100 protein-coding genes (1 of these 100 only partly in view) are annotated in these 115,343 nt (G+C 66.1%); 37 read left to right on the top strand and 63 right to left on the bottom strand.

Going from position 1 to position 115,343, the window contains the following annotated elements; genetic code table 11:
- Positions 1-562, bottom strand: the 5' end (the start) of a protein-coding gene (locus B9C43_RS02370; RefSeq protein ID WP_051894944.1) for an Hsp70 family protein. The gene continues 1,982 nt to the left of window position 1, outside the view; the window shows 562 of its 2,544 coding nt (coding positions 1-562); it begins with the start codon at positions 560-562; its stop codon lies off the left edge, out of view.
- 171 nt (positions 563-733) lie between these two features.
- On the opposite strand from B9C43_RS02370, the gene B9C43_RS02365 reads away from it, so the two are divergent.
- Genes B9C43_RS02365 through B9C43_RS02340 form a run of 6 tightly spaced genes read left to right on the top strand, consistent with a single transcriptional unit; the run spans position 734 to position 11,350 of the window.
- Positions 734-1,714 (top strand): AAA family ATPase, encoded by a 981-nt coding sequence (locus B9C43_RS02365; protein WP_084424370.1) that lies wholly within the window; start codon positions 734-736, stop codon positions 1,712-1,714.
- 1 nt (position 1,715) lies between these two features.
- Positions 1,716-2,861 (top strand): DUF58 domain-containing protein, encoded by a 1,146-nt coding sequence (locus B9C43_RS02360; RefSeq protein ID WP_084424369.1) that lies wholly within the window; start codon positions 1,716-1,718, stop codon positions 2,859-2,861.
- Positions 2,858-5,242, top strand: coding sequence for a transglutaminase TgpA family protein (locus tag B9C43_RS02355; RefSeq protein WP_084424368.1), 2,385 nt, complete (start codon positions 2,858-2,860; stop codon positions 5,240-5,242). The genes B9C43_RS02360 and B9C43_RS02355 overlap by 4 nt, the downstream gene beginning before the upstream one ends.
- A gap of 1 nt (position 5,243) precedes the next feature.
- Positions 5,244-7,523, top strand: coding sequence for a PKD domain-containing protein (locus B9C43_RS02350; RefSeq protein WP_084424367.1), 2,280 nt, complete (start codon positions 5,244-5,246; stop codon positions 7,521-7,523).
- Positions 7,520-9,844 carry a PASTA domain-containing protein gene (locus tag B9C43_RS02345; RefSeq protein ID WP_084424366.1) on the top strand — a complete coding sequence of 775 codons (2,325 nt, stop codon included), beginning with the start codon at positions 7,520-7,522 and terminating at the stop codon, positions 9,842-9,844. Before B9C43_RS02350 ends, B9C43_RS02345 begins: the two co-directional genes overlap by 4 nt.
- Before the next feature lie 6 nt (positions 9,845-9,850).
- Positions 9,851-11,350 (top strand): COG1470 family protein, encoded by a 1,500-nt coding sequence (locus tag B9C43_RS02340; protein ID WP_084424365.1) that lies wholly within the window; start codon positions 9,851-9,853, stop codon positions 11,348-11,350.
- On the opposite strand, the gene B9C43_RS02335 is transcribed toward B9C43_RS02340, so the two are convergent.
- The 14 genes from B9C43_RS02335 to B9C43_RS02275 form a co-directional block, all read right to left on the bottom strand.
- Positions 11,334-11,891, bottom strand: coding sequence for a hypothetical protein (locus B9C43_RS02335; protein WP_033380916.1), 558 nt, complete (start codon positions 11,889-11,891; stop codon positions 11,334-11,336). The two genes, B9C43_RS02340 and B9C43_RS02335, sit on opposite strands and share 17 nt — an antisense overlap.
- A gap of 21 nt (positions 11,892-11,912) precedes the next feature.
- Positions 11,913-12,407 carry a zinc-ribbon domain-containing protein gene (locus tag B9C43_RS02330; protein ID WP_033380917.1) on the bottom strand — a complete coding sequence of 165 codons (495 nt, stop codon included), beginning with the start codon at positions 12,405-12,407 and terminating at the stop codon, positions 11,913-11,915.
- Positions 12,404-12,943, bottom strand: coding sequence for a hypothetical protein (locus B9C43_RS02325; RefSeq protein WP_084424364.1), 540 nt, complete (start codon positions 12,941-12,943; stop codon positions 12,404-12,406). The genes B9C43_RS02330 and B9C43_RS02325 overlap by 4 nt, the downstream gene beginning before the upstream one ends.
- Positions 12,940-14,904 carry a putative baseplate assembly protein gene (locus B9C43_RS02320; protein WP_084424363.1) on the bottom strand — a complete coding sequence of 655 codons (1,965 nt, stop codon included), beginning with the start codon at positions 14,902-14,904 and terminating at the stop codon, positions 12,940-12,942. Before B9C43_RS02320 ends, B9C43_RS02325 begins: the two co-directional genes overlap by 4 nt.
- Complete coding sequence (locus B9C43_RS02315; protein ID WP_084424362.1) at positions 14,901-15,317, bottom strand: GPW/gp25 family protein; 417 nt, start codon at positions 15,315-15,317, stop codon at positions 14,901-14,903. The genes B9C43_RS02320 and B9C43_RS02315 overlap by 4 nt, the downstream gene beginning before the upstream one ends.
- A gap of 11 nt (positions 15,318-15,328) precedes the next feature.
- The gene (locus B9C43_RS02310) at positions 15,329-16,984 is read right to left on the bottom strand and encodes a VgrG-related protein (protein ID WP_084424361.1); all 1,656 of its coding nucleotides are present in this window, start codon (positions 16,982-16,984) and stop codon (positions 15,329-15,331) included.
- Positions 16,977-17,654, bottom strand: a complete 678-nt coding sequence (locus B9C43_RS02305) for a CIS tube protein (RefSeq protein ID WP_033380920.1) — start codon at positions 17,652-17,654, stop codon at positions 16,977-16,979. Before B9C43_RS02305 ends, B9C43_RS02310 begins: the two co-directional genes overlap by 8 nt.
- Positions 17,655-19,871 carry an eCIS core domain-containing protein gene (locus B9C43_RS02300; protein ID WP_143446043.1) on the bottom strand — a complete coding sequence of 739 codons (2,217 nt, stop codon included), beginning with the start codon at positions 19,869-19,871 and terminating at the stop codon, positions 17,655-17,657.
- Positions 19,849-20,313, bottom strand: coding sequence for a phage tail protein (locus tag B9C43_RS02295; RefSeq protein WP_033380926.1), 465 nt, complete (start codon positions 20,311-20,313; stop codon positions 19,849-19,851). The genes B9C43_RS02300 and B9C43_RS02295 overlap by 23 nt, the downstream gene beginning before the upstream one ends.
- Entirely contained in the window at positions 20,303-20,455 is a 153-nt protein-coding gene (locus B9C43_RS59910) for a DUF6760 family protein (RefSeq protein WP_312024906.1), read from the bottom strand. Before B9C43_RS59910 ends, B9C43_RS02295 begins: the two co-directional genes overlap by 11 nt.
- A 20-nt stretch (positions 20,456-20,475) precedes the next feature.
- Positions 20,476-20,832 (bottom strand): hypothetical protein, encoded by a 357-nt coding sequence (locus B9C43_RS02290; RefSeq protein WP_033380927.1) that lies wholly within the window; start codon positions 20,830-20,832, stop codon positions 20,476-20,478.
- A 150-nt stretch (positions 20,833-20,982) separates the two neighbouring features.
- Positions 20,983-21,414, bottom strand: coding sequence for a phage tail protein (locus tag B9C43_RS02285; RefSeq protein WP_033380928.1), 432 nt, complete (start codon positions 21,412-21,414; stop codon positions 20,983-20,985).
- Positions 21,415-21,446: 32 nt separating this feature from the next.
- Positions 21,447-23,036 carry a phage tail sheath family protein gene (locus B9C43_RS02280; protein WP_033380929.1) on the bottom strand — a complete coding sequence of 530 codons (1,590 nt, stop codon included), beginning with the start codon at positions 23,034-23,036 and terminating at the stop codon, positions 21,447-21,449.
- 181 nt (positions 23,037-23,217) lie between these two features.
- A complete protein-coding gene (locus B9C43_RS02275) occupies positions 23,218-23,718 on the bottom strand; it encodes a GyrI-like domain-containing protein (RefSeq protein WP_084424359.1) in 501 nt (166 codons plus the stop codon).
- Between the two features lie 162 nt (positions 23,719-23,880).
- Here B9C43_RS02275 and B9C43_RS02270 point away from each other — a divergent pair, with 162 nt between their 5' ends.
- Positions 23,881-24,786, top strand: coding sequence for a LysR family transcriptional regulator (locus tag B9C43_RS02270; protein ID WP_160096255.1), 906 nt, complete (start codon positions 23,881-23,883; stop codon positions 24,784-24,786).
- A gap of 414 nt (positions 24,787-25,200) precedes the next feature.
- Here the strand turns inward: B9C43_RS02270 and B9C43_RS02265 are convergent, their stop codons facing one another.
- The 3 genes from B9C43_RS02265 to B9C43_RS02255 form a co-directional block, all read right to left on the bottom strand.
- Positions 25,201-25,896 (bottom strand): helix-turn-helix transcriptional regulator, encoded by a 696-nt coding sequence (locus B9C43_RS02265; protein WP_051894949.1) that lies wholly within the window; start codon positions 25,894-25,896, stop codon positions 25,201-25,203.
- Between the two features lie 122 nt (positions 25,897-26,018).
- On the bottom strand, positions 26,019-26,837 hold the full coding sequence (locus tag B9C43_RS02260; protein ID WP_200825402.1) for a class I SAM-dependent methyltransferase: 819 nt from the start codon (positions 26,835-26,837) through the stop codon (positions 26,019-26,021).
- Between the two features lie 106 nt (positions 26,838-26,943).
- A complete protein-coding gene (locus B9C43_RS02255; RefSeq protein WP_051894945.1) occupies positions 26,944-27,324 on the bottom strand; it encodes a nuclear transport factor 2 family protein in 381 nt (126 codons plus the stop codon).
- A gap of 76 nt (positions 27,325-27,400) precedes the next feature.
- On the opposite strand from B9C43_RS02255, the gene B9C43_RS02250 reads away from it, so the two are divergent.
- Positions 27,401-29,800 carry a winged helix-turn-helix domain-containing protein gene (locus B9C43_RS02250; RefSeq protein ID WP_160096253.1) on the top strand — a complete coding sequence of 800 codons (2,400 nt, stop codon included), beginning with the start codon at positions 27,401-27,403 and terminating at the stop codon, positions 29,798-29,800.
- On the opposite strand, the gene B9C43_RS02245 is transcribed toward B9C43_RS02250, so the two are convergent.
- The 3 genes from B9C43_RS02245 to B9C43_RS02235 all read right to left on the bottom strand — a co-directional run bounded on the left by B9C43_RS02245 (position 29,793) and on the right by B9C43_RS02235 (position 31,355).
- Positions 29,793-30,161: a hypothetical protein gene (locus B9C43_RS02245; RefSeq protein WP_084424356.1), complete on the bottom strand. Its 369-nt coding sequence runs from the start codon at positions 30,159-30,161 to the stop codon at positions 29,793-29,795. The two genes, B9C43_RS02250 and B9C43_RS02245, sit on opposite strands and share 8 nt — an antisense overlap.
- Positions 30,158-30,367, bottom strand: coding sequence for a DUF397 domain-containing protein (locus B9C43_RS02240; RefSeq protein ID WP_084424355.1), 210 nt, complete (start codon positions 30,365-30,367; stop codon positions 30,158-30,160). The genes B9C43_RS02245 and B9C43_RS02240 overlap by 4 nt, the downstream gene beginning before the upstream one ends.
- A gap of 106 nt (positions 30,368-30,473) precedes the next feature.
- Positions 30,474-31,355 carry a helix-turn-helix domain-containing protein gene (locus B9C43_RS02235; protein WP_033380935.1) on the bottom strand — a complete coding sequence of 294 codons (882 nt, stop codon included), beginning with the start codon at positions 31,353-31,355 and terminating at the stop codon, positions 30,474-30,476.
- A gap of 188 nt (positions 31,356-31,543) precedes the next feature.
- Between B9C43_RS02235 and B9C43_RS02230 the strand changes: the two genes are divergently transcribed.
- Positions 31,544-32,359, top strand: coding sequence for an SAM-dependent methyltransferase (locus B9C43_RS02230; protein ID WP_084424354.1), 816 nt, complete (start codon positions 31,544-31,546; stop codon positions 32,357-32,359).
- A 68-nt stretch (positions 32,360-32,427) separates the two neighbouring features.
- Positions 32,428-33,555, top strand: a complete 1,128-nt coding sequence (locus B9C43_RS02225; RefSeq protein WP_084424353.1) for a cytochrome P450 — start codon at positions 32,428-32,430, stop codon at positions 33,553-33,555.
- Between the two features lie 107 nt (positions 33,556-33,662).
- On the opposite strand, the gene B9C43_RS02220 is transcribed toward B9C43_RS02225, so the two are convergent.
- From B9C43_RS02220 to B9C43_RS02210, 3 genes are all read right to left on the bottom strand, one after another.
- Positions 33,663-35,087: a nickel/cobalt transporter gene (locus tag B9C43_RS02220; protein ID WP_235038398.1), complete on the bottom strand. Its 1,425-nt coding sequence runs from the start codon at positions 35,085-35,087 to the stop codon at positions 33,663-33,665.
- Positions 35,084-36,406, bottom strand: coding sequence for a tetratricopeptide repeat protein (locus tag B9C43_RS02215; RefSeq protein WP_084424352.1), 1,323 nt, complete (start codon positions 36,404-36,406; stop codon positions 35,084-35,086). Before B9C43_RS02215 ends, B9C43_RS02220 begins: the two co-directional genes overlap by 4 nt.
- Before the next feature lie 65 nt (positions 36,407-36,471).
- Positions 36,472-38,064, bottom strand: coding sequence for a DUF4331 domain-containing protein (locus B9C43_RS02210; RefSeq protein WP_033380939.1), 1,593 nt, complete (start codon positions 38,062-38,064; stop codon positions 36,472-36,474).
- Positions 38,065-38,361: 297 nt separating this feature from the next.
- Between B9C43_RS02210 and B9C43_RS02205 the strand changes: the two genes are divergently transcribed.
- Positions 38,362-39,138 carry a hypothetical protein gene (locus tag B9C43_RS02205; RefSeq protein WP_084424351.1) on the top strand — a complete coding sequence of 259 codons (777 nt, stop codon included), beginning with the start codon at positions 38,362-38,364 and terminating at the stop codon, positions 39,136-39,138.
- 47 nt (positions 39,139-39,185) lie between these two features.
- Here the strand turns inward: B9C43_RS02205 and B9C43_RS02200 are convergent, their stop codons facing one another.
- Positions 39,186-39,668: a DUF4383 domain-containing protein gene (locus B9C43_RS02200; RefSeq protein WP_084424350.1), complete on the bottom strand. Its 483-nt coding sequence runs from the start codon at positions 39,666-39,668 to the stop codon at positions 39,186-39,188.
- A 491-nt stretch (positions 39,669-40,159) separates the two neighbouring features.
- Positions 40,160-40,285 carry a hypothetical protein gene (locus B9C43_RS59550; protein WP_268811549.1) on the bottom strand — a complete coding sequence of 42 codons (126 nt, stop codon included), beginning with the start codon at positions 40,283-40,285 and terminating at the stop codon, positions 40,160-40,162.
- 146 nt (positions 40,286-40,431) lie between these two features.
- On the opposite strand from B9C43_RS59550, the gene B9C43_RS02195 reads away from it, so the two are divergent.
- Positions 40,432-41,049, top strand: coding sequence for a nitroreductase family protein (locus B9C43_RS02195; RefSeq protein WP_084424349.1), 618 nt, complete (start codon positions 40,432-40,434; stop codon positions 41,047-41,049).
- Here the strand turns inward: B9C43_RS02195 and B9C43_RS02190 are convergent.
- Positions 41,030-41,488, bottom strand: coding sequence for a MarR family winged helix-turn-helix transcriptional regulator (locus tag B9C43_RS02190; RefSeq protein WP_033380942.1), 459 nt, complete (start codon positions 41,486-41,488; stop codon positions 41,030-41,032). The genes B9C43_RS02195 and B9C43_RS02190 overlap by 20 nt on opposite strands.
- 223 nt (positions 41,489-41,711) lie before the next feature.
- On the opposite strand from B9C43_RS02190, the gene B9C43_RS02185 reads away from it, so the two are divergent.
- Complete coding sequence (locus B9C43_RS02185; protein ID WP_084425538.1) at positions 41,712-42,872, top strand: MFS transporter; 1,161 nt, start codon at positions 41,712-41,714, stop codon at positions 42,870-42,872.
- On the opposite strand, the gene B9C43_RS02180 is transcribed toward B9C43_RS02185, so the two are convergent.
- The 9 genes from B9C43_RS02180 to B9C43_RS02140 are packed head-to-tail and all read right to left on the bottom strand — an operon-like array spanning position 42,860 to position 51,541.
- Positions 42,860-43,693 carry an amidohydrolase family protein gene (locus B9C43_RS02180; RefSeq protein ID WP_084424348.1) on the bottom strand — a complete coding sequence of 278 codons (834 nt, stop codon included), beginning with the start codon at positions 43,691-43,693 and terminating at the stop codon, positions 42,860-42,862. The genes B9C43_RS02185 and B9C43_RS02180 overlap by 13 nt on opposite strands.
- Positions 43,690-44,631: an aldo/keto reductase gene (locus B9C43_RS02175; protein ID WP_084424347.1), complete on the bottom strand. Its 942-nt coding sequence runs from the start codon at positions 44,629-44,631 to the stop codon at positions 43,690-43,692. Before B9C43_RS02175 ends, B9C43_RS02180 begins: the two co-directional genes overlap by 4 nt.
- Positions 44,628-44,942 (bottom strand): L-rhamnose mutarotase, encoded by a 315-nt coding sequence (locus B9C43_RS02170; RefSeq protein WP_033380946.1) that lies wholly within the window; start codon positions 44,940-44,942, stop codon positions 44,628-44,630. Before B9C43_RS02170 ends, B9C43_RS02175 begins: the two co-directional genes overlap by 4 nt.
- A 7-nt stretch (positions 44,943-44,949) precedes the next feature.
- Positions 44,950-45,990, bottom strand: coding sequence for an ABC transporter permease (locus B9C43_RS02165; RefSeq protein ID WP_084424346.1), 1,041 nt, complete (start codon positions 45,988-45,990; stop codon positions 44,950-44,952).
- Positions 45,987-47,498, bottom strand: coding sequence for a sugar ABC transporter ATP-binding protein (locus B9C43_RS02160; RefSeq protein ID WP_407657062.1), 1,512 nt, complete (start codon positions 47,496-47,498; stop codon positions 45,987-45,989). Before B9C43_RS02160 ends, B9C43_RS02165 begins: the two co-directional genes overlap by 4 nt.
- 8 nt (positions 47,499-47,506) lie before the next feature.
- The gene (locus B9C43_RS02155; RefSeq protein WP_084425537.1) at positions 47,507-48,562 is read right to left on the bottom strand and encodes a sugar ABC transporter substrate-binding protein; all 1,056 of its coding nucleotides are present in this window, start codon (positions 48,560-48,562) and stop codon (positions 47,507-47,509) included.
- Between the two features lie 54 nt (positions 48,563-48,616).
- Positions 48,617-49,384: an SDR family NAD(P)-dependent oxidoreductase gene (locus B9C43_RS02150; RefSeq protein ID WP_084424344.1), complete on the bottom strand. Its 768-nt coding sequence runs from the start codon at positions 49,382-49,384 to the stop codon at positions 48,617-48,619.
- Entirely contained in the window at positions 49,381-50,682 is a 1,302-nt protein-coding gene (locus B9C43_RS02145) for an enolase C-terminal domain-like protein (RefSeq protein WP_084424343.1), read from the bottom strand. Before B9C43_RS02145 ends, B9C43_RS02150 begins: the two co-directional genes overlap by 4 nt.
- A 1-nt stretch (position 50,683) precedes the next feature.
- Positions 50,684-51,541, bottom strand: a complete 858-nt coding sequence (locus tag B9C43_RS02140; protein ID WP_033380951.1) for a fumarylacetoacetate hydrolase family protein — start codon at positions 51,539-51,541, stop codon at positions 50,684-50,686.
- Positions 51,542-51,766: 225 nt separating this feature from the next.
- On the opposite strand from B9C43_RS02140, the gene B9C43_RS02135 reads away from it, so the two are divergent.
- The 6 genes from B9C43_RS02135 (at position 51,767) to B9C43_RS02110 (ending at position 57,011) form a co-directional block, all read left to right on the top strand.
- Positions 51,767-52,372 carry a PadR family transcriptional regulator gene (locus B9C43_RS02135; protein ID WP_084424342.1) on the top strand — a complete coding sequence of 202 codons (606 nt, stop codon included), beginning with the start codon at positions 51,767-51,769 and terminating at the stop codon, positions 52,370-52,372.
- Entirely contained in the window at positions 52,369-53,190 is an 822-nt protein-coding gene (locus tag B9C43_RS02130) for an alpha/beta fold hydrolase (protein WP_160096251.1), read from the top strand. Before B9C43_RS02135 ends, B9C43_RS02130 begins: the two co-directional genes overlap by 4 nt.
- 63 nt (positions 53,191-53,253) lie before the next feature.
- Complete coding sequence (locus B9C43_RS02125; protein WP_084424340.1) at positions 53,254-54,480, top strand: serine hydrolase domain-containing protein; 1,227 nt, start codon at positions 53,254-53,256, stop codon at positions 54,478-54,480.
- Positions 54,481-54,571: 91 nt separating this feature from the next.
- Entirely contained in the window at positions 54,572-55,012 is a 441-nt protein-coding gene (locus B9C43_RS02120) for a nuclear transport factor 2 family protein (RefSeq protein ID WP_160096249.1), read from the top strand.
- Between the two features lies 1 nt (position 55,013).
- On the top strand, positions 55,014-55,472 hold the full coding sequence (locus tag B9C43_RS02115; RefSeq protein ID WP_084424338.1) for a nuclear transport factor 2 family protein: 459 nt from the start codon (positions 55,014-55,016) through the stop codon (positions 55,470-55,472).
- A 66-nt stretch (positions 55,473-55,538) separates the two neighbouring features.
- Positions 55,539-57,011 carry a serine/threonine-protein kinase gene (locus B9C43_RS02110; protein WP_143446037.1) on the top strand — a complete coding sequence of 491 codons (1,473 nt, stop codon included), beginning with the start codon at positions 55,539-55,541 and terminating at the stop codon, positions 57,009-57,011.
- A gap of 43 nt (positions 57,012-57,054) precedes the next feature.
- Here the strand turns inward: B9C43_RS02110 and B9C43_RS59545 are convergent, their stop codons facing one another.
- Positions 57,055-57,699: a collagen-like domain-containing protein gene (locus tag B9C43_RS59545; protein ID WP_084424336.1), complete on the bottom strand. Its 645-nt coding sequence runs from the start codon at positions 57,697-57,699 to the stop codon at positions 57,055-57,057.
- Positions 57,700-57,797: 98 nt separating this feature from the next.
- Positions 57,798-58,463, bottom strand: a complete 666-nt coding sequence (locus B9C43_RS02100) for a TetR/AcrR family transcriptional regulator (RefSeq protein WP_033380957.1) — start codon at positions 58,461-58,463, stop codon at positions 57,798-57,800.
- 43 nt (positions 58,464-58,506) lie between these two features.
- On the opposite strand from B9C43_RS02100, the gene B9C43_RS02095 reads away from it, so the two are divergent.
- From B9C43_RS02095 to B9C43_RS02080, 4 genes are all read left to right on the top strand, one after another.
- Complete coding sequence (locus tag B9C43_RS02095) at positions 58,507-58,929, top strand: ATP-binding protein (RefSeq protein WP_033380965.1); 423 nt, start codon at positions 58,507-58,509, stop codon at positions 58,927-58,929.
- Positions 58,926-59,693, top strand: coding sequence for an RNA polymerase sigma factor SigF (locus B9C43_RS02090; protein WP_084424333.1), 768 nt, complete (start codon positions 58,926-58,928; stop codon positions 59,691-59,693). The genes B9C43_RS02095 and B9C43_RS02090 overlap by 4 nt, the downstream gene beginning before the upstream one ends.
- A 108-nt stretch (positions 59,694-59,801) precedes the next feature.
- Positions 59,802-60,629, top strand: coding sequence for a non-homologous end joining protein Ku (ku, locus tag B9C43_RS02085; protein WP_084424332.1), 828 nt, complete (start codon positions 59,802-59,804; stop codon positions 60,627-60,629).
- 54 nt (positions 60,630-60,683) lie between these two features.
- Positions 60,684-61,298 carry a TetR/AcrR family transcriptional regulator gene (locus B9C43_RS02080; RefSeq protein ID WP_084424331.1) on the top strand — a complete coding sequence of 205 codons (615 nt, stop codon included), beginning with the start codon at positions 60,684-60,686 and terminating at the stop codon, positions 61,296-61,298.
- Here the strand turns inward: B9C43_RS02080 and B9C43_RS02075 are convergent.
- The 11 genes from B9C43_RS02075 to B9C43_RS02025 form a co-directional block, all read right to left on the bottom strand.
- A complete protein-coding gene (locus B9C43_RS02075) occupies positions 61,285-62,256 on the bottom strand; it encodes a beta-ketoacyl-ACP synthase III (RefSeq protein ID WP_235038397.1) in 972 nt (323 codons plus the stop codon). The genes B9C43_RS02080 and B9C43_RS02075 overlap by 14 nt on opposite strands.
- A gap of 65 nt (positions 62,257-62,321) precedes the next feature.
- A complete protein-coding gene (locus B9C43_RS02070; protein WP_200825401.1) occupies positions 62,322-62,972 on the bottom strand; it encodes a TetR/AcrR family transcriptional regulator in 651 nt (216 codons plus the stop codon).
- A 71-nt stretch (positions 62,973-63,043) separates the two neighbouring features.
- Positions 63,044-63,901 carry a 3-hydroxybutyryl-CoA dehydrogenase gene (locus B9C43_RS02065; protein ID WP_327222020.1) on the bottom strand — a complete coding sequence of 286 codons (858 nt, stop codon included), beginning with the start codon at positions 63,899-63,901 and terminating at the stop codon, positions 63,044-63,046.
- Between the two features lie 22 nt (positions 63,902-63,923).
- A complete protein-coding gene (icmF, locus tag B9C43_RS02060) occupies positions 63,924-67,148 on the bottom strand; it encodes a fused isobutyryl-CoA mutase/GTPase IcmF (RefSeq protein ID WP_084424329.1) in 3,225 nt (1,074 codons plus the stop codon).
- Between the two features lie 82 nt (positions 67,149-67,230).
- The gene (locus tag B9C43_RS02055; protein ID WP_033380973.1) at positions 67,231-67,842 is read right to left on the bottom strand and encodes a hypothetical protein; all 612 of its coding nucleotides are present in this window, start codon (positions 67,840-67,842) and stop codon (positions 67,231-67,233) included.
- 57 nt (positions 67,843-67,899) lie between these two features.
- The gene (locus B9C43_RS02050; protein ID WP_143446033.1) at positions 67,900-69,048 is read right to left on the bottom strand and encodes an FG-GAP repeat domain-containing protein; all 1,149 of its coding nucleotides are present in this window, start codon (positions 69,046-69,048) and stop codon (positions 67,900-67,902) included.
- A 585-nt stretch (positions 69,049-69,633) separates the two neighbouring features.
- A complete protein-coding gene (locus B9C43_RS02045; protein WP_160096247.1) occupies positions 69,634-73,602 on the bottom strand; it encodes an nSTAND1 domain-containing NTPase in 3,969 nt (1,322 codons plus the stop codon).
- A gap of 92 nt (positions 73,603-73,694) precedes the next feature.
- On the bottom strand, positions 73,695-74,501 hold the full coding sequence (locus B9C43_RS02040) for an SWIM zinc finger family protein (RefSeq protein WP_033380977.1): 807 nt from the start codon (positions 74,499-74,501) through the stop codon (positions 73,695-73,697).
- Positions 74,502-77,450 (bottom strand): DEAD/DEAH box helicase, encoded by a 2,949-nt coding sequence (locus B9C43_RS02035; protein WP_084424326.1) that lies wholly within the window; start codon positions 77,448-77,450, stop codon positions 74,502-74,504.
- A gap of 82 nt (positions 77,451-77,532) precedes the next feature.
- Complete coding sequence (locus tag B9C43_RS02030) at positions 77,533-78,411, bottom strand: SDR family NAD(P)-dependent oxidoreductase (protein WP_084424325.1); 879 nt, start codon at positions 78,409-78,411, stop codon at positions 77,533-77,535.
- Between the two features lie 45 nt (positions 78,412-78,456).
- Entirely contained in the window at positions 78,457-79,185 is a 729-nt protein-coding gene (locus B9C43_RS02025; RefSeq protein ID WP_033380980.1) for an SDR family oxidoreductase, read from the bottom strand.
- A 162-nt stretch (positions 79,186-79,347) separates the two neighbouring features.
- Here B9C43_RS02025 and B9C43_RS02020 point away from each other — a divergent pair, with 162 nt between their 5' ends.
- Complete coding sequence (locus B9C43_RS02020; RefSeq protein WP_084424324.1) at positions 79,348-80,040, top strand: TetR/AcrR family transcriptional regulator; 693 nt, start codon at positions 79,348-79,350, stop codon at positions 80,038-80,040.
- 113 nt (positions 80,041-80,153) lie between these two features.
- Here the strand turns inward: B9C43_RS02020 and B9C43_RS02015 are convergent, their stop codons facing one another.
- Complete coding sequence (locus B9C43_RS02015) at positions 80,154-82,898, bottom strand: AfsR/SARP family transcriptional regulator (RefSeq protein WP_084424323.1); 2,745 nt, start codon at positions 82,896-82,898, stop codon at positions 80,154-80,156.
- Between the two features lie 72 nt (positions 82,899-82,970).
- On the opposite strand from B9C43_RS02015, the gene B9C43_RS02010 reads away from it, so the two are divergent.
- Positions 82,971-84,008 carry a LacI family DNA-binding transcriptional regulator gene (locus B9C43_RS02010; RefSeq protein ID WP_084424322.1) on the top strand — a complete coding sequence of 346 codons (1,038 nt, stop codon included), beginning with the start codon at positions 82,971-82,973 and terminating at the stop codon, positions 84,006-84,008.
- Positions 84,009-84,063: 55 nt separating this feature from the next.
- On the opposite strand, the gene B9C43_RS02005 is transcribed toward B9C43_RS02010, so the two are convergent.
- From B9C43_RS02005 to B9C43_RS01955, 11 genes are all read right to left on the bottom strand, one after another.
- Positions 84,064-86,316 (bottom strand): FtsX-like permease family protein, encoded by a 2,253-nt coding sequence (locus tag B9C43_RS02005; protein ID WP_084424321.1) that lies wholly within the window; start codon positions 86,314-86,316, stop codon positions 84,064-84,066.
- Positions 86,313-86,990 (bottom strand): ABC transporter ATP-binding protein, encoded by a 678-nt coding sequence (locus B9C43_RS02000; protein WP_033380985.1) that lies wholly within the window; start codon positions 86,988-86,990, stop codon positions 86,313-86,315. The genes B9C43_RS02005 and B9C43_RS02000 overlap by 4 nt, the downstream gene beginning before the upstream one ends.
- Before the next feature lie 137 nt (positions 86,991-87,127).
- The gene (locus tag B9C43_RS01995; RefSeq protein WP_084424320.1) at positions 87,128-87,877 is read right to left on the bottom strand and encodes a carbonic anhydrase family protein; all 750 of its coding nucleotides are present in this window, start codon (positions 87,875-87,877) and stop codon (positions 87,128-87,130) included.
- Between the two features lie 154 nt (positions 87,878-88,031).
- Complete coding sequence (locus tag B9C43_RS01990) at positions 88,032-88,946, bottom strand: LLM class flavin-dependent oxidoreductase (protein ID WP_084424319.1); 915 nt, start codon at positions 88,944-88,946, stop codon at positions 88,032-88,034.
- A gap of 66 nt (positions 88,947-89,012) precedes the next feature.
- A complete protein-coding gene (locus B9C43_RS01985) occupies positions 89,013-89,465 on the bottom strand; it encodes a MarR family winged helix-turn-helix transcriptional regulator (protein ID WP_033380989.1) in 453 nt (150 codons plus the stop codon).
- A gap of 20 nt (positions 89,466-89,485) precedes the next feature.
- The gene (locus B9C43_RS01980; protein ID WP_327221393.1) at positions 89,486-90,625 is read right to left on the bottom strand and encodes a glycoside hydrolase family 88/105 protein; all 1,140 of its coding nucleotides are present in this window, start codon (positions 90,623-90,625) and stop codon (positions 89,486-89,488) included.
- A gap of 168 nt (positions 90,626-90,793) precedes the next feature.
- The gene (locus B9C43_RS01975) at positions 90,794-92,338 is read right to left on the bottom strand and encodes a cellulose binding domain-containing protein (protein WP_084424317.1); all 1,545 of its coding nucleotides are present in this window, start codon (positions 92,336-92,338) and stop codon (positions 90,794-90,796) included.
- A gap of 108 nt (positions 92,339-92,446) precedes the next feature.
- The gene (locus B9C43_RS01970; RefSeq protein WP_143446031.1) at positions 92,447-93,325 is read right to left on the bottom strand and encodes a hypothetical protein; all 879 of its coding nucleotides are present in this window, start codon (positions 93,323-93,325) and stop codon (positions 92,447-92,449) included.
- Complete coding sequence (locus tag B9C43_RS01965; RefSeq protein WP_084424315.1) at positions 93,322-94,143, bottom strand: carbohydrate ABC transporter permease; 822 nt, start codon at positions 94,141-94,143, stop codon at positions 93,322-93,324. Before B9C43_RS01965 ends, B9C43_RS01970 begins: the two co-directional genes overlap by 4 nt.
- Positions 94,143-95,069: a carbohydrate ABC transporter permease gene (locus B9C43_RS01960; RefSeq protein WP_084424314.1), complete on the bottom strand. Its 927-nt coding sequence runs from the start codon at positions 95,067-95,069 to the stop codon at positions 94,143-94,145. Before B9C43_RS01960 ends, B9C43_RS01965 begins: the two co-directional genes overlap by 1 nt.
- A 1-nt stretch (position 95,070) precedes the next feature.
- A complete protein-coding gene (locus B9C43_RS01955; RefSeq protein WP_033380994.1) occupies positions 95,071-96,354 on the bottom strand; it encodes an ABC transporter substrate-binding protein in 1,284 nt (427 codons plus the stop codon).
- Between the two features lie 115 nt (positions 96,355-96,469).
- Between B9C43_RS01955 and B9C43_RS01950 the strand changes: the two genes are divergently transcribed.
- The 3 genes from B9C43_RS01950 (at position 96,470) to B9C43_RS01935 (ending at position 101,621) form a co-directional block, all read left to right on the top strand.
- Positions 96,470-97,192, top strand: a complete 723-nt coding sequence (locus B9C43_RS01950; RefSeq protein WP_084424313.1) for a FadR/GntR family transcriptional regulator — start codon at positions 96,470-96,472, stop codon at positions 97,190-97,192.
- A 1,103-nt stretch (positions 97,193-98,295) separates the two neighbouring features.
- On the top strand, positions 98,296-99,825 hold the full coding sequence (locus B9C43_RS01940) for an alkaline phosphatase D family protein (protein ID WP_084424311.1): 1,530 nt from the start codon (positions 98,296-98,298) through the stop codon (positions 99,823-99,825).
- Positions 99,822-101,621, top strand: a complete 1,800-nt coding sequence (locus B9C43_RS01935) for a LamG-like jellyroll fold domain-containing protein (RefSeq protein ID WP_084424310.1) — start codon at positions 99,822-99,824, stop codon at positions 101,619-101,621. The genes B9C43_RS01940 and B9C43_RS01935 overlap by 4 nt, the downstream gene beginning before the upstream one ends.
- 29 nt (positions 101,622-101,650) lie before the next feature.
- On the opposite strand, the gene B9C43_RS01930 is transcribed toward B9C43_RS01935, so the two are convergent.
- Positions 101,651-104,785 carry a LamG-like jellyroll fold domain-containing protein gene (locus B9C43_RS01930; protein ID WP_143446029.1) on the bottom strand — a complete coding sequence of 1,045 codons (3,135 nt, stop codon included), beginning with the start codon at positions 104,783-104,785 and terminating at the stop codon, positions 101,651-101,653.
- Positions 104,786-104,818: 33 nt separating this feature from the next.
- Positions 104,819-105,766 (bottom strand): GlxA family transcriptional regulator, encoded by a 948-nt coding sequence (locus tag B9C43_RS01925; RefSeq protein WP_235038396.1) that lies wholly within the window; start codon positions 105,764-105,766, stop codon positions 104,819-104,821.
- An 81-nt stretch (positions 105,767-105,847) separates the two neighbouring features.
- On the opposite strand from B9C43_RS01925, the gene B9C43_RS01920 reads away from it, so the two are divergent.
- From B9C43_RS01920 to B9C43_RS01875, 9 genes are all read left to right on the top strand, one after another.
- Complete coding sequence (locus tag B9C43_RS01920) at positions 105,848-106,486, top strand: HD domain-containing protein (protein WP_084425534.1); 639 nt, start codon at positions 105,848-105,850, stop codon at positions 106,484-106,486.
- A 10-nt stretch (positions 106,487-106,496) separates the two neighbouring features.
- On the top strand, positions 106,497-107,906 hold the full coding sequence (locus B9C43_RS01915) for an FAD-binding protein (protein ID WP_200825400.1): 1,410 nt from the start codon (positions 106,497-106,499) through the stop codon (positions 107,904-107,906).
- A 3-nt stretch (positions 107,907-107,909) separates the two neighbouring features.
- Positions 107,910-108,437: a GNAT family N-acetyltransferase gene (locus B9C43_RS01910; RefSeq protein ID WP_033393936.1), complete on the top strand. Its 528-nt coding sequence runs from the start codon at positions 107,910-107,912 to the stop codon at positions 108,435-108,437.
- A gap of 165 nt (positions 108,438-108,602) precedes the next feature.
- Positions 108,603-110,351 carry a hypothetical protein gene (locus B9C43_RS58285; protein ID WP_235038395.1) on the top strand — a complete coding sequence of 583 codons (1,749 nt, stop codon included), beginning with the start codon at positions 108,603-108,605 and terminating at the stop codon, positions 110,349-110,351.
- Positions 110,348-111,169, top strand: a complete 822-nt coding sequence (locus tag B9C43_RS01895; protein WP_084424307.1) for a nucleotidyltransferase family protein — start codon at positions 110,348-110,350, stop codon at positions 111,167-111,169. The genes B9C43_RS58285 and B9C43_RS01895 overlap by 4 nt, the downstream gene beginning before the upstream one ends.
- 203 nt (positions 111,170-111,372) lie before the next feature.
- Positions 111,373-113,751 carry a sensor histidine kinase gene (locus B9C43_RS01890; protein WP_084424306.1) on the top strand — a complete coding sequence of 793 codons (2,379 nt, stop codon included), beginning with the start codon at positions 111,373-111,375 and terminating at the stop codon, positions 113,749-113,751.
- Positions 113,752-113,782: 31 nt separating this feature from the next.
- Positions 113,783-114,193, top strand: a complete 411-nt coding sequence (locus tag B9C43_RS01885) for a roadblock/LC7 domain-containing protein (protein ID WP_033393930.1) — start codon at positions 113,783-113,785, stop codon at positions 114,191-114,193.
- A gap of 3 nt (positions 114,194-114,196) precedes the next feature.
- A complete protein-coding gene (locus B9C43_RS01880) occupies positions 114,197-114,565 on the top strand; it encodes a DUF742 domain-containing protein (RefSeq protein ID WP_033393929.1) in 369 nt (122 codons plus the stop codon).
- A complete protein-coding gene (locus tag B9C43_RS01875) occupies positions 114,546-115,142 on the top strand; it encodes a GTP-binding protein (protein ID WP_051898234.1) in 597 nt (198 codons plus the stop codon). Before B9C43_RS01880 ends, B9C43_RS01875 begins: the two co-directional genes overlap by 20 nt.
- Positions 115,143-115,343: the final 201 nt, after the last annotated feature.

Here is a 115,343-nt window from a genome sequence, read left to right as displayed (position 1 = left end):
CGGTCGCGGTCTTGCGGACCACGCTCGCGTCGAACGTTCCGCCACCGAAGTCGTAGATGCCGATCAGCGATCCCGGCTCGATCCGCTCCTGTGCGGCGTACCACGTGGCCGCCGCGACCGGTTCTGGCAACAGCCCGACCTCGCGCAGACCCGCTTGCATCGCTGACTGGACAAGGAGGTTCTTGCGGAACTCACCCCATGCCGCCGGATGGGTCAGCACCACGTGGTTCGGCTGCCCGCCCTGCAGTTCCGCCACCCGGGCCAGTGACCACTTCAGCACCTCGCCGGTCAGCTGCTGCGCGGTGAAACCCCGGCCGCCGACCAGGATCGGAACGTCGTCGCCCATCCGCCGTTTGAACTCACGGGCCTGCTTGTCCGGATCGGTGATGCCACGCCGAACGGCGGCCTCACCGACCAGGAAGCTGCCTTCGTCGCGCAGGAACAGCACAGACGGCACGGCGTTGGCGCGGTTTCCAAGCGGCACGGTCTGCACCCGGCCTTCTCGCCACAACGCCGCCGCGGTGTATGTGGTCCCGATATCGACACCCAGCGGATAGGTCACCCGGCAAACAGTAGTGGTCACACTGTCACGTTCGGCGCCGATCCCCGTGCCGGGTCACTTCTCGTCACAGCCGTGCGCCCGTATCGCCGCCCTTTCGGGCAGGCCACGGCGGTCCAATCGGAATAGTGTTTTCCAGACAGGTTCAGGGAGAAGACTGGCTGGGGGCGTTCGATGACCTATGGAACTCAGCTCGCCGAGCGCGTCGGCTGGGTCCAGCGGCGCTGCAACGATCTGGTCCGCAACGTCGAGCACTTCATCCACGGCAAGACCAACGTGATCTGGAACGCCGTTGTCGGTCTGCTCGCCGAGGGGCACCTGCTGATCGAGGACGTGCCCGGGGTCGCGAAGACGTCGCTGGCCAAGGCGATCGCGCACTCCGTCGGCGGATCGATGCGCCGGATCCAGTTCACCCCCGACCTGTTGCCTTCCGATGTGGTCGGTGTGCAGATCTACGACACGCACAAGGGCCAGTTCCAGTTCAAGGAAGGCCCGGTCTTCGGCAACATCCTGCTCGCCGACGAGATCAACCGCGCCTCACCGAAGACGCAGTCGGCGCTGCTGGAGGCGATGGCCGAGCGCCAGGTCACTGTGGACGGTGTGACGTATCCGCTGCCGCGGCCCAACTTCGTGATCGCCACCCAGAACCCGGTCGACCAACAGGGCACGTATTCGTTGCCGGAAGCCCAATTGGACCGGTTCATGATGCTGCTGCGGATCGGTTACCCGACACCGGAGCACGAGGTCCGGATCGTCGGCGACGCGATCGCCCGCAGGCTGCCCGAACAGCTGCAGCCGGTCTGCACGGTCGAGGACTTGCAGCAGATGATCGAAGTGGTGCGCGGGATCTACGTCGCACCGGCGCTGCAGGCGTTCATCGTCACCATCACCAACGCCACCAGAACCATTCCACAGCTCAAACTCGGCGCAAGCCCTCGTGCCAGCAACGCTCTGGCAACCGCCTCGCAGGCACGGGCGGCCGTCGACGGACGCGCGTTCGTCACCGCGGACGACGTGAAGCAGATGGCCAAGCCTGTGCTGGCGCACCGGCTGGTGCTCACGCCCGAGGCCGCCGTGCAGGAGTTCAAGCCGGAAGGGATCGTGGACCGCATTCTCGCCGCTGTCCCGGTGCCGCAGGCTCCCGTCGGGGCGTGACATGCCTACGAAGTCCGGTGTGGCGATGGCCGTCTCGGCGGTCGTGTTGCTCGCTCTCGGCTGGCTCGCTGACTACCCGGAACTGATCGCGCTCGGCTTCGCAGCGCTGGCGACGTTGGCCGTCGCCGGAGCGTGGATGGCGTTGCGCCCAGACCTTTCCGCTGTTCGTGAGGTCCGCCCGCAGCGGGTCTCGGAAGGCGAGAAGGCGATGGGCGTGATCACGCTGACCAACGAGTCCAAGCGCCGCAGCCCGCCCATCCTGGCGTCCGAGCAGATGGCCAACCGGCAGGTCCAGGTGCCGATCCCGAGCCTGGCCGGCGGCAGCGACCACACCACGACGTACTACCTGCCGACCAACCGGCGCGGGATCTACCAGGTCGGCCCGATGTCGATCGGGCACACGGATCCGTTGCGGCTGATGCGGGTCGGCACTGTTTTTTCAGCGTTCTCAACGTTATATGTGCATCCGCGGCTGCTGAACGTCGAACCGGTGCCGACCGGGCAGACCAGGGACATGGACGGGCCGACGTCCAGCTACTCGCCGCAGGGCGGTGTGGCGTTCCACAGCCTGCGTGAATACGTACCCGGTGACGACTGGCGGCTGATCCACTGGAAGTCGACCGCACGTACCGGCCAGATGATGGTGCGGCACAACGTCGTTCCCAATCAGCCGCGGCTGATGGTCGTGCTGGACACCAACTCTCTCGGTTACTCCGAGGAGAGTTTCGAGGCCGCGGTCAGTGCGGCGGCTTCATTGGCGATGGCGGCGATCCGTGGTGGTTTCCCGCTCGAACTGCGTACGACCAGCGGTGGAGTCGCCGCCAGCGACAAGGCTTACGACGGTGCCGTGGCTGCGCTGGATCTTCTGGCCGCGGCAAAGGCAACCCGTGAAGATCCCGGCCTGGCGGCCTTGCCGAGCATGGTCGCGGCGGACGACAGCGTGGCGTTGGGCGTGGTGACGGGAACGCCCGATCCGCGGACGTTGGGCGTGCTGCCGACGGTCCGCAGGCATTTCCTGATGGCGAGCCTGATCCAGTTCGCCAGCCGGTTCAACGCTCCGCCGACGCCGTTGAACGGGGTCGTGTCGTTGACCGTGCGCACTGCCGACGAGTTCGCCGACGCCTGGAACAAGCTGGTGCGAACATGACCGCCATTCGCCCGCAATCGCCGCCCGCCGGCCCACGCAGCGCGGGCGGCGACGTCACGCACACCGTCAGCGTCACGCAGTCGGCCCTGCTCAACCCGGATCCGCCGGCCAAGAAGGCGAAGCGCGCCCGGCAGCACATCCCGCAAACCCAGCCACGGCTGAAGATGGGCTTGCCCGCGTACTCGCAGCTGGTGCTCATCGGGGTCGCGATGGGCGTTTCCAGCTTGGTGTACTTGCGGTTCTTCAGCGGCCTGGGCTTCCTGATCTCGACCCTCACCGCGGCCGCTGTCGGTGTGCTGATCGGGGCCGTCGCGGCGATCCGCCGCTGGTCGCTGCTGGTCACGGCCGGTGTCGGCGTACTCGCGTTCCTGCTCGTCGCGATCTTCGCGGTGTTCCGCGGCACGCTCAACCGGGGCATTCCGACCGGCACCACGCTGCAGTCCCTGGGCACCAGCGTCATCTCCGGCTGGGTGAAGATGTTGTCGGTCAACCTGCCCGCCGATCCGAGTGGCGAACTGGAGTTCACGCCCGCGCTGATCTGCTTCCTCGGTGGGATCGTGGCGGCGTCGCTCGTGCTGCGGACCAAGTACTTGCTCGCCCCAGTTCTGGCGCCGGTGCTGGCTTTCATGATCGCGCTGCCGATCACCGCACCGCGTTCGGTCGGCGGCATGATCCCGGTCGGCGTGTTGCTGGCGGTCGTGCTGCTGGTGACGTTGATCCGCGCCGGGACGTCCGATCCGATGGCGCGCACGATCAACGCGAAGGCAGTCTGGGGCCGGTTCCTCTTCGGTCTGCCCGTGGTAGTCGTCGCGATCGCCGCCGGGCTGGCCGGAATGCAGTTCGTGCCGCTCGCCGACGGCGACAACCGGTTCGATCTGCGGGACGTGGTCGAGCCGCCGCTGAACATCGACGACCTGATCAACCCGTTGGCCACACTCAAAACCCAGTTACGCAAGCCCGACGCGGACATGTTCACCGTCAAGCTCAGCGGTGACACCGAGGGCATCGACCGGATCAGGACCGTCGCACTGGACACGTTCGACGGCGCGATGTGGAGCTCACAGGACCAGTTCCTGCTCGCCGGAAGCACGCTGCCGCAGGACGAATCGCTGGTCAACCCGCGCAGGGTGACGCTCAACGTCCAGGTCAACGGCCTGCAAGGGCAGTACCTGCCGCAGATCGGGGCACCCGTGTCGGTCAAAGGCGCGCCGCGGGTCGGCTACAGCAAGGACTCCGGCATTCTGGCGACCGACCAGCTGCCGAATGGCTGGAACTACGAGCTGGTCACCGAGGTCGGCCGGAAAACCGGGCTGGACAAGAGCGTGCCGTACTCGGTCTCCAACCGGTACACCCAGTTGCCACGGGACGATCCACGGATGCCGGACGTCATTCTGGCCAAAGGCACTGAGCTGGCGGCGAACGTGTCGGAGCCGTACGCCAAGCTGATGGCGATCCAGAAGTACATGCAGGGCTTCCCGTACAGCCTGGACACCCGCCCCGGACACTCCTACGACGCGATCAGCCGGTTGTTCGGGCCCAACATCAACGAGCAGGTCGGGTACGCCGAGCAGTTCGCGTCGGCGTTCGCCGTGCTTGCCCGTACGCAAGGATTTCCGACCAGGGTCGCAGTCGGATACCTGCTCAACAAGGACCGCAGGAAGGGCGACACCTACGAGGTCAAGTCCGGTGACGCGCACGCGTGGGCGGAGGTGAACCTGGCAGGATACGGCTGGGTCGCGTTCGAGCCGACCGACCCGAAACGCCATCCCGCCAACGCTCCGAAACCCAAGGACACCGAGACCCCCGCGGACGAGAACCGGCCGGAGGAGAACTCCACCGCGTCGCAGCCCGCCGAGGACCCGAACCTGCCAAGGCTCGGTGAAGGCGCGCTGACCGTGCTCGACTGGGCCTTGTTCGTCCTCATCGGACTCGGTGCGCTGGCTGTCCTCACGCCGATCGCGATCGCCATCGAGAAGTTCCGGCGACGGCGACAACGGCGTTCTGGTAGCCGTGCGGCCAGAATCATCGGTGCGTGGCAACAAGCGACAGACCGGTTGATCGAACACGGTGTTCCGGTAACAGCGTCGGCCACCGCGCAGGAAGTCAGCGAGCAGGCGCGTGAGAAGATCGGCGAATCGGGTACCGGATCGCTTGCGGTGCTTGCCCCGATCGTCACCAAGGCGGTGTTCGAACCGGCGGAGCCGGACGAGAACATCGTCGAGGAAGCCTGGCAGCTGGAAAGTCAGCTCCGCAGGGAATTGCGCAAGGCCCGTAGTCCACTGTTGACGGTCCGCGCCTGGCTCGACCCGCGGCCGCTGTACGCCCGATGGCGCGACGAGCGGCGGCGCAGGCGCGCGATGGACAAGCTGACCAGAGGATGAGATGCGTTCAAGTGCGTGGGTCGTCTCAGCTGCGCTCCTTGTCGGCGCGGCGGTTGTTTTCGGTGCCGATGACGGAATTCCCGCGCAGGACGTGCGTTTGCTGTCCGGTTCGGCATGGTTGTCGTCGGCGAAGGTCGGACAAGTGACCCTGTTGGACGGGTCGACGGCCGAGGTGGCTGCCCAGTTGCAGGTCGCCCCGCCCGGCAACGTGGTGGACGTGGTGCAGGCCGGGTCGACCGCGTACGCGGTGGACAAAACCGCGGGCACGATCCGCCGGATCGACGGCGCCACCTTCGAACTGAGCACACCAGAAGCGCCGATTCCCGACTCCCGTGCCGGTTTGACGGCGTTCGCGGGCGAAAATGTGTTGTACGCATTCGACAGCGAACGCGGCGTGTTGGTCGACACCGACCCGCGGACCGTTGCTCGTCGCGGCAAGGAGCAGACGCTCGCCGCGCAGGTCGGCACCAATACGACCACTTTGGACGACGCGAAACGGCTCTGGGTACTTGAGAACTCGACCGGCGTGCTGACCAGGTTCGACGGCCAGGAGCGGACGAACGCGAAGGTCACCGACCCCGGCGAGAACGTTGTCACGATTGCCGGTGGTTCGCCGGTGGTCGTGAACGTCCAAGGCCGCAAGGTGATCACGGTCGACCCGATCACCGGAACGGCCGACCGGACGATCGGCCTCGACCTGCGGGCCGACGACACCGTGCAGGTCAGCGGATCACCCCACGATCCTCGCGTGTACATCGTGGCTTCGCGTGGTGTCGTGCACATCTGTGACCTGACCGTGGGATCCTGCGAGCAGGTGATCCCGTTGACTGCCAACAGCAAGCTCGGCCCCGCCGTGGAGGCGGGCAAGCGCGTGTTCGTGCCGGACTACACCACCGGCCAGGTCTGGATCATCGACCTGGCAGGCGGAAAGGTCGTGGCGAAATCGCAAGTCCTCACGCCCGCAGGCGATTTCCAGCTGCTGGCACGCGACGGCGTGGTGTTCTTCAACGACCCGGAGTCCGCGCGCGCCGGTGTCATCCAGCTTGACGGCACCGTTTTGAACACGGCGAAGTACGACGAAACGAATCCGAACAAAGGCCTGACGCAACCCGTCGCGGGCCAATCAGGACAGACGCCACCGTCTGCCGGCGCCAGCCAGCCCACGCCGCCTTCCCAGGCCAACCCACAGTCCAATCCGCCGCGTCAGACCAGCCCGCGGAACACACCGTCGGTCACGCAACCGCCGAACAGGACGCAGCAAACACAACAGCCTTACCAATCGCAACAGCCGAACCCGAACCAGCACTCCAGTTCGCCGTCGCAGCAGCCGTCGAATTCCTCGAGCAGCAGCTCTCAACCGCCGCCGACGCCCGATCCCCTGCCCAGCTTGCGAATCACGGCCAATCCGTCGGCCCCGGTCGCGGGTGAGCCAGCCACGTTCAACGTCACCGCGAGCGATGGCCAGCAGCTGTCGAACATCCGCTGGAGCTTCCAGGGCGGGGGGTCGAAGACCGGCGCACCGGTGCAGCAGACCTGGAGCCAGGAAGGCCAGTACCTGGTCAGTGTGCAGGCTCGGATCCCGGACAGCAGGGAGACATCCGGGTCGGTGACCGTGACGGTCGGTGCCGCGCCAACGATAAGCGTCAGTGTGACAGTGGCTCCAGGAGGCCGGATCACCGGCGGCCCAGGCAATCTGGCCTCGTGCTCGTCCGGTTCGCGCTGCACCGGTGAGGTGGACCGGCGCACCAACATCACGTTCCGGATGGAGCCCGACTCCACACATCGGATCGGCAAGTGGCGCACCCCAGCGGAATGCGCGGGCTCCACCAGCGCGACCTGCACCGTGCGGACGAGCACGCACACCGAAAGCATCTCGGTGGCCAACGAGTTCGAAGCCAAACCGGCACCGACGAAGTTGACCGTCCGCGTGACCGCAGCGACCGGCAGTTCCGGCACCGTCACGGTCAGGGGAGGTGGCCTGGACGCACGTGACTGCGCGGCAGTGGCCCAAACAGCGACATGCACATACACCGTGACCGACCCGGACAACGCCGTTTTCGTCTCGGCCGCAGCCCGTTCCGATTCACATTTCGCCGGTTGGACCGAAGGCCCGTGCGCGGGAGGCAAAGCGGACTGCAGCTTCAACGTCTTCAATGACACGACTATCGCAGGCAAGTTCGCCGTCGGGTCCGCGACCTTCATCTGGCTGTTGCCCATGTTGGGGCTGCGGATCCCGCCGCAGGCTGCCCGGGACAAGCGACAACGGGAGGCGGGGATATGACGCTGTTATCCCTGCAGAAACCGTGGATACGCAACGGGATCGCCACCGGGTTCGCGGTGGCGGCTGTCGGTGGGGTCGCCGTGGCCGGAGTGGACAGTGGCAACGAGGTTCATGACGTCAAGCTGCTGTCCGGCACGGCGTGGCTGCCGTCCGGCCGCGTGGGGCAGCTGAGCCTGCTGGACGGCACGTCCACCGAGGTCTCCGCGCAGGTGCAGGTCGCACAGCCGGGTTCGGTGCTCGACGTCGTGCAGGCCGGGCCGAACGCGTATTCGGTCGACCAGACCGCGGGGACCATTCGACGGATCGACGGGGCAACATTCGAGGTCAGCGCGCCGGAAACACCGATACAGGGAGCTCGCGCCGGGCTGACAGCGTTCGCAGGCTCCGGCAAGCTGTACATCGTGGACACTCAACGCGGGCTGTTCACCAATGCCGACCCGCGGACAGGACGTGCGCTGAGCACGCCGCAAACCCTCGCGACCCAGATCGCTCCCGGCACCACCGGCATCGACACCGACGGAAGACTGTGGATCTCCGACAACGCGACCGGTGATGTGCGGACACTCGTCGACGGCGCGGAGAAGGAGCCGATCAAGGAGGTCACCCGGCCCGGGCGCAGCATGCTGACGATCGTCAACGGCAAGCCTGTGGTCGTGGAAGTGGCCGCGCGCAAGGCAACCGTGGTCGACCCGTTGCTGCGCACGGCCGGCACGACCATCGATCTGGACTTGCGTCAAGGCGAGGAGGTCCAGGTCAGCGGTTCGCCGTACGGCGACCGGTTCTACGTGGTCGCGCCGCGTGGCGTGCTCACGATCTGCGGTCTGGCCGAGGAAAGCTGCTCCAACGCGGTGCCGTTGGCGGGCGGCAGCCTCGGCGCGGCCGTCGAGGCGGGCAATCGCTTGTTCGTCCCGGACTACACAACCGGTCAGGTCTGGATCGTCGACCTGGACAAGAAAACCGTCCTCGCGCAGCCGCGGGTGGTCAAGTCCGCCCGGCAGTTCCAACTGGTGTCCCGGGACGGCGTGGTCTTCTTCAACGTCCCAGACTCCGACGAGGCCGGCGTCATCACGCTCGACGGAACCGTCCTGGATGTGGCCAAGTACGACAAGAACGATCCGAACAAGGGTTTGACCGCACCGATCAGGGGCGTGCCCACGCAACCGAACCCGCAACAACCGCCGGTGCAGGACCCGTCGCAGGTTCCCGTTCCGCCTCCGACACAGCAGCAACCCCCGACTCAGGGACAGCAGCCGCCTCCGCAGGTCCCTCCACCGTACGTACCTCCACCGCCGCCTCCTCCCCCACCACCGCCACCGGCTCCGCCACCTCCACCGCCGCCACCGACGACTGATCCGCCGCCCAAGCCGGAGAAGCCGGTCGTCAAGATCACGCCGTCCAAGGCCAGCCCGGTGGTGAACGAGAACATCACGCTGAAGGTCGACGACACCAAAGGCGTCGCTCCGAAGCACGCGACGTGGTCGTTCGGTGACAACCAGAACGGCAGCGGCGCGATGGTCAGCCACAAGTGGGCCGCGATCGGGATGTACCAGGTCAGTGTGCAGGTGACGATGCCGGACGGGCAGACCGCGATGACGTCCCGGACGATCGAGGTCACCAAACCGCCGGACACCACCGTGCCTTCGGTCGTCGGGCAGACCCAGAACGCCGCAACCACCGCACTCACCAACGCGAACCTGCGCACCGCGGTGGCACACGTCGCGAGCAACTCGGTCGCCGCCGGGCTCGTGATCTCGCAGAACCCGGGCGGCGGCAAGGTCGTCGCGCCGCAGACAACGGTGAACTTGCAGGTCTCCTCGGGTACGCCGGCCGTGATCGATCTGCTTGCACGCGCATCCAGCGCGCAGTGGACCAGTGGCGCGGGAACGCTGCCGTTCAACGGAAGCGACATCGACGAGCGTGGATTCGTCAAGCCGCGCAGCGGTTTTCCGCTGGAGAACGGCTCCAAGCCCGCGTTCCTCGAAACGCACCCGCAGTGGGTGAACAACGGCTTCATTCAAGGCAACTTCACGTTGCCGCGCCCGATCATCGCCGGTGACCGGTTCAAGGCCACGGTCGGCTTCATGGCCGTGGAGAGCCCGCCGTCGGCCGGTGGCGGCACGTTCATCGTGAGCGTCATCAAGGGCGGCACGGCGACCACGATCGCCACGGTCAACGACTCCGCGTCCGACGGTGTCATGCGCCCCATCAACGTCGACCTGACCCCGCACGCGGGTGCCACCGGGATCAGGTTCCGCTTCAACGCGGGCCCCAACTCGGCTCAGGACTGGGCGTCCTGGGTCGGACCACGAATCGAAGGATGATCAGCCATGGCCATCGCGATGAAAGTGACCGTCAGTCCGGAGCGGATCTCGCTCGGGCCGGGCGAGACCGCCGACGTGGAGCTGACTGTCCAGAACGCGAGCCAGGTCGTCGAGCACTTCGCCGCGCACGTGGTCGGTCTGCCGAGCAACGACCTGTTCCGGTGTGAGCCGGACGTGGTGAAGCTGCGCCCGAAGGAAGTCGGCACGCTGCGGATGCAGATCTCCGTGCCCGAGCGCGGTGGCATGATCGCGGGCCCGTACATCCTCGGCCTGGTGGTGAAGTCGCCGTACAGCCAGGAAGTGTCCCGCTGCGAGGAACTCCCGCTGGATGTCCGGCCGGCCCCCGCGCTGACGATGAACGTGCAGCCCGAGGTCGCCAACGGCGGCAAGATCGGCAACTACGTGATCAACCTGGCCAACGAAGGCAACATGCCGATGGCCGTGACGTTGTCGGGCACGGACCCGGAGAACCGGGTCGGCTTCAAGTTCGCGCCCCGCGAGCTGCGGCTCGAGCCGGGCATGGTGGCGGGTTCGCAGGTGACCGTGAACTCCGACCAACCACTGACAGGCTCGGAGAAACACCGGTCGGCGACGCTGCGGGCGCACGCCGGCGAAACGGTGGTGGAGAAGCCGGTCTCGTTCGTGCAGCGGCCGAAGATCCGTGGCGGCTGGATGAAGTTCGGTGCTCTGGCCGCCGGCCTGGCCGTGTTGGGTGGTGCGACCGTCGGTGGCGCGCTTTTGTTGCGTGACATCAAAGCCGACAACGCCGCGGCAACGGCGGCACAGGTCCAGCCGCAGGCGCAGCAACAAGTCCCGCAACCTCCGCAGCAGCAGAACCCACCGGCACAGACTCAGCCGCCCGCGCCGCCGAACGCGAGCTCAGCCGCTCCCCAGCCGCCACCATCTCAGCCTGCCACCGCGCCTCCGGCTCAGTCAGGTGCGCCACAGGCCGTGCCCGTGACCGACAACATCGACTTCGAGCAGGACCTCAGCGGCCAGGCCGTGACCAGGGACGGCCCGATCGCGGCCAACCACTACGCCGACAAGGGCCTCAACCTGGTCGCGCTGCCGGATCGGGGACCGATCCAGTGCAAGAACGCCACCCAGGTGGCGCTGCGGGTCAACCGGGCGAACCCGAACTCGACCAACCCAGTGGCCGGCGCGGGGGTCTACGTCACGTCAGGGATCCCGACCGAGATCCGGGAATGCAACATCGTCCCGATCCGGATGCAGTTCGACCGGGCGCTCACCGCGGTGAACGTCTACTTCACCGGCCTGCCAGGCACTCGGTACACCGCGACGATGAACTTCCTCGACGGCACGTCACAGGCTGTCCAAGGCACCGCGACCAAGATCGGCGAGCGGGTCGCGATCCCGTTTCAGGTACCGCAGGGCAAGCAGCCGATCAAGGACGTGATCTTCAGCCTGAGCCCCGACGTTCAGCCCGACATCGGTGGTCGCACCAACATCCTGCTCAAGGGCGTCGGCTTCACGCGAGTTCCGTAGAGCCGGGGAACTGCCGCAGGTACTTCGTGCACTGACCAACGAAGTCGTCGGCCGGGCCTTCCAGACGGGTCCGGCTGATGACCTCGTCCGGGTCACGCACGGGTGGTGTGAGCATGCGGATCTCGTCGTCGACGAATTCGCCGTCGCCTAATTGTGCTGTGGCCAGGGCTAATCCGGTCGCCACCGTGATGCCGACGGGTGTGCGGCTCGGGCTGAACACGGCGTGCCGGTCGTCGTCGATGGACGCTTCGCCGATGAAGTCGATGACCATCAGCCGGACGCCGTCGCCGGTGGCCGGGATGTCGATGTCGTAGAACACCGAGCCGGACAGGCCGTCCTGGTCGGGCTCGATCGGTTCGCCGATCACCGCGGCGCTCAACCCGGCCTGACCGAGAACGCGGCCACGCCTGCGATCGGTGAGAACCGCCAAGTCAGGCACCTCGACCCCGCCCAGCAGGTCGGCGAGAACGTTGCGAGTGCGGTCAATCAGGACAGCCAACGTGATCGGCGTGCGCAGAGTCGCCTCAAGATCAACTGACACGCGCAGAGGATACGCAGGCCCTCACAGGAAGTAAGCCAGGGCCCAGACCGTTCCCATCGCGACCAACGGCAAGCCGATCAGCAGCGCGGTCTTCCACCACTGGCTCTTGCGCTTCGGACCTGCGGCGACGGGTGGCGGCTCGGGCATCCAGCGAGGCGGGAAAGCCGCGCCCGGCCACAGTTCGCACCCGCAGACCTCGCAACGCTTGCGGTGCGGCGGGTTCACCTGACGGCATTGTGGGCAATGCGGCCCAAGCGCCCGCTGCGGCTCCCGCATCACCTGTGGCGGCGGGCGATGCGGCTGCGGTGGCGGCGCGTACGCGCGTTGCTGTTGCCGCGGCGGATAGGGCATCTGTCCGGTGTAGCTGATCACACCGTCGTCGACCGGTTTGTGGGTGACCTTGTGGGGCTGCGGCTCCACATGTGCCGGTTTGTCCAACAGCAACGGATAGCCGCAGTGCGCACAGAGTTTCGCGCCCTGCGGCGGCACCGGCTGGCCGCACTCTGGGCAGTTCATCGTTGCTCCTGCTGTTCGGACCGGACGACCAGGTCGACCCGGACGCCGATCGGGAGTTCCTCGGCGAGGAACGTCATCACCTGCTTCTTAGTCAGCAGGCCGGTGTGGTCGAGCTCGACCGTGACCACATGGGACGCCTGCGGCACGTCGTCGCGGGGACCGAACACGCCACCGGAGTCGATCACGTCCACCCGGCTGTCGGTCAGCGCCTCGAGCAGCAGTTCCAGACCACGGCTGGTGCCACGCCAGACAAGCGCTTGGCCGACCGCGCGGATCAGCCGGCGCTGGGCGTCCCGGACGCTGGGATCCTCGGAGGCGAGCGTGGCGGCGTCGGCGTCCACGCCGATCCATGACGCCATGTACACCAGCATCTCGGGTGAAGCGAGGTTGACGTCCAGCTCGTGCTCGATGTCGACGACCTGATCACGGACCGAGTCGCCGATCTCCTCGAACGCACGGACGAAGCCGGAGATCACCGGGTCCCGGCGCATGATCGCCGGAAGCTGGTTCACAAGCCAGCCTGCGTTGGCTGTCATTGCCTGACCACCACCCGATGGGACACCGACATGAACAGCTCTTCCTTGGCGAGCCGGACGCGCTGGCCGACTTCCTCAGGTTGCTGCTGGCCACGCAGGTCCGCGAGGAACATGTGCACGGTCTCGGCGCGCGAAACACCAGCAACACCACGCAGAACCGAGAAGATGTCCCCAATGGACAGATCCGCGTCGAAAGGCCAGCCCTTGCCGTCCGGGCCGCCGGTGACCGGGTTGACGAACTCGTACAGCGCCCGTTCGGCGTCCTCACGGACCTTCTCCGACCGCACGGTCGGGGACGCGTGCACCTCGGCGACGATCGTGATCCCTTGGTACGACGGCGTATCGATGCGGACCTGGGTGGTCAGCAACCGGCGACCGTCGAGGTATCCCTTGATCTGGTCGACCAGGTCCTGCTTCAACGCCAGGTCCTGCAGCTTCATCGACTCGGGCGCGACATCGCTGCGCGGCACCACGAGCAGCCGCACCGGATCGCCCGCCTTCAGCGGCGGCAAGCACCGCGCACGAGCGGCACCTGGTGCTGCGGCCAACGTCAGTCGCTCGAAGTCCTTGCCCGTCACGGCACGGTGCCCGCCGCGCAGGTACAACGGGCCTCGGACCTTGGCGTTCTCCACGGTCTCCGCGTCGACACCACCCGTGGCGGGTTCGAGGTTACGAACCGAGTCCACCGACTGGATCGCGCTCAACGGCACGGTCAGCTTGCCCGCACCGACGTTTCCACGCCTGCCACCACCGTACCGGTACCCGGTCACCCAGATCTGCGAGTCTTCCTCGGGAACCGCACCGTACTGGCGGATCCGGCCGTCGCGGCCGATCACGCGAGGCCCGAACCGGATCTCGCCGGTCGCGCCGTTCCACGTGTACACACGGTCGTTCTCGGTCGCGTCGGTGAAGTCCGCGACCTCAGTCCACGGCACGGGGTCCGGGTCCACACCAGGTTCACGCCGCGGCGGCACGATCTCGACACGCTCGCGAGCCCCGCGCCGGGGCAGCACGGGCGCACGGCGCACGACGTGCACCTGACCGGGATCTCCGTTGCTGGTCCCGATCAGCTCACGCGGAGCGGGCTCGGCGTGGTGCGCGGCCACGGCGCCGCCAAGACCGATGACGTTGACCGAGTCCAACAGCGGTGGCGTGTCGTACGTCTGCCCTTCGACGGCCGGGTCGATCAGCTTGGCACGGACCCAGTGCGCCCGCACCGGACCGATCGCCAGGTTCTCGTGCCGCCCCTTGAGCAACAACGTGATCTCGCCGGACGTGTTGAAGCCGTCACTGGTGTCGCTCAGGACCTTCGCGTTGGTCCAGTCCCGGCCGTTCCAGCTCTGCCAGACTCGCGGTGGGTTCCTCGGGTCGATACCGCGACCGGCCGCGCCACTCACCTCGATGTCGACCCGGATCAGGTTGCCCTCAAGGCTTTCCTCGAAGCCGAGGTACATCGCGTCGTCCACGTGCAGCGACGGGAAGACCGGGATCTGCGTGCCTTCGAGGCCGAGTTCCTCGGTCCGGTTCTCGAACCGGCCGTCGGTCCGGGTCAGCAGCGCGGTCAGCTTCGGGCGGACCAGCATCAGGTCCGTGTCCGTCATGAACACGATCTGGTCCTCGCCGTGGCCGCGCTCGGTGCCGACCTGCGTGCCGCCGGGCACGCGGATCGACTGCTCGGGCGGCGCGGCCAGCGTGAACAGGATGTCCGTGCGGGCCGGGCTGGCCGAGGCGAGCTCGATGCCGACCAGCTCGAGGAACTTCACGTACAGCCGGTCGGGCACCTGGTTGAGCCGGTACAGGATCATCTCGGTCATCCAGGCGAACAGCTCGATCAGCGCGACGCCGGGGTCGGACACGTTGTGATCCGTCCACTCAGGACAGTGTCGGGCGATCCGCCGTTTGGCCTCGTCGACAATGTCCTGGAACCGGCGATCGTCGAGATTTGGCGCGGGGAGGGTCATGGCGCCGGTTCCTCCTGGGGGATCACATAGAACGGGTAGACGAGGTTGCGGTGGTCGTTGGTGGCCTTGATCCGGTATGCGATGTCGATCGCGATCATCGACCCGTCACCGTCTGGTACCGCGTCCACCGATTCGAGCTCGACCCGCGGCTCCCACCGCGTCACCGCCTCCCGCACGCTCTGCTCGATCAGGCCGAGCGTGTTCGCGTTCACGGGCGCGAAAACCTGTTCCCACATGGCACAGCCGAAGTCCGGGCGCATCACGCGCTCGCCGGGCGCGGTGGTCAGGATCATCCGCAGCGCGGCGTCGATCTCCTCGCCGCCCTGGACAAGACGAACGCTGCCGCCCGGCGTGATCTGGCCGGGAAACGCCCAGCCCGAACCGATCAGATCGCCGTTGCCCGGCTCACTCATGCCTGTCACCCTCAGTTCAGCTTGATCGGCTTACCGGTCGCGGTGATCGCGCCCTTGGCCGAGATGTCGATCTTCGCCGCTTCCACCTTCAGCGAGTTGCCCGCTTTGATCTCGATGTCCTTCGCGCTGATCACCAGCTTTGTCTCACCGGTCAGCTTCGACTCGTCCTTCTCAAGCGTCAGCTCGCACTCCGCGTCGCCGAGCTTGACGGTGATCTTGCTCTTCGGGTCGTCGGTCAGCACGATCCGGTGGTTCTTGCGGCTGGCCATCACCCGGTCCTTGACCTTGCCGTCCTGCGTCGGGTTCGGCTCGGGCGGCTTGTCCTTGCGGCCCCACAGGCCACCGAGCACGATCGGCCGTGACTTGTCGTCGTTCTCGAACCCGACGAGCACTTCGTCACCGACCTCGGGCAGCCACTCGATGCCACGCGACGCGCCCGCGCCGATCGTGGCCACCCTGGCCCACTGGCTTTCGTCATCCGCCAGGGTCGGGAACTTCACCTTGACCCTGGCTTGGCTTTCCTTGTCGTCGTTGTTGGTGACAACCCCGACGACAAGGCTTCCCCACCCTCGGTGCTCCTGGCGGTTGGCCACGCCACCACCGCCGATCATGTCGACCAGGCTCTCGGCTTCCTTGGCGCCGCAAGTGAAACGGGTGACGTACGGGCGGTCGGCACCGTAGATGTGCTCGACCATGGTCACCCGGTACTTGCCGGCGAGCCTGCTGCCGACCTTGTCCAGTGTCACGTCATTGCCCGCGCCGATCCACGGGTTGCCCACGGCTTCGCCCCGCAGGATCACCCCGCCGCCGGATGCCTTGGCCATCAACGACTGTGCCCGGGCGTCCGCTTCGGACTGACTGGCCGCCGGGAACTGACCGGCCCTGCGGGTTACCTGACCAAACGCTCGTTTCGCAGCCGCGGCCATCTGTTGCGCCGCAGGCGCGTCCGTGCCCGGGTCGGGAGTGTTGGCACGGCCGGTGATCGTCTTCTTGTCGACTGGATCCCACGCCGTGACAACGACTTCGTCACACGCGTCGACCGAGGCGAAGCGGACCTTGAAGCTGCGCAGGTTCTCGCCCCACGTCAGCTTCGGCGCCTGGCCGCGGCCGACGGGCTTGCGCTTGAAGTGGAACTTGTTCTCGGTGATCCAGAAGTCGTAGCCGATCGAGCTCGCGATCCTTCTGAGGAAGGCGTAGTCGGTCTCGCTGTGCTGCAACATGTGCGTGCGGACCTCGGACGTGCCGTCGATGTCCGGGTCAAGGCCGTACTCGCCGGAGACCCGGCGGGCGATGTCCGCGTCGGTCATGTTGGTGAACGCACGCGACTTGCCGCCACGAGCCATCCGATGGGTCAGGTCAAGCCCGGTCACCACAAGCTCGTGCCGCCCGGACACGCCAGGCTCCACCGACACCGCGGTGACCTCGCCGGAGGTCACGACGACTGGTTCACCCTCAGCCCGGAACGCGATCTCGATCTTCGTTCCCGGCCGGAACTTGTCCTCGTCGAACAGCTCGAAGTGCGGATCGTCGAAGTGCAGCGCGAAGGAGTCCGGCAGTTGCACGGACTCCTCGACGTGGACGAGCATCAGCCTGCCGTAGAGCTCGGTCCGCAAAGGCGAGCCGTCCACGGTCAGGATGACGCCGTCAAGGCGCCGCTGTTCAGGCATAACCGCCATCCCGTCGGCGAGTGCCCTGCTCAGGAATGGCCAGCTGCTTGCCCTTCGGCAGCATCAACGGGTCCAGGATGCCGTTGGCCTCGGCGATCTGACGCCACCGCGTCGCGTCGCCGTAGTGCGCCGCGGCGACTCGGTCCAGGGTCTCCCCTGGCCTGAGCTGGTGCACGGTGTGCAGGGTCGGCGTCGAGGACGTCGGGTTCTGCAGCGGCAGCTGGTCCTCGTCCTTCCACTGCTTCATCGTCAGATCCGCCTTGCACCGCAACGGTTTTCCCGAGCTGGCGAAGTACGTGAACCTGATCTGCACGCGCTCGACTATGCACTTGAACGACTTCGTGTCGCCCCAGTGGAACTCCACCCACGGCGGACGTGCCTTGTTGCGGCTCGGATCGGCGCCGGCCAGCGCGGGGTTGACCTTCATCAGCTTGAGCAGCTTGTCGGTGTGCTCGGTGACCGGCGTGCCCTCACGGGTGGTGTCGAACATCAGCGACATCGACATGGTTGCCGACTGGCCGGCCTGGAACCGCAGCTCGGGAGCGTTCTTGCCCTTCGCCTCGCCACCCTGCCAGCTGTTGGACTTGCTGATGGTCAGCTCGGCCGGGTTGAACAGGCACTTGATCTGGTCGCCGCCCTCAGTGAGCAGGTACGCCTTCACCGCTGCCATCTAGAACACCCCCGCATAGCGTCCGCCACGTCGTTCAAGCTGGCGGAGCAGTCGTTCCTCCAACGCCTCCGCGATCCGGTCGAGGTCCACACCGGACAGCGCCTGCTGCGCACCAGGACCGAGGACCTGGCCCACGGCACCCATGGCCTGGTTCACGCCGCTGGTGACAGCGTTCTGGGCATCGCCGACAACGCCCATGGCCTGGTTGCCGAGATCCTGTACGGCGCCCGTGGCCTGCGACATCGCACCGTTGACCCACTGGTTCGCTTGCCCGGCAAGGCCGTTGACGCCATCGGTGGCCATGCTCTGGACCTGCCCGACCATGCCTTGCGCGGCCTGGCTCATCTGGCTGACAGCCTGGTTGGCCTCGCTGATCGCGCCCTGTGTCGCCTCACGGACCGCGTTGTCCACAACAGTCCTGGCGATCTGCGACACGGCACCGACAACACCATTCGCACCGCCGCCGACCGGCAGGTTGTCGATCAGACCGGCCGAGACGGATCCGGCTTCCTCCCCGATCCGGTTGGCGAAACCCGAAGCGGCACTGGAGAAACGCTCGGTCATCCCGCTCGCGGCGTTGCTCAGCTCGCTCGCGCCTGACCCGATTGCCGAAGTCGCGCTGTTGGCCAGACCACCGACCATGCCGGTCGCCTGGTTGCCAAGCGAGCCAAGCGCACCAGTGGCTTGGTTGGTCAGCCCACTCACGCTGGGCAGCCCGCCACCGCCGAACAACCGCTGCACCCGCATGGGCGCGGCGGTTTCGAACTGCGAACCGACAGTCCGGGCATGCCGTTCGTCGGAATCCATCGAGCCAGTGTGGTTGTGCAGCATGAACCGCGGCCGGGTGATCGGCGACCGAGCGTGGGTGAGCTCGTGCGCGAGAACACCCAGTGAGGCTGGGTCGGCACTCGGCTGCTGTGCCAAGTGGACGACCCGGCCAGTGGTCGCGCCCAGCGCACCCACCTCGGCGAGGGCTCGGCGGGTCGCGGGACCAGTCGTGTACGAAGCGCCATCCGCACTGCCGGTCAGCTGTGCCACGAGAGGACGCACGCTGGTCGGGAAAGGCTTGGGCGACTCAAGGGGAACCGAGGCGACGGCCGCACGCCAGCGCTGTTCGGGAGACGCGGGCCGCTCGGCGACTTCGGGAGCGACGGCAGCCAGGGGCGGCTCGCCGGGCAGCGACATCAAGCCAGGCTGGGCCATTGGGGATGGCGGCTGGCCAGGCTGGGCCATGGATGAGCCGATCCCGAACAGCGGAGCCGACAGACCAAGCATGCCGGATGTCGGCGCGGGTGGCTGGCCAGGCAGCGACATCGGTCCGGCCTTCGGCGAACGGGCTGCGAACAGCGAGGTGGCGGATCCAATGGGAAAAGCAGTGGCCGACTGGGTGGCGAATGCCGGCGACGCCTCACCGGCAGCCGAAACGCTGATGGCCGATGATGCCTGGCCTGTCGCCAGGTAGGCCGCCGCCGCGAGACGCTGCACTGCCAACCCTTGGGCCGCCGGAGCTTGCACTGTCGACATTCGACCCGCCGCCGCGAGGCCCGAAGGCGCAGGTCCCGGCATGTTCGTGGGCCGCACCGCGGGTGCTTGGTCCGTCGACTTCGGAGTCGGTGCGGCGAGGCTGTTGCCCGCCACCAGTGGGTGAGCCGAGGAAACTTGTCGTGTGGGCGCCGATGGGCCTTGAGCGGAGGCCATCTGCGCTGCGAGCGTGCGGGCCGCCGCCGTGATCGCTCCCGGTGAATTCGCCACCGGGCCGGAGACGTTCGCGGGAGCCACTGCCCGCTGCGCGGGCGTGCTGATCAGCGGCTGCACCGGCGGGACCACAATGGACGCTGCTTCCCGCTGTACCACGCCTTGCGCACCGGGCGGCGGAGCCATCGCCAGCTGCGCCGTCGACCCGCCGATCACGGTGTCTTTCGACTTCTTCAGCATGGAAGCCTTGCCTGCCAACGGCATCCGCCGGGCCAGCAAGGGGCGCTGCGGGGTGTAGGTCGGCTCGGGCCGGCTCTGCGGACCGGGGTCGCTGCCGGAACGGAACCCCGGCAGCAAACCACCGACAAGCCGCTGGGCAGCCGCCCGCCACCACGGCGGGCGAACGGCCAGCGACTTGGTCGATACTACCGGGGCGGCCTGCGCCGCCCTCGGTTGCCTACGGGTGAAGGAGATCAGCCCACGCAGGCGGCCACCGATGCTAGTTCGCCGGTTTGAAGCCACAGTGGCACACCTCCAGCTCTTCGGTGGCCAGGTCCTTCGACGAGGCGGCCAGCTTGGGACCACTCCACTTGACCGGGAAGGCGTCGGTGAAATCCCACCGGCGCACCACCTTGCCGGTCGAGTCCTTCAGCTGGACCGAGCCGTGCCTGCGTTCGATCTTGCTGCCCGCCGCGTCCAGGCCCTCTCCCGAGCACTTGGCGAACCACTCGAACAGCGTGTCCGTCTCGGTGATCCCGCGCTTGAGCACGAGGTTGGGCCACTTCATCTGCTTGGGCAGCTTGTGCGTGAACTGGTTCTGGCCGCCCTCGATGATCTCCTCGGTGTCGATCTGCACCGACAGCCCGGAGACCTCGAGGAACGTCCCGATCGTCAGACCGTCCACAGTGAACACGAACTGGCCGGAGAACGGCGGGTCCATCTTGCGTGCCTGATTATTCGCCATTGCCGCCGATCCCCTGCCAGAAACGTTCGTTCAATGTGCTGACTTCCTCCAGCAACGTGATCCGGTCGCCGTGTTCGAGATCCAGTAGCTGGTCCAACCCCCAGTGCAAGTGGTAGGCCAGATACGTGATCTCACGCCACAGCGTGGCCGCGGCGTAGCGTGTCAGCCCACGGCTGCCGCCTCCTCCGGGAAAGGGCTGCCTGGCTCCATGTTCTCCAGGATCGACGGGTCACCGAAGTTGATCACCCGGTAGAAGTCCTGGAGATAGCGGTAGTCGCTGGCGAACAAGCGCTCGATCGTCCGCGTGGTCACCCGGCCGGACGTGCCGAGCTCAGTGACCACACGCGCCAGGACGATCACCGTCGCGTACGCCTCGTTGTCCTTGACGCGGTTGTCGCGCAAGGGCTCGATCTCGTCGCGGGCCGTCGCCAGCCGCATCACGCCCTCGCGGTGGATCACGCCTTCGTCGTCCACGAAGCCCTTCGGCAACGTGAACGGGTACTCGGTGTTCAGGCTCATGCGACCTCCTCGACCTGGTCCAGTCGCGTCGCATGAGCCCGGCCATGCATCGATGATTCCCTCGCAAGCTCACTCATGCGACCTCCTCGATCTGGTCCAGTCGCGTCGCATGAGCCCGGCCCTGCATCGATGATTCGCTCGCAAGCTCACTCATACCCGCTCAAGACCTTCGTGCGTGATGGTGACCTTCTCGGTGCTCACCGAGTTCGCGTCGGCCGAGAGCTCCGAGCCCTCCCACTTGGAGATCCACGCGTTGGTGAAGTTCCACCGCGCGACCTCCTCCATCTTGGAGTTCTTGGCGACGATGGAGCCGTTGCGGCGCGCCTTGGTGATGTCGCCGTTGATGATCTCCTTGCGCCACTCCCAGAGGCCTGTGTCGTTGTCCACGCGGCGCTCGAGGGTGATGTCCGACCACTTCAGGGCGCCGATCGTCTTGATGATCATCATGCGGCCCTCTTTGTTGAGTTCCTTGTGCTCGATGACCTCGGACTCGTTGACGACGCCGCTGCACTTCATGAAGGTGCCGAGCTCGATGCCGTCGGCCTCGATCACGAAAATATTCGTGGCTGTCACGTCTGACATTGCGTCTGCTCCCTATTTCCTTGTCGCCCTGCTCAGTCCGAGGTCTCCGCGCCGCCCTGCCACTGGCTGAGCCGGAAGATCACAAATTCGGCCGGCTTGACCGGCGCGAGCCCGACGTCGACGATCAGCTTTCCTTCGTCCACAGAGGACGCTGGGTTGTTGCTCTCGTCGCAGAGGACGTAGAAGGCCTGCTCCGGCGTGTTGCCGACGAGGGCACCCTGCATCCACAGGTTGCGCAGGAAGGCGTTGATGGTGCGCTTGACCCTGGCCCACAGGTCGGCGTCGTTGGGCTCGAACACGACCCACTGGGTGCCCTGGCGGATGGTCTCCTCGATGAAGTTGAACAGCCGCCGGACGTTGATGTAGCGCCAGCTCTGGTCGGTCGCCGCGAGCGTGCGGGCGCCCCAGATGCGGATGCCGTTGGCACCGAAGGACCGGATGCAGTTGACCTGCTGCGGGTTGAGCAGATCCTGCTCGCCGGTGGTCACGTCGGTCTCCAGCCGGGCGATGCCGCGGACGACCTCGTTGGCCGGGGCCTTCCAGACGCCACGCGCGGCGTCGGTGCGTGCCCACACACCGGCGACGTGGCCGGACGGCGGGACGGTCAGGAACTTCTCGCCGTCAGTCGCGCCGGGACGCGCCAACGGGTTCTGCACGACCAGGTGCGGGTAGTACGCGGTGCCGAACGCGCTGTCCTTGCCGAGCGCGGTCCGCCACTCGAGTGCCTGCTGGGCGTTGAGCCCGGGCGGGGAGTCGAGGATGGCCATCTTGGTGTGGCTGCGCTCGCACCAGTCGACCAGTTTCGACTGCGCGGCAAGGTATCCCTCGGTGTCGAAGGACCCGTCGGCCCGGGTGGCCACGGTGATCAGGTCGGGGATCGCGATCATGGTGACGTCTTCAGCGATCGCGAGGCCCTCGTACCCGGTGCGGGAAACCTCGGAGCCTTCGAACTCGGTGGGCGAGACGGAGTTCGTCGCCGGAGCGACGGCCTGAATGGCGTACCGGCCGGGTGCCGGTGCGCGCTCGGCGACCGACAGGCCCTGCGCGTTCTTGACCTCGACGCGGATCAGCTTGGACCGCTCGTTGATCGTCTTCTCGACGCTCTTCGGGCCGCGGCCGAGGTGCACGCCGCCGAACTCCTCGCGGACCTGGCCGTTGTCCATGACCTTGAGCGTGAACTCCTGGGTCGTCTCGCCCTCGGCGACCGGAGCGGGCTCCACGACGATGTCATAGGTGGCGGCCGGGTCGAGTGCCTCGACGTTCAGGGTCTCGATCTCCTGGCGGCCGGACGCGGGCAGCGCACGCTGCGCCTTGCCGGTCCCGTTGCCGCTCGGGATGCGGACGATGTAGGCGATGCCGCCACCGTTTTCGAAGAAACCCTTCACCGAGTGCGGCAGCAGGATGCCCGGCGCGAACCCGCCGTAGATCCGCTCGTACTGCGGCCAGCTGGTGACCAGTTGCGGCTTGACGCCGTCAGGGTCGGTCGGGTCGCCCGCGTCGGCGTTGTAGGTCGCGGTGAAACCCACGAACGCCGCAACGGCCGTGCCCACACCTTGCAGCGGCATGGAACCGCTGGGTCGCTCCTCGATGTAGACGCCTGGGGCGCCGTAAGTCGCCGCCATGAAGTGCTCCTTCTACCTCGGCTTGGCTCGGCCTACAGGTTCTCGCGCGTGCCACTGATCAACACCGCCCTTTCGGGCGACTATCGGTGCGGACCTGCGGGTTGCACGGGCGCGCAGCGCCTCAACCCCGCGGACGTAGGACGATCGGCGGATCGGCAGTGGGCTTTTCGGATCAAGTCCTCTATGGACGGTCTGGGGCGGCTACCTGGATGTTCAGGCCGACCTGCCACCTGGTCTTCATCCGCTCGGTTCGCGGGTCGGTCAGGTAGGCCTCGTAGCGGCAAGCGAACTGTTCACCTGCAGAGACGTCCCAGCTGTCGGCCTTGTGGCCGTTGTCGCGGATCCACTCGACCAAGGTGCGGTTCGCGCGCCGAGCGTGGTTGACGTACGTCAGGCTCGCGTAGTCGCCTGCGGGCAGGATGCCCGGACGCACCCGCTCGTCGCCCTCATGGTCGGTGATCACCCCGAGTTCGACGTCCATCAGGCCGTCCATGTCGATGACGTGCAACCGGAAGAAGGTATGGCCGAAGTCGGTGACCCCACGGTCGTCAAGCCACTCGTAAAGCTCGGCCATGAGCTTGTCGCGGACCGCGAACATTCCCCGAAACGGTGTGACGACACGGATTCCGACGTAGCGGATCTCCGGCAGCGCCACCAGCCGAGGCCCTTCGACGATCTCCATGCCGGACACCCAACCGGAAAGACGGCTGAAAAAATACCCCGGGGCATCAACAGGAGTTATGGCTCGATGCTGTCATGCGAACCGGCTTGCGTATTGCACAGTGGACTGCGTGCCCAGCCATGGAAACCGGGAAGCGTGGACGTAACCAACCACCATCTGCGGGTGATCACCGCCATCGCGGACGCGGGCAGCATCGGCCGGGCGGCGCTGCGGCTGGGAACCTCACACGCGGCACTGTCGGCGCAGTTGCGGCGGATCGAACGTGCGATGGGTGGTGACCTGTTCGTCCGCAGCAACGCCGGATGCGTCCCCACGCCGTTCGGCGACGCGGTGCTCGCCGACGCAAGACAGCAGGCGCACGCCGAGCCAGGGGAAACGATGCGTGTCCAGATCGGCGGCTACGCCGGGATCATGTTGGGCGAGCTCGGCAGGAGGATCGCCGGCGAGCCGTGGGCGTCCGGTGTCCACTTGCGCGACAACCCTGACTCGAGGGTCAACGTCAGGATGGTCGCCGACAGCGATGTGGACCTCGCCCTGGTCTACGACTGGCCGCCGGTGGCCATCCCCCGGCCGGCCAAAGTGCGTGAGCGGATCGTGCTTCCCGACGAGCCCGTCTTCGTGATGATGTCCGAAAGGCACCCGCTGGCCCAGTCATCGGCAGTGTCCTTTCGGGCATTGGCGGACTTCCCATGGGTGGACGAACCAGTCGGAACCACGACGTGGCCGGTATATCTGCAACACGTGTGCCATCACGCTGGCGTGTCGCTCCACATGGGACAGTCCGCCGCGAACCTGTCGGAAGCCCGTCACCTGGTCATGACGACATTGGCCGTCGCACCGGTTCTGGCCACAACAGAAGCACCGCCAGGACTGACAATCCGTGCGCTGGAAGGCCATCCGCTCCGGCAAAGGCTACGGCTGATCTACCGGCCGGACGGCCCGATCGCCACCCACATCACCACGGTGATCCGGCACCTCGGTCAGGCGTACGCCGATCATCAGGAATGCAGCGACGCCTTCCGCACGTGGTGGCACACCGAGGGCTGTCACACCATGCCGGTTCAGTAGCAGTCACCCGGGTTGTATTGGATGCACCGGAACGTGTGCGAGTTCGGTGTTCGGCCGCAGCGCCACGCGGCACGAGAACGATGTTAGCCGCGCCCCGGCCACGGTGCCGTGGTCGGCAGCGCTACCGCAGTGCGCGGAAGGTACTTGCTGCTCAGGAAGCCAGCCGTCGACACCATCCGCTGCACGGAAATGCTTGTCGGTTCGGGCATAGGCACGGCCCGGGTAGCGAACGCCGCGCCAGGCGGCGATAACCTCAGTCCACCGAAATCCCTGCTCTGCCCATTGCCGGACGACCCTTTCCGTCAGTGTCAGCATCAGCCGGCGATTGGCCGTTTCGCTGCAACCACCTGACACAGCGTTGGATCAAGGTGGTTTTCTCGATGGGCGGCTGGGCCGCCCATCGAGGTGGCACGCTTAGCCCGCTACCCGCAGTGTCGGGGCGCCGGGCTCCGGTGGGTTGAGGTCGACGCTGCGGTCGACCACGGATTCCTCCCCGATTTCGGCGTTGTGCACTCGGTCGAGCAGGAAGCCGCGTGGGGCGTCGCGCAGACGGCACCAGGCGAGCAGGTACCAGCCGCGCGGGCCGTGTAAGAGGCCCATGGGTTCCACTGTGCGGTGGGTGGTTTGGTCGTTGCGGTCGCGGTAGTCGATGTGTAGGACGCGACCGGTTTCCAATGCACGCTGGATGGGGCGTGGCACCGTCGAGCGTGGGCCAGGTGGTGCGCTGACCGGACGGACGCGGTCGACGAGTTGTTCGGCGCGCGCCAGGTCCTGTTCGGGCATCATGCTGGTGAGCTTGGCCAGCGCTGATCGTGCCGCCGCCTCGAAGGGAGCGCCGCGCAACTCGCGCAGTGCCACGGAGACGGCCATGGCTTCCTCGGTTGTCATGTTCAACATGGGCAAGGTGCGGTCCTTGTCCAGTACGTAGCCCCCACGTCGTCCCCGGTCGCCGTAGACCGGGAGGCCTGACTCCTGCAAGGCAGCCAGGTCACGCTCGATCGTGCGGATCGAGACGTTGAGACGATCTGCCAGCCACCGCGCCGCACGCGGTTCGGGCGCGGCCGCGCGAAGCTCCTCCACCAGGGCGAACTGTCGATCGGTTCTGTTCATGACCAGCAAGTTACCGAAGGGGTCCGACATTTTTGAGTCTGTCGCACAGTCGTTCGTCACCCGTTCGGCCCAACGAAGCGCCGAAACACCTGGTCACAGCTTCGAACATTTGTTCGAAATTTTTAGAAGCGGTAGCGGAGGATCCGCCCCGCGTCGCGCAGTCCCGGGATCTTGGCGATGACCTTCAGGCCCAGCCGGCCCGACAGCGGCAGGTTCTCCAGTCCCGGCATGTCCACGCTGCGCAGGGCGTCGAGGCACTTCAGCCCGGGATGCCAGCCCTCGACCTCGGCCGGATCGTCCAGCCCCCAGTGCAAGGTCGCGCCCGCGTTGCGCACCGCGGGCACGAGCTTCTGCAGCTTGATCCCCGTCGTGCCGTACACGTCGAACAGCAACTGCCCGGTGGGGAACCGGTTGGTGATCCGCTCGATCAGGCGCTTGCCGTCCTCCTTGTGCAGGTACATCGACAGGCCCTCGAACACCGCGACAGTCGGCCGGTCGTTGGGCACATCGGAGAGCCACGAGTCAGAAGTGACGGAGGCGCCGACCAAGTGGTAGTCCCCGCTCGGCGGGCTGACCAGCTTTTCGCGCAGCGCAACGACATCCGGATAGTCAAGATCCACCCAGCGCACGGTGGCCGCAGGCGCGATCCGCTGCACGCGCGTGTCCAAGCCACAGGCAAGGTGCAGCACGACAGCCGCGGGATACGCGGCGAGGAACTCACGAGTCCAGTCGTCGAGGACCTTGGCACGGATCGCGACGCCGACCGCGCTCGTCCCCGTCATCCGGGTCTTGCGGAAGTCGTAGTCGATCCGCGAGACCGCTTGCACGGCCGCGGCATCGTGCAACACGGAATTCGGCCGACGGCTGTCCAGCGCACGCCCGTAAAGCGTGGCGAGCATGGTCTCCGGAGCCCCGGTCAGCGTGATCTTCTCCCGCTCCACCACCTCATCGTGGCACTGGCAGCGACCGCCCGCCCGGCCACTCGCCGATCAATACAGACTTTTGACGTCAACCGGGCATCTCGCTCGTCTGTAGTGCCGGCAGAAGTCATGTCAGGAGTTCGAGCAGCGCCGGGACGTCGGTGTGCACCTGGTAGGAGACGATCTTGGTGTTGGCGAGGCGCCAGATGTGCACCTCCGGCAGGTCGAAGTCCTTGCCGTTGCCCAGCACGCGGCCGCGCGTCCGGCCGATCTGCACGACGTGATCGCCCGACGAGTACAGCGCCTCGGTCGTCACCTGCGGGTCGAGGTGGGACAACAGCCTCGTCAAGAACGTCTGGACGCCCTCGACGCCGTGATACGTACCGCCCCACGGCAGTGGCGCGGCCTGCACGAAGGTCACCGCTGGGTCCATCGTCGACAGAACTGCCGCGAGGTCCCGGCGGCCGAAAGCCGCGTAGACGCCCTCGATTGTCTTGATATCGCTCATGAATCCAGCCTCATCCAGCAGTGGCTCTGGCGCGTCCCTGATGTGGGGGACGCGTGGGGGATCTACGCTCGGCGGAGTGGCCTTCCCGGAGACGAAGTTCCAGGCCCCGCGGTTGCGGGCGGACACGGTCGACCGGGCTTCGTTGGTCGGTCCGCTGATCACCGACGTCCTGTCGGTCCCGCTGACGGTCATCTCCGCACCGGCGGGTTACGGCAAGACCACCGTGGCCGCGATGGTGTTCGCCCAGATCGGCACCGGCTGGTTGGCACTCGACCCCGACGACAATGACCCACGCCGGTTCCTCACCGGGATGGCGACCGCACTCGGACATGAGGTCGTACTCGACGACGATCCCGACGCAGTCCGCCGAGGTGTCGTCGCGTTGTTGAACGCGATCAAGTCCGACGCTGTCCTGATCCTCGACGAATGGGAAGTGATCACCGCACCCGAAGTCGCCGGGCACCTGGAGTACTTGGTCGACTGGGCTCCGCCGAACCTCCACGTCGTGGTGACGAGCAGGCACGATCCGCCGATCGCCCTGGCCAGGCTCCGGGCCCGGGGTCAGCTTGCCGAGCGAGGCCCGAATGACCTGCGGTTCACCGCGGCGGAGGCGTCCGCGTTGCTCGGACACGCGGACCTCGACCGGATCCTCGCCAGAACCGAAGGCTGGCCCGCCGGACTGCGTCTGCTCGCGGGATCCGGTGGGGCCGGGCGGATGCCGAGATCCGGTGACACCGGCGTATTCGACTTCCTCGCCGACGAGGTGTTCGGCCGCCAGCCCGAGGACATCCGCCGGTTCCTGCTCGAAACCTCGGTTCTGGAGACGATGACCGCCCAGGCGTGCATCGCCGTGACGGCCAGGGACGACGCGCCCGACGTGCTCGACAGGCTCACGCGCATCGGCCTTTTCATCACCGAGCAAGGCAACGCCTACCGTTACCACCCGCTGTTCGCGGAGTTCCTCGGTCGCATACGGAACAGGCGTCCCCACGCAGAACTGCACAGACGGGCCGCGGGTGTCGAGGCCGATCCGCTTGCCCGGGCCAAGCATCTGGTGGCTGCCGGGGACACGGCCTCAGCCGCGGCGCTGGTGGCGGAGGTCGGCCACGAACAACTGCGGATCGGACGCACCACCTCGATCCGCCGACTGTTGGCCACGCTTCCCACTGACCATCCGGGGTTGCTTGTCCTGCAAGGAGATCTAGCATTCGGTGCCGGAAACCTGACCGAGGCGCGTGCCGCGTACGAACGTGCCGGTGACACTCCGGACGTAGCGGCACGACTCGCGGATACCTTGATCCTGCAAGGAGAAATCGCCGCGAGCGACGAGCTGCTCGGACGTGCCCTCAACGGACGGATCGACACCGCGATCCGGGTGCGGTTGCTGCTGACAAGAGCGCGTGCGGCACAGATCAGCGGCCGATACACCGCCGCCGAGGACGCGGTCGCGCAAGGCATTCGGACCGCCGCCGAGCAATCCGCGACAACCACGGCCGCCGCACACATCTCCCCCACGCTCTTGCTCATCAAGGGCGCCGTCGACCACCTCGAACGTTTCGTGGCCGCAGCACGCCTGGAGGGCTTGGCGGCGTTGCACTCCGACGGCATCGCAGCGGCGATCGCCATGTTGCGCGGACGCCTGGACGAGGCGGCGACCAAGGCCGCGAACACGCTCACGGGATACGAACGATTCGGTGGCGCGCCGCCGTTCACCGGGTTCACGCTGGCCGCGACGCGTCTCATGTCGACAGCACCGTCGCCGGTCGATATCGACCCGTTGGTCGAAGATCTCCGAACGTACGCGGTCCGACTGGCGACGGCGTCGTTCATGTATCCCAACGCCTGGTTCATGATCGGCCGTGCATTGTGGTCACGCGGCCGGCTCGACGAAGCGCAGGCGGCCCGCGACATGATGGACACTTCGGACGGTCCGACTGGATCGGCGCCCGTGATCACGCTGAACCGCCTGTCGTTGGACGGTTTGCTCGCCACGGCACGAGGCGACTTCCGGCACGCGGCCGCCGCACTGACCGAAGCCGTCGATCTGGAGGACCGGCTCGAAGTCTTGAACATCTATGGCAGCGCACGAATCCGGCTGGCATACCTGCACGTCACGCGTGGCAAGACAGTCGAGGCGTCGCGCATTGCCCAGCCAGCGTTGGCCGAGTGCGCGCGCACGCCGGGACGCATCCTGGTGGAAGGCAAAGCCGCCACCGCTGTCCTGCGGCTGAGCAGCGATCCGTTCGCGGCCGCATTGCTGAGACAGCTGGAAAGTCCGACGCCTGCGACGTTGACCGCGCGGGAAATGGAGGTGCTGAGGCTGATGGTCGCCGGCGCCACCAACAAGGAGATCGCGAGACGGTTGGTGGTCGGCGAGGAAACGGTGAAGACCCATGTCAGCCGCGTTTTGCGGAAGATGGGCGTGCGAACGCGGGGGGCAGCCACGGCACACGCCCGGGACCTGGGGATCAGCTAGCCGGGACCCACTTGGCGCGGTTCTTGCTCGTGTGGATCCAGCAGCCGGTCGTCCCCTGCCCTTCTTCCTCCTCAGCAGGCACATCGGGCAAGCTGAGCAGCTCGTCGAGAACACGGGGAGCTGGGCCTTCGGACCGCCAGCTGTGCGCTTCGGGCGCCAGCACATCCTTGGTGTCGCCCGCCATCCGCAGTGCGATAGCGTCGTCCTCGGTACGCAGCTGGACCACGTCGATCACGTTGTCGTGCGGGCGGACCCCGACGATCGCCGTGATGTCACCGGATTCGTCGCGGGGGTGCACGAATTTGAAACCACGTGCGATGAGTTGCCGCAGTCTCTCCTCGGTGACTTCGGCGGCGTTCAATCCAAGACCCCCTCTTTTATTCCGGTAAGCAATGCCCTCAGCTGACCAGAGCGGTAGAGCACTACACCGCCGCGCGGATTACGGGAGTTGCGAACCGCGACCCGGTCGGCATCGACCCACGCGAGTTCGACGCAGTTGCCGTTCTTTCCGCTCCGGCTGCTCTTTCGCCAGGACAGATCAGCGGGCAAGGATGCGGCTGTGTGCATCGCCGATCCTCCTCTGTCGACCATGAAGTGGGATGCAATTGCATTCGGGATTGCGGTCAACGGTAGCACGTGCAGATGCGACCGATAGGGCTAACAGGGTGATGCTTCAGACGGATGCGCGCGCCTTCATGAGCAACTGTCGCGTCTCGCGTGGCGTGGCCGCGTCCACAGTCAACTGATCGAACACTCGGCCGTATTGCTCGACATCCTCGCGTTTGTCCAGGTAGAAAGCACCGGTGAGGTGTTCGATGTAGACAATGTCCGGCAATTCCGGTTCCGCGAAACGCAGCATCGTGAACGCGCCCTCGGCGGCATATCCGCTCAGCGCATAGGGCACGACCTGCAGTGTCACGTGCGGCAACGTGGTCAGTTCCAGCAAATGATCAATCTGTTCGATCAGGACTTCCCTGCCCCCGAGTGGACGGTGCAACACGGACTCGTCGATCACCGCCCACAGCCGCGGCGGCGACGGCCGGTGCAGCACTTTTTGCCTGCGCATACGCAACGTCACGCGCCACTCGGCGTCCTCTGTGGCCAGATCGGGGTGCCCGCTCGTGGCGATCGCCCGCGCGTAGTGCTCGGTCTGCATCAGTCCGGGCACGAACTGCAGCTCACAGGTCAGGATGCGAATCGCGGCCTCTTCAAGGCCCACGTAGTCCTGGAACCACTCCGGCATCAGGTCGGCGAACCGGTACCACCAGCCAGGCTCGTTGGACTGCCTGACCATCTCGAGGAACTGACGACGTTCATTCGAATCGGTGACACCGTAAAGAGTGAGTAGGTCGTCTACATCTCGTTCCTTGAGCCCGACCCTGCCCAGCTCGAGGCGGCTGATCTTGGATTTCGAGCCGCGGATGCGCGCACTCGCCTCCGCCGGTGAAATTTCAGCAGCTTCGCGCAACCTCCTCAGCTGCGTCCCGAGAATTATTCGCAATGCAGTCGGCCCAGCCGGCCGGGTCGCACCGCCGTCCGGTACCCGTTGATCCATTACGGGACGACCCCCTCATCCACGCCTGTTGTCTAAACCGACTCATAGTAGTCGGAAAACGATCAGCAGACGTACACGTCACCTGAACGGAGTAGATAGCGATGATAGCCAGCCGGCCCTGCCGAATGACAAAGTGGATGTGATGGGATAGAAACCCTGACAGACGATTCCGGGGCTGAGAGGATCAAATGTCGCAGAAGGTTGTGCCCACTCATATCGATACCTCAAAGGCGAGCATCGCCCGGGTCTATGACGCCTTTCTGAACGGCAAGGACAACTACGAAGTCGACCGCGAGGTTCTGCGCCGGGTGCAGACGGTGGCGCCGGAGGCCCAGCAGCTCGCCTTCGACAACCGCGGGTTCCTGATCCGCGTCACCCGCTTCATCGCGATGGAGACGGGCATAACCCAGTACCTCGACCTCGGCTCCGGACTGCCGACCGCGGAGAACACACACCAAGTGGCGCAACGGATCCAGCCCGAATCCCGGGTCGTCTACGTGGACGACGACCCGGTCGTGCTCGCGCACGGCCGCGCGCTGCTGGAGGAGAACGACCAGACATTCCTCACCTCGGCGGACATCTTCAACCCGCAGGAGGTGCTGAACGACCCGATCGTGCAACAGGAACTCGACTTCACCGAGCCCATCGCGTTGTTCCAGCTCGGCACGATCCACCACTACGACGGCAACGACTACCGGGAGATCATGCAGGCGTACATCGACGCGCTGCCGTCCGGCTCCTACGTCGGCGTCAGCCACTTCCTCGACCCGCAGACCGAGGAACACAGCATGCTCGCCCGGCGCATGGAGGACATGTTCGTGCACAGCCCGATGGGCACGGGCCTGTTCCGCACCGAGGAGGAGATCCGCAGCATGCTGCCCGGTCTCGAACTCGTCGATCCCGGATTCTCGCTGTGCGCGAACTGGTGGCCGGACGGCCCGCGGATCAAACCGCTCACCGAAGTCTCGTACTGCATTGCCGGAGCAGTCGGCCGCAAACCATAGAGCGCACTAGTGCACTACCCGGAAAATATAGGGCAGTTCCGGGAAAGGAACGCACGTACGATGTACGCATGACTGAAGCACTGCCCATCGCGAGAACATGCCCGTTCGACCCGCCGGCCGAGTTACGCGACCGGAAGGCCGTCAGCAGATTGAGGTTCGCCGACGGCACGCTCGGCTGGATGGTGACCACACACACGGAAAGCCGGAAAGTGCTGTCCGACCCACGGTTCAGCCACCGCGGCGAGATCGTGCGGTCACCGATCCGGCCTGCGACGCAGCCCTCGGCGCCCGGGTCGTTCCTGTTCATGGACCCGCCGGAACACACCCGCTACCGCAAGCTGCTGACCGGCCAGTTCACCGTGCGGCGGATGCGCATGCTCGAACCGCGGATCGAGCAGATCACCAAGGAACTGCTGGACGCGATGACGCCGCCGACGGATCTGGTGCGGGCGTTCGCATTGCCGTTGCCGTCACGGGTGATCTGCGAACTGCTGGGCGTTCCGTACACCGATCACGAGTTCTTCGAGCAGAACTCGCACCAGATGGTCGACCCGGCCATCAACGCGGACATCCGCGACGCGGCAGGCGACGCGTTGTTCGGGTACTTGTACGAACTCGTGCAGGGCAAGCGCGCCGCACCGGCTGACGACGTGCTGAGCGGGCTGGTCGACGACCTTGACGACATGGAACTGACCGGGATCGCGATCATGCTGCTGTTCGCCGGGCACGAGACCACGGCGAACATGCTGGGGCTGGGGACGTTCGCGCTGCTGCAGCACCCCGACCAGCTGGCGAAGCTGCACGACGACGTGGACGGCGCGGTCGAGGAACTGTTGCGGTACCTCAGCGTCGTGCAGTACGAGGTCAACCGGACCGCACTGGAGGACGTCGAACTCGGCGGCGAGGTGATCAGGAAAGGCGAGACTGTCCTGGTGTCCATCCCCGCTGCCAACCGGGACAAGTTCGAACGACCGGACGAGCTGGACGTCACCAGGTCGACCGCGGGGCACCTGGCGTTCGGGCACGGCGTGCACCAGTGCCTCGGCCAGCAGCTGGCCCGCATCGAGATGCGCGTCGGGTTCTCGGCCCTGTTCACCCGGTTCCCCGGCATGCGGCTGGCTGTCAACCCCACGGACGTCCCGTTGAACGTCGAACGCGGGATCTACGGCGTGGCAAGCCTGCCCGTCACCTGGTAGACCGCTATATTCATCCCTGCCCGTCATCTGGTTGCCCGCAATATTCGTCGCTGCTGGAACCGGACGACCGCCGTGTTCGTTGCCGAGTTCGGAAGGCGCGCGGGGGGCTAACCCAGGATGGCCCGGACGGTCAGGCCCATCCCCACCACCAGTACCATTCCGGCGGTGATCGCGGGCGCGGCGGCGATCAACCGCTGCGCTTTGAACCGGGAGGACCAGCCTTCGAGCCGGTCGGAGAACTTGACCAGCAGCAGTCCGGCCGCGGTGAGCATCGCGGCCATCCCCAGCCCGTAAGCGAGCACCAGCAGGACGCCGAACCACGTGCGTCCCAATGCGACCGCGCCGAGCAGCACCACCAGCGCGGACGGGCTGGGCACCAGGCCACCGGCCACACCCATGCCGATCAGGCTGCCTTTGCCGAAGCGCGGACCGTGCCCGTGGCCGTGCCCGTGGCCGTGCCCGTGGCCGTGCCCATGTCCGTGGCCGTGCCCACGGGCATGCCCATGTCCGTGCCCATGACCATGCCCGTGGCCGACGAGTGCGGGTTCACGGTCACGCGCGGCAGAGCGCAGCAACATCACGCCGATCCCGGCGATCAGCAGCCCGCTCGCGATCCCCAGCCATCGCAGCACGCTCTCCCCCGCCAGCACGCTGGACACGCTCAACAGCAGCCCCAGCACCAGAACCCCGGCAGTGTGCGTCAAAGTCACTGTCGCACCAACGACAACAGCGTCCCGAGGAGTGCCACGCCGCCCCACGAGATAGGCAGCGATCACTGTCTTGCCATGCCCGGGCAAAGCCGCGTGCGAGGCCCCGAGCACCAGAGACAGCAGAATCGCCAGCATCCCGATCGCCGGTGTCAGCTCATTCCGCCCGACAAAGTCCGCCAATGCGAGCGAAGCACGATCGAGAATCCCGGCATCGCCGCCCGTCGGAGCGACGGCGGTGACCGACGTCCCCTCCCCCGGCTGCGCCTTGAGCTGCACGGTCCGCACGTCCAACGGGCTGGCCAGCAAATCCTCGGGATACTGCCGAAGCTCATTGCTGACACTCCGCGCGGGAACCGGCGAGTCCAACGAGACGCCGGACCCCACAGCCGTGATCTCCCGCCAGCCGACCCGGTCCGGCCGGAACGAGTCGCTGAACGACACCGTGACCGGGCCGCTGATCTCCACCGGCGCGGTGAGCTCGCAGGTCAGCCTGGTCGTGGCCAGGTCGGCCTGCCCCTTCGGATACTCCACATGGGACGAGCGAACCGACCACGTCAGCACCTGCGAGTCCACACTGGACCGGACGGACGACGCGAGCGCACCGCACTCACGCGCCGCGTCCATGGATTTCTCCTGCAGTGTCGGGATTTCCGCCAAGTCGACGACCGACTTGAGCTCGACCCGGTCGGGATGCAGGTGCAGGCCGTTGTAGTGGTTGACGCTGAAGTTGCCGAGCGGATGAGCGTCCGCGTGTCCCGCAGCCAGCAGGAACGCGGGTGCCGCGACCGCGGCGACCAGGCCGGCCTTGGCCAGCGTTCTCATCGGCCGCTCCGCAGTTCAGCGAGGCGCTTCTGGGCGATCGGCGCGTGCCGCATCGAGAAGTGCGGGTTCGTCGCCAGCGCCTGGGCCAGGTACTTCTCCGCATCGGCCGGCTGGCCCAGCGCCAAGTGGATCATCCCCCGGTGGTAGGCGAACAATGCGTTGTTCCACCCCAACGCCATGGCCTTGTCCATGTACGGCAACGCTTCGGCGTCCCGGCCGTTGACGTGCAACGCCCAAGCCAGCGCGTCAGCGACCAGCACGTTCTGCCTGCGGCCCCACTCCGCCTCGGCGCGGCGCAGCGCCTCGGCCTTGTCGCCGTGATCGGCCAGCACCAATGAGGTCGCCAGGTCGTCGGTCGCGCCCTGAGCCTGCATCAGCTTCTGTTGCTGTGCCAGGATTTCGAACTGTGCCGCGGCCTCGTCTCCTCGGCCGGCGGCGTCCAGCAGCTCGCCGTATTCCAAGATGTACTGCGGCAACGGAGTCCTGAGCACGAGGTTCTTGTACGCGCTCAACGCCCGGTCGAAGTCACCACGCGCCGCGGCCACTTTGGCCTGTCCCTGCAGCAAAGTCTGGTCCTGTACGACCCGGAGTCCCGCGGTGTACTGCCGTTCCGCCTCGTCGAGGTCGCCGGAGTTGAAAGCCAGCTCGCCGAGGTAGTACCGGCAGAAAGCGATCTCGTCGGGCGCACCGGCCGCGGCCAGGGCCCGGTCCAGGGCCATCCGGGCGTCATCGGCCCGCCCGTGTGTCTCGAAGAAATAGGAGGCACGCGTGAACGAAGCCACGTTCGGCTTCACGTCCAGCATGTTCTGCACGGCTTCCATGGCGCCGCCCTCGTCGCCGAGCTGGGTGTACGCGTCCGCGAGCACCCCGAACACCTCAGCGGACCGCGGTTGTGCCGCCAACGCCTTGAGCCCCCAGTCCTTCGCGGCACCGAAGTCGTGCCGCGCGTTGGCCAGTGCGCCCATGCCGAGCATGGCCGGCCCGTTGTCCGCAGGCCGCAAAGCCAGCGATTTGTCCAATGCCCCTTGGGCTTTGGTGTAGTACGACGGATCCGCGGTGATCCGGGCCAGCTCCACATAGGCCGACCCGAGCTGCGCCCAGCCGAGCGAATCCTGAGGCAGCCGGTGCAGCCTGCCCTGCAACTGCGTCACCGACTGCAGGATCCGGCTCTGCTGGGTCGGGTTCGGCGACGCGACCGCCGTCTGCGGTTCGGAGTAGCCGGTGAACACCGACAACACCGTGGCCAGCCCGACTACCAGTGCCGCCAACGGCCACCAGCGCAGGATGGTCGGCTGCTCCGGTTCGAGAAACGACTGCACGCCAATGCCTCCCGGATCGCCGGAGGCGCGATCGCGATCGCGCCTCCGTGCGTCTATGCGGACACTCACCAGGGACGAGTACTGCGGTGACGGGCCTTGGTCGGGCGCTTGCGCCAGAGGTAGACCGTGCCGCCGAGCAGCACGAGCGCACCGAGGGCGCCACCGATCAGCGCACCGGCCGGCAGGTTGTCCAGGATGCTCGACTTGGTCTCCACCTGGGCCTGCACCGCTGAGTTCACCGCGGCGTTGCTGGGCACCGCGACGTACGGGAACCGCTGCTCGAACGCGACGTCGTTGGCGTCGACCTTGTCACCCGCGGCCAGCGCCTGCACGAGAACGCCGGACTGCGCCGCGCCTTCCATGGCCTGGATGGCGATGTCGATGACGTCGTCGGTCAGCCTGCGGCCGTTCGGGAAGCCCTGGTTGTCGCCGCCGAGCACACCGAGCCGGTTGGGCTCATCGGTCGGTGCGACGGCCATGTTGAGCCGCAGCATTTCGGAGGGCACGAACATGTGCGCCATCACGTCGGCGTTGTTCAGCTGTGAGTTCAGGTCGGCCTTGATCGGCCCGCCCGCCTTGGTGGTGATACCGGTCAGGAAGATCTCCACCAGGTCCTCGCGCGGTCCGGCCGGAGCCTGGATCTTGTAGATCTGCTCGATCAGCTTGGGCAGTTCTGGATCGGTCACCCGGTCGAGCAGCGCCTTGACCTTGCCGTCCTGATCCGGGGTGAGGCCGTTGAACGCGTCCTTGAGGCCCGCGGGCGCGACCACTTCGTTGACCAGCGGGTTGCCCAGCCGGGACACCTGCACGAAGTCACCTTCGGCCTTGGCCTTGCCCGGTGAGAGCTTGAGGGACTGGCGTTCGGTGTCCGCCCAGATGCCGATCACCGGGTTGCGCTTGGCGTCGCCCTTGAGCGCCAACATGTGCGTGGGGATCTGCAGCGCGATCGTGTTGACGTTGAAGCCGCGCAGCGTGTCCTGGCCGGTCTTGGACAGGTCACCCCCGTAGAGCAGGTCGAACACCCGCAGGTCGGCGAAGAACGAGTCCTCGGCCGGGCCCGCGTAGCTCAGTCCACCGCCGGGAATCTGGGCGATCGCCTGGTCACGGATGGTCCGGAAGTCCGGCATGGACGCCGCACCTGTGTTCGACGGAGCCGAACGGGCGCTCTTGATCAGCACCTTGCTGCCGCCGCGCTGGTCGATCAGTTCGAGCTTGTAGTTCTGCCGGAACAGCAGGTTCTCGTCGTTGATCGACGAGACTTCGCCGTTGTTGTACAGGAAGGTGGCGTTCTTGCGCCGGTCGTCGGTGGCGAACGTGTACCGGTAGGTCAGGTCCGGCTTGGCATCACCATCGTTGTCGATGTTGATGTCGTAGTGCGCGTTCTCGGCCCACGGGTAGAAGTTGGGGCCGCCGACGGGCTCTTGGAACCCGAAGTAGTTCGCCACGATCGTCACGGTGTCCGGCTTGTCCGGACTGACGAACGCGTACAGATCCGTGTTGTCCACAGTCGGGTCGGCGGCTATCAGCGGCGCTTCACGGTGGCTGGACGCGGTGGCTGAACCGGGGACCAACCCTCCGGCCAACGCCGCGCCCACCGCCAACAGCGCCGCGGTAGCACGTGCCTTGCGTGGAACACGCACGGTATGGGGTTGTTGCATAACCAATCCTTAAGGGTCGGTCATGCGCCTCGTCCTCCCTCGGACACCTCTTATACGGAGCCGTCGAAGATCCGGATCGGTCGGCGAAGAATTTTTTTCGCCGACTCGGGTAATCGGTCGAGAAGGACGTCTCCTCGCGGCGGCAGAGGGCTGCCGTGGGTGCACGCGAGCCGAGGAAGTGGTCACCATGGCACCGCAGCCCCACGACTTGATCGTGACCGGCGCATCGGCAGGCGGCGTCGAGGCACTGCGTAGCCTGACCACGATCCCACCTGCAAGTGAGGCGGGACACGAGCGATGAAGACTGACGGCCTGCGCGTGGACGTGCGCTACATGACTGGCATCACGATCGCCCGCCCGGCAGGGACCTTGGACGTCACGACGTACCCCACGTTGCGCGACATCCTGCTCAAATATGGGGCCGAACAACCGGAAGGCCTCGTGATCGAGCTGGATGAGCTCGCCATGCCCTCGGTACACGCGTTGACAGTCTTCTCCATGGTGGCGATGCGGGTCGCTGACTGGCCAGGAGTGCCACTGGTGCTGGCGGCACAGGACGAACAGAAGCGGCTGATGCTCGAAGCAAGTTCGATCAAGCGGTTCGTCCCGGTGCACGCCTCGGTCGCGAAGGCGATCGCAGCCGTGGGCGCACCACAGCCCCGGCGGCGTGCGGCCATCGAATTGCCGCCGTCGACGATCAGTACCCGTCGCGGTCGGTACTTCGTTCGGATGCATTGTGAACGGTGGAATGTGGGCAACCTTGCCACCGATGCGATGACAGTGGTGACGGCGTTCGTCGAAAACACCCTGGCGCATACGGACTCAGCCGCGTTCGTGCGGATGGAACTGCGTCGCGGGATGCTCACCATCGCGGTCTCGGATGACAGTCCGCGGCCCGCGATGCTGCGTGAGCGACGAGAAGGCGGTGTGCCTCCCTCCGGTCTGCTGCTCGTCTCGGCCATCGCCAAGGCATGGGGCTGTGTGCCGACGATGACCGGCGGCAAGACGGTCTGGGCGGTTCTGCGGGTGCCCGGACCGCTGGCGGCGGTCGCCGATTATCAGCTCGGCGAGTAACCCGGGGGCTCGGGTAGAACTCCAGTCCACTGTGGAGGACGTGGTTGCTACCGAGGGCGCGATTCTGGTGATGGAGCCGACTGGCGATCCCGAGCGACCCGTTCGCGCCGGCCAGCGGGGGCTGGCAACGGCAGGAACACCACGATGATCAGTGCGACGGCCGTGATGCCGTGCAGCCACGCGTCAGCGGTGTTGATCGCCAACGGGTCCATGCCTTCCCGCACGAGCATCATGATGATGTCGTAGGCCAACAGCGCCACGAACGCGCCCGCCATGGTCCCGGAGATCAGCTTCGTCCGGTCCGCGGTGAACGCCGCGATGAGGGTCAGCGCGCCGAACAGGAAATGGATGAAGTTCAGTACGGTGCTGACGCCGAACAGGCCCCACAACAGGTCGGGGTCGTTGCCACCACGCAATCCGCCGCCGACGTTGGTGTCGTCGCTGATCGCGGCGAATCCGGAAATCGCCAGCACGACGTAGAAAACGCCGATCACGCCGACGAGTAGCCGTATCATTACACGGGCAGACATGGCTGTTCTCCCTTCCACCACTGGGCTACCCGGTGGCGAGCCACGTCACACTCGCGTCCGGAACACCACAGCGGCGAAGCGAGTTAAGCTAGGTGACTGGTGCGGAACGAGTCCCCGGGCCTCACCCAAAGCCATCGGGGAATACCGGGTAAAGCCGGAGCCCCCATGCGCCACTCGCCGCGAGGCGACCGCCGCACCAGCCCAGACTTTGTCCCCGAGCGGGCGCCAACCCCCAGGGCGCCCACGTAGTGCCTCTGGCCTGTGTATCCCCCCTCCACCGGCCAGGGGCCGCTAAAAGGGTGGTTCACCCCTAGAGCCGCCCTTGGCGCCTCTGGCTCGCGTATCCCCCCTCCGCGAGCCAGGGGCGCTCTAACTCCGCAACCCTGAAATGCCAATTGAATGGTGGCTGTCCCTGAGGCCACCCGCACCCCTGGACCGCGACCCCCAGGCGGCCAGGGGTGCCCGTTTTCCGTTAACGGACAGCGAAGTCGTCACTCAAGCCCGCGCATGATGGTCGGCTCGTACTCGAATTCGCTGTCCTCGGACGCGCGCGGGGACGGCACCTCCTCGGTCTGTGTAACGGCCAGTTCGTCCTCGCGCGTCGGAATGTCGGGCATGACTGTTCTCTCCTCTCCCAGGCGATTCCGCATTGCACACCTGGAGGCTCGTGCCGCCCTGGTGGTCCGCTCAACGCCGGCTTGGGTGGGACGTCCATACCTTCGGCTACCCACTGATACGCCGTTAGCCACTTAGGATCATCGGCGTGGAATTCACCGAGGTGATCCGGCGTCGCCGGATGGTCAGGCACTTCACCGATCAGCCGCTGGCGCCCGAAGTCGTCGACCGGATCCTGGCCAGCGCCCTGCGCGCGCCCTCGGCCGGTTTCTCGCAGGGGTACGCGTTTCTTTCGCTGACGTACGCCGAAGACCGCGCGCGGTTCTGGGATGTCGCCGCGCCTTGGGTTGTGGAAGCCTGGCCGACCACGCGTGACGCGCCCTTGATCGTTGTTCCGTTGGCGCACAAGCAGGCGTATCTGGACCGTTACGCCGAGCCGGACAAGGGGTGGCAGGACAAGGCGGAAGCCCGGTGGCCGGTGCCGTACTGGTACATCGACACCGGTATGGCCGCGTTGCTGTTGCTGTTGTCGGCGATCGACGAAGGCCTTGGCGGGTTCTTCTTCGGCATCCGGCCGGAACAGATGGCGCAATTCCGCGCCGAATACGGGGTTCCGGACGAGTACACGCCGATTGGCGCGATCCTGATCGGCTACCGCGCCGAAGAGCAGCCCGTCGAAGGCTCAGCCAAGACCAGGCGCCGGCGTGGCACCGACGAGGTCATCCACCACGGGCACTGGGGCCGGTTCAAGCCTTCGCAGGGCTGACCGGCAGCCGCGCGAGCGCGTCGACCAACGGCGCGAGCTCCGGCAGCTTCTGGGCTTCCCGCAATGCCTCGGCCAGCGTGGCGTCGTGCAGCGGGCGGGCCTTCGACAGGAGGTCCTGCCCGGCCGGCGTCACCTCGGTGTAGATCCCGCGCCGGTCGGTCGGGCACAGGTACCGCTGAAGGAACCCGCGGTTCTCCATGCGCGTCACCAACCGGGTCGTGGCGGACTGGCTGAGGACCACGGCGCGGGAAAGCTGGTTCATCCTCATGTGCCAGCCGTCCTGACGGGCCAGCACGTCGAGAACGCTGTATTCACTCACGGACAAGTCGTGCTCACGCTGCAAGGCGCGCTCGAGCGCGTCTTCCAGAGACGCGTGCAGGGCCGCGAGCGTCCGCCATCCCTGTGCGCGCGCCTCAGCGGCGTCGTCGTCCAGCGACATGGTGCACCACTCCTCCACTACACGGCGCCTGCAACTTTCTCGGAAGCCGGTAATTGCAACTCTACTGGAGTGTGGAACCTTCCCTGGCCTTCGCTGGAGCGACCGGCACAGGGGCCGGTGGCGTGACCGGGTTCACCGCTTGATCACTTGCATCGACTTCATGCGCGCCGCAGTATTAGGCACGAGCAAATACCCGCGTGTGCAACTATCTGGAGTGAACGTCATGCCCGCTGCGCTTCTGGCGCTGGCAATCGGTGCTTTCGGGATCGGAACGACCGAGTTCGTCATCATGGGGCTGCTGCCCGAAGTCGCCGCCACCTACTCCGTCAGCATCCCCTCCGCCGGGCTGCTGATCTCCGGTTACGCGCTCGGCGTCGTCGTCGGCGCGCCTCTTCTCACCGCAGTCGGGTCCCGCTGGTCGCGTAAACGCCTGCTCATCGGGCTGATGGCGCTCTTCATCGCAGGCAACGTCCTCGCCGCGATCGCCCCCACATACGGGCTGCTGATGACCGGGCGCATCGTGGCCGCGCTGTCCCACGGTGCCTTTTTCGGCGTCGGGTCGGTTGTCGCCGCGAGCCTGGTCGCGCCCGCCAAGCAAGCCAGCGCGATCGCGATGATGTTCACCGGCTTGACGGTGGCCAACGTGCTCGGCGTGCCACTGGGGACCGCTCTTGGCCAAGCGCTTGGGTGGCGGTCGACGTTCTGGGCCGTGGCCATCCTCGGTGTGATCGGCCTGGTCGGGATCATCGCGTTGGTCCCTGACCTGCCCAAGGACACCACGACCAACCTGCGTCACGAACTGGCCGTGTTCAAACGTCCGCAGGTGTGGCTTGCGCTGGCCATGACCGCGCTCGGGTTCGCCGGTGTGTTCGCGTCCTTCACCTACATCGCGCCGATGATGACCGAGGTCGCCGGGTTCTCGTCCGGCATGGTGACGTGGCTGCTCGTGCTGTTCGGCGTCGGCCTGGTCGCAGGCAACCTGTTCGGCGGCAAGGCCGCGGACAAGGCACTCATGCCGAGCCTGTACGGAATCCTGGCAGCGCTGGCCGTTGTCCTGGCGGTCTTCACGTTCACCGCGCACGCCCAGATCCCCGCAGCCATCACGATCCTGTTGTTCGGTGCGGCGGGCTTCGCGACCGTGGCACCACTTCAAGCCCGCGTGATGGACAAAGCCGAAGGGGCGCCAGCACTGGCGTCAGCCGCCAACATCGCCGCGTTCAACCTCGGCAACGCGGGTGGCGCGTGGCTCGGCGGCCTCGCGATCGACAAGGGCCTCGGCTACACCGCCCCGAACTGGATCGGCGCGTTGCTGGCGATCGCCGGTCTCGGCGTGGCGCTGTACTCGGGCCTGCTCGACCGCAAGAAGGTCCTTCAGAGCCGGTAAACCCGAGCCGCCGTACCCCCGAAGACCTGATCCCGGTCCGCCTGCGAGAGGCCCGAGGTCAGGTCTTCCGCGGCTTCGACAACATCCGCGTACGAACCCGCGAGCAGGCACACCGGCCAGTCCGAGCCGAACATCACCCGCGACGGCCCGAACGCTTCGAGCACAACCTCGGCATACGGCCGCAGGTCATCGACCGTCCACTTAGCCCAGTCCGCTTCGGTGACCAGCCCGGACAGCTTGCACGTCACGTTGTCGAAGCCGGCGAGTTCACCGATCAACGAGGCCCAAGGCTCCAGGGCACCTCCCGCGATCGGCGGTTTGGCGCAGTGATCCAGAACGAACGGGTGGTCCTGGAACGCCGCAACGGTCTCGATCGACGCCTCAAGCTGGTGCGGCAGCACCAAAAGCTCGTACAACAGGCCCGCGTCGAACACCGCCTGCAGCCCGCGCTGAACGTCGTCACGGCACAGCCACCGGGGATCGGCCTCGCCCTGGACCTGGTGCCGGATGCCGCGCAACCACTCCCCGCCCGCGCCAGCACGCAGCGCGGCCAAGTCGTCCGCGACCGACGGCGACGTCAGATCAACCCAGCCGACCACCGCGCCGATCAAGTCCGACGAAGCGGCGACCGCCAGGAATTCCGGTGTCTCCTCGGCCACGGTGACCGTCTGGACGAGCACTGTCCGGTCGAACCCGGCAACCGCCGCGGCCAGATCCGACACGTCGAAGTCACGGCGGATCACCGCCATCGTCACGGGGTCGATCCAGTCCTGGTCGCGAACCGACAGGTCCCAGAGGTGGTGGTGCGCGTCAACCCTCATCCAAGCAAGCCTTCCGCACGCAGGTCGTCCCAGAGCTCGTCCGGCACCGGCTTGTCGAACAGGTCCGCGTTGCGGGCGGCCTGCTCAGCCGACTTCACGCCGAGCACAACGGAAGCCACACTCGGGTGACGCAGCACGAACTGTACGGCCGCCTGCGGCAAGGTCGCACCATGCCGTTCGCAGACCGCCGCGATCCGCTGCGCACGAACGACTAGCTCACGTGGTGCCTGCGAGTAGTTGTACTTCGCGTCGTCGGGAACTGTCGTACGAGCGAGCATGCCTGAGTTGAAAACACCCGCCGCGAGAACGGAAACCCCGCGCTCCTGGCACAGCGGCAGGAACTGCTCGGCGGCGGTCTGCTCAAGCAGGGTGTAGCGGCCGGCGAGCATCACCACGTCGATCGAGGTCTCCCGGACGAACCGGGCGGGCATCTCCCACTGGTTCATCCCGACACCGATCGCGCCGACCGCGCCTTGCGCGCGCAGCTCGTCCAGCGCAGGGAAACCTTCTTGCGAGGCCTGTTCCCAGTGCTCGTCCGGGTCGTGCAGCAGCAGGATGTCGACCCGGTCAAGGCCGAGACGCTCCAAGGAGGACTCGACCGACCGGCGGATCCCGTCCGCGCTGAAGTCCCACACGCGCCGGTACTTCCGCGGCACCGCGAACCCGTTGTCCAGGTCCAATCCGGTGCCGTCGCAGGGCTTGAGGATCCGGCCGACCTTTGTGGACACCACGTACTCGTCCCTCGGCAACCCGGCAAGGAACTTGCCGAGGCGACGCTCCGACAGGCCAAGCCCATAGTGAGGTGCGGTGTCGAAGTACCGAACGCCCGCGTCCCACGCGGCCTGCAGTGCTGCTTCGGCGTCGGCGTCGGACACTTCGGTGTACAGGTTGCCGATTCCGGCCGCGCCGAAGCCGAACTTCGTGACATCAACCTTCATGACGGCAGCTCCCAGACCTTCTTGACGTCCGGCTGCGCGCCGGAGTAGTCGTCCTCGACCTCCAGCAACTCGGCCATCCGAGCCTGCCACGGGATGTTCGCCGGATGATCCCGCAGCCGCTCACGCATCCGGGCGTAGTCGTCGACTTCGACGACGTGGAACAGATCCCGGCCACTGCGCCAGATCCGCCACGTGTGCACGCCCGCCTCCCGCAGGGCCTCGTCCAGCTCCTGCGGGATGACCGCGTGCTCACGGTCGTAGTCGGCTTCCCTGCCCGGCTTGAGCCGGGTGTGTAACGCAACCGTCTCCATAGAGCCTTTACTCCTGAGCCTTGCCGGTCGTCAGTCGGGACAGCACAAGCGCGATGAGGATGATGGCACCGTAGATCGCTTTGAACCAGTGCCCGCTGACGCTCATCAGAGTCAGCAGGTTCTGGATCAGGCCAAGCATCAGCACACCACACAGCGCGCCGAACAACGTGCCCTTGCCGCCGTTGAGGCTGATCCCGCCGATCACCGCGGCCGCGAACACCATGAAGATCAGCTGCTCGCCCATATTGGCACCGATCGCGCCGAGGCGGCCAGTCTCCAGCGTGCCCGCGAGCGCGGCGAGCACGCCGCCGATGATCAGCACGGTCCAGGTCACGGCGTTCGTCCGGATACCTGCGGCCTTGGCGGCGTCCACGTTGCCACCGATCGCGTACAGCGACCGGCCCTGCCGGAAGTACGACAGCGCGATGATGCCGATCACGAACGCGATCAGCGCGATCCACACCGAGGCGGCCAGCCCGAACCACTTCTCGAAGCCGAGGTACATGAACGACTGCGGCAGTTCGAACAGGCTGCTGCCGCCGGAGAAGCCGATGTGCAGACCACGCACGGTGATCAACATACCGAGCGTCACGATGAACGCGGACAGCTGGAACTTCAGGATGAGCAGTCCGTTGAAGGCGCCGATCAGACCACCGATCACCAGGCACAGTGGCACCGCCATCCACTGGGGCCACTCGGTGCCCAGCCCGTGCGCCGACGTGGGCACGACCAGCACGATCGCCAGGACGGGGGCGAACCCCATCGTCGACTCCAGCGACAGGTCGAACTTGCCCGTGATCAGGATCATCGCCTCGGCCAGCACCAGCAGCGCGAGCGCGGTCTGCTGCTGCAGCACGTCGGCGAGGTTGCCGAGCGTCAGGAACGTCGGGCTGATGATCGCGCCGATGATCATCAGTACGATGATCGCCGGGACAAGTGCCAGATCCCGCAACCGCGCGAACCGGATCAGCGGACGGCGGCCGGAGGCGGGGGCCGTCGCCACGTCGGTCTGCGGGGACAGCGGTTCCGTCGACGCTGTCTTGGTCATTTCTCGGTCACTCCTTCAATGGCCGCGACCAGGTCCTGCTCGGTCCAGTCCCGCCCGAACTCGTGTGCCACCTCGCCGTGGAACATCACCAGTACCCGGTCACACACCCGCATGTCATCCGGCTCATCGGACACCACGATCACCGCGGCGCCCGTCCTTGCCACCCGGTCGACCACACCGAGCAGGGACTCCTTGGACTTCACGTCCACGCCCGCGGTCGGGTTGATCAGCACCAGCACCTTGGGATCGCTGGCCAATGCCCGTGCCATCACGACTTTCTGCTGGTTTCCACCAGAAAGGTCCGAGACCGGCTGGTCAGGACCCGACGTGACGATGTCGTAGGACTCGATGGCCTTGCTGCCCACCTGAGCCAGCTGCTTCGGCGGAACGGTGCCGGCGGGCCCAAGCTTGTCCATCACGGTCATCGCGGCGTTCTCCGCGATGCTCAACCCCAGCACCAGCCCTTGGTGGTGCCGGTCGCGTGGTACGCAACCGATTCCGTTCTTCAGCGCGTCCAGCACCGAACCCGGCTTGAGCTTCCGGCCGTCCACTTCGATCACACCGGACGACGCCTTGCGCAGGCCGTACACCGTTTCGGCGAGCTGGTGCTTGCCGCTGGACGCGCTGCCCGCCAGCCCGATCACCTCGCCCTTGCGCACTTCGATGTTGATGCTGTCGAACGAGTCACCGGACAGGTCGCGCAGGTTCAGTGCGACCGTCGACTTGTCGCCGATGGACGGACGGTCCGCGGCGCCGGGTACGGACAACCCGCCGGGCTCACCGGTCATCGCGTCGACCAGTTCGGTGCGGCCGAGATCGGCCACCGGCGCGGTGAGGATGTGCTTGGCGTCGCGGAAAACCGTGACGGTCTGGCACACCTCGTAGATCTCTTCCAGGTGGTGCGAGATGAACATGAACGTGATCCCGCTGTCCTGCAACGCCCGCATCCGCTCGAACAATCGCTCGATCGCCGGGCCGTCCAGCTGCGCGGTCGGCTCATCCAGGATGATGAACTTCGCGCCGACCGACAGCGCGCGCGCGATCTCGACGAGCTGGCGTTGCTCGACCGTGAGCTCCGCCGCGGGCTTCGTGACGTCCACGTCCACACCGAACGGTTCCAGCAGCTCGGCTGACTGCTTGCGCAGCTTCGACCAGCTGATCAGCGTCTTGCCCTGTCGATTGATGAAGAGGTTCTCGGCAACCGACAACGCGGGCATGATCGTGGACCTCTGGTACACGCAGGCCACGTTGCGCCGCCACCCTTCGCGGTCGCTCAACGCCGGCGAAGGCTTGCCGTAGAACGTGACCTCGCCACTGTCGGCCGCCTGGAGCCCGGTCAGCACCGAGACCAAAGTGGACTTACCGGCGCCGTTGCGGCCGACGAGGGCATGCGACTCGCCATCACGGATCTCGATGCCCACCTCGTTGAGCGCCACCGTCCTGCCGTAGCGCTTGGTGATGTTGCGCGCCGCGGCGGCGAGCTGGTCGCCCGCCGCCGCTTGGGTCACAGAACTCATCATTGACCGATCTGGTTGCCCCACAACGCCTTGTCATCGACGTTGTCCTTGGTCACGAGCGGTGCGGGCAGCTGGTCCTCGAGGTTGCCGTTGCCCACTTCCACGATGGTCGAGCCGTGGTCGGTCGGGCCTGGCTTGAAGGTCTTGCCCTCCAGCGCGGCCTTGGCGTAGAACAGCGCCCACTTGGCGTACAGGTCCGCGGGCTGCGAGACGGTCGCGTCGATCTCGCCCTTGCGGATCGACTCGAACTCCTGCGGGATGCCGTCGTTGGACACGATGAAGATGTGGTTCGGGTCGCTCGCCGGAAGCAAGTGGTTGGTCGAGCGCAGTACCTGCAGGGTCGGCGCCAGGAACACGCCACCGGCCTGCATGTAGATGCCCTTGATGTCCGGGTGCTGGTTCAGCCGGGTCTGCAGCGCCGAGCTGGCCTTCGACCCTTCCCAGTCGGTCGGCTCCTCGAACACCGTGATGTCCGGGTAGTTCTGCTTCATGCACGCCGCGAACGCCTCGGACCGGTCGCGTCCGTTCACACTGGACAGTGCGCCCTGGAACTCGACGACCTTGCCCTTGCCACCGAGCTTGTCACCGAGGAACTTGCAGGCCTTCTCGCCGTACGCCTTGTTGTCCGCCCGCACGACCATGTACACCTTGCCGTTGTCCGGCCGGGTGTCCACCGTGACGACGGGGATCTTCTGCTGCTCGAGGCGCTGCAGCGTGGTCGCGATCGCGCCGGTGTCCTGCGGTGCCATCACGATCGCCTTGGCACCCTGCCCCTGCAACGACTGCACGTTGGCGACCAGGTTCTCGACCTTGTTCTGCGAGTTGGTCGGATCCATCATGTTGACGTTGAGCTCTTTGGCGAACTGCGGGACGTACTTGATGTACGAGTTCCAGAAGTCCGAGTCGGCGCGCGGGAAGTCCACGCCCACCTTGGCGTTGGGGTCGCCTGCCGTCCCGCCCGGTGCCGAACCGGTCGACGACTCGCCGCACGCGGCGGCGGCAAGAACTACCGTTGCCGCGACGGCGACGGTTTTCACTGATCTGCGGACGGGCACCACAGGTCCTCCTTGACGGCGGTGTCTTCTCACTGGAAGCGTTGTCGGTCCGGTCTATTGCTGGGCCGGCGGCCGCAGCCGCAGGCCGTGCATGCCGCCGTCCACGGCAAGCACCGTTCCCACCGTGGCGCCCGACAACGGGCTGGCCAGGTAGGCGATCGCGTTCGCGACCTCGTCGGCCGACACCAGACGGCCCGTAGGTTGACGCGCGTTCAGTGCGGCCCGTTCGGCCGCGGGGTCCTCTGCTTGGTCGAGCAACCTACTCACCCACGGCGTGTCCGCTGTGCCGGGGGCGACACAGTTGACCCGGATGCCCTCGCGGACGTGATCGGCCGCCATCGCCAGGGTGAGCGCGTACACCGCTCCCTTGCTGGCCGAGTACAGCGCACGCTGCGGCAGGCCTGCCCAAGCGGCAATGGAACACGTGTTGACAATCGCGGCAGCCGGGGACTTTCGCAAGTGCGGCAACGCATGCCGCGCGACCCTGGCCATGCCGACCACGTTCACGTCCAGCACGCGCAGCCACTCGTCGTCGCCGTTCGCCGCGACGTCGCCGATCGCGCCGATTCCGGCGTTGTTCACCACGATGTCCAGCCGCCCGAAGCGTTCGACGACCGCGTCGACGGCCGATTTCACCTGGGCGTCATCGGTGACGTTGGTCTCGAAGCCTGCGATGTCCTCGGGCAGGCCGTCCGGCTTCAGGTCCAGCGCCGCGACCTTCGCTCCCCTGCCGCTCAGCAGTTTCGCGGTGGCCAGGCCGATGCCTGACGCGCCACCGGTGACGATCGCGACCAAGCCGGCGAAGTCACTGAAGTCGCTCACGAGTTCTCTCCTGTCCACTCAGGACCATCCGGGAAACGGTAGCGGCGGAGGGTTGCGTCGTGCATGCGTGCGGAGAAGCCGGGCTTGCGTGGCGCGAGGTAGTGCCCGCCCCGCACGATCGCCGGGTCGGTGAAGTGCTCGTGCAGGTGGTCGACCCACTCGATGGCCCGGTCGGCCTTGCTTGCGGACACCGCGACGTAGTCGAACATCGACAGGTGCCGTACCAGCTCGCACAGGCCGACGCCACCGGCGTGCGGGCAGACCGGCACGCCGAACTTGGCTGCCAGCAACAGGATCGCCACGTTCTCGTTGACGCCGCCGACCCTGGCCGCGTCCAGCTGCAGCACTCCCAGTGCCTTGGCTTGCAGCATCTGCTTGAAGACAACGCGGTTCTGCACGTGCTCGCCGGTCGCGACCTTGATCGGCGCGATCTGTTCGGCGATGGCCTGGTGGCCGAGGATGTCGTCCGGTGACGTCGGCTCCTCGATCCAATACGGGTTGAACGGGGCCAGTGCGCGCATCCACTCGACCGCGATCCCGACATCCCAGCGCTGGTTGGCGTCCACCGCGATCCGGATGTCGTCGCCGACGGCCTGCCTGGCCAGCCGCAGGCGCCGGATGTCGTCGTCGAGGTCGCCGCCGACCTTCAGCTTGATCATGTCGAAGCCGTCCGCGACGGCCTGTTTGGACAGGCGAACGAGCTTGTCGTCGGAGTACCCGAGCCAACCGGGCGAAGTCGTGTACGCCCGATACCCGTTGGCCAGGATCTCGTTCGCTCGTTCGGCTTTGCCCGCTTGCGCGTTGTTCAGGATCTCGTACGCCTCGTCCGGCGTGATCGCGTCCGTGAGATACCGGAAGTCGACGAGACCGACGATCTCCTCCGGCGTCATGTCACTGAGGAACTGCCAGACCGGCTTGTCCGCGCGCCGCGCCGCGAGGTCCCATGCGGCGTTGACCACCGCGCCGACCGCCATGTGCGCGACGCCCTTCTCCGGGCCGAGCCAGCGCAGCTGGGAATCGCCAACCAGTTGCTGGGACAGGGAAGCCAGCGCTGCGGCGTCCTGCGGCACCGGCAAGCCGACCACGTGACTTTCCAGGGCACGGATCGCCGCTGCCTGGACGTCGTTGCCACGGCCGATCGTGAACGCGAAGCCGTACCCGTCCGGGCCTTCGTCGGCGTGCAGCACGACGTAAGCCGCGGAGTAGTCCGGGTCCGGGTTCATCGCGTCCGAGCCGTCCAGCTCACGTGATGTGGGGAATCGGACGTCGAGGACGTCCATACCGACGATATGGGGCATGTCAGGCCTGCCCCACGTTCTGCCGCTGGCGGCCGAGACCTTCGATCTCCAGCTCGACCACATCCCCTGCTCGCAGGTACGGCTTGGGTTCGGGCTGGCCGAGCGCGACACCTTGCGGCGTGCCGGTGTTGATCACGTCGCCGGGCCGCAGAACCATGTACTGGCTGAGGAAGTGCACGATCTCGGCGACCGGGAAGATCATGTCCTTGGTGTTCGAGTCCTGCTTGAGCTCGCCGTTGACCCAGGTCTTCAACGCCAGGTCCTGCGGGTCGCCGACTTCGCTCGCCGGCTTGAGCCACGGGCCGAGCGGGTTGAACGTCTCGCACGACTTGCCCTTGTCCCACTGACCGCCCGGGCGCTCGAGCTGGAACTCGCGCTCGGAGACGTCGTTGGAGATCGCGTACCCGGCGATGTGCTTCAGCGCCTCTTCGGGCGAGTCCAGGTAGCGCGCGGTCTTGCCGATCACGACGGCCAGTTCGACCTCCCAGTCGGTCTTGGTGGACTTCCTGGGGATGAGGACGTCGTCGTACGGACCGACCACACAGCCCGGGTCCTTCATGAAGATGACCGGCTCGCTCGGCGCGGGTGCGCCCGACTCTTTGGCGTGCTCGGCGTAGTTCATCCCGATGCACACGACCTTGACAGGCAGTGCGATCGGCGCGCCGATCCGCAGGCCGGTACCGTCCAGGGTTGGCAGCGAACCGGCGGCAAGGGCGTCAGCCACCCGCTGGATCCCGTCCCCGGCCAGGAAAGCACCATCGATGTCGCCGGTCAGCCCACTGATGTCGGACAGCGTTCCATCGTCGGCACGAACAGCGGGCCTCTCCTCGCCGATCGCGCCGAGGCGCATCAGGTGCATGTCGGTTCCCTTCCTCCCCGCCCGGCAAGACATCCGATGTATATCCCTTAGGAGTCCCGCTCGTCCAGTCCTGTGACCTCATCGAAAGCTGAGAAGTCCGATGACTGCGGATGAGCTGGGGCTCTTTCTTCAGAAATCGAACAAACTCTGACATCGGCCACATCTGCAAATAGTTGACACTGACTATTCGGAGATGGATAGTTAGAGTTGACTGAAGGGTGGACGATGAGCCGCAACCGAAGCACCGCCAACCTGCTCGGCCTGGCCGTGCTGTCCTATCTGACGCAGGGACCGCGGCATCCATACGAGTTGAGCCGCGAAATGCGCGGCCACGGCGACGAGCGCAGCATCAAGTTCAACCACGGCTCGCTGTACATGGTTTTCCAGCAGCTGACCAAGGCCGGGTTCATCGAGCCCGCGGGCAGCAGCCGCGAAGGCCAGCGCCCGGAACGCACCGAGTACCGGCTGACCGAGGCAGGCCGCACCGAACTGGGCGTGTGGCTGAACGAACTCGTCGCCGAGCCGCGGCACGAATACCCCAGCTATGTGGCGGCGTTGTCGTTGATCGCCGCGCTGACGCCGACGGAAGCTGTCGCCGCACTGCGTCGACGGCTGGAGGGTCTGGCGAGGCAACGCGCTGAGGCCGTGGCACTGATCGAGCAAGCCGACGCGGATGGCGTCCACCCGCTCTTCCTCGTCGAAGAGGAATACCGACGGGCCCAGCTGGACGCCGACATCACCTTCACCGAGCGCTTCATCGCCCGCATCGAAGACCCCGACGACGGCTGGGCACCGCAATGGAACGAATTCCACCGGAGACATACGCCATGACAGACATCAAGTACCGCACTATCGGACAGGGACCGGGCATCGTCGTTCTGCACGGCGCGATGTGTTCCGGGTACGACCACTTACAGCTCGCCGAGGCAATGGCCCATCGGCACACCGTCCACCTTGTCGACCGACGCGGGCGCGGCCTGAGCCAGAACGCGCCCCCGGGCAATCGAATCGCCACCGAAGTAGCCGATCTCGGCGCCGTTCTCGCCGCAACCGGTGCGCAGGACGTTTTCGGTGTCAGCTCAGGAGCCATCGTTTGTCTCGAGGCCGCCCGCGTCCTCCCGGCGATCCGCCGGGCGGCGATCTTCGAGCCACCGTTGTTCCCCGGCCGTGATGTCCCAGCCGCCTTCGCGGCAACCCTCAATCGCCACCTCGACCGCGGCCGCACAGCCTCAGCCCTGGTGACAGGGATGAAAGGCGCCCAGATGGGCCCGGCTTTCCTGCGTGCCATACCGACGTGGCTGCTCGCACCGCTCATCGGCGCGGGTGTGCGGGCTGAACAACGCAAGCCGCCCACGGATTATTTGACGATGGCCGCGCTGGCGCCGACGCTGCGCCAGGACTTCACCATCGTGACCGAAGCCAGCGGTCCCGCCGACCGGTTCGCCACGATCACGGCGGACGTCCTGCTGCTTGGCGGCAGCGAAAGTCCCTTGTACTTGAAGGAAGCGCTCGACGTCCTGGGAAAGGCGATCCCGCACGCTACCTTCCGCGAACTGGCCGGAGCCGATCATTCCGCCGCGTCGAACACCGACCGGCGCGGCCGACCTGGTGATGTGGCCGAGGCGCTGCTCAGTTTCTTCGCTGCGTGACCATTGGCGCTTCGGTGGACCAAATGATGGGATGTAGCCCCCGGTCCACGAAGGAGCAGGCCGATGTCGATCCATGGGACGCATGAGCCGGAGTTCGTTGAGGTACTGGCCGAATTCGAGCGGAACTTCGCCGAACGGGGTGAGATCGGGGCATCGGTCAGCATCACAGTCGACGGCAAGACGGTCGTGAACCTCTGGGGCGGCGTGGCCGACCCAGAGACCGGCGCCGAGTGGACCGAGCAGACCCTGGTCGACGTCTGGTCGTGCACCAAGGGCGCGACCGCTCTGTGCGCGCACATCCTGGCCGACCGCGGCGAGCTGGACCTCAAAGCACCCGTGGCCAAGTACTGGCGGGAGTTCGCACAGAACGGCAAGGACGGCATCCTCGTCCAGCACGTGCTCGACCACCAGGCCGGTCTGTCAGGACTACGGGAGCAGCTGCCCGAGGGCGCGTTCTACGACTGGGACCTGATGACCGACGCACTGGCCGCCGCCGAGCCGTTGTGGACGCCGGGTACCACCCACGGCTATCACGGCCTGACCTTCGGGTTCCTGATCGGCGAGGTCGTCAGGCGGGTGTCCGGGCGCACTCTTGCCGAGTTCTTCGACGCCGAGGTCGCCGGCCCGCTGGAGCTCGACTTCTGGCTGAGCCTGCCGGAGGACCAGGAGTCCAGGGTCGCGCCGACCATTCCGCCGGATCTGACCAAGCCAGGGACTCCGGTACCGAGCCTGTACATGCTGGCGATGAGTGACCCGACGTCCATCCCCGGCTTGATGATGTTCAACACCGGCGGCTACATGGTGCCCGGCGAGTTCAATTCCCGGCGGGCACACGCGTCGACGATCGGCTCGGTCGGTGCCGTCACCGATGCTCGTGGCCTCGCCGGCATGTATCGGCCGCTCGCGTTGGGCGGGACGTTCGGCGATGTCCGGCTGGTCAAGCCGAACCAGGTCGCGGTGATGGGCCAGGTGACGTCCGCGTGTGCGGTCGACGCCGCCGTGCTGGTGCCGACCAGGTTCGCCAGCGGGTTCCTCAAAACCGTCGACAACCGGCATCTGGCACCCAATGACCAGGAAGGCATTCTGCTGGCCGAGGACGCGTTCGGCCACAGTGGGATGGGCGGGGCACTGGGCTTCGCCGATCCGCGGGCCCGGCTCTCCTTCGGTTACACGATGAACCAGCAGGGACCTGGGATCGGAATCAACGAACGCGGCCAGTCCTTGGTGGACGCGACATACCGGGCATTGGGGTATCACCAGGTCACCGAGGGCGGTTCCTGGTTTCGCTGATCGGCAACCGGCTGGCACGTTGGTGCCGTTCCCTTGAGAAAGTCACTAACATTGACTATCACTGAGTGCGGGTCAACGATGGAGGTTCTCCGTGTCAGACGCGACACCGTCCCAAGTGGTCAGTCAGTTGATCGAGTTCTTCGCCGCCAAACAGTTCGACAAGGCAGCCGACCTTTATTCCGACGACGCGGTCCTCGTTCTGCCGCTCGCGCAACCAAATGCGCCGATCATGGTCGGCGGCGCCGGTATCCGGAAGATGGCGAACGCCAGCAAACCGGTGATGTACGAGGACATCCACGTCCGGAATCTGAAGATCCGCACGACGGCCGATCCCGAAGTGGTCATCGCGGAATGGGACTACGCCGGTGTCAGTCCCGCGACCGGCAAACCCTTCGAGACCGGCAATCTCATCATCACCAGGGTCCGTGACGGAAAGATCGTGTCCTCACGCGACTACCACGACCACGTCGTACGCGCCTGGATCTCCGGCGACTTGGACACGCTGCTGGCACAGCTTGCGGAGGGGAACTGAAATGGCAACACCGGCCGAGGTCGTCACGAAGCTCATCCACGAGTTCGCCAGCACGGACTTCTCCCGTATCCCTGATCTGTACGCCGAGGAGTCGGTCACCGAGGTCAGGTTCTACCTGCCGAGCCCGAACCAGCTGGAGGGCTCCGAGGGCATCAGGCGCGCGACGACCACCCAGATGGACCAGACAAACCTGGTCAACGTGGAAGTACACGACCTGGTCATCCACGAGACCGGCCCGACCGAGGTCGTCGCCGAATGGGAGTACCGGGGCTTCAGCGTGGCAACCGGTGAGGCGTACAGCATCTACAACGCCATCGTGACCAACGTGGTCGACGGCAAGATCGTGAGCTCGCGGGACTACCACAACACCGTCGCGCTGTTGCGTAACGCGGGCCGCCTGCCCGAATTGCTTGAAACACTGGGCAAGCCTGCAACCTGGGACGAACGAGTCAATCAGTAACGGTGACCATCTGGCTGCCCGAAAGGACAGTCCGGGCGGGCTGCCGTGCTGGAACACTGCGCCGTCATGCGGCAGATCGGCAGCGGGCGGTACACGCTTGTCCGCGAACTGGGTCGTGGCGGGATGGGCGTGGTCTGGCTGGCCGAAGACACCGTTCTCGGCCGCCCGGTCGCCGTCAAGGAACTGATCGTGCCGGAGAGCGAGCGCGGCCCGTACCAGGAACGCGTTCTGCGTGAGGCTCGGATCGCCGGCAGGCTCGCGAACCCCGGCATTGTCCGGGTGTACGACCTGATCAGGGAAAACGACGACACCTTCATCGTGATGGAGTACGTCAAGGCGCCGACCCTGACCGAGCTGGTCGAACGCGACGGGCCGATGCCGGTCGCCAAGGCCGCGAGGCTCGCCGCACAACTGCTGTCCGCGCTGGAGGCCGCCCACGAGGCGGGCATCGTGCACCGGGACGTCAAGCCCGGCAACGTCATGGTGCCCGCGAAGGACTCCGCCAAGCTCACCGACTTCGGCATCGCTCAGTCCTTTGAGGACCCACGGCTGACCACGACCGGCATGCTGATCGGCTCGCCCGCGTACATGTCGCCGGAACGCCTCGAAGGCGGCGAGGTGTCGCCCGGGTGGGATCTGTGGGCACTGGGCGCGACGCTGTTCTTCGCCGTCGAGGGCTTTTCGGCGTTCCAGCGTGCCAACACCTCGGCGACCATGCTCGCGGTGATGACCGAGTACCCGCAGCCGCGGCTGAGCCACGGCCCGATGGCGCAGCTGATCATGGGCTTGCTCGAGCGTGATCCCGAGCGCCGCCTGGGCACGCACCGCGCGCACACCTTGCTCGAGGAGGCGCTGAGCCAGGAGCCCGTTGATCCGCCGACCAACCGGCTGGCGCCCGTCGCGAAGCCCAGGAACCGCAAACCGCTCTACACGGCGTCGATCGCGGTCGTGCTGGTGGCCGCGTTCGTGGTCGCGGTGATCTTGTCGCTGAACTGGGGATCGGAGCCGAACAACGCCTCGCCGAGGCCCACGTTCTCCTTCACCGTGCCGACCAGCACGACGACGACCGCGCAGGCGCAGGCGACGTCCAAGGCGATGGTGCCGGTGATGACCCACGGTTCCGGCGGCGACATCCCGGACCTGTCCGGCGCGATGATCTCCGGTGAATGCCTGAACTGGGTGCCGAGGAAGGGCGCGAAAGACCCGGACATCGACGCGGACGTCGGCTGCTTCGGCCCGCACGACGTGGAGGTCCTCGAACAGGACTGGGCCAACCGCGAGCTGGAGAAGGACGTCCCGTATCCGCCCTTCGAGAAGCTCGTGGCAGAAACGACCAGCATGTGCACGCGGATCTTCCTGTCCGAGGCCGTGCCGGTGCCGAACAAGGAGGAGACGCTGAAGTTCTGGGTCATCGTGCCCAACACCGAGGCCTGGAAGGTCAAGACGAACGACGGCTACCGGATGTCGAACCGGCTGACGTACTGCTTCGTCGGCAAGGCGGACGGCTCGAAGCTGACCGAACCCGTGATGGCGCGCTGAGCCACCAGGCCCGGCCGGGCTGCGGTCCGGCCGGGCCTGTCTGTCAGGAAGCGTTGGCGCAGATGGCGAACACGTGGAAGGTGCGGTTGCCGCCGCCGGTGTTCTGCACGTCGACGAACCAGCCGGAATGCCGCACTCCGGAGACCTCGAAGTCGTACGAGTGCGACTCGACCAGCTCGAGGAACGTGCTGTTCAACGTGGCGCCACCACCGAAGACCCGCTTTCCTTGCGGGCAGTCGATGTTGCCGGACCGGAACGAACCGTTCGGGCTGTCGATCGGGGCCGAGATCCGCTCGTAGCCGGTGATTCCCGTTGGCCCAGCCGGTCCCTGTGGGCCTTGGGGACCCTCAGGGCCGGTGTCGCCCTTGGGTCCCGTGGGACCCGCTGGTCCTGTCGGTCCGGCGGGACCTTCCGGTCCTGCGGGGCCTGCCGGACCGACAGGGCCTTGTGGCCCGGCTGGGCCTTGGGAGTTCCACTCGAGTGGTTTCTCGAGCAGCCCGCAGTTCTGGGTGGGGGCGATGACCCGAAGCAGGCCCGTCGCACCCACGCATCCCTTGATCGTGGTGGCGCCCGGCTGGGCGGCCGCGACTCCCGTACCGATCAGCAGCACGGCGCCGACGGCCGTACCGCCGCGCAGCAAAGTTCGCCTGATCCGGTGATTCCTGTTTGTACTGTCTGAAGTGGTCATGCCCAAGACGATGAGCCGATCGGACCAGCAATCCACCGGCGAAGGGGCCAGCCGAGCGCGCCGCAGGTTCGCCCCTTAGGGCTGCCGGAAGGGATGTATCAGGACTGCTCGACGCCCGGGCCGTAGATCGTGCGCAGCCAGATCGTGCTCAACGTGTCGACGATGTCCGCGTCCCACTTGGCCGACTTCTTGGCCATCGACTGGTGGTAGCAGACGTGCTCGTTCATCAGTACGAGCGCCCTCGCGATCGTCTTGGCCGACGGCGGTCCGGCGATCGCAAGCCCGGCCCTGCGCTCGCTCTCGATCTGCACGGCAGTCGATCGCATGAACCGCCGCGCCACCTCTACCCACAGCTGCGCCAAGCGCGGGTCGCTCTCCCTGCCGCGCACCGACGCTCGCAGCACCGGGCCGTGCTTGCGCCACAACGCCACCGTCGCCGTCAGCGCGCGGCGGACCGCGACGCTGGGAGTCTCGTCACTGCGACGGAACCAGACGATGCCGGAGTGGTAGATCTCGCGCAGAACCCGCTCGGACAGCTCGTAGAGCACGGCTTCGCGTGATTCGAAGTGGAAGTAGAACGTCGATCGGGACACACCGGCGCCCGCGGTGAGCTCGTCGATGCCGATTTCGTGCATCGACCGTTTGGCCAGCAGCCGTGCCGCGGTGTCCAGGATGGCCTGCGACGTCAAGTCACCCTTGCTCGGCTTGCGGGCCTCATCACCTTCGCCTGACTCCGTCCGGTCAGGCTGGCGGCGGACCGTCATGCCGACATTCTTGCAAACGTTCGTAAGCACTACAGTTGTGCGGGTGACGAAGCCAGAGCAGCCGGACCCGTCCGGCGACGAGATCGAGGTCAGGGTCGCTGCCGACGCGGCGCAGCTACCGATGCTGCGCGCGATCACCTCCGCGGTGGCCATGCGCCAGGACTACGACCTCGACTCGATCGCGGACCTGAAGATGGCGGTCGACGAGGCCTGCTCGATGCTGGTGCTCAGGGCGATCACTGGCTCGATCCTGACCGTCCGGTTCACCCCGAAGAACGAGATCAAAGTGGTGGCCACGGTGCTGTCGGACAGCGACGAGTGGCCGGACACCAGCATGTTCTCGTGGCACGTGCTGTCCACGCTGACCGACTCGCTCGAAGCGGGCGTCACGCAGGCACCCGCCGACCCCGGTGGCCACGGCCTGTGGATCGAGCTGACCAAACGCAACGGGCTGGTCAACGAGTGAACCCGCGCGGCGGCTACGACCATCTCGCCCCGCTGTTCGAAGAGCTCGCGTCGTCGCCGAAGAACAGCCCCAAGCACGCGGAGCTGCGGGAACGGCTCGTCACCGAACACCTTCCGGTCGCCGAGCACATCGCACGCCGGTTCAGCCACCAGGGCGCGCCACTGGAGGACCTCGCGCAGGTCGCCAGGATCGGCCTGATCAACGCGGTCGACCGGTTCGACCCCCAGCACGGCTCGGACTTCATGTCCTACGCGGTGCCCACCATCATGGGCGAGGTCCGGCGGCACATCCGAGACACCAGCTGGGCGGTGCACGTCCCACGCAGGCTCAAGGAGCTGCGGCTGTCCATCGGCAGCGCGGTGACCGAGCTGTCGCAACATCTCGGCCGGGCCCCGACGCCGAGCCAGATCGCCGAACACCTGGGGATCAGCAGGGAAGAGGTGTTCGAAGGCCTCGAAGCGACCAACGCGCACCACTCGCTGTCGCTGGACTACCTGCTCACCGACGACCCGGACTCAGCGTCATTGGCCGACACACTCGGCGCCGACGACCCCGAACTGAGCGTGGTCGATGCCCGTGAAGCGCTGTATCCGCTGATCAAGAGGCTGCCCGAGCGGCAGCAGAAGATCATCACGCTGCGGTTCTTCGGCAACCTGACGCAGACGCAGATCGCTGATCGGCTGGGGATCAGCCAGATGCACGTGTCCCGGTTGCTCGCCAAAAGCCTCGACACGCTGCGCGCCAGCCTGTCCAACGACGGCTGAAGCACGGGGCACTTGATTGCGTGAAGATCCGGGCCGGTACCTGCTGACCTGCGGCTATTTGGTCCATTGGGGTTGCGAAAAGGCTTCAGGATAGGTACCAAAGCCACTATGAGACCCGTGTGGCGAGGTGCCATCTCATTCGGGCTGGTGACCATCGCCGTCCGGATGTTCGGCTCGACCGAGGAGCACGACTTCCGGTTCCACCAGGTCCACCCCGAGGACGGGGGTCGGATCCGGTACAAGCGCGTCTGCGAGATCTGCGGCAACGAGATCGAATACCGCGACATCGCCAAGGGCTACGAGCTCGAAGACGGCCGCGTGGTCATCCTGACCGACGAGGATTTCGACAAACTGCCGGTCTCGACCGACAAGTCGATCCAGGTGCTGGAGTTCGTGCCGACCGAAGAGGTCGATCCGATCTTTTTCCAGAAGACGTACTACCTCGAGCCCGACAAAACCGCAGGACGTCCGTACGTCCTGTTGCGACAGGCGCTTGAGGACACCGATCGGCACGCGGTCGTGAAGATCACCATCCGGCAGCGTGAGTCGCTGGCCATCTTGCGCGCCCGCGATGATGTGCTCGTTCTGCACACCATCTTCTGGCCGGACGAGATCAGGAAACCCGATTTCGGATTCCTTGATCAAGATCTTGAGGTGCGCCCGCAGGAGCTGAAGATGGCCACTTCATTGATCGACAACATGGCCGGTTCGTTCAAACCGGAGCAGTTCACCGACGAATACCGCGACGCGATGGCGGAGCTGGTCGCGGCGAAGGCCGAGGGTGCCGAGCTGCCAGAACGGCCGGAAGAGGAAGATCAGGGCGATGTGATCGACCTGATGACCGCTTTGGAACGCAGTGTCGAACAGACCCGCGCGAAGTCCGAGGCGAAGCCCGCGCCGAAGAAGAAGAGCAAGTCCGGTAAGCGAACAGCCTGACATTCAAAGCCACCTCATTCCACGCCGACATGCGCGGCATGGAAGAGTAAAGGCATGAGTTCTGCTTCCGAACCACGCTGGCGACGACTCGAACCAGATGCTCGGCGGGAACAGATCCTCGTCTGCGCTATCCGCCTATTCGGTGAACGGCCGTACCCGTCGGTGTCGACAACGGACATCGCTGGTGAAGCAGGCGTCGCGCGCGGCTTGATCAACCACTATTTCGGCACGAAACGCGATCTTTATCTGGAAGTAGTCCGTCGAATGGTGACTATTCCCAGTTCAGCACCGCAGACAGCGCATCCGGGCACTTTGGAGGAGCGGATCGACGCGAGTGTGAGCTGGTTCCTTGACCGGGTGTTGCGGCACAGCAAAACGTGGCTCGTCGCGGTCGGTGGAGTAGGGCACGACGCGGATGTCGAACGGATACTGGCGGAGGCGGACGAGTACGCGGCCGATCGCGTACTGGAATTTGTCGGTCTGACTGAGGTGCACGAGCACCGCGAACAACTACGCGCGATGGTCAGGGCGTACGCGGCCATGGTGAAAGCGGCCGGGCGGGAATGGGTGATGGGCAACCACCTCAGCCGCGACCAGGTTCACCTGCTGCTCAGCCACACCTTGCTGACGCTGGTGCGGGACACGTTCCCCCAAGTCAGGGCAAGGTGACCACCTGCGCGGCGTAGCTCAGGCCCGCGCCGAAGCCGATCAGCAGCGCGAGCGAGTCCCGCTCGATCGCCTTGGCCTCGATAAGCCGTTGCAGGGCAAGGGGAATCGACGCGGCCGAAGTGTTGCCGGACTGGACGACGTCCTGCGCGACAACGGCACCCGGCGCCCCGATCTTCTTGGCCATGGCATGGATGATCCGCAGATTCGCCTGATGCGGCACGATCGCGGCCAGATCACCCGGCTTCACTCCGGCCCGCTCGCACGCGGCTAGCGCGATCGGGTGAACTTCCATGGTGGCCCAGCGGAAGACGGCCTGGCCCTCCATGTGCATGCCGCGGGTGAAGTCCGGAATGCGGATCAGGTCGGCGCCCTGGCCGTCACTGCCCCAGACCACCGGTCCGATCCCCGGTTGCGCCGACGGGCCGACGACAGCGGCGCCGGCGCCGTCACCGAAAAGGATGGACGTTCCCAGATCCGCCGGATCGACCCAGGCGGTCATCCTTTCGGTGCCGACAACAAGGACGTATTCGGCGGAACCGTTGCGCACCACATCCGCCGCGACTGTCAGCGCGTAGCAGAAACCCGCGCACGCCGCGTTCAGGTCGAAGGCGCCCGCCATGCGTGCGCCGATCCGATGCGCGACTTCTGAGGCCGCGTCCGGTATCGGACTCTCGGCACTGCAGCTGGCGACGATCACCAGACCGATTCGCGACCCTTCGACACCGGAATTCGCCAACGCCTGCTGCCCGGCCGCGATCGCCATCTCCTGCACCGTTTCGGCGGCACTGGCCTTGCGCAACGACACGATGCCGGTGCGCCCTCGTACCCACTCCCCCGTCCGCCCGAACCGCTTGGCGGTTTCCTCGCTGGTGATCACAGTCGATGGCTGGTAGGCACCGAATCCGATGATCCGGGCACCGGCGACCGGCGTGACCTGCCGAAGGCGAGAAATTTTCACAGCAGAAACTCCACCCATGGGCACATCCTGGTGGCTACCAATGAGTAAGAGCGTCATCCTCAGGTCTATGTTTTCGGCGGTGTCGCCGCAGGCCCCATCAATACTGCCAAGTAACTTCTCGCGAATGCGCGAACAGAGTCGTCATCGTCCAGTGGAATGCAACTGTCCGGGGTGAGCGTGAACGAGATGGCAAGCCTTACGAAAAGCTCCGCGACACCCGCCGGATCCCGCCCGTCAACCGGCTTGTCACCACCTGGCAGCCCTTCTGCCTGGCTGACCAGGAAATCGCGGGCGGCGGCCACCACAAGCCCGCCATTGACAGTGAGATACGGCAACAACGCTTCCGGGTCAGTGGACAGAAGGCGGGACAACAACGGGTCACGCCGGGTATACCGCATCCCCACGACAAAGCCTTCGACCAGCCGTTCCCGCGCGGTCGGCAACTTGTTGACGGCCGCGGCGATACTGCCGAAGAACCGGCGCGACTCCCGAACCAGAACAGCCTGAACAAGTACGTCTTTGTTCTCAAACCGCCGGTACAAGGTCGCACGGGACACACCGGCGCGTTTGGCAACGGCGTCGACGTTCGTGCGTCGCAGGCCGTAGTCGAGGAACTCGGCAAGGGCCGCGTCGAGAATGCTCTCGCTGACCGGATCACTCACCAGCCCAGCCGTGAGCACCAGGTCGAGCAGGGCATTCGGCTCAGCGGAAGTCACACCGAACAGCCTAGAACCCTCGTGAGTGTTCAGTCCGGTCAGAACCGGCGTGAACACTCACGAGGGTTCTGTCAGTACTGGAAGAAGCCGCGGCCGTTCTTCTTGCCCAGCAACCCCGCGTCCACCATGCGCAGCAGCAATGGCGGGGGCGAGTACAGCGGCTCCTTGAACTCGGCGTACATCGACTCCGCGATCGCCTTGGTGGTGTCCAGGCCGATCAGGTCCGTCAGGTGCAGCGGCCCCATCGGGTGCGCGCAGCCCAGGACCATGCCGTTGTCGATGTCCTCCGGCGAGGCGAAGCCCGATTCGAGCATCCGGATCGCCGACAGCAGGTACGGCACCAGCAGCGCGTTGACCACGAACCCGGCGCGGTCCTGCGAGCGGATCACCTGCTTGCCCAGCGCGGACGTCACGAACTCCTCCGCACGCGACTGCGTCTCGGCGCCGGTCAGCAACGACGGCACCAGCTCGACCAGCTTGAGCACCGGCACCGGGTTGAAGAAGTGCACACCGATGACCTGCTCGGGCCGGTTGGTCGCCATGCCGAGCTTCATGATCGGAATCGATGAGGTGTTCGACGCGAAGATCGCCGTCTGGTCCTCCACGACCTTGTCCAGTGCCGTGAAGACGTCCGTCTTGATCTGCTCGTTCTCCGCGACCGCCTCCACGGTGAACTGGCGGTCGGCCAGCTCGCCGATGTCGGTGCCGAAGTGGATCCGGCCGAACGCCGCTTCCCGCTCCTGCGCCGACAGCTTGCCGTTGCGGACGCCGCGGTCGAGGGACTTCTCGATCCGCGCCTTCCCGGCAGCCAACGCGTCCGCCGACGCCTCGGTGACCTTGACGTCAAGCCCGGAGCGCGCACACACCTCCGCGATACCCGAGCCCATCAGACCACAGCCGATCACACCCACGCGGCGGATCTCGCTCACGCTTGTCCCTTCACTCATAAGCTCACACATTACGGCGGTATTGACCGCCCACTTCGAAGAACGCCTCGGTCACCTGGCCGAGGGTGCACACCCTGGCCGCCTTCATCAGCTCGGCGAAGACGTTCTCGCCCGAGACCGCCGCCGCGCGCAGCCGCCGCAAGGCCTCCTGGGCCTCGTCGCGGTGCTTGGCCTGAAAGTCACGGGTCCGGTCGACCTGCGAGCGCTTCTCCTCCTCGGTCGCCCGGGCGAGCTCGATCTCGATCGGCTCCTCGGAGCCGTTGTCCGGCAGGAACGTGTTCACGCCGATCAGCGGCAGCGAACCGTCGTGTTTGCGGGTCTCGTAGAGCATTGACTCGTCCTGGATGCGCCCGCGCTGGTAGCCGGTCTCCATCGCGCCGAGCACGCCGCCGCGGTCCGACAGCCGGTCGAACTCGGCCAGCACGGCCTCTTCGACCAGGTCGGTCAGCTCGTCGATGATGAACGAGCCCTGCAGCGGGTTCTCGTTCTTCGACAGGCCCCATTCCTTGTTGACGATCAGCTGGATCGCCATCGCCCGGCGCACCGAAGCCTCGGTCGGGGTGGTGATCGCTTCGTCATAGGCGTTGGTGTGCAACGAGTTGCAGTTGTCGTACAACGCGCACAGGGCCTGCAGTGTGGTGCGGATGTCGTTGAAGCTCATCTCCTGCGCGTGCAGCGACCGGCCCGAGGTCTGTACGTGGTACTTGAACTTCTGCGAACGCTCGTTGGCGCCGTAGCGCTCGCGCATCGCGATGGCCCAGATCCGCCTGGCGACCCGGCCGATCACGCTGTACTCGGCGTCCATCCCGTTGGAGAAGAAGAACGACAGGTTCGGCGCGAAGTCGTCGATGTGCATGCCACGCGCGAGGTAGGACTCCACGTAGGTGAAGCCGTTGGCGAGCGTGAACGCGAGCTGGCTGATCGGGTTCGCCCCGGCCTCGGCGATGTGGTAGCCGGAGATCGACACCGAGTAGAAGTTGCGGACCTTGTTCTGGATGAACCACTCCTGGACGTCCGCCATCATCCGCAGCGAGAACTCGGTGGAGAAGATGCACGTGTTCTGGCCCTGGTCCTCCTTGAGGATGTCGGCCTGGACCGTGCCGCGCACGTTGGCCAGCGCCCACGCGGCCAGCTCCTCGTGCTCCTGCTCGGTCGGCTCACGGCCGTGCTCGGCGCGGAACGCGTCCACCCGCTGGTCGATCGCGGTGTTCAGGAAGTACGCCAGGATCGTCGGCGCGGGGCCGTTGATCGTCATCGACACCGATGTGGTGGGCGAGGTCAGGACGAAGCCGTCGTACAGCGCCTTCATGTCGTCCAGCGACGCGATGGACACGCCCGAGGTACCGATCTTGCCGTAGACGTCCGGCGGGGTGTCCGGGTCACGGCCGTAGAGCGTGACCGAGTCGAACGCGGTCGACAGGCGCGTCGCCTCGGAACCCTGGGACAGGTACTTGAAGCGGCGGTTGGTGCGGAAGGCGTCACCTTCACCGGCGAACATCCGCGCCGGGTCCTCGCCTTCCCGCTTGAACGGGAAAACGCCCGCGGTGAACGGGAACCTGCCCGGCAGGTTCTCCTTGCGCAGGAACCGCAGCACTTCGCCTTCGTCGTCGAACGCGGGCAGCGCCACGCGCGGGATCTTGCTGCCCGACAACGTCTCCCTGACCAGCGGCGTGTGCAGCTCCTTGCCGCGGATCTTCACCACGAGCTCGTCGCCGGTGTAGTCCTCTTTGGTCTTCGGCCACTGCGCCAGCAGGTCCTTGGCTTCCTGGTCGGCCTTCTTGGCAGCGGCGGCGACAAGGCCGTCGACGTCCGTTGTGGACAGATCGGCGCGGGCGAGCGCTTCCTTGGTGGCCTCGAAGTGCTTCAGTTCGCGGACCGCGGCGACCTGCTGGTCGGTGCGCTCGTGATAGCCGCGGATCGTGTCGGCGATGTCCGACAGGTACCGGGCGCGCGAAGCCGGGACCACGGTCGCCGCGGACGTGGAGGTCTTGTGGCCGACGACCGGCAGGGTGCCCTCGCTGACGGTCAGCCCCTTCTCCACCAACGCGTCACGCAGATATTGGTAGAGCGCGGTCACGCCGTCGTCGTTGAAGGTCGCGGCGCTGGTGCCGAAGACCGGCATGTCCTCCCATGACTGGCCGAACGCCTCACGGTTGCGCACCATCTGGCGCCCGACGTCGCGCCGGGCATCCTCGGCGCCCCGGCGCTCGAACTTGTTGATCGCCACGGCGTCGGCGAAGTCCAGCATGTCGATCTTCTCCAGCTGCGACGCGGCGCCGAACTCCGGCGTCATCACGTACAGCGAGAGGTCGACGAACGGCACGATCGCCGCGTCACCCTGACCGATACCGGGCGTCTCGACGATGATCAGGTCGTAGCCGGCGGCCTTGCACGCGGTGATCGCGTCGGCCAGACCATCTGGAACCTCAGCACCGGCACGGCGCGTGGCCAGCGAACGGAAGAAGACGCTCTCCCCATCGACGCTGTTCATCCGGATGCGGTCGCCCAGCAGCGCGCCGCCGCCACGGCGACGCGTCGGGTCGATCGCGAGGACGGCGACGCGCACCTTGTCCTGCTGGTCCTGGCGGAAGCGGCGGACGATCTCGTCGGTCAACGAGGACTTGCCCGATCCACCGGTGCCCGTGATGCCGAGGACCGGCACCTGGCGGCTTGTGGTCAGGATGTCCTTGTCGAAGACACCGGCCTCGATCTGGGTGATCGCCCTGGCCAGCACGTCCTGCTGGCCGCTGAAAAGCCCGTCCCACGTCTGCGGCGCGCGGTCGGCCAGCGGGTAGTCACAGGCCTCGACCATCGTGTTGATCATCTTGGCCAGCCCCATCTTCTGCCCGTCGGCAGGCGAGAAGATGTGCGCGACACCGCGCGAGTGCAGCAGCTCGATCTCGGCGGGCACGATCACGCCGCCCCCGCCGCCGTAGACCTTGATGTGCCCGGCGCCCCGCTCGTTGAGCAGCTCCACGAGGTACGAGAAGTATTCGACGTGCCCGCCCTGGTAGGCGCTGATCGCAACGCCCTGGACGTCTTCCTGGATGGCGGCCGCGACGACTTCCTTGACCGAGCGGTTGTGCCCGAGGTGGATCACCTCGGCGCCCTGGGACTGCAGGATCCGCCGCATGATGTTGATCGCGGCGTCGTGGCCGTCGAACAAGCTGGCCGCCGTGACGAACCGGACCGGGTTCGCCGGCCGGTGCAAAGGCGCCTGAGGGGTCATGAGAATAGTTTGACGTCCAACCTTCTCGCAGACAACTCGATGTGTCCGGTGTCTCCCGGAAAACAGGTCCCGACCTGCTAGATCACCGCAGAAGGACGAATACGACGCCGCCGACGACAGGGCCGAGAATTGAACCGACGACGACCTGAGCGGCGGTGTGGTCGCGCACCTGGACCCGCGCCCACGCGACCAAGGCGACCAACGGGACGAGGACGGCCATGATCCAGCCGTAGATCAGGATGACGGTGGCGACAGCGCCGCCCGCGACGGTCGCGTGCAGCGAGACCTTCCACCACTTGGTGATGATCACGCACACGACCAGGACGGTCACCATGGACCACGCCAGCGCCAGCACGTCCCTCGGCGCGTCTCCCACGAGCAGGATCACCAGCCCGACCAGTGCCGACACCAGGCACATCATCAAGGGCAGGAAGCGTCGCTCACGCTCACGCACCCAGTGACCATCCCATTTCCCGCGCCGCGCACCCCGGATGATGAACGCCATCGGCAGCACGCTGTAGAAGATGGCCACCACCAGCGACCACAGGATCGTCGCGAGAACCTTGTGGCCGGTGGCGTTCCACGCGACCGCGAACGGCAGCAGAACCACGATCGTCGCGGGCGAGAGCACTTCGGTGACGATCTTGGCAAGCCGGTACCCCGGCAGGGATGGTGCGGTATCAGCTTTCGACACCGCACCATCCTCGCAGGCTGCCGGGCCTACCCCCGATACCCGGGCCTGCGAACCGGGTCAGGACTGAAACAGGTCCAGACCGTTCCAGCCGGTACCGATCCGGCTACCGCCGCTGAGCACGCCGTCGGCACCGGCCACGTAGAGCAGCAGGTCGCCGTTGACTGCCCGGCCGGCGATGTCAGTCCGGCCGTCATGCGTGAAATCGCCGGGGATCAACGCCGTGATGCCGTTCCAGCCGTTGCCGATCCGCCGTGGCGCGTCGAACTGCCCGTTTCCACGACCGGCGTAGATATTCAGGTCGCCGGTGGCGGCTCGGCCGACGAGATCGCCTTTGCCGTCGCCGTTGAAGTCGCCGCCAACGATCGCTGTCATACCGCCCCAGCCGGTTCCGGCCTGCTGGGGCGCACTGAAGTTCGCTCTCCCGTAGCCCGTGTAGAGGAAGAGGAAACCGTCGTCACGGCGGGCCATCAGGTCCGACCGACCGTCGGCGTTGAAATCGGCGGTCACCACGGTGTTCATTGCCTGCCAACCGGTGCCGACCTGTTCGGGAGCCGAGAACCTGCCGTCGGCGTACCCGGCGTACAGGAACAGGTTGCCGTCGCTGCGTTTGCCGATGAGGTCCCCGTGGCTGTCACCAGTGAAGTCACCGGTCAGCAACGACGTCATCGCACCCCAGCCAGTTCCCCGCGGCTCCGGCGATGCCAACTTGCCTGGCGCGAAGCCGTCGTAGATGAGCAGTTCGCCAGTCGCCTGCGCACGACCGACGATGTCGTCCCAGCCATTGCCCGTGACGTCACGCACGAACCGCGGACCGCCACAGTTCCGGCTGGTCACGTACCACGTTTGCCCGTTCGCTTGGCCATACGCCACACCGTTGAAAACCGGTGGGACCCTTTCGTTGTTCGGATGACCCCACTCGGCTTGGTTGTCACCGTTGCGGTCGATCGGATCGCTGTAGGACTTGTTGACCACCCCGGCCGCTGGAGCGATCAGCGGGTTGCCCTCGGTCTCGCTGTTCGGGACCCGGAAGATGTCCAGCGCGGGCGCATGCCCGAACGACTCCATCCGAATCTGTTGGTCACAAGGGAAAGGCGTCTGGAAGGCCAGCATCGCCACAGAAGCGTGGACTTGCCCGCTTGTCACAACTACGCCAACGAAGGACATGACAGCAGCCATCACACCGACACGCGTAGTCAGCGTGCTCACAATCGTCACCCTATTGAACTCGACATAACAGATGGGGAGCCCGCCAGTCGATGACGAGCGGGCCCAAGGCACTGGAGAAGTCGATCTCAATCCCGGCAGGGACCAAAGCCGGTGGCGCCGTCATTCGACGGGCCAGTCCCAGCCAGATTTCCCACCGGAATATCGCCCCAGCGGCCGGAGTTACCCTGAATTCGCAACCACTTGTTGGTAAACGTTCCACGACGGTCGTGATACTCGTTGAAGTCGCCTACGAGCCAACAATTGGCGTTGTAACGACTACCTTCGATAGCCGAAGAATTACACCTGCTTGCACCGAACTTTGGCGCCGTCCGGAGAGTGCTTGTCACTCGAACAAAATTGCTGACACCGTGCTTGACCCCTCCGGTTGAGGAGAAATCCGTCAGTACCTGTCCCGAAGACTCCTCGCTCGCCGATCCGACGACACCGACCAACAGTGTCGTCGCAGCAAGAACTGAGGGAATCGCGTATCGCAGTTTTCGCATTCTCCGAATGTGCGCTTCCGAGTTTGCGAAAACCTTGACCACGGCCGCGACCGGGCTCAAGGTCGGTGCAAGGTGCCAGTCGTCAGGGCGAATCTTCGAGGTAGATGCCTCGTTCCTCGGTTGTGAAGTCGCGCGTCAGACGCTGCCCTGCCATCGCCAGCAATTGCTCGACCGGAACGCAGACCTCGCACGTCCACACGTCGACCGCGCCGTCCCCGCGACCGACAGCGAGGCGGTTGCCACGGCCGAAATCCACACTTGTCGTCGTGGCGGGCACGTGTCGTTCGAAGACGATCGGATCAGTCCGCACAGCCCACTTCCACACGCGGACTTTCTGGTCGTTTCCCGCAGTGACGATGTACTGCCCGTCCGCACTGAAAGACACGCCGTTGACCCGGCCGTAGTGGCCGTTCAACAGAACGGGATCGCCGTCGCCGGACGTTCGCCAAACGCGGATCGCACCGTCGTTTCCGACACCGGCTACGAATTGACTGTCCGGGCTGAACGCCAGGCTTTCCATGCCGTCCGGGCCACGCCATTCGTGGTGTACCGACAAGTTCGGCAGCGACCAGAGCCGCAGCATGCCGTCCGCGTGGGCGGTTGCCATCCAACGGCCGTCCCCGCTGTATTCGATGTCGTTCACCGGACTGGAGCTGGGGGCCAGCACCGCCCGAGTGGTCCCCTTTCCGAACGAGGAGATCTCTATTCGGCCGTCATTGCCGCCGCTGGCGACTTCCAGGCCGAGATGGTCGGCGGCCACGCTCGTCATCGGGCCGGTATGCCCGGTGTCGATGCGTCGCACCACGTCCGTGCCGGGATGCCACACCAGGACGCCCGGCCCGTCGCCCACGGCCAGGATGTGCTCGCCGTTCGGGGCCGACGCAACCGCCCGCAACGGCCCGTTGCCGCCCTGCGTCACCTTTGGACCGAACCGCACCGTTCCGTCCTCGCCAACGCTGACAGCGTTTTCGCTGCCGGTGGGCATCGTCACGTCGGCCGTCTGTCCATTGTGGCGCCCTTGGACATCGATACCGGGCTTCACACTGGGGTCCCACAGACGTACGGTCCCGTCGTCGCTCACTGTTGCGACCAAGCGGTCGTCAGGACTGAACGCCACGCCACGGATCGGTCCGCCCGTGCCTCTGAGAACGACACGGTCTCCGCGCCCATCCGCCGGAACGATATGCGCGGTTCGGTCGCGTCCGCCTGTGATCACGAACTTTCCGCTGTGGCTGTAGGCAACGGTGTGCACGACATCCCGGTGATCCCACAACTCGTCGGCCTTGCCGTCACCCGCCACCGGCCAGATCCGGGTCCTGGCGTCCTCGCCGCCCGCGACGATGTGCTTGCCGTCCCGGGTGAAGTCGATGTCCGTGATGGCGACGCCGCTGTCCTTCGTGTTGATCGCGCCGGTGCGCAGATCCCTGATGAGCAGCCTTCCGTCTTTGCCCGCACTGGCCAGCCACCGACCGTCGGCGCTCCATGCCACTGCGGTGGCGCTGTCGTGCTGGCCTGCCAGAACCTGCGGCACACCGCTGCTGCCGCCGATCTCCCAGACGCGAATCTGCCCATCCGCGCCCGCAGCAGCGATCTCGCGTCCATCAGGGCTCCACGCCACAGCCGACAAGGCGACTGGGCCAGCAGAGTACCGGTGGTACTGCAGACCAGCGGACGGCTTCCAGACGAAGACCGCGCCGCCGCCCGCAGCGGCTACTTCATCACCGTGCCGGTTGTACGCGAGGTCGGACAGTGCGGTGTCGGTACTTGCGAGCACCAGCGGCGGCGTGCCGCCCCTGACCGGCCAGATCCGTACTGTGCGGTCGACGCCCGATGTGGCCACCGATTGGTTGTCTGGGCTGATGTCCACGCCAGTCACCGCGCCGGCGTGGCCGGTGAATCGGATTCGCACCCGGGATTCGACCAGCGCTTGAGCGAGCGCGGCCTGCGCCGACTCCGTCGAGTCGATCTCCACGGCCCGTTTGGCGAGCAACAACGCGAGTTCCGGGTCTCGCGGCAACTCGCTGCGCGCCCGTGCGGCCAATTGCCCGGACAGCGCGCGATCACGTTGCCGTTGAGCGACTTCGTTCTGCGCCAACGCAATCAGGGCGAGCACCATCATGACGGCCAACGCCACGCTAAGACCGGTCAGCGCGAAGTGGACCCGACGACGGCGAGCCCTGCGTTCGCGGTCGCGCAGGCGGACGGCTTCGGCGAGAAACACACGCTCTAGGTCGTTCAGGTGGTCCGTGCCGCGTTCCTCCCAGGACGCCAGGCGGGCGCCGCGATACAACAAGCTGTCGTCACGGGCATGGTGGTCCCAATCGGTTGCGGCTTCGGTCAACCGCCGATGCTCGCGCAGCCGGTCGCGGTCCTCGTTGATCCACTGCCGCAACGTCGGCCAGCCTCTGACCAAGCTCTCGTGCACGATGGTCACGGTGTCCTCGTCGAGTGTGACCAGTCGGGCCTCGGCCAACTTGCCCAGCACAGCACCGCTCTGGCCCAGTTCCGCGCGATGTACTCGTCGCCTGGTGTCCTCCGGGCCGTCGCCGGGTGCGGTGAGCCGAAGCAGGATGTCGCGCGTGATCCGACGTTCATCAGTGTCCAGCGAGGCGTACAGGCGGTCCGCAGTCTGTGCGATGGCCCCGCGCACGCCTCCGGTCTGCTGATAAGCCGAGACGGTCAGCCGGTCACTGTCCCGAAGGCGCCAGGTTTCAAGCAGCGCATGGGAAACGAGTGGCAGCGCGGCTGGTTCGCCAAGAACTTCGGCGACAACCATGTCCACAAGAGCCGGTTCTACGGTCAGATCAGCACGTTCAGCGGGCTCTGTCACCACCGCACGTAAGTCGCTCTCAGCCATCGGCCCGACAAGCACTTGCTGGTCGCGCATCGCCGCCACGAGCGCAGGCAAACCGGCGCAGGCCGCGTAGAAGTCAGCCCGCACACCGATGACGACCTTCGCATCCACAAGGGACAGCAAGTCGTCGACGAACTCATTGCGCTGTTCCTCACCGCACAGCGTGAAGATCTCTTCGAACTGGTCGACGATCAGCAGCACCCGCCCGTCAGGCACCTCGAAGGGCCGCCCGGGGCTCAGCAGCACGCATTCCCAGCCCTCCGCGCGCATGGCGGCCATCAGTCCGGCCCGCAGCAGGGACGACTTGCCGCTCCCCGACGGACCGAACACAGCGAAAAACCGGTGCTCAGTCAAACGCGACCGCAGTTCGGCAACGAGTTCGGCCCGCCCGAAGAACCGCGCGGTGTCATCCGGTTGGAACGTCGCCAAGCCAAGGTATGGCGGTTCAGTCGGTCTTGGCCGGACAACCGGAGGGTCCTCTCCGCGCAGCAGCCTCAGGTGCAACTGCTGCAGTTCCGGGCCCGGTTCAGTGCCAAGGTCGTCGATCAACCGCTCACGCAGCGCGGCATAACACGCCAGCGCCTCGGCTTGTCTGCCTTGACGCTGCAACGCGGTCATCAAGCGGCAGGCGACCGCTTCAGCGTGCGGATACTCCGCCAGTTCCCGTTCCAGCAGATCGGAGACCTCGTCGTAGCGACCCAGGTCGATCATCCGGGTGGCCCAGTCGGTGCACACGCTGACCCGTTTGCGGCTCAGGCTTTCGCGTACCTCATCGGCCCACCGGCCGGAAATGCCCTGCAAAGGCGTGCCACGCCAGCAGTCCAGCGCTTCGCGCAACTGGTTGACTCGCACTGGCAGGTCCTGGATGGACCTGGCTTCGCGCACCGCCGCGTCGAATCGATGGACGTCCACGAGCTCGACCGGGATGTCGAGCAGATAACCGCCGTTGTGCTGGCGTAGCTCGTACCCCGTATCGCGCAAGACCCTGCGTAGCCTGCTGATGTAGCTGTACAAGGCGCCGCGTACCTGGGCAGGCGGCTCCTCGCCCCAGACGCGGTCGATCAGTGACTCCACCGAGCACGGTCTGCCCGCAGCCAGCAACAGCACTGCCAGAACCGACCGCTGCTTGGCCGATCCCACGTCCACCCGGTGGTCCCCGACCCATAGTTCGACCGGACCCAGCAGCTGAAATCCCACCTGAATCCCTCCCCGGATTACCTGTGGTGGGATACAGACTAGGCGTGACCAAGTGCTACGGACAGTGATGGTCGTAGACCCACACCAAATTCTCAGGTCCGGCGAAACTGCTGGTAGAGCGGCGTGAGCACGTCGATCAGCGGTTCGCCGCGGACCTGGATCGCGGGCGCGTCGACCCGAAGCAGCACCAGATCGGCATCCTGCGGCTCGGGCTCCGGCGGGAGCGGGCCGGCGGTGAAGAAGTTCTCCACGTCCAATGCCGTTTCCGGTTCGGCAGGCGTGTCCTCGGACCGATTCTTGCGGAGCCTGCCCAGCAACTCGGCCTTGGACCGGCCACGCCATTCGAAGATCAGGAACGGGTCTTCGTCGAACCGTTCCGCCAGCAGGAAACACACCGCGGCGACGTGTTTGCATGGCACCGCCCAGTCCGGGCAGCTGCAGTGCATCGGCAGGTCTCGGGCGGCGGCCGGGAACAGGGGGACGTCCAGTTCGGCGAAGACCTCTTCGATCTCCGGCGGCATCTCCCCGGCCAGTAGCTTCGCCGCGAACAGCGCTTTGCTCGCGAGCTTCTCGGTGACCAGATCCCACTGCTGGGCGCTCAACGGCTTCGAGATCAGTTTGACCGCGTACGGTTCCGGCCGGGAGCCCTGCACCTTCGCGATGACCTTGCCCGCGGAGATGTCCAGCGACATCACCTGCCCGGCCCGCGCGTAGTTCTTGCCGCGGCTCATCCGCCCGCCGAGCTGCAGTTCTTCGAGCACGGTGATGAAGCGCTGCGACCACCAGGTGGTCGCGATCTTGCCTCGGGTGCGGCGCGCCTTGATGCCGTTCTCGACCTTGATCGGGCCGGTCGACGGGTAGTCCTGCCACCAGTTCTTGTCGGGCTTGTCGTCCGGCATCTACGCCGCCTCCCCGACCGCGTCGGGTGCGAGCTCGAACAGCTCGCGCAGCGCGTTCGTGGACAGCTCGGTGAGCCAGTCCTCGCCGGTGCCGACGACCATCTCGGCCAGGGCCTTCTTGCTGCGGATCATCGCGTCGACGCGGTCTTCGACCGTGCCCGCGCAGAGGAACTTGCGGACCTGGACGTTGCGGCGCTGGCCGATGCGGAACGCGCGGTCTGTGGCCTGGTCCTCGACTGCCGGGTTCCACCACCGGTCGACGTGCACGACATGGCTCGCAGCGGTTAGGTTCAGCCCGACACCACCGGCTTTCAGCGACAGCACGAAGATCGGCGGCCCCGCGTCGGACTGGAACCGTTCGACCATCGCGTCACGCTGGGACTTGGTCACGCCGCCGTGCAGGAACAGCACTGGCTGCTCGAACTTGGCGGTCAGGTGCGCCCGCAGCATCTCGCCGAACTCGGCGAACTGCGTGAAGCACAGCACCTTGTCCCCTTCGGACAGTGCTTCGTCGAGGATTTCCTCCAGCCTGGCCAGTTTCCCTGAGCGGCCGGGCATCCGGGAACCGTCTTTGAGCAGGTGCGCCGGGTGGTTGCAGACCTGTTTGAGCCGCGACAACGTGGACAGCACGAGTCCACGGCGTTCCATGCCCTCGCTGTTCTCGATGCGCTCCATCATGTCGGCCACGACGGCTTGGTACAGCGACCCCTGCTCGGCGGTGAGCTGGCAGACCTCCGTCATCTCGATCTTCTCGGGCAGATCGGAGATGATCTCCTTGTCGGTCTTGACCCGGCGCAGGATGAACGGCTGCGTCCGGCGCCGGAGCGCCGCGGTGACCGTTTCGCTCTTGTCGCGCTCGATCGGCACCGCGAACTTGGTGCGGAACGTGCTGGCCGGCCCGAGCAGCCCGGGGTTGGCGAATTCCATCACCGACCACAGCTCGGCGAGCCGGTTCTCCACCGGCGTCCCGGTCAGTGCGATCCGGTGCGCCGCAGGCAGCGCCCGCACCGCGCGGGCCTGTTTCGATCCGGAGTTCTTGATGTTCTGCGCTTCGTCCAGCACGACCCGATGCCACCCGAGCCCGGCCAGCTCCTCGTGCTCACGGGACACGACCCCGTACGTGGTGATCACCAGGTCCGATTCGGCGACCTTGGCGGCCAGCTCGGCGCCGCTGACGCGACCGGAGCCGTGATGGACGTGAACCCGGAGATCCGGCGTGAACCGCGCGGCCTCGCGTTGCCAGTTGCCGACCACGGACATGGGGCATACCAACAGGTTCGGCCTACTGCCCTCGGCGGCGATCAGCGCGAGCAGCTGGACGGTTTTGCCCAGTCCCATGTCGTCGGCGAGGCACCCACCAAGTCCACGCCTGGACAGGAAACTCAGCCAAGCCAGCCCGCGTTCCTGGTAGGGCCGCAGGGTCGCGGTGAAATTGTCCGGTGTGGACACCGGTGCCAGCTGATCCTCGATGTGCCCGGCCAGCACGTCGCCGAGCCAGCCGTCCGCGACGACGTCGGTGACCGGGACGTCCACGCCTTGCTCGGCAAGCGCCGAGTCGGCCTGCAGCAGGTCACCGGCGGTCATCTCGCCTTCGCCCGACTGCTCGAGGAACGTCAACGCCCGCCGCAGCCGGGCGTTGTCCAGCTCGACCCATTTCCCGCGCAGACGCACGAGAGGAGCCTTGGCTTTCGCCAGCTCGGCGATCTCCTCCTCGGTGAGCTCGTCCTCGCCGACGGCCAGTTTCCATTGGTAGTTCAGGATTTCGTTGAGGCCCAGACCGCCGCTGACGACCGCACTCTGCCCCTTCGCCGACGAGCTGGCCTTGAGTTTCAGGCCGAGTTCGGGGCCGCGCTGCAACGCCGACGGCAGTTGGATGCCGAACCCGGCCAGCGACAACGCGTTCGCCGACTGCCGCAGGAACCGGTACGCCCCTTGCGGATCGGTCCGCAGCTCGGCCGGAGTGCTGACGCGCAGGGCCGCGTCCAGCTCCGGGTAGACGCGGCTCGCCCGGCCAAGTCCCGCGAGCAGGACTTCCTCGGGGTGCTTGGCATGCCTGGCAAGGAGGTTGGCCGCTCCCGTGCCGTGCCAGACGTCCTTTGCCGTGGCCGTCAGGCTCGGATCGGCCGTCGCCTGCAGGAGGAACTCGACCCGCCAGTCGTCGCTGTCCTCGTCCGGGAGTGCCAGCCGAAAGCATGTCCTCAGTGGACCCACCGGCGGCGCGGCCGACCGGTGCCAGTCCCTGAGTTTCTGCCCCAGCTCGCCCAGATCTCCGTCGACGCGGGCATCCGGCGTGGTCAACGCCCGCATCCACCGCTCAACGGCCGTGGGATTCTGCCCGGGCGGAATCTCGTCCACCCGGCCCCGTGCCGTGGCGTCGGCGAACGCGGTCACCATAACCGGCACCAAATAGCCAGGCAGAGCGGCCATCTCGGCCCGCACGACCCCCGGCATCGCCCGGTCCAAGGCTCTGGTGTGGTCCTCGTCTTCGCCGATCAGCTGCGGGATCCACCGGGCGTGCCCGTCCACCAGGCCGGGCAGGACCTGTCCGCGATCGACCAGGCTGACCGCGAACCTCGCGACCGCCGCCATCCACCGCCACGAACCACTGGGAATCTCCGGCGGATCAGGCAATACCTGCAAGGCTTCGTCGGGCGTCAACGCCAACGCGTTCACCGTCCACGGCGCCAGCTTCACCTTTTTGTTCGTCTCCGCCGCGGGCCTGACCAACTCGGGTGCCGCCACGGGTCCGATGCTCGACGAGGGCAGCAACGTGGTGAACGAGAACTCCGAGCCGAGGTCGAAGATCTTGCGCAGCGTCTCAGCCGAGGCACCGAACGGATGCTTCTTCGGCTTCTTCCCCGGCCGCACAGCCGAAACGGGCACGGTCGCGTCCTCCGCCCATACGCACACGCCGCCGGTCGAGGACCAAGCAGCGTGTACGACGAGCATGTGAAAGACGATATAGCCGACCCCCGACAGTGTTGAATTGCCCTCGCTCCGCTCGGACGGACGTGGTCGCCAAAGCCGTTTCTCACCGCACCGGGGTCACGAACTCCGGGAAGCCGATGCGGCGGAAGAACTGCTGGCGGACCGCGTCACCGACGGCGTTGACCAGTTCGGCACCGTCCTCGGCCGGGTCGACGTGTACCCGGAACGGGCGCTGTCCCTTCGGCAGATCGACCACGCGCACGATCTGACGGGCCACCTCGGCGGGATCGGCATCCTCCGGCAACAGGTCCGCGAGCCGACGGGCTACTTCCTCCGAGAAGCCCGCGTACTTCTCGTCGTAGACGGCCGCTATCTCTTTGTCGTCCGCGTAACCCGCGTTGGCGAAGTGGTTCGTGCCACGGGTGAACGCTCCGGGCACGATGATCGTCGAGTCGATACCGAACCGGGTCAACTCGGTCGCGTAGCTCACCGCCAGTGCGTCCATGGCCGCCTTCGCCGCGAAGTACGGCGCAAGGAACGGCGGCGTGCCGCCACGGGTGCTGGACGAGCCAACCCACACAACCAGGCCGTCACCTCGCTTACGTAGATACGGCAGCGCCGCACGGTTGAGCCGTTGCGTGGACAGGACGTTGGTGTCGTAGACGCTGGCGTACTGCTCAGGCGTGAAGGCTTCGGCCGCGCCGAGCACCATGTGCCCGGCGTTGTGCACGACGACGTCCAGCCGCCCCTCGTCGGCGACGACCTTGGCGACCGCCGCGTCCACCGAACGCTGGTCCAGCACGTCCATCTCGACCGGGCGCAACCGGTCGCTGTACGCCCTGGCCTCGGCCGCGGCGATGGCGTTGCGACCGGCGATGTTCCGCATCCCGGCGTAGACGGTGTGGCCCGCGTCAACGAGAGCCCGCGTGGTCAGCGCACCGAACCCGCTCGAAGCACCGGAGATGATGACGATCTTCGACATTTCGTTGTTCCTAACAGGGCGATGGGAGGCAGGGAGCAGGGGTGATCAGGCGGCGACGCCACCGTTGGTGTAGATGACCTGGCCGTTGATCCAGCGGGCCGGGCCGGCGAGGAACGAGATGACCTCGGCGATGTCGTCGGGCTGGCCGAGCCGCTCCAGCGGGGCCGCCTTGGACGCCGCCTCGATGACTGCCTGCGGCTTGCCTTCGAAGTACAGCGGCGTCGCGGTCGGGCCAGGGGCGACAGCGTTGACCGTGACGTTGCGGCCGCGCATTTCCTTGGCCAGGGTCAGGGTCATCGCGTCGACAGCGCCCTTGCTTGCCGCGTAGGCCGTGTAGGTCGGCACCGCGAGCTTGGTGACGGTCGACGAGAAGTTGATGATCGCGCCGCCCTCGCGCACCCGGCGGGCCGCTTGCTGGGAGACGACGAACGTGCCGCGGATGTTGGTGCGGTGCATCCGGTCGAGGTCTTCGAGCTTCAGCTCGGTCAGCGGGGCCAGCAGCATGATGCCCGCGGTGTTCACCACGACGTCCACACCGCCGTACAGCCGCTCCACCTCGTCGAACAGGGCCTCGATCTGGGTCTCGTCGGCGACGTCGGCCTGGAAGGCACTGGCCGTCCCGCCCGCCTTGGTGATCGTCTCGACGACCTCGTCGGCGCGGACCTTGTTGCCTGCGTAGTGCACCAGGACAGTCAGGCCGTCCTTGGCGAGCCGCTCGGCGACCTCACGGCCGATTCCGCCAGTAGCACCGGTGACGATGGCAACCCGAGTCATTTCTCTCTCCTTGTTATGCCCAGTAGTTGTTAGCACTGTTCCGCTTGTTCGTTAGCAACGTTACGCCGACGTTCGTAGCGTCGCTACCCTCAAACCCGTATCGGCGCTATGACGTAGGTAACATCGCTAACAATGAGCCGTATCGCTGATACCCTCAGGGCTATGGAGGATCTACGGACACGCATGCTGGAAGCGGCTGCGGAACTACTGGACTCCTCACCTGACCGGGACATCTCCACCCGTGCGGTCTGTGAGGCGGTCGGCGTCGGCGCACCTGTGTTGTACCGGCTGTTCGGCGACAAGAGCGGACTGCTGAGCGCGGTGGTCGACCACGGCTTCGAGAAGTACCTGTCGGTCAAACGAGTGGCCGCACCCTCGGAAGACCCCGTGGTCGACGTGATGAACGGCTGGGACAAGCACATGGCCTTCGCGCGGGAGCACCCCACGGTCTACCGGATGATGTACTCCCCCGCGCTCAGCGCGGTCCCGAAGGCCGCGCAGGAGGCGTTGGATCTACTGCGCCAACTGCTGGAACGCTGCGCCGAAGCCGGGCGGCTGCGCATTCCCACCGAAGCCGCCGCGCAAATGATCATGACTGCGAGCGTCGGTCTCGCATTGAGCCTGGTCACGCAGCCCGAGGTGTACACCGACGACAGCCTGATCCGGCGTCAGCGGGACGCGGTTTTCGCGGCCGTGTTCGTGGACAAGCCCGCCGAGTCCACCCAGACACCGACGTTGGCGACCAAGGCGTTGCAGCTCAAGGCCCTGTTGGACGCCGACCCGGGCACCGAGCTGGTCGAACCCGAGGTGAACCTGCTCAAGCACTGGCTGGAGCGGCTGGCGAAGGCCGAATAGCACGACAAGGGCGTGGGCCGGCGACACCTCCAGCAAGCCGCCGGACCACGCGACAGCTGTGGGGACAAGGCTAAACCTTCGGCGTACAGCGAGCCGTACAGTGTGATTGACGTTCAATGGACGGGCTCGGCGAGCACCTCTTCGAGGATCGGGTCACGCCGGGTTGACGACGTCAGCTCGTAGAACCGGCGACGGTCAAGCGCTGCACCCGCCGCGTCACCCATTGCCTCCCGCACCCGCGCCAGCTGCCTCGCCGCAACAGCCTGCCCATAGTCGTCATCGATCTGGATGGTCAATTGCTGCGCCCGCAGCGCGTCGTCGAGCGCGTCACTGGATTGGCCCTCGCGCAGCCATATCACTGAGCGACACAACAACGCCTCCCACTCGTCGTCGCGGTTGCCCATCTGACGGCACGCCGCGATGGCGATGTCCAGCGTGCGCAGCGCGTCTGCGCGCTGTTCCATCACGCAATACGCGCGGCCAAGGGCTACGAGCGTGACGCTCTCGCCTATCCGGTCGTCGTAGCGCCTGCGGGTGGCCAGGCACTCGTGGAACTTGTCCACGGCTTGGGTGTGTTCGCCCAGCCGGAGCAATGTCTCACCGACGTTGTGCTGGGCGATGACGAGCTTCTCCGAACCGTGTGCCGCAAGCATCTTCTCGCTTTGCACGAGGTAGTCCAACGCCTGCTCCAGTTCCTTGGTCCACATGCACAGCCACCCGAGGTTGTGCAGTGCGAGCCCTTCGCCTTCCCGGTCACCGATCTCACGCCAGATGTCCAGCGCCCGGGTCATGCCCGCGCGTGCGGCTTCCACGCGGCCCGCCCGGTATTCGATCGTGCAGTGGATGGCCAGCATGGCGGCTTCGCCCCTGTGGTCACGGTCGCGGCGGGCGACTTCCAGGCCAAGCTCGGCCAGCGTGGCCAACTCACGCCAGCGATTGCGTTTCATCGCGTACGCCCGGATCGCGCCGACGATGTCGATCGTGAACCGGGCGAACATGGGCTCACGTTCCGCGACCTGCCGAGCGGCCGCGACCAGGCACGGCACTTCCGCGTCGAACTGCTCGACGTCGGCCCGCGCGCACATCTTGATGTACCAGTCCAGCGCCCGCTGCAGAGCGCGGTTGCGGTCCATCACCGCGTCGGTCTCGACAGCCAGTTCAGCCGCGTACAGCCGCAGCAGGTCGTGCGTCCGGAAACGCGTGCCCGCGACCGGGTCGAGCAGCCGGACCTCGACCAGCCGGTCCAGCGCCCGCTCGGCTCGCAGCTCGTCCACATCGAGCAGCACACCCACCAGCTCCACACCGACCTCCGGCACACCGAGCACGCCCAGCAGCCGGAAAGCCTTGGCCGCCAGGACATCCGTACCCAGTGACTCGTAGCCGATGGAGAAACAGGCCCGCACGCCCAGATCCGCGACGCGCAGCTCGTCAAGGCGACGGCGCCGGTCAGCCAGCCGCGCACCGAACTGCGCCAGCGACCAATCCGGCCTGCTCGCCAGGCGAGCAGCCGCGATCCGCAGCGCGAGCGGATGCCCGCCACACCACCGAATGATCTCCTTGGCGGCGTCATTCTCGGCGGCGACACGGTCGTCACCGGCGATCTTTCCCAACAGCCGCAGCGAATCGCTGTCGTCGAGCACGCCGACGGCGATGTGTTCGGCGTCCACTGTGGTCAGTGCGACCCGGCTGGTGATCAGGACGGCGCAGTCCCGGTTGGCTGGCACCAGGGGCACCACCTGACTCGCGTCGGCCGCGTTGTCCAGCACCACAAGGACTTTCCGGGAGGCGAGCAACGACTGGTAGCGCGCGGCCGCCTCGGCCGGTCCGACGGTCAGCTCATCGGGTGGGGCCCCGAGGGCACGCAGGAACCGGCCGACCACCTCAGCCGAGTCGAGCGGCTGCAGACCTGGACTTGACCCTTGCAGGTCAACGTACAGCTGGCCGTCCGGGTACCGGTCGGCCACGGCGTGCGCGACCTTGAGCGCGAGCGTGGACTTGCCGACGCCGCCTGGGCCGTGAAACGCCACTACGCGACCGGAAGACGCGGCTTCCAGCTGTTCATCGCGGCCGACGAACACCGCGGGCTCCGGCGGCAGCTGCCGCGGCACGACCTGCTCGGTCCGCGCGAGCGACAGCGCCGGGTCACGGCGAAGTACCTGCTCATGCAGGCGGCTCAACTCAGGGCCGGGATCGATGCCCAGCTCGTCGGCCAATGTCCGGCGGGCCAGTTGGTACGCCTCCAGCGCGCCGGGCACGTCACCGGATCGATACAGCGCGAGCACGAGCTGGCTGTGCAGCTTCTCCCGCAACGGATGCTGCCGGATCCAGCCACGCAGCTTGGCCGTGACGCCGGTATGCCTGCCGGTGGCCAGCTCGACCTCGACGTAGTCCTCGATCGTGGCCAGGTACTGCTCGGCCATCCGGGCGGCGAACTCGCTGAGCACGGGCCCGAGTGGGACATCCGCGGCGACCGGTCCCCGCCAGAGGTCCAACGCCTCGTCGAACGCCTTGCCCGCGGCGACGAGGTCCGGCTGGGCCAGCGCCTGCCGCGCGGCGTGTGCCAGCTGCTCGAACCGGGGCACGTCGAAGTCGTCCGTTTCGACGTCCAGCCGATACCCCGAACGGGAGGTGACCAGCTGGTCGTCACTCGGCAGCAATCGGCGCAACTGCATCACGTATCCGCGCAAATTCGGCGCAGCCGAACGCGGCGGCCGATCACCCCACACCTCGGTGACGAGCGTGCTCGCCGGGACCGTCCTGCCCGCGTTCACCAGCAGCATCGCCAGCACTGTGCGTTGCTTGTCCGCCGCGACCCGTGCGCCATCGACCTCCAGCGATCCCAGTAGCCGGAACCTCATGCCCACAAAACTACTGGTGAGGTAAACCTGCGAGGGGTAGCACCGGGCGGGGATCGTTGTAGAAATAGCTGTATGAGCAAGCCGGCAGCTCGCACACCCACCCTCGAGGATGTCGCACGGGTCGCCGGCGTCTCCCGGGCCACGGTGTCCAGAGTGATCAACGGCATCCGCAACGTGGACACCGAGATCCAGGAAGCGGTCCGCAAGGCCATCCAGGCGACCGGGTACACCCCCAACCAGGCCGCACGCTCACTGGTCACCCGGCGCGCGGGCACGATCGTGCTGGTCATGGCCGGTGCTCCTGGCCAGGGAGAGGAGTTCGCGACGCAGGTCTTCGCCGACCCCTTCTTCGGCCGGGTGGCCGGGGGCGTGGTCAGTTTCCTGCGCAATCACGGTATCCACCCGGTGCTGATGCTGGGCGAGACGGACAAGGCCCGTGCCGAGGTGGTGGACTTCCTCAAACGCGGCAACGCCGATGGCGCGCTGCTCGTCTCGACGCATCCGGAGGACCCGCTCCCCCGGCTGTTGACCGACGCGGGCCTGGCCGCGGTGCTGTTCGCGCGGCCGGCGCGGCCGGTGCCGATCAGCTATGTGGACATGGCACACCAGGCAGGTGCCGCGCTCGCCGCCGATCACCTGGTCGCTCGCGGGTGCACACGGGTGGCCACCATTTGCGGCCCGCTCGACGTGCCCGCGGCGCAGGACCGGCTGTCAGGTTTCCGCGAAGCCATGGCGCGGCACGGATTTCCGTACATCCCGATCGCGGAGGGCAATTTCACCCAGGAGAGCGGCGAAGCGGCGATGTCCCGGTTGCTTTCCGAGCATCCGGACCTCGACGGTGTGTTCGCGGCCAACGACCTGATGGCGCACGGGGCTTTGCTCGTACTGCAGAAGAACGGCCGTCGAGTCCCCGAAGACGTCGCGCTGGTCGGCTTCGACAACAGCGGGCCGGCGCTGACGTCACGGCCGCAGCTGACCACGGTTGTCCAGCCGCTCGAGGAAATGGCCGCCGAGATGGCCAGGATCCTGCTGGAACAGATCGAGTCGCCCGAACAGGCACCCCGGTCGGTGATCTTCGACCCGACGCTGGTCATCCGGGAGTCGGCATAGAAAAACGCCGGAGGAAGCCCCGATACTCCCTCCGGCGTTATGGCGATGACCGCTGCTATTCGTCCGAATAGTCCCTTGCGGAGACCCGGCGGAGTACCGGTCCGCAAGCGGCCGCAGCCATCAGAGCCACGATGATTCCGAGCACGACCGGCGTCAGAATCCACGGGTTCAGTTCGAGCTCACCCTTGATCAGCGTGAGCAGCCCGGAACCGACCAGGACGCCTGCGACGCCCGCGCCCAGCGTGGCGACCAGCGCGGGCAGCATCGCTTCCCGGCGCAAAGCCCTGGTCAGCACGCTCACCGGAGTACCGGCGGCGATCAGCGCCCCGAACGTCCGCCGCCTGTCGACGACCGAGCCCGCCGCCGCGACCGCCGCACTCACCCCGCCGAGTACGGTGGCGATGCTCAAGCCCAGCAACGTCGCACGCCGGAGGTCGCCAGCGAGCGTGTCCGCCCGAGCGTTGTACCGTTCGTTGCTGTACAACGAGACTCCAGGCAGGTTACGGACGACCATGGTGTGCACCACGTCCCGGTTGGCCGGTGTCGTCACCACGGCGACGGTTCCATTGCCGTCCGGAGTGGACCCGAACACCGCTGGGTCCATGAGGATTCCGTACCACCCCTGCGGGTTGTACTCCCGGACCGAAACACCCTGGGGCAGCGCGACGTAGTCACCCGACTTGCTGGTGTACGACTGGAACTCCAGACGTGACGGGTCAAGTGCCGTGCCACGGGGCAGATAGATCGCCGGTCCCGGACGGCAGCCCTCGACCCGCGCACCGAGCACCTTCGCGGCGTCCGAACAACTGAGCACAAAGCCCGGCATGGTGCGGTTCCGGTCGCTGTTGCTGCGGAAGCTGCCTTCGCCGACCTCGATCACCGGAGCGTCGACGCCCCGCGCCGACAGATCGGACTTCAACGCGGCGATCTGTTCTTGGGTGTGTCCCGTGCCTTCGGCGACGAACACGCCGTCACGCCATTTCCCTGTGCTGTAACCGATCTGGTTCTCCACGGTCGGGAACATGGCCAGCGCCATGGATCCGGCGAAGACCGCGAGCACGACACCGGCGGACGCACGGAAAGCGGCCTTCGGGTCGTCCATCAGCCTGCGCCCGGCCAGCAGTGTGGCCGGCGATCGCCAGCGACGCGTGAAGATCCTGCCGATCAGGGAGGTCACGAGCGGACCGACGAACACCAGCGACACCGCGACCAAGGCCAGTCCGATCAGGACGAAGAACATCCCGCTGTCGCCCTTGCTGTTCTGGGCCGCTCCGATCGCGACGACGAACGCCACCGCGGCACCGACGAGCCAGAGCAACCGTGCGGCATTCGGCTGACGCTTGTTCTGCTGCTGAGCCGCACCCAACGGCCGGTTGACCACACGCCGCAACCCGAATACCGCGGCGCCGACGACCAGAAGTGGAGCCAGCACAAGCGCTCCGGCTATCAGCAGGCCGGATGGTGTCCAGTCCGACGGATACCAGTCACCACCGTCCCATGGGATCAGCGCGGTCAGTTCCCGCAACGGGAACGTGATGCCCACACCGAGAACCGCGCCGACGATCGACGCGACGGCGGTCTCCGCCGCGGTCATCGAAATGACCTGCTGCGGCGTCGCGCCAGCGAGCCGCAACGCGGCCAGTCGGCGCTCCCTGCGCGCCGCGGTCAGCCGTGCCGCGGATGCCACCAGCACAAGACACGGCGCGATCAGCACGACAATGCCGATCCGGCTGAGGAAAACCAGCAGTTCGTTCACTTCGCCGCGGACACCGGACGATGTCAGGCCATCCCGCGGCCCGGCGTTGGGCATGTCGCTGGGATCGTGGCCGACCATGGCGACGAGTTCGTCGGGGAACTTCAGTGCCTCGGGCCCGAACTGCCCGACCACCTTTCCCTTGAACCGATCGGCCAACTGGTCGGCGGGCAGGCTCGCGGCGAGCTTGGCCAGCGCGGGTGACAACAGCACCTCGTCCGGCCCGGGCACCTTCGGAATGCCCGCCGCGAGAGGCACGTTCGGCTTGAGCGCGGCCACGTCGTAGCGCTCGATCCGCTGTGTGCCGACGTTGTCACGGGAGCTGGCGACCAGGATGGACGCGTCGGCCGATCGCTGTTCGAAGTCCGCCTGGCTGCTGTAGGACGCCTCGCGCCAGCTTTCCCGATCGGCACGGGACTGCAAGGCGCCCGGAACCGTTGCCAGCCACAGCACCAGTGTCACCCCGACCGCGACACCGACAGCTGTGAAGATGGCCGACATCCGGCTCCGGGAATCGCCCCGCAGCACCCGCAGTGCGAGCTGGAGGGGGTTCATGCGGCAGCTCGCACCGCGATGAGGCCGTCCCGCATCTCGATGACCCGCTGCGCCCGATTCGCAACGGAGACATCGTGGGTCACGATGACGACGGCCGCGTTGGTCTCCTTGGCGACGGTCAGCAACGCACTGATCGTCTCCTGACCGGTCTTGGTGTCCAGTGCCCCGGTCGGTTCGTCCGCGAAGATCACCTGTGGCCGGTGGGCCAGTGCGCGGGCGATCGCCATCCGCTGCAACTGCCCACCGGAGACCTCACCGGGCCTGCGGTTGGCCAGGCCGCCGAGGCCAAGCCGGACCAGCCACTCCCTGGCAGCGGCGATGCCCTGGTCACGCGGGGTGCCGGCGAGCAGCATCGGCAGCGCCACGTTCTCCTCGGCGGTCAGCTCGGCGACCAGCATGCCGGACTGGAACACGAACCCGAACTGCGAGCGGCGCAGCTTGCTGCGCTCGGTCTCCGACAGCCGGGTGATCGCCTGGCGGCCGAGGAACACCTCGCCGCCGTCGGCGGGCAGAATCCCGGCGAGCACGTGCAACAGGGTGGACTTCCCCGAGCCGGACGGCCCGACGATCGCGACCACCTCGCCCGCCTCGATGGTGATGTCCACCCCGGCGAGTGCGGTCACGTCCCCATAGCGTTTGACCACGCCACGTCCGGCCAGAATCGGCTCTGTCACCGTTTTTCCTCCTCGTTGCCTTCCAACGACGAGGAGACTGCCGGGGCCGAACGGGTTGCCGCTTCGGCCGGGGAGCCGGTGAAAAGATCAGCGCATCGGCCAGATGGCTGATGCGCTGATCGGTCAGAAGGTCAATCTCAGCTGTGCGGGACCGCCGTGACGGTCCGGCCGTTCAGCGGCTGCACCGCGCGGGAGTTGCCGTGCGGGAACAGGTGCTGGAAGCGGTCGATCGTCGCCTGGGTGACGGTCTTCTCCCGCATCAGGAACCACCGCACGCCCTCGGTGAACGGATCCGTGGTGAGCGAACCCATGTACCGGAGGGTCGACGTGTCGTGCGGCAGCAGGGTGTTCAGGTCGATCTGGGAGAGGTGCACGTTCGCACCGCACTCCGGCGCCAGCTTGGCCAGCACGGTGTCCACAGTGGAGGACGCACCGGCCCTCAGCGGGATACCGATGACGGCCAGCTGCTTGGTGGTCACGTTCTCGTGCACGAGGTGCAGCTCAAGCGGGAAGCCGTGGCCTGCGAACTTGTGCTCGGAAGGAGTGTGCCAGTGGAACTGCAGCAGCTTCCACTGTGTCGGGTCCGTGCCCAGCGTGATGTACGGGTTGCCGGACTCGATCTCGGCCTTCTCACTCTCCTCGTGGTGCCGGACGTTGCAGCCGTTGGGGTCGGCGGCGTCCTTGCGGTCGTAGTGCAGGAGGAGGTCTGAACGGCCATAACTGACGTGCAGCTTGGGCGCGCCGAGGTCGACCCGGGTCGACTCCGGGGTGACGTTGATCGGGCTCTGCTGCGGGAGCTTCGACTCAGCCTGGCCCGCAAAAGCGACAATACTCGCGGAAAGTGCTAAGGGGACCAGGATGGCGGCGGCTTTTCTCATTCGTGCCATATGCGTGATCCTGCAGATGAATCAAGATTGCATACAACCTACGAAAGTTGGTTTTCGGACATAACACCGGTCACGGCGACGGCAATTTTCCGCCATGCGACATACACCACCGTACGTCCGTTTTTCTTGTACACAAATCCCAATGACTGCCCTTTCAGGCAGGCACAGCCTGGATTGCCTCGCGAATAGCCGGAACGATCTCGCAGGCCCATCTGCCCAGCGAGACGCTGTCGTGTGTGCCACCTTCGGCAGAGAAAAGGATGAACCCGGATGCGCCGTGCTCGACGATGGCACCGGTGAGTTCCTCGATCCACTGTTCCACTGACCCGCCAATCCACCTGCCGTTTTCGTCCCGTGTGGCAGCAAGCGGGCGTTCTGTGATGGTTCCAGGAAAGTTGTAGATCGTGCGGACTTCCCTCGGATCGCGGCCTGCGGCAGCCGCGGCCTCGTCGATGACCGGCCGCGACTCCCGGTAGCGCTTGCTGAGCCAATCCGCCGCGTGGCCTGGGATCCATCCGTCGGCGACCCGGCCAGTGGCGGCCAGGGACTTTCGGCCGTTGGATCCTGTCCATACGGGCGGCGCGGACACGGGCGCCGGTGCGAGTTGCTCGACCCGGAAATGGCGACCTTCGTACGTGATCGGCGGGCCGCCACCGGACAGTTTCCTGATCAGGGTGATGGCTTCCTCAAAAGCGTCGACCGCATCGCTAGGCGACAGCCGCGGAACGCCCATCGCGGAGATCCGATCCCAGAGTCCGCCCGCTCCCATCCCCAGCACAACGCGCTCACCTGAGAGGGCCGATAAAGACGTCACCGTCCGCGCGAGCATCGGCGCATGCCTGGTCGGCGAATTCGTGACGTTGACAAGGCCGGCAAGGCGCCGTGTCTGACCGAGAACAAAGCCGACCGTCGCGTACGCATCCAGCCGATCACCGAAGTACGGGTGGTCCGAAACCGAAAACAGATCGAGCCCGTCCCTGTCCGCCTGCTGGGTCAAACGCAGCAGCTCAGACCGGTCGTCGATGGCACTGGACGCGCCGAACCCAAAGATTGTCCCTGACAAGGACATTGCCCCCAACACCTCACACACTCGAAGTTCGTAGTACGAACTATAGTAGTTCGCACCACAAACTGTCTACGCGTGATCCATGAAGACGGCAGGCACCTGGTTGTCCTCCACCACCCGGCTGAGCAGGCCCGCGAGCAGACCGCGTTCGTCCTCACCGAGGCTTTCCGGCAGCTTGTCCACCCGACGGCAGGTCTCCGCGTAGAACTCAGCGGCCAGATCGCCGCCATGCGCAGTGAGCGCGACCCTCACAGCACGCGTGTCCTGCGGGTCCGTTTCGCGCCGTACCAGTCCATTGCGCTCTGTGCGGTCCACGAGGCCAGTCAGGCTGGACTTGGCCAGGCCCAGCACCGCACCGAGTTCGGTCATCCCGTACGGCCGGGCCATCAGGACACACAACAGCTGGCCTTGTTGCGGAGTGAGGCCGTACTCCCGAGCCGATTCGGCGTAGACCCCGTTGACCAGGAACGAGGTCCGCACCAGCGCGCTCACTACCCCGAACTGGCTCTCTTTCTTGCCCACTCCGCCAAGGATAGGCCAGCTCAAGGTACGCGGGTCAGCTGCTCGCTCATGATCAGGAACGCGCCGAGGCCGTGGAAGTCGTTGGTCTGCCTCGGCCGGTTGAAGTAGTAGTTCAGATCGCCCGGGCTGGTGCCGACCACGATCTCGCGCAGATTGGTACGACCGTCGCCACCCAGCGAGATCCGTTGCAGTACGCCCTGATATCCACGGTCGGCGACGGGTTTGAAGCTCGCGTCGATGTACCCGCGCTCGACCGCGCGCGAGATCATGTACGTGAACATCGCGGAGGCCGACGTCTCGGTCCAGTTGCCGCTCGTGGTGCCCCGGTCGACGACCTGGAACCAGCGGCCGCTCGCCGGGTCCTGGAACCGCTGGAAGCCGCCGGCCAGGTGCCGGACGATATCGATCATCGCCTGGCGGCGGACGTGGTTGGCTGGCAACACTTCCAGGATGTCGATCGCGGCCATCGCGACCCAGCCGATCGCCCTTGCCCAGTGGAAGTCCGAGGCCCGGTCCGCCCCAGTCGCCCAGCCGGAGGACCCGTCGGCGTCGTAGGCGTGGAACATCAGGCCATTGCTGGCCCTCAGGCGGTTGAAGTACGTGACCATGTTGCGGGTCGACTCGTCGAACCCGTAGGTCTGGTTGTACTGCTTGGCGTAGTTGGCGATGAACGGCTGCGCCATGTAGACACCGTCGGCCCAGAGCTGGCCGACGAAGCCGGTGTTGTGGATCATCCCGCCGTCCTGCGTGCGCGGGTAGGTGTTGAACCGGTTGCGGATCTTGTCGGCCGCCGTCTTGTAGCGCTGCTGTCCCGTTTCGGCGTGCAGGATCGGCAACAGCACACCGGGACGCATGGCGTCGAGGTTGTTGAAGCTGTTGTTGATGTTGCCGTTGCCGTCGACGAACCGGTCCACCCACGCCTTCATGTAGTTGAAGTACGCCTGGTTGCCGGTCCGCTTGTACACCAGGTACTGGCCGTAGAGGTACAGACCACGCGTGTAGTCCCAGCCGCCGAGCGTCGCCGGGGTGAACCGGGCCATCGTCGAGTCGACCAGTTCCACCGACCAGTCCGGCACGATCGCTGAAGCCGGGGAAGCTGTTGCTGGCAGGGAAAGAGCGGCTCCAGCGCCACCGAGCAGCACTGAACGTCGTGTGGGCACTCCAGACCTCCGAGCGGCGATGCTGGCGGCGGAATCGGACATTCAGCAGTGAAGCACTGCACCGGTCAAGACGTCAATTTCCCGCTCAGTGAAACACAAAGGAATGCCCGGCGGGGACAGGGATCCCGCCGGGCCGTCCACTTCCGACTATCTATTGTGGACATTCCTTCAGAAGCCTGCCGTGATCCGGCTGAACTCCCAGTCGGGCTGCGCGATTCCGCTGCAGTTGGCGACGACACCGCCACCTGGGCAACCGCGGTCCCGGTTGACCGACCAGAACGCGAGCCTGCCGAGCCCACGGGACTTGGCGTAGTCACGGATCTGGGTCCACGTCTGGGTTGTGGTCAGTTCTTGCTGATCGGACAGGCCGTTCATGCCGGAGATGCCCATGTGCGCGTACGCCTGTGCGTCGGTCCAGCCGAAGGTCGACTTCAGCTTGTTCTTCAAGCCCTCACTGGCGTTCTGGGTGTCCGCGCCGATGTTCGAGCTGCCGAAGTCGAAGGGCATGATGGTGAAGACGTCGATGTTCGCGTTCAGCGCCCGCGCCTGGTCGATCAGCCGGTTGCCGTAGAAGTTCGGGCCGCTGGTGGTGGTGCCGAACGTGACGATCGTCTGGATACCCGGGTTGTTCTGCTTGACGATCCGCAATGCGGTCAGGATCCGGTCCTGCACGCCTCCATTCTCGAACTCGTCGGTGTTCTCGATGTCGATGTCGATCGCCTTGAGGTTGTAGGCGTTGATCACTTGCTGGTAGGCACCGGCGAGCGCTTCCGGTGTCTGACAGTTCGGGCCCAGCTTGTTGCCGCTCCAACCGCCGAAGGACGGCACGATGTCGCCACCCGCGGCCCGGATCTGCTGGATCGCGGTCGCGTCAGCGCTGCCCTGCAGCGGCCTGTTGCCGTCCCATGCCGGCGAGCATCCGCCGCCGGACAGGATGAACGCCATCGTGAACCACTTGACGCCGGTCGCGTTCATGACCGTCTGCGGGTTCGGTGGGTTGCCCCAGCCCATGTAGAGGTACGGTGCGCCGCGGCCGCCGACCGGCTGCGGGCATCCGGTAGTGGTTCCCGTGACAGGACTGGACTTTCCGGACTCACCAAGGCTGTTGTACGCCGCAATGGTGTACGTGTACGACTGGCACGTGCCGAGACCCGAGATCGTCGCGCTGGTGCCAGTGACCGTCGCGCGCACGGTTGCGCCTTCGTAGACGCGGTATCCGGTGACCGTGCCCGAGGAAGTACCCCAGGATAAGGAAATGCTCGAGTTGGTCGTACTCGTGACGCTCGGCGATCCAGGAACACTTGGTGCGCCGGGGTTTGAGGGCCCGCTCGTGCACGAGTCACCGTTGAGGCGGCAGTTCTGGATGCCGCCGAAGTTGCCGGGACTTCCGTTGAAGCCGAAGGAGGCGCTCGCGCCGACCGCGAGCGGACCGGCCCAGCTCGGCGGGGTGAAGGTGTAGTGCTGGCCGCTGGTGGTCCGGGTGACGTCCCACGAAGACGTGATCTGCGAGCCTGCCGGCATGTCGAACTCGACGGTCCACGTGCTCAACGCGGTGCTTCCGCCATTGGTGACGGTGATTTTGCCTTCGAAGCCACTGCCCCAATCGGACACTTTCGTGAAGCTCGCGCTGAGCCCGTTGGCGGCGCTGCTGTTCGCAGCCGGTAAGAGGAAGATCGCCGCGACCGCGGCAATGAGCGCTGTGCAGGCACGCATCGGGATGCTCCTCGCTTGTCGCAGGATTACGAGCGGAGCAACCTCAGTCACGCGCCTTGACCGGGAAGTTCACGTACCTGAAAGTATTGGCATAGACCAATCTGGAGGTCAAGCCTGATGACGAACGGTGACCGCCGTGCGGCAGACGTCGAGGATCGTTTTCGGCCCGTTCGCACGGATCGCTGGGCTGTGGTGCTCAAGTTCGGCGTACCCGCCGTAGTGCCCGTCGTCTTCGAAAACCTGCAACGCGTCGCCTTGGCCAGCCGGGTCCGCGCCGAGCGGGTGATCGCAATAACGGCTCTGCGGCTGGACTTCCACCGCTCGCTCGATCGTCAACGCCTCGGTCGTGTAACGCATCCAGCCCCCGAACACGTCCGGCTGGACACCGATCTTGCCCATCGTGGTGCCCGTCAACCGGATCTCGGCGCGGTGGTCACCGACGGTGAACCGGGTGGGATCAACCGGCTTGAGGTAATCGCGAAACGCCCACGGGCCAGACAGGTCGACCTCAAGCACGCCCCCGGTCGGCACTTGCAGCACGCTCCACGCGCTCAACTCCTGCCCGTCCGGGGCGTCACCCATCGTCAGCTCGGTCTGGACCTCGTAAGCGACCCGCTCGGCATCGGCGTACCGCAGGTACACGTGGCGGGTAATGCTGACCCGCGTGGTTGTCCCGTTGCGACGGTGGCGCAGGACGGGATGCGCCGTGAATTCGGCGTGCCCCAATTCGTCACGAACCGTGCGCCACTCCCCCGGGTCGATGCTCGCCGGGACGATGTGACCCGCGAGGTCATTGGGATCATCCGTGGCCCAGAACCAGTCCCGTTCCGGCCCGAGCCAGAGCCGGTCGCCACCGACGTTCCAGCCTTCGGGATGCGCTCCCTCAATTTTCGGCGCCGTCCAGAACGCCTCGTGGCCGCCGACCGAGACCTGCGTGACCCGGCCGGCCGCCACTTCCATCGCACCGCCTGCCCAAGACCAGATCACTTGACGGCTCCGACCGCCAGACCGGAGACGAAGTGCTTCTGGAACTTCAGGAAGACGGCGACTGTGGGGATCGCCGCGACCACCGAACCCGCCGCGATCACATTCCATACCGAGACGTATTGCCCTTGCAGGCCGAGCAAAGCAGGCGTGACCGGCATGACGGTGTTGGTCTTCAGCACGGTGATCGCCCACAGCAGGTCGTTGAAGACCCACGTGAACGCCAGCGCGCCGAGCGCGGCCAGCGCCGGCCGGGCCAGCGGCAGGATGATCCGGAAGAAGACCTGCCAGGTGTTGGCCCCGTCGATCACCGCGGCCTGCTGGATCTCGGTGGGGATCGCCCGCATGAACCCGTACAGCACGAAGGTGTAGAACCCGAGGCCGAAGCCGATCTGCACGACGATCAAGGCGATGAGCGTGTCGTAGATGCCAAGGACTTCCGACAACCGCGAGACCGGGACCAGCAGGATCTGCGGTGGCAACAGGTTCCCACCCAGCATTATCAGCAGAATCGTGCGCCGGTATGGAATGTCGTAGCGGCTCAACGCGAACGCGGCCATCGCCCCGAGCAGCAACGTGATGATCACCGTGGGGACCGTCACGATCATGCTGTTCAGCATGGCGCGGGCCTCGCCACCCTCGGTCCACGCCGAGACGAACCCGTCGAAGGTGAACGACCGCGGCAGGCTGCCGAGGCCGTTCGCGGCGATGTCGTCGAAGCTGCGGAACGCGGTGACCAGGACCAGCCCGATCGGCAGCAGCCACAGGATGGAGATCCCACCGGCGAACAGGTGGAAGGCGGCCGTCTTGACGCGCTTCATCAGTCGGTCTCCTTGAACGCGCGCACCAGGTAGGCGACGATCACGCCGAACGCAAGCAGGAAGATCACGACCGCGAGCGCGGACGCGTAGCCAAGGCGCAACGTCTGGAACGCGGTCGAGTACATGTACGTACTGAGCAGCTCGGAGGAATGGAACGGCCCGCCCTTGGTGAGCGACCAGACCACGTCGAACGACCGCAGCGAGTCGATCACGATCACCGACAGCACCACCGAGTTCACGCTTTTCAGCTGCGGCAACGTGATGTTGGTGAACTTCTGCCACGCGGAGGCACCGTCCACAGTGGCGGCCTCGTAGAGCACCGGGTCGATTCCCTTGAGCCCGGCCAGGTACAGCACCATGACGTACCCGATCTGCCGCCACAGCGCCGGAATGATCACCGCGTACAGCGCGGTGTCGGGGTCGGCGAGCCACGATCGCTGCCACGATTCCAGCCCGAACCAGCCGAGGAAGTTGTTGATCAACCCGTCCGGCTGGTACATCCCTTGCCAGATCAGCGAAGTCGCGACGAGCGAGAACACAACCGGGGTGAACAGCGCCGACCGGTAGAAGCCGACGCCGCGGCGTTCCTTGGCCAGCAGCATGGCCATGCCCAGCCCGGCCACCGCGGACACGCCGCCGAACAGCACGAGCCAGATCACGGTGTGCCACAAGGCCGACAGGAACGTCGGGTCGCTGAACATCTCGACGTAGTTGCCGAAGCCGACCGCCACCGGCGCGGTGATGCCGTCCCAGCTGGTGAACGACAGGTAGATGCCCTGAATGGCGGGCCAGAACACCCAGAAACCCTCAACCGCCAGCGGCACAAGGACGAACGCGAGCAGCAGCGGGGAGATCCGCTTGCGGCGCCGGTTGCGGGCTGCGGGCGCTTTGACCTTTTGTGGCCGCTGGGCGGTCAGGGTGACCATGTCAGGAGGCCCACACCTTCTCGGCCGCCGACTGCCACTCCGACAGGATGGTGTCGACGTTGTTCGGCTGGTTGAAGAACTTGATCAGCGCGGTGTCCGCGGTCGGCTGCAGCGCGTCGCTGGAGTCGCGGTTGAAGAACTGGGTGATCTCCGCCGCGCTGTCGAGCAGCTTCTTACCCTTCTCCACCAACGGGGTGCTCGCCGCCTTCGCAGCCGTGTTGACTGGCAGGACCGTGCTCGTCGACGCCTTGGCGTACAGCTCCTGCGCCTCCGCGGTGGCCACGTAGGTCAGGAACTCCTTGGTCTGCGCGACGTGCGCGGACCGGGCGCTGGCGAAGAACCCGTCCATCGGACCTTCCTCGGCGACCGGAACGGCCGGGTCGATGATCGGGAACTGGAAGAAGTCGATGTCGTCCAGCTGGTCCTTCGGCGCGGAGTCGGCGAAGAACGTGCCGATCAGCATCATCGCGGTCCGTCCCTGCAGCAGCGACGTGGTGGCGTCCTGGAACGGGATCGCGGTGGCGCTCGGGTCGAAGTACGGCAGTACCGTCTTCCACCGGTCGAACACGGCCTTGACCTGCGGGTCCGTGAACTTGCGCTTCCCAGCGAGCAGGTCGCGGTGGTACGGCGCGCCGTTGATCCGGATGTTGAGGTAGTCGAACCACGCGGAGGCCACCCACGGCGTGGTGCCGCCCGCGCCCATGCCGATGGGTGCGACGCCCTTGTTCTTCAGCGTCTCACACAACGCCATGAAGCCGTTCCAGTCGGCCGGCGGCTGCACGCCCCACTCGGCGAACTTGGACTTCCGGTAGAAGCAACCCCACCAGTAGTAGCTGATCGGCACGATGACCTGCTTGCCGTCACCCGCGGTGCTCAGCGTCTTGGCCGCGGCATTGTAACCGGTGGCGTTCTGCCAGACGTCGCTGATGTCCAGCAACAGTCCCTTGTCCGCATAGGACCGGGCGACCGAACCGACGTACCAGGTGTACAGATCGGACGGTTGCTGCGAAGTCAGGTAACTGGGCAGCTGGGTCCGGTACGTCTCGGACGCGATCGTGTTCAAAGTGGCCTGTGCGCCCTTGCGGCTGTTGAACGCGTCCACCAGTGCCTGCATGGCGGCCTTGGCCGCCGGTGCGGACAGATTGGACTCGATGGTGACCGCCCCACTCGTCTGCGCACCGCCGCCACCAGTGGCGGAAGTGGCACATCCCCCGAGCAATGTCGCCGCTCCGAGGGAGCCGAAACCGGCCAAGAACCCGCGGCGGCTGAAGCTGTCGTTGCTCATGGGGAGGAGATTGCAAGCTGGTGACGTCCATGTCAAGATAAATTACTAAATTATTATTGCAACGATCAGCCTCAACCGCGAGATACTAGGAGCCACCACCAACGAGAGGACGACTGTGGCCGACTACCAGCTTCGCGGGGTTCATGGACAGACAGTGGCGGCACTGGCCGGCCGCATCCTGTCCGGCGACCTCCCGGAGGGCGCGACGCTGGACCTGATGGCACTGCGCGAGGAGCTCGACGTAAGCCTGACCGCGTTGCGCGAAGCCCTCAAAGTCCTCTCGGCGAAAGGCCTGGTCGACGCCCGCCAGAAGCGAGGGACGTTCGTACGCCCGAAGGCCTTCTGGAACATGTTCGACGTAGACGTGATGCGCTGGAGGTCCGCGGGGCCGCCGGACATGGACCTGCTGGAGAACCTGACGGAAGTACGCTCCGTGATCGAGCCGGCGGCGGCCCGGATGGCCGCGGAGCGCGCGACCGACGAGGACCTCGCGGACATGACTGCAGCCTTGGAACGGATGGCGGATGCGTCGGATGACGCCGTGGAGGCGGACCTGGAGTTCCACCGGGCGTTGTTCGGGGCGACGCACAACCAGTTGCTGATGGAGATGCAGCGGGTGCTCGCGAACGGCTTGGCCATGCGGGACAAGGTTGTGCACGGGGCTGAGGCGGATGATCCGGTTCCGAGTCACCGCAAGGTTTTGGAGGCTGTTCGGGACCAGGATGCCGTTGGGGCTGAACGGGCTATGCGAGATTTGTTGGACAAGGCCAATGAGGACTTCGCTCGGATCGCTGCGAGCTCTGGGGGTCGGGCGAGGAAGCCTCGGCGGGCGGGTTAGGGCGGCGCCTTTGCTGGTTCGGCTTCGCGGTGGTTGGGCCGGCTGAGTGTGCAGGTTGTTGGGGCGCCTTGGGTATCCGGTTGTTGGGGTGGCTCGGGTTTCAGCTCGTTGGGGCGGCTTGGGTTTTCAGGTGGTTGGGTGGCTCGGGTTTCAGCTCGTTAGGGCGGCTCGATTTCCAGGTTGTTGGGGCGGCTCGATTTGACTTGGGGCCCCTGCGGCGCGCTCGGGGAGGAAGCCGGGGAGTCCCCCTTCGTTCCGCATCATTTTTCCTTCGTGGCGCGAGGGGCCTCCCCGCACCGGACAGTTTAAGCGCGCCGCTACCCCAAGTAAAATCGAGCCTTCGCTTCGCCCACCTTTTTGGCCCCTTTATCTGGCTCGCATCGCGACCCCGCTGGCAGTCCATTTAGGGCGGCTGGAACGTAACCAACACAGGGCAACCAGCGCTGGAACCGCCACGTCTGGCTGGAAGTCGCACTCCAACGTAACCAACAGCGCTAAGGCAAACAGTCACATTCGTCAAAAAACGCAACTCAACCACCACACACCTTCAACAAAAGCCCGTGCCCTCGCCGACTACGCCACCGACCACCAACCCATCCGGAAAGGAACTTCCATCGCCGACGGTGCACCCGAAAGAAATCGCCGTCGAACTCAACATGAGCCCCCAACAAAGCCACCGTTGAGATCTTGCTTGCCCGCGATCTGATCACGCGACTGCCCAACACCGCCGATGCTCTGGAACTACGGCACTATTGATCTGCCGCGCGCCAAGGCCGTGCACGACTACACCGAACCCCTCGGCAACGAGCAGGTCGCCGAGGTCGAGAAGCGCGTGCTGGACAACGGCCCTCACGACAACCTCACCAAGTTCAAGCGTGGCCTGCACGGCGAAGTCATCCGTGCCGACCCCGAGGGTGCAGAGGAGCGCCGCCGGTTGGCCAACGCTCAACCTGGAACTACGACTAGGCCGAACCCGGCGTCCTCGTCTTCCACACCCCATCGGAACAAACCGTCATCGCCAAACCCGAGGCCTATGACGTTCCGCCGTTCTAGTGTCTTCGCCGGTTCACCTGCTGGTCAACGAGGGCGGCTAGACAGTGCCGATGACCAGCTCACTTGCTCGGCGGAGGTTTTTGGCTCTCGCTGGGGCCGCCGCCGTTGCCCAGGTACCCGCGCATTCCGCCGCCGCGTCACCCAAGCCTGGTGGCTATCCGTTCTCTCTTGGTGTTGCGAGCGGGGATCCGTCCTCGACTGGCGTTGTGTTATGGACCCGGTTGGCTCCCGAACCGTTCGATGTTGGCGGCGGTATGCCGCGGGTCAAGGTGCCGGTGGAGTGGCAAGTTGCCACCGATGAACGGTTTCGGCGGATCGTGGCGCATGGGTCCGCGTGGGCGCTGCCGGAGTTGGCGCATTCCGTTCACGTTGAGGTCAACGGGCTTGCGCCGGATCGGGAGTGGTTTTACCGCTTCCGGTACCGCAACGACATCTCTCCCGTTGGACGGACACGGACCACGCCTGCGCTGTACAAGTCGGGTGGGGCGTTGGCGTTTGCCTTCGCGTCATGCCAGGACTGGGCGAGCGGGTACTACCCGTCGTACCGGCATATGGCTGACGATGACCTTGACCTTGTTGTCCACCTTGGTGACTACGTGTACGAGGGTGGCATTCCGGCGGATGGCGGGTATCGGAAGACCAGCACTCCCGATGTGCTGAGGAAGGCACCGCAGGATCTTGAGCGGTGGCGGATGCAGTACGCGTTGTTCAAGAGCGACCTGGACCTGCAGGCGGCGCACGCGAGGTTCCCTTGGCTGGTCACGTGGGATGACCATGAGGTGAAAAATGACTACGCGGGCACGCAGCAAGAGCACGCGGGTGACATCACCGAGCTGCGGGCCGCTGCTTATCAGGCCTGGTACGAGCATCAGCCGGTGCGGCTGCGTTCGCACATCTACCGGCGGATGCGGTGGGGTCGGCTCGCGCAGCTGGACATTCTCGACGGCCGCCAGTACCGCAGTGTGCCGCCTTGCGGTTGGGGTGAAGCGGATGCGTGCACCGGTGGGTACGCGCCCGATGTGACGATGTTGGGCTTCCCGCAAGAGAAGTGGCTCTTCGACGGGTTCGCCGCGTCCGCTGCGCGGTGGAACATCGTTGGTAGCAACGTGATGGTGGGGAGGCTCGATCATGACGGGGCCAGCGGCAACAGGTTGTGGCACGACGCGTGGGACGGGTATCCGGCGGCGCGTAAACGGCTGACTGACGCGTGGGTCAACCATCGGGTCAGCAATCCCGTTGTGGTGACTGGCGATTGGCACTCGACATTCGTCAACGACATCCACAGGGACTTCGATCGCCCCGGCTCCCCTGTTGTCGCGACCGAGTTCGTGGGGACGTCCATCTCGTCCAATGGAGACGGTGAGGTGTACGGCCCGTACTACGGTCCGATGATCAAGTACAACCCGCACATCAAGTTCTTCGACGGCGACCGGCGCGGCTACTTCCGCTGCACGGTCCGCAACGACCAGATGACCGCTGATCTTCAGATCGTCAGCACGGTCAGCCGTCGCGACGCTCCGGAGTCGACATTCGCGTCGTTCGTTGTCGAGTCGGGCAAGCCGGGAGCCGTGAAAGCATGAACAAGAACGTGGGTCGTCGTACGTTGCTGCAAGCCGCGTTCGCCACACCAGTGGTGACCGGCTTGTCCACATCGGAAGCAGTTGCCGAGCAAGGCCGTGAAGACCGCTTCACCATCGCGGTGTTGCCGGATACCCAGTACCTCCTTGACGAAGGCGGGTCAGATCCGGAGCCGGTGCGGGAAAGCCTGCGCGCTGTCGTCCAGCGCCGCCGTGAGGCGAACATCGTGTTCCTCGCTCATCTCGGCGACGTCACCGAACACGGCACGGAACGGGAGATGCGCACCGCGAACGATGTGTTCCGGGCCATCGACGGCGCATTGCCCTACAGTGTGCTGGCCGGCAACCATGATGTGCCGGGCCGGACTGATGATCAGCGCGGCGTGACACCTTATCTCAACACCTTCGGGCCGCAGCGGTTCAGCCGGATGAGAACCTACGGCGGTTCCTCGCCCGGTGGGTACAACAGCTTCCACATCATCTCCGGAGGCGGACGGCAGTGGCTGCTGCTCGCGCTGGACTGGCGAGTGTCCGACGCTGGGATCGCGTGGGTCCAACAGGTGCTGGACCGGCACAAGGCATTGCCCACCATCCTCACCACCCACGACCTGGTCAGCGCGGACGACGGTCCGTCGGCGGTGCTGTCGGAATATGGACAACGCCTGTGGGACAAGGTGATCCGCCGCAACGACCAGATCTTCCTGACGTTGAACGGGCACTACTGGCCGCCCGGGCGCACCACGCTGACCAACGACCACGGCAACCCGGTACACCTGCACATCACCAACTACCAAGACCGCTATTACGGCGGCGCGGGCATGGTCAGGTTCTACACCTTCGACATGCTCCGCAATGTCATCGATGTCGAGACGTTCTCACCTTGGCTGGTCGGACGCCGGGACCGGACACCGCTGGAGACCGAGAACTCCGTGCTCACAGGTGATGCCGACCGGTTCAGCGTCGAAATCGACTTCCGGCAGCGGTTCGCCGGGTTCGCACCGCCCGTCCTGCCGAAGCCGCGCCCGGCAAGCGCGGTGCTGGTGCGTGGCACAGCGGCGTACTGGCGGTTCGATGCCGAAGGCCTTGCCGCGGGCAGCGCGATTAAGCCCGGGAGCATCGCCCGTGATCTGACGGGCAACGGCAACGACCTCACCGTCCAGTACCTGAACACGAGTTCGGCCGATGCGCTGAAGTGGTCGGAAGACCATCACGACAACCAGCCCGCGCACGCCAGCTTGCGGTTCGGCGGAGGCAAACAACCGGACCGCGGAGCGATCCTGCGCGCCGGCGACACCGCACCGATCAACAGCATGCGGTTCCTGTCGGGCTACACCATCGAGACGTTCATCAAACTGCCCGCGCCCTTCGAAGGAGATCACGCCTTCATGGGCATCCTGAGCTGGGAAGGGCGCAGCGGCGACGCTGGTAAACACAGCGGCTGGTCCCCGGATGAGCCGACCTGCAGCCTGAACGTCTCCGGCGAACGGTTCCTTCAGTTCGTGGTCTACCCGGTACCGGTCGACGACGACCCCACCTCGTGGAGCCACGCCATCCCCGTTGGACGGTGGACGCACGTGGCGGTCGTCAACGACGGCAGGCGCACGGTTATGTACGTCGACGGCGCCAAGATCGCTCGCAACGCCGCCGCCGAGTCGACTGGGATCAGCACGCTCGGCAAACCGTTCGTGATCGGGGCGACCCAGTTCGCGTTGCGGTACGGACAAGGGTTCTACGGCTCGGTCGGTGACACCCGGATCGTCGCACGGGCGTTGCGGCCGAGCGAATTCCTCACCCGGTAACCGATCACGCGAACTGGATCGCCGATCGGCTAGGACGCGGCGTTGAGCGGCAGGTGTGCTGCCAACGCCGCGCCACGGCGGATCTGGAACTCGTCGAGTGTCCCGGTGAGACGGTTGGTGCCGTCGGGCCTGGCACCCAAACGGAATCCGTCCACCGCGAACGTGTCGCCGTAGGTCACCGAACCGCTGACAGCGGTGCTGCCCAACTGCGTGCCGTCCACGCTCAACGTCAACATCCCGGCCTTGCGTTCGGCCTCCACGAAGTGCCAGTTGCCGTCGTTGAATCCCGCTCCGCTACTGGCGTCCTGCGCTGCGGCCTGGAAGGCGCCGGTATCCGTCTGCAGGTACACCAACAGACGGTCCTGGCTGGGTTGACCGCGCATCCACAGAGCGCGTTCAGTCGCGCCCACACCGTACGCCCAGAAGATCACCTGGTCGGCGGTTCCGGTGTACCGCAACCAGGTCGACACCTTGAAGTCGTTGTCGCCCAACGCGATACTCGGCTTGTACGGCATGTACACGGCGTCATCGACTCCGTCGAACTGCACGGCGTTCCCGACCTTCCCGGCCACGACTGCCGGGTTTCCTGACACCGCCGCGTGTGCGCAATGCACTGAGGCGTCCGATGTCTGCGGGCCGGTGATCGGCTGGACGACATCGTGTGCCTGCGTGTACTGGCCTTCGAACGTCCACCACAACTTCGGCAGATCAGATGGGAATCGCCCGGTGGCCGCCGCGGTCAACTCCGCAGCGGACAAGGCCCGGTGATAGAGCCGGAAGTCGTCCACCGCACCCTGCATGACGTTCGAGCCGTCCATCTTGGACCCCAGACGCAGCCCCTTGATGGCGTCGGCCTGATCGGCGCTGACGGACCCGGTCAAACCGGTGGCCACCGCGGGCGTGCCGCCGTCGACACTGAGCTCCGCCCGATCCCCGGTCCTCGTCAAAGCGAGCAGGTGCCATTGGTCTCCGCCGAATGCCACGCTGCTTGACCTGTCCTCCAGCGGAATCGACACCCGATCGGACTCGGTCTCGACCCACGCGAACAGCCGGTCCTCCCCTGGCTGCGCCCGGACCCAAAGCGAGCGCTTGCCCGACGTCGTACCGTACGCCCACACAATCGCTTGGTCAGCCGAGCCGGAGTACCGGAACCATACGGCGAAGGTGAAGTCCCCTGCACCGAGGTCAAGCGTCGGCGAGAACGGCGTTTCCACACCGGGGTGTGCGGTGTTGACCGGCAGGGCGACCGTGTTCGACGCACGACCGGCAACCGGTGACTGCTTGCCACCAAGCAAGCGTCCGGCCGCACAATGCCCCGACATGTCGTCGGTGATCGGCGCGGGAGTCCGAGCGGGCACAGTGGCGCCGTCGACAGTCCGAAATGCCAGGTTCAGGCTGGGCGCGCCGTTGCGCACCAGGCTGAAATTCCCGAGCCGACCGGTGAAAGCGTCGCTGGCAGTCGCGTCCTGCTTCGCGCCGAGGCGAAGACCGGTCACACCCGCCGACACCGCACCCACGACACCGGTCCCACTCGCGGACGCCCCGTCCACCGTGAGATCGACCCGGGACCCGGTCCTGGTGAGAGTCAACTGATGCCACACCGAGTCCCCGAAAGCGTCCGGAGCAGGCAAGGTCACGTACGCATGGCCGCCCTTGCCCTCAACCCACGCGGCCACCTGATCACTGCCGGGCTGCAGCCGTAGCCACACCTGCGGAACATCGGCTCCGACACCGTAACCCCAGAAAAGCACCTGGTTAGGGCTCGTCGAAGTGGCCGAATAGCGGAACCGCGTGCTGATGGTGAAGTCCCTATCGCCCGGATCGAGGGTGCGCGTGTACGGAACCTCCGCGTAGTCCCCGTTTCCGTCAAGCAGAAGTCCATCGTTCAAAGACGCGTTCCCACGCAGATAAGCGTCATTGGCCTCGAGCGTGCTGTCCGGCGTCGTCGGCCCGGCCGGTGTCGACGGCTGCGGCGACGGCGTGCCACGAGTGGTGCCAGGAAGACCGAGCTGCCCCGGCGTGAACCGGGTGAAACGGATCTCGTCGGCGGAGAACGAGACGCCGCCTTCGTACACGACACCGATCTCGCCACCGGTGAGCTCGGCGAGGTCGGAGTACCCGGACCGCTCGTTGGTGATCAGGCCCTTCGACGGGCTCGACCAGGTGGTACCGCGATCGAGCGAGTACCGGATCTTCAGCTCTTCCCGGTTGTCCGGGTCGGAAGGACTCGAGAAGATCAGCACGTCACCGGGCGTCGTTCGATAGGTCTGGCGTAACGGCAGGATCGAGCCCTGCACGTTCGGCGACGCCAGCGACGGAACTGTTGTGAACGCGGGCATCGTGGTGCCGCCGTCCGTGCTGATCGCCTTGGCGCGGTGCGGCCCGTCGGTGACCTCGTTGCGTGCGGCGGCGTACAAAGCACCGTCCGGCAGCTCAGCGACCGCGATCTCGCCCGGCGAAAGCTGACCCGCGACGTAGGAGTTGGGTACCTCGCTGGCTTTCCAGGTGTCTCCGTTGTCGTCGCTGTACAGCACACCGGCGAGCACTGTCGTCGAGTTCGGTTTCTGGTGCGCGCCAACGATCAGACGGCCCTTGTGCGGCCCGGTCTCCAGTTGGATGCCGTGTGCCGGGCCGGTCGCGAACCAGCCGTTGTTGGTCCCGTCGAAGGACGCGCCGAGCGGTCGCGGCGGAGTCCACGTCAGGCCGTCGTCCGAGCTCTGCTGGATCCACGGCAGGCGTTTGCCGGTCGGCGTGGCCTCGTTGGACGTCGTGATCAGGTTGATCTTCCCGGTTTCCTTGTCCACCACCGGAACCGCGTTGCCACGGGTGAACGGTGCGTCCGGGTCCGCAGGCGAGCCCGAGGTCACCACGCGGATCGGGCCCCACGTCCGACCGTCGTTTGTGGACCTGCGGACCACCAGGTCGATGTCGCCACGGTCAGCGCACGACGGCGACTTGCGCGCCTCGGCGAAAGCAAGCAGGGTGCCCGCGGCAGTCCTTGCCAGAACGGGAATCCGGAAGCAGCCGTAGCCGTTCGTCCCGCCGCGGTAGAGCACCTGCTGCACTCCGACGAGTGCCGAGGACTGCGCGACCCCGCTCGCCGAAGCGGGAACCGGAATCGAGACCAGAAAAGCGAACGCGAGGACGAGAAGTCTTCGAGACAAGCTGATGTTCCCCTTGCTCCCCCCAGAACAAGGTCATCGTAGCGTGGAACGGAACCGTTGCTGGTAGGCGCGTGGCGAAACTCCCACCCGCAGGACGAAGGCCCGCCGCATGGATTCCGACGTCCCGAACCCGGCTTCCCGCGCGGCATCCGCGACCGTCATCCCTTGTTCAAGCGCTCGTTTCCCAGCGTCAATCCGGACTTCTTCGACGTAGCGCGCGGGCGTGACGCCCAGCTCGGCGTGGAACAGGCGCGTCAAGTGACGTGTGCTCACCGAGGCCGACGCGGCCATCCGGGTCGCCGAGTGGTCCTTGCCCGGGTCCGCGACGACGGCGTCCATGACATCCCGCAGGACGGACGACCTCGGGCGCGGCCGTGAGGTCGACGGCGAGAACTGGGACTGCCCGCCCGGCCGTTGCAGGAACACAACCAGCGACTGGGCCACGGTCCTGGCCACCTCGCCGCCCGCGTCCTTCTCCACCAGAGCCAGCGCCAGGTCGATACCGGCGGACACCCCGGCCGAGGTGAACACGGGCCCGTCCTGCACCCAGATCGAGTCCGGTTCGACGGTGACGTGCGGATAGCTCTTGGCGAGCAGGCGCGCGTGCTGCCAATGCGTAGTCGCGCGGCGCCCGTCCAGCACTCCCGCGGCAGCCAGCACGAAAGCGCCCGTACAAATCGAGCACACCCGCGGCGTGCCTTGGACAGCGTCCCGGACGGCGTCGACGAGCTCGGGCTCGATCGGCCTGCCGACGAGCCGGTCGCCACCGGCCACCAGCAACGTGTCCACCTCGGTGTCACGCAGGTCAGCGTCGATCTTGATCGCCATACCGGTGGAGGAGGTCACGGCCTGGGCGCCGACTGCCAGCGTGACCAGCGTGTAGTCGGTGTTGCCGACCCGGTTGGCCTCGGCGAACACCTCCGTCGGACCAGCGACGTCCAGCAGCTTGACCCCGTCGAAGACGACGACACCCACGCGCATCAGTACTCCCATGTCCGGATCACTGCGAAGTATGTCCGTCAACGCATGGGCGCGCCGCCCGAGAGCGCCGAAGCTGAGGGCATGACCGAGATCATCGCCGGGATCGAGATCCCTGACACGCCGATCGCCGAGGACGCCACCGAACTGGTCCGTGCGGCCGCCGACGACCTGTTGTTCCACCACTCGCGCCGCGTCTACCTGTGGGGTTCGTTGAAGGCCCGTCACCGTGGCCTGGACGTCGATCCGGAGGCCGCGTACGTGGGCGCGATGTTCCACGACCTCGGCCTGACCTCGAAGTACCGAACCAAGGACCGCCGGTTCGAGATCGACGGCGCCGAACTCGCCCGCACGTTCCTGCTGGAGCACGGTTACAGCGAGTACGACGCCCGTCAGGTCTGGTACGCCATCGCCTTGCACACAACGCCTGAGCTGCCGATGCACCTCGCACCCGAGATCGCCGTGGTCACCCTGGGTGTGGAGACCGACGTGCTGGGCTTCGACCTCGACCAGATCACCGAGGACGAAATCAGGGCCGTCACCGCCGCGCATCCGCGGCCGGACTTCAAAAAGGGCATCGTCAAGGCCTTCTATGACGGCATGAAAGACCGCCCGGACAGCACTTTCGGCACGATGAACGACGACGTCATCGCGCACTTCGAGCCGGGCTTCCAGCGCGCGGACTTCGTCTCGGTCATTCAGGACAACGCGTGGCCCGAGTAACATCCACGATGTGCTGACTCGACGGAACCTGTTGACTGGCCTCGGTCTTGGTGTTCTTGTCGCCGGGTTCGACCCGGTCGGCCGGGTGTGGGCGGCGGAAGGGCCGTTCGACCGTGTGCCGCAACTGGATGGCGAACTCGTCTTCGACCATTCCGGCGTGTCAACGGACAACGGGCAGTACGTGATCCGTGAACCGCTGGCAGTGCTGCGGCCCAAGTCGGTCAGGGACATCGAGAAGATGATCCGGTTCTGCCGCAAGCACCGCATCAAGGTCGCCACCCGTGGCCGAGGGCATTCCACGCACGGCCAAGGTTTGGTCGCGGGCTTGCTCATCGACAGCCGTTGGCTGGCCACGATCCACTCGATCGACCGAGACCGGGCCGACGTCGACGCCGGTGCGACATGGCTTGATCTGACGCGGGCCGGGTACCGGCACCGGCTGGCGCCGCCGGTGTTGACTGGCTACATAGGACTGTCGATCGGCGGGGTGCTGTCGATGGGCGGTGTTTCGTCGACCAACCGCGTGGGCCTGGCCGTCGACCACGTCAAAGAACTTGAGGTGGTCACGGGCGAAGGACGCGCCGTCCGGTGCTCGCGCACCCGTAACCGTGCACTGTTCGACGCGGTTCTCGCCGGTGTCGGGCAGTTCGGCGTGATAACCAGGGCCATTGTGGACATGGTGCCCGCCCTGCCGATGGTCCGCTCGTACGTCCTGCGGTACGCCGATCTCCCGACGTTCTTCAAGGACCTGCGGACCCTGTTGACCCGTAACGAGATCGAGGACGTCTTCGCGCAATGGCTCGGCGGTGTGCCGCACATCTTCGCGGCGACCGCCTTCGAACCCTCGTCTCCACCAAACGACTCCCACCTGCTGCGCGAACTGAGTGGAAGCGTTGCCCAAGCGGCAAGCCTGGACTTCCTGACGTACGTCGAACGCGTCGACACCCAGGTCGACGACCTGCGCAAGAGCATCTCATGGGATGAACTCGTCAAGCCCTGGTTCGACGTATGGCTACCCGGGTCCACTATGGAGCGTTACGTCAGCGAGGTCGTCCCGTCGCTCACCGCTCGCGACGTCGGTGCGGGCGGATGGGTCCTGCTTTTCCCGATCCAGCGCTCGAAACTGACCCGGCCGATGATGCGGGTACCCGACGACGACTGGGTTTTCCTGTTCGACATCCTCACCGCGGCCGAGAAACCCGGCCCCGATCCCGCCTTCGCCAAGGAGATGCTAGCCCGGAACAACCGCCTGTTCGACCGAGCGCGGCAGCTCGGCGGAGTCCGGTACCCGATCGGCTCGATGGACTTCGGCGCGCGGGACTGGGCCGCGCACTACGGTGAGCGGTGGCCGGAAGTCCAACGGGCAAAACGGGCTTACGACCCAGACCGGATACTGACGCCCGGCCCGGGGATCTTCTAGACCATGCGCCTGGCCACCGTCGCCGACATGCCACGGATCGGGACGCTGATGCGCGTCTCGGGAGCCGAACTGTTCCCGCGCTTCTACACCGAACGCCAGGCCGCCAGCGCGGCGATCTACCTGACCGAGCCGGACATCACATTGATCAAGGACGGCACGTACTTCGTGTACGAGGCCGGCGGCGAGATTGTCGCGTGTGGTGGCTGGAGCAAGCGCAACAAGCTCTATACAGGATCCGGCTCGCAGCAGGACGACGGCCGATTGCTCGACCCCGCCACCGAACCGGCGAGAGTTCGCGCGATGTTCGTCCGTGCGGACTGGACACGGCGAGGACTTGCCAAGGCGATCCTCGACGCTTGCGTCAAGGCCGCCCGCGAGGAGGGCTTCCGCTCGCTGTCACTGATGGCGACGTTGCCAGGAGTGCCGCTATACCACGCCTTCGGCTTCCAAGAAACACGCCAAACGATGGTTCCGCTGCCGGACGGCGTTCAACTGGAAGGCGTCGAGATGACGTACGAACTCAGCCAGTGACCCCGAGTGACGCCACCGTTGTATTCACATAGCGGAACTCGTCCGATCGGCGCCGTGCCACTGCGTATCCATTGCGGACAACAGCAAACCCAGATGGCGCAATTGGTTGGACCACCCGGGTAGAGCTTGATCGTTGTACACGTACTGCGCTGATAACCTCCGCTCGTGGCCAGTCGATCACTGCGGTTACCTGGTTATGTAGGGAAAATCTATCCCGCACAAGGTCGGCTGTTCGTTGACTTCCTGTGCGAACTGTGGGCGACGGCGTGTGATGCGCTGCAAGTCCCGGGTGATCAGTCCACCCGGACCACCCAGATGCTCAGAGCCGTGCTTCCCGCGTGGTCGGCCGAGCGGATCGGGACGACGCCCGCGGAGCCGTCCTATGTGGCGGATGACGGGTTCCCGGCCGAGATGTCAGTGAACTGGTCGGGCCGCCACCCGGAGTTGCGGCTGCTGTTCGACTGCCTTGGCGACGAGAACAACCTCGGCCACGATGACTCCACAGTCACAAGTCGTTTGCGACAGATCCATGAAATCTTTACACCGCAAGGCAATCGGCCGTCGCACGCGCCACTGTGGCACTCGGTCGCCTGGCGACCGCCCATGCGCGTGGTCCACAAGACATACTTCGGTTTGTACACTTGGCCACTGTCCCAGCGTTACAGCGCGGTGAGCGAGGCCATGGACCGGTTGGGGATGGCCGCCGCGTGGAACGATGCCCGGCGGCGGATCGAGGGTGTCGACGGCAGCAGAGAGATCGAGTTCTTCGCGGTGGACCTGGCGGACGAAGCGCACGCCCGTGTCAAGATCTACTATCGCAACCACGGCGCGGACATCCACGAAATGAACCGCATCGCTTCGGTGGCATTAAACCACGACACTGACGCGGCGCTGGCGGCTTACCGGACATTGGCCGGTAACCGTGCCAGCGCAGGGGAAGGCGCGTTGAGCTGCCTCGCGTTCCGCTCTGGTCTAGACCAAGTTGCCGAGAGTACCAGCTATCTCCGGCTGACCGACCTGGCGGCCAACGACCGGCAGGCCGTGGACCGGACCGCGGAGCTACTGCGCAGCGAGGGAGTCAACCCGGCCCGGCTGTACGCTCTGGCCGCCGCGTTGGTGCCCGGAACGCTGGAAGACAGCCAGGGTCTGCTGACGCTGGTGAGCTACCGCGCCGCGGGCCGACGGGGTGACATCACCACCTACTTCCGGTTTCCGGTCTACGACCGGTCTGAACCCCACCCCCTCTCGTCCGTTGATCTCGACCGCAAGGAGCCGAAAGTGAGCGACCAGGATGTGGAACGCATTGCCCGCTACAACGAGGAGCGGCAACGGGAATACGAGTCGTCGGAGCTGATCCGCCTGCTGGCCGACGAGAACACCGCAACCGAGACGAAGAAAGCGGTGCTCACCTACCTGCAACCTTGGTCGAACGCCTTTCAACGAATGATCAGTGCCCGGGTCACCTTCGAGACCGACCCGCAGCTGCGCACGCTTGCCCTCGAGCACCAACAGGAAGAGGTCGGTCACGACGCCATCCTCGCCCGCAGCCGCGCGGACGACCGGCGGCTCGTCTGGGACCCCGTCATCGAAGCGGGCGCGTCGTGGTTCGTCGACCAGTTCGCCGTGCTGCCAGGGGTTCAGCGCGCTGTCCTCGCCCACCTCGCGCTGGAGGCAGGCAGCCTCGTCCTCAGCCAGGCGGGTACCCGCGCCTTCCCCGACGACCCCTACTTCACGCTGCACGACGAGGCGGACGCTGAGCACCTGGAGATGGGCTACCGGCTTCTGCGGCAACGCAGTGACTGGACCGCGGACGACCTGATCACTGTGCTGGATCGTGCGTGGCAGGTCATCGACGTTGTCTCCAACCGAATCGCCGAGTGCGCCCTCCGGGACACCGGTGCTGTCACCGTATGACCACGACTGACCCGGTCGCTGCGGCGCGGGCCGTCGCTGGTGACTGCGCCCGCGCTTACCAGGACATCTTCGCCGATCGCTTGGTTGCCACCTACCTCCTTGGCAGCCTCGCGTACGGCGGTTACTCCCCGGCCGTCAGCGACATCGACCTGGCCGTCGTGCTGACCGACACTCGTGACGGCGACGCGAGCACTATGAACACGACGACCGAAACCCTGCGCGGGCAAGGCAGCCTGCAACGCAAACTGTCCACATTCTGGGCGTCCCTGCCCGCGCTGCGCGCCGGACAGGACGACGGACGCTTCCCCGCGCTCGACCGCTTGCAACTCGCCGATCAAGGTGTGCTCCTGTTCGGCGACGACGTCGCCAAGCAGGTGGCCCGCCCGGCCACCGACGAGTTGCTATTGGAGAGCGCCCGGTTCGCCGTCGACGTCCTGGCATCCGATGAAGTGATCTCCGAATTCCACAACCCCCGCCGCCTGCTGGTGGATATGGTGTGGTTCACCAAGGCCGTGCTGTTCCCTGTCCGTTTCCTCTGTACCGGCACGAAAACCGCAGGACGTGCGGCTACCAACGACGAAGCCATCGCCTGGTATCTCGCCCAGCCTCAACCCATCGCGGCGTCACTGGTGCGCATGGCCACGCGTGTCCGAGCCGGACATCCTCTGGATTCCGCGCAGATCACATCCGAGCTGGCAGCGGGCTTGATACCGCTTTATCGGCACTACATCGACGAGGAGACACGCCGGCTGCTTCGTGTCAATGCCCCAGCCGAACTGGTCACAGCCTTCACGCGCTGGCGTCAACGGCTGGAGTGACAATTGTTCGCCGATCGCGGTACTGGTGCAAGTGGACCGCAGCGAGCTTGCGCCGCAACGAATTCGCTGGACAGGTGTGCAACGGTGGTGGCGATCACCGCGTTCGAGTGGTTCATGATAAAACCTCCGTGATCGGTTCCGCGGTGACACGGAGAGCCCGGGTCCCCATTTTTCGCCGACTGCCACTCAGGAGTTCGTGACCCGTGCAGCGCACAGACGACAAAGACGAGTCCGACAAGCCGTACGACAAGTCGATCCGCAAACGGCTGACCAGGACCGTCCTCATTCCCAGCGTGACACTTCTGGTGTTATGGATCGCGGTTTCGTCGTACTTCGTCATCAACGGCCTTTATGTCCGCCTGGTCGCGGCGTCGGTGCGCGAGGTGTCGATCCCGGCGGCCACCGCGCTGGCCGCGTTCCAGAAGGAACGTCAGATCGCCCTGCAGTACATCGACAATCCCGCGGTGGGGCAGTCCGCGCTGCAGGAACAGCAAAGAGCGACCGACGAGAAGCTCGTCGCGCTGCACAGCGCCTTCGACTCGACCATCTCCGCCGCGCCCGACGAGATCGCCACCAAGGTCAACGCGCTGAAGAGCCAGTTCGACCAGTTGCCGGTGCTGCGCTCGCAGATCGCCTTCCGGAGCATCAACCGGGCGCAAGTCAACAGTTACTTCAACGGCGTGATGGACACGGCGTCGAACCTGTTCGACACCCAGGCGCGGATCGTGCCGGACGCCCAAGCCGCACACGGCGGTATCACCGCGACCTCGGTCTTCCGCGCCGGTGACATGATGTCGCGCGAGACTTCGCTTGTCTCGACGGCATACGCGGCCAAGGCGTTCGCCCCCGACGACTTCGTCCAGTTCACCCAGGTGCGCGGCTTCTACCGGACCGAACTCGCTCAGATCGCGCCGTTCCTCGACCCGCAGGTCCGTGCCGCGTACCAGGCCCTGACCACCAGCGATGCGTGGACGCGGCTGGCGAGCCTGGAAGATTCACTCGTCAAGCGCGGTCCGTGGACCGCCCGTGACGTCGCCAGCCTGCCAGTGACCGAAGCGGACTGGCAGAACACGACGACCCAAGTCGCACAGGGCCTCAACGCCATCGCCATCGATCAGGCCGACAAGGTCTCGGCGGCCGCGCTCGAGTCCGGCGACGCCCAGCTGCGCAACGCGATCATCGGCAGTATCTTCGCACTGCTCGCGTCGCTCGCCGCGATCATCGTCGCGGTCCGGGTGTCCCGTTCGCTCGTCGACCGTGCGCTGATGACGCGGCTTGCGCGGCTGCGCAACGACTCGCTCGACCTCGCCCGCAACCGGCTGCCGAACATCGTGGAGCGCCTCAAGGGCGGCGAGCACGTCAACGTGACCGAAGAGCTGCCACGGCTCGACCACGGTCGTGACGAGATCGGGCAGGTGGCCGAGGCGTTGAACATCGCCCAGCTGACGGCCGTGAACGCGGCGGTGAGCGAGGCGAAAGCCCGTAGCGGTGTACACAACGTGTTCCTCGGTATCGCGCACCGCAACCAGGTTCTGGTGCACCGGCAGCTGCAGATCCTCGACGAGATGGAGAAGCGCGAGGAGGACTCGTCCCAGCTGGCCTCGCTGTTCCAGCTCGACCACCTGGCCACCCGTGCGCGGCGCACCACCGAGAACCTGATCATCCTCGGTGGCAAGCAGCCGGGCAGGCGGTGGCGCAACCCCGTGCCACTGCTGGAAGTTCTGCGTGCCGCGGTGTCCGAGACCGAGCAGTACTCGCGGGTCAGGGTCGAAGGCATTCCGGACGTGGCGATCGCCGGGTCGGCCGTCGCGGACACCATTCACCTGATCGCCGAGCTGGTCGACAACGGCACCTCGTTCTCGCCGCCCGGCTCACAGGTGGAAGTCAGCGCCACTCCGGTGGCGCGTGGCGTCGTCGTCGAGATCTCCGACCAGGGACTCGGCATGAAGGACGCGGTCAGGGAATGGGCCAACAGCATGATGAACGAGGCGCCCGAGTTCGACGCCATGGCGTTGCGCGCGGACACCAGCCTCGGCCTGTTCGTGGTCGCCCGTATCGCGTCCCGACTCGACATCACGGTCACCTTCGACCCGTCGCGCTACGGCGGAACGCGGGCGACCGTGCTGCTTCCGAAGCACATCCTTATCACCGACGGACAAGCCGAGGACCCCATGGTGGTGAGCGAACCGGCGCCGGCGGCGCCGCCCCCTGCAGCACCTGCACAGGCTCCACTCCCCCCGGCCGCGGCACAGTGGCCGGAACCCCGCGAAGCGGCTCATTCCAACGGTTTCCTGCCGCGACGCACCGACTCCCCACGGCCACGCCCGGCGCCGGCACCACCGGTAGCCGAGGAGCCAGAGCCTGTCGCGGAAACCAAACCGGACACGGAGACAGGCCGTGCGCCACTGCCACAGCGGCGGCCGCAGCAGAACCTCGTGTCCCAGCTGCGCGACGAACCAGCGGACACCAGCGAGAACATCGAACAGCCGGAAGAGTCCCGCGACTACGGCCAGTCGAGGACGTTGTCGGCATTCCACAAGGGAACCCAGCGCGGTCGCGAATCCGATGTCACAGCAGACTGAACCTCCGCACTCCACCAGGGAAAACTCTCCAATGAACCAGAAAACCGATCTGAACTGGCTGCTTGACGACATCGTCAGCCGGGTCGTCGGCACCCAGCACGCCATCGTGCTGTCCGCGGACGGCCTGCTGCTGGGCAAGTCGGCGGGCATGAACAAGGACGACTCCGACCAGTTGTCAGCCATCGCCTCCAGCCTGCAGAGCCTGGCCAAAGGCGTGAGCAGGCACTTCAACCGCGGTGGCGTGCTGCAGAACCTGATCGAGATGGAGCGCGGCTACCTGTTCGTGTCCGCGGCGGGCCGGGGTGCGTGCCTCGCGGTGCTCGCCGAGGAGACCGTGGACGTCGAGATGATCGCTTACGAGATGAACCGCCTGGTCAAACGCGTCGGCGACTATCTCGCCTCGGCGCCACGGGACGCCGTGAAAACCGCGGAAAGGACGTAAGGAGTGGACGACGGTTGGTATGACGAAGCCGCCGGTCCCCTGGTCCGGCCGTACGCGATCACCGCTGGCCGGACTCCGGCGTCGGCGGGCGCGCAACTGGACGTGGCCACACAGGTGATGACATTGCGGTCGGCCGAGACGACCGACGGCGGACTCACCCCGGAACACCTGAAGATCAAGCGGTTGTGCCAGCGGCCGCTCTCGGTCGCCGAACTGGCGGCACACATGAATCTCCCGCTCGGGGTGATCAGGGTGCTGTGCGGCGACCTCATCGAACGCGGCGTTGTCATCGTCCGGTCTCCGGCGCAACGGGTCGAGGCACCCGATCGCGAACTACTACAGGCGGTACTTGATGGTCTCTCCAACCTCTGACGTCGACACGGCCGGCGGCGAGGACACGATCCCAACGCCGGTCAAGATCATCGTGGCAGGCGGGTTCGGCGTCGGGAAAACCACTTTGGTCGGCTCAGTCAGTGAAATCCCCCCGTTGACGACGGAGGAGCTGCTGACCGAAGCCAGCGACGGAATCGACGACCTGGCGGGCGTCGAACGCAAGACCACGACCACGGTGGCACTGGACTTCGGCCGGATCACCATTTCGCCGAAGCACGTGCTGTACCTGTTCGGCACGCCAGGACAGGACCGGTTCTGGTTCATGTGGGACGAACTGGCGCGCGGCGCGATCGGCTGCGTGGTGCTGGTCGACACGCGACGGCTGGACAACAGCTTCGCGGCGATCGACTACTTTGAGCGGAGAAGGATTCCCTTTATCGTTGCTGTCAACGTGTTTGATGACGCGCAGCAGTATGGAGAGGACGAGATCCGCGCGGCGCTCGCGGTTCCGACGCACGTGCCGATCGTCATGTGTGACGCTCGGAAGCGGGATTCGGCGAAGTTGACGTTGATCAAGTTGGTCAAGCATGCGATGAGTGAGTTGCCTGTGGGCTGAGTTTGGTTTCGGGCTTCTTGTTGCTTTTGGCGCGCGTCGTGCTTGCCGCGGCGCGCGCTGTGGTCACCTTCGGCGCGCTGCTGTGTTGGGGTCGGCGCGATTTTGTGTGGAGCCTCTGCGCCGCAAAGGCAGGGAAAAGCGGGCAGGACCTGCGGCCCTGCCCCGCCGACAAGCTTATTTGCGGCGCCACTCCACACAAAA

Source organism: Kibdelosporangium aridum, from assembly GCF_900176515.1.
GTDB classification, from domain to species: domain Bacteria; phylum Actinomycetota; class Actinomycetes; order Mycobacteriales; family Pseudonocardiaceae; genus Kibdelosporangium; species Kibdelosporangium aridum.
The sequence above is the reverse complement of the archived record's forward strand: the minus strand, read 5'-3'. Positions and strand labels throughout refer to the sequence as shown.

Excerpts from the sequence above, each read along its gene's own strand:
- B9C43_RS02365 (WP_084424370.1), top strand. The coding sequence starts at position 734 with ATGACCTATGGAACTCAGCTCGCCGAGCGCGTCGGCTGGGTCCAGCGG.
- B9C43_RS02360 (WP_084424369.1), top strand. The coding sequence starts at position 1,716 with ATGCCTACGAAGTCCGGTGTGGCGATGGCCGTCTCGGCGGTCGTGTTG.
- B9C43_RS02355 (WP_084424368.1), top strand. The coding sequence starts at position 2,858 with ATGACCGCCATTCGCCCGCAATCGCCGCCCGCCGGCCCACGCAGCGCG.
- B9C43_RS02350 (WP_084424367.1), top strand. The coding sequence starts at position 5,244 with ATGCGTTCAAGTGCGTGGGTCGTCTCAGCTGCGCTCCTTGTCGGCGCG.
- B9C43_RS02345 (WP_084424366.1), top strand. The coding sequence starts at position 7,520 with ATGACGCTGTTATCCCTGCAGAAACCGTGGATACGCAACGGGATCGCC.
- B9C43_RS02340 (WP_084424365.1), top strand. The coding sequence starts at position 9,851 with ATGGCCATCGCGATGAAAGTGACCGTCAGTCCGGAGCGGATCTCGCTC.
- B9C43_RS02330 (WP_033380917.1), bottom strand. The coding sequence starts at position 12,407 with ATGAACTGCCCAGAGTGCGGCCAGCCGGTGCCGCCGCAGGGCGCGAAA.
- B9C43_RS02325 (WP_084424364.1), bottom strand. The coding sequence starts at position 12,943 with ATGACAGCCAACGCAGGCTGGCTTGTGAACCAGCTTCCGGCGATCATG.
- B9C43_RS02320 (WP_084424363.1), bottom strand. The coding sequence starts at position 14,904 with ATGACCCTCCCCGCGCCAAATCTCGACGATCGCCGGTTCCAGGACATT.
- B9C43_RS02315 (WP_084424362.1), bottom strand. The coding sequence starts at position 15,317 with ATGAGTGAGCCGGGCAACGGCGATCTGATCGGTTCGGGCTGGGCGTTT.
- B9C43_RS02310 (WP_084424361.1), bottom strand. The coding sequence starts at position 16,984 with ATGCCTGAACAGCGGCGCCTTGACGGCGTCATCCTGACCGTGGACGGC.
- B9C43_RS02305 (WP_033380920.1), bottom strand. The coding sequence starts at position 17,654 with ATGGCAGCGGTGAAGGCGTACCTGCTCACTGAGGGCGGCGACCAGATC.
- B9C43_RS02295 (WP_033380926.1), bottom strand. The coding sequence starts at position 20,313 with ATGGCGAATAATCAGGCACGCAAGATGGACCCGCCGTTCTCCGGCCAG.
- B9C43_RS02290 (WP_033380927.1), bottom strand. The coding sequence starts at position 20,832 with ATGAGCCTGAACACCGAGTACCCGTTCACGTTGCCGAAGGGCTTCGTG.
- B9C43_RS02285 (WP_033380928.1), bottom strand. The coding sequence starts at position 21,414 with ATGTCAGACGTGACAGCCACGAATATTTTCGTGATCGAGGCCGACGGC.
- B9C43_RS02280 (WP_033380929.1), bottom strand. The coding sequence starts at position 23,036 with ATGGCGGCGACTTACGGCGCCCCAGGCGTCTACATCGAGGAGCGACCC.
- B9C43_RS02275 (WP_084424359.1), bottom strand. The coding sequence starts at position 23,718 with ATGGAGATCGTCGAAGGGCCTCGGCTGGTGGCGCTGCCGGAGATCCGC.
- B9C43_RS02265 (WP_051894949.1), bottom strand. The coding sequence starts at position 25,896 with ATGAACAGAACCGATCGACAGTTCGCCCTGGTGGAGGAGCTTCGCGCG.
- B9C43_RS02255 (WP_051894945.1), bottom strand. The coding sequence starts at position 27,324 with ATGAGCGATATCAAGACAATCGAGGGCGTCTACGCGGCTTTCGGCCGC.
- B9C43_RS02240 (WP_084424355.1), bottom strand. The coding sequence starts at position 30,367 with ATGCACACAGCCGCATCCTTGCCCGCTGATCTGTCCTGGCGAAAGAGC.
- B9C43_RS02235 (WP_033380935.1), bottom strand. The coding sequence starts at position 31,355 with ATGGATCAACGGGTACCGGACGGCGGTGCGACCCGGCCGGCTGGGCCG.
- B9C43_RS02230 (WP_084424354.1), top strand. The coding sequence starts at position 31,544 with ATGTCGCAGAAGGTTGTGCCCACTCATATCGATACCTCAAAGGCGAGC.
- B9C43_RS02225 (WP_084424353.1), top strand. The coding sequence starts at position 32,428 with ATGACTGAAGCACTGCCCATCGCGAGAACATGCCCGTTCGACCCGCCG.
- B9C43_RS02220 (WP_235038398.1), bottom strand. The coding sequence starts at position 35,087 with ATGAGAACGCTGGCCAAGGCCGGCCTGGTCGCCGCGGTCGCGGCACCC.
- B9C43_RS02210 (WP_033380939.1), bottom strand. The coding sequence starts at position 38,064 with ATGCAACAACCCCATACCGTGCGTGTTCCACGCAAGGCACGTGCTACC.
- B9C43_RS02205 (WP_084424351.1), top strand. The coding sequence starts at position 38,362 with ATGAAGACTGACGGCCTGCGCGTGGACGTGCGCTACATGACTGGCATC.
- B9C43_RS02200 (WP_084424350.1), bottom strand. The coding sequence starts at position 39,668 with ATGTCTGCCCGTGTAATGATACGGCTACTCGTCGGCGTGATCGGCGTT.
- B9C43_RS59550 (WP_268811549.1), bottom strand. The coding sequence starts at position 40,285 with ATGCCCGACATTCCGACGCGCGAGGACGAACTGGCCGTTACACAGACC.
- B9C43_RS02190 (WP_033380942.1), bottom strand. The coding sequence starts at position 41,488 with ATGTCGCTGGACGACGACGCCGCTGAGGCGCGCGCACAGGGATGGCGG.
- B9C43_RS02185 (WP_084425538.1), top strand. The coding sequence starts at position 41,712 with ATGCCCGCTGCGCTTCTGGCGCTGGCAATCGGTGCTTTCGGGATCGGA.
- B9C43_RS02180 (WP_084424348.1), bottom strand. The coding sequence starts at position 43,693 with ATGAGGGTTGACGCGCACCACCACCTCTGGGACCTGTCGGTTCGCGAC.
- B9C43_RS02175 (WP_084424347.1), bottom strand. The coding sequence starts at position 44,631 with ATGAAGGTTGATGTCACGAAGTTCGGCTTCGGCGCGGCCGGAATCGGC.
- B9C43_RS02170 (WP_033380946.1), bottom strand. The coding sequence starts at position 44,942 with ATGGAGACGGTTGCGTTACACACCCGGCTCAAGCCGGGCAGGGAAGCC.
- B9C43_RS02165 (WP_084424346.1), bottom strand. The coding sequence starts at position 45,990 with ATGACCAAGACAGCGTCGACGGAACCGCTGTCCCCGCAGACCGACGTG.
- B9C43_RS02145 (WP_084424343.1), bottom strand. The coding sequence starts at position 50,682 with ATGCCCCATATCGTCGGTATGGACGTCCTCGACGTCCGATTCCCCACA.
- B9C43_RS02140 (WP_033380951.1), bottom strand. The coding sequence starts at position 51,541 with ATGCACCTGATGCGCCTCGGCGCGATCGGCGAGGAGAGGCCCGCTGTT.
- B9C43_RS02135 (WP_084424342.1), top strand. The coding sequence starts at position 51,767 with ATGAGCCGCAACCGAAGCACCGCCAACCTGCTCGGCCTGGCCGTGCTG.
- B9C43_RS02130 (WP_160096251.1), top strand. The coding sequence starts at position 52,369 with ATGACAGACATCAAGTACCGCACTATCGGACAGGGACCGGGCATCGTC.
- B9C43_RS02125 (WP_084424340.1), top strand. The coding sequence starts at position 53,254 with ATGTCGATCCATGGGACGCATGAGCCGGAGTTCGTTGAGGTACTGGCC.
- B9C43_RS02115 (WP_084424338.1), top strand. The coding sequence starts at position 55,014 with ATGGCAACACCGGCCGAGGTCGTCACGAAGCTCATCCACGAGTTCGCC.
- B9C43_RS02110 (WP_143446037.1), top strand. The coding sequence starts at position 55,539 with ATGCGGCAGATCGGCAGCGGGCGGTACACGCTTGTCCGCGAACTGGGT.
- B9C43_RS59545 (WP_084424336.1), bottom strand. The coding sequence starts at position 57,699 with ATGACCACTTCAGACAGTACAAACAGGAATCACCGGATCAGGCGAACT.
- B9C43_RS02100 (WP_033380957.1), bottom strand. The coding sequence starts at position 58,463 with ATGACGGTCCGCCGCCAGCCTGACCGGACGGAGTCAGGCGAAGGTGAT.
- ku (WP_084424332.1), top strand. The coding sequence starts at position 59,802 with ATGAGACCCGTGTGGCGAGGTGCCATCTCATTCGGGCTGGTGACCATC.
- B9C43_RS02080 (WP_084424331.1), top strand. The coding sequence starts at position 60,684 with ATGAGTTCTGCTTCCGAACCACGCTGGCGACGACTCGAACCAGATGCT.
- icmF (WP_084424329.1), bottom strand. The coding sequence starts at position 67,148 with ATGACCCCTCAGGCGCCTTTGCACCGGCCGGCGAACCCGGTCCGGTTC.
- B9C43_RS02040 (WP_033380977.1), bottom strand. The coding sequence starts at position 74,501 with ATGCCGGACGACAAGCCCGACAAGAACTGGTGGCAGGACTACCCGTCG.
- B9C43_RS02035 (WP_084424326.1), bottom strand. The coding sequence starts at position 77,450 with ATGCTCGTCGTACACGCTGCTTGGTCCTCGACCGGCGGCGTGTGCGTA.
- B9C43_RS02030 (WP_084424325.1), bottom strand. The coding sequence starts at position 78,411 with ATGTCGAAGATCGTCATCATCTCCGGTGCTTCGAGCGGGTTCGGTGCG.
- B9C43_RS02025 (WP_033380980.1), bottom strand. The coding sequence starts at position 79,185 with ATGACTCGGGTTGCCATCGTCACCGGTGCTACTGGCGGAATCGGCCGT.
- B9C43_RS02020 (WP_084424324.1), top strand. The coding sequence starts at position 79,348 with ATGGAGGATCTACGGACACGCATGCTGGAAGCGGCTGCGGAACTACTG.
- B9C43_RS02015 (WP_084424323.1), bottom strand. The coding sequence starts at position 82,898 with ATGAGGTTCCGGCTACTGGGATCGCTGGAGGTCGATGGCGCACGGGTC.
- B9C43_RS02010 (WP_084424322.1), top strand. The coding sequence starts at position 82,971 with ATGAGCAAGCCGGCAGCTCGCACACCCACCCTCGAGGATGTCGCACGG.
- B9C43_RS02005 (WP_084424321.1), bottom strand. The coding sequence starts at position 86,316 with ATGAACCCCCTCCAGCTCGCACTGCGGGTGCTGCGGGGCGATTCCCGG.
- B9C43_RS01995 (WP_084424320.1), bottom strand. The coding sequence starts at position 87,877 with ATGGCACGAATGAGAAAAGCCGCCGCCATCCTGGTCCCCTTAGCACTT.
- B9C43_RS01990 (WP_084424319.1), bottom strand. The coding sequence starts at position 88,946 with ATGTCCTTGTCAGGGACAATCTTTGGGTTCGGCGCGTCCAGTGCCATC.
- B9C43_RS01975 (WP_084424317.1), bottom strand. The coding sequence starts at position 92,338 with ATGCGTGCCTGCACAGCGCTCATTGCCGCGGTCGCGGCGATCTTCCTC.
- B9C43_RS01965 (WP_084424315.1), bottom strand. The coding sequence starts at position 94,143 with ATGAAGCGCGTCAAGACGGCCGCCTTCCACCTGTTCGCCGGTGGGATC.
- B9C43_RS01960 (WP_084424314.1), bottom strand. The coding sequence starts at position 95,069 with ATGGTCACCCTGACCGCCCAGCGGCCACAAAAGGTCAAAGCGCCCGCA.
- B9C43_RS01955 (WP_033380994.1), bottom strand. The coding sequence starts at position 96,354 with ATGAGCAACGACAGCTTCAGCCGCCGCGGGTTCTTGGCCGGTTTCGGC.
- B9C43_RS01940 (WP_084424311.1), top strand. The coding sequence starts at position 98,296 with ATGACCAGCTCACTTGCTCGGCGGAGGTTTTTGGCTCTCGCTGGGGCC.
- B9C43_RS01935 (WP_084424310.1), top strand. The coding sequence starts at position 99,822 with ATGAACAAGAACGTGGGTCGTCGTACGTTGCTGCAAGCCGCGTTCGCC.
- B9C43_RS01925 (WP_235038396.1), bottom strand. The coding sequence starts at position 105,766 with ATGCGCGTGGGTGTCGTCGTCTTCGACGGGGTCAAGCTGCTGGACGTC.
- B9C43_RS01920 (WP_084425534.1), top strand. The coding sequence starts at position 105,848 with ATGACCGAGATCATCGCCGGGATCGAGATCCCTGACACGCCGATCGCC.
- B9C43_RS01910 (WP_033393936.1), top strand. The coding sequence starts at position 107,910 with ATGCGCCTGGCCACCGTCGCCGACATGCCACGGATCGGGACGCTGATG.
- B9C43_RS01895 (WP_084424307.1), top strand. The coding sequence starts at position 110,348 with ATGACCACGACTGACCCGGTCGCTGCGGCGCGGGCCGTCGCTGGTGAC.
- B9C43_RS01885 (WP_033393930.1), top strand. The coding sequence starts at position 113,783 with ATGAACCAGAAAACCGATCTGAACTGGCTGCTTGACGACATCGTCAGC.
- B9C43_RS01875 (WP_051898234.1), top strand. The coding sequence starts at position 114,546 with ATGGTCTCTCCAACCTCTGACGTCGACACGGCCGGCGGCGAGGACACG.